This is a genomic window from Endozoicomonas sp. G2_1 (assembly GCF_017744155.1).
GTDB lineage: Bacteria > Pseudomonadota > Gammaproteobacteria > Enterobacterales > Alteromonadaceae > JAGHQT01.
In genome coordinates, this window is the sequence record NZ_JAGHQT010000013.1 from 1 (window position 1) to 101,200 (window position 101,200).

Below are 101,200 nucleotides of genomic sequence, written 5' to 3' on the forward strand. Positions count from 1 at the left end.
CAGTTTCTAATTTAAACTCAGGGGCGTAATTCGGTTTTTTCTTCTTTGCCATTTGTCTCACCTAAATAGTTCTGAGATGAATAATAACATCTCTAATTAGGTGGCCAAATTCACTATGCCACTACAGGTGCACATACAACCAAGTATTAAACATTTCAGCTTGTGTTAAATGCTTTTCTGACCTGTGAATATGAATAAAATCCCAGAAATCATAAACATCAGACAGCTTGGGATAGAGCTTGTCTAATTTTTTCAGTTCATACTTTGTTTGTTTTCTATCGATAACTTTTTCTGAGTCGTCGAACTGATGCCTAAAATATGAATACTGAGCATAAAAATTGCTCATCTGCAACGCTCTAAAACATAGGAAGGGCCAGACAAAGCCGTTGAAGTGTTTTGACCTATCTCTTTTTACCTTTATACGATCGGATTTTGTCCAGTCTAGAGCATTTTTTAATGAAATCACTACTACCTCTAAATAACCCGTTGCTTGTAGCACTCTAATGCGCAAGAATGTACAGCAATGTAAAATTTCGACATATCAATCATGACAAATGATATCTTGACAGTCAAAGAAGTCGCCGAGTATCTCAAAGTTAATGAGAGAACAATTTATCGGCTAGCATCAAGCGGTGAACTACCAGCTTTTCGTGTTGGTAGTTCATGGAGATTTAGACAGCATGAAATTGATATATGGATAGAGAAGCAATCACAAGGCAAGTCTGGCGATTAGCCAACTAGAATAACGTGCCAAAATGGAAACAATTATGACCGAAGACATCTTACAAAGAATACTAAAAGATTCAAATTACAACCTTTCATTATTTCCTGAAGAATATATTAATGAGCTTCGTGAAAATGCTTTTGAAAAAGAAGTCAGAGGCAAAAAGGCTGTTTTTATCAAATGCATTGTTAGAGATAAAGATATTCAGCTAAAGCCTGAAGAAGTTGTAAGGCAGCTTTATGCAAAACAACTCATTAAAGACTACGGGTACTCAAAGAAGAGAATTAACTTCGAATATCAGGTTAGCTTCGGTCGAGAAAAGAAAAGTGCTGATATAGTTGTTTTCGACAAAGACAGAGTAGAAGCTCCATATATTGTTGTCGAGCTTAAAAAACCCAAATTAAAAGATGGTAAGAACCAGCTTCGTTCATACTGTAACGCTACAGGTGCTCCAATAGGTGTTTGGACTAATGGTGAAAAAATATCTCAATACAATCGTAAAGATCCGAATTACTTTGAAGATATCACCCACATACCAAATGCTGATCAAACCCTAAAAGATGTACTTAGCGAACGTTTTACACTAAGAGATTTAATCGTTCGAGACAAGATTGCCAATGAACGAAAGTCACTCAAAGATATTATTCTTGAAATGGAAGACGAAGTACTAGCAAACGCAGGTGTTGATGTTTTCGAAGAAGTTTTCAAGCTAATTTTTACAAAGCTATTTGATGAGTTTGGTAGCAAAAAAGATAAAAGCATTATTGAATACCATATCGATCAAAACTTAGATGACGAAGAAAGAGCAGACTATGAAGAACTGAAAAAGTGCTTAGGTAATTTGAACGACAAAAAGTTTAGACTGATGGAGTTTAGAAATACAGGTCAAACAGAGTCTGAGCTAAAAACTAAAATTCAAAAGTTGTTCGATAAAGCAAAAGAGCAATGGACTGGTGTTTTTCCAGATGGAGCAACTTTTGAATTATCGGATAGCCACCTTTCTGTTTGCGTATCTTCATTACAAGATGTCAAATTATTTAATTCTAACTTACTAGTAGTTGATGAAGCATTTGAATACCTTGTTAACAAATCTTCTAAAGGTGAAAAAGGTCAATACTTTACTCCCCGCCACGTAATCGACATGTGTGTACAAATGCTAAACCCGAAGCGCGGTGAATATATGATTGATACTGCCTCGGGTAGCTGTGGCTTTCCAGTGCATACCATATTTAAGCTGACAGGACGTTTATTTTCCAATGTTGATATACCAGAAGAAGAAAAAGAAAACGTACTTAAAATATTTGGTATCGACTTTGACGAAAAAACAGTGCGTGTTGCTCGAACATTGAACTTAATTGCTGGCGATGGCGAAACTAATGTTCTTCATCTTAATACCTTAGATTTCGATCGTTGGTCGGATAAAACAGAGCATGACAAGAAGTGGATTCAAACATACGGCAAAGGCTATGAGAGACTTAATAAACTTGCCGTTGATGAAGAAAACAAACAATTCAACTTTGATTTATTAATGGCTAACCCTCCTTTTGCTGGCGATATTAAGGAAAGCCGAATTCTGCATCAATACGAATTAGGTTTTAAGGCTAATGGTAAAGCTCAATCTAAAGTTGGTAGGGATATTCTTTTTATTGAAAGAAACTTAGATTTTGTTAAACCTGGGGGAAGATTAGCTATTGTTTTACCTCAAGGTCGATTTAATAACCTTCAAGATAAAGCTCTAAGAGAATTTATAGCTGAACATGGAAGAATTCTTGGGGTTGTAGGTCTTCACGTAAACACATTCAAACCCCATACAGGTACCAAAACAAGCGTATTGTTTATACAAAAGTGGCATGATGAGCTTTGTCCTAAAGTCGATGATTATCCGATATTTTTTGGTGTATCAGAAAAGTCAGGTAAAGATAATTCAGGTTCGTATATTTATTCTCAAGATAGCAATGGCAAATTGAAGCTAGACAAAAATGGACACCTGATAGTTAACCATGATCTTCACAATCATGATGGTGAATTATCAGATGGTATAGCTGAAGCATTTGTTACTTGGGCGAAAGAACAAAAACTCTCTTTTTGGAGTGGAGAGTAATAATGCAAATATCTAGTATAAAATTTAGTGAACTTAACAAAGAGTTTAGAATTGATGCTGAATATTATCGAGAAGAAATTCTTAATAAGATTGAAGTATTGAATCAAAAGCCACATGACAAACTAGAAAACTTAGTAGATTTTGTAGTAGGGCCATTTGGCTCGACTGTAACTACAGATATGTATGTCGATGAATCTAACTATCGTTACATAAGAAATAAAGATATAACGCAGTTTAGAGTCAAAGATTATGAGCCAGCATTAATACCTGAAGAGCTCTATGAGTCTTTAACTACATTTCATCTCAAACCAAAGGATTTACTGCTTACTGTAGTCGGCACACTGGGAAAGGCAGCGATATTTTTGGAGGATGATACAAAGTCAATTTTTAGCTGTAAAAGTACCCTCTTAAGATGTAAAGAACTAAACCCTTTCTACCTTTTGGCCTATTTGAATAGTCCAACAGGTAAACTTTTTTCATTGAGAGGTAAAAGAGGTGCTATTCAAGAGGGCTTAAACCTATCTGACTTGAAAGATATTAAAGTATTAACCCCCTCTCGAACTTTCCAACAGAAAATACAAGATTTAATAGAGATTTCATTTGCATTAAGTAAAGATGCAAACTCTTTGTTTAACGAAGCTCAAGAAACTTTATTAAAAGAGCTTAATCTGTATTCTTATAAACCCAAACATGATTTAACGTTTATAGGCAGCTTTAATGGATTAGCTGAAAGCGGAAGAATTGATGCTGATTATTATCAACCTAAATACAAAGAGTTGATAAAAGAACTGGAAAGTTATACTAACGGCTGCAAAACAGCTAAAACAGTTATAAACATCTATGACAGCAACTATACCCCTGAAGATCAAACAAATTATAACTACATTGAGTTATCTAATATAAATGAAAGCGGACTAATTGAATCCTCAACTCAAACTATCGGGGAGAATTTACCTTCTCGTGCAAGACGGAAGATTAAAAAAGGTAATGTAATTTTATCGTCAGTAGAGGGCTCATTAGAAAGCATAGCTATTGTTGATTCTAAATACAGTAACTCTGTCTGCTCAACTGGTTTTTATGTTATTGATTCGTCGATAATTAATAGCGAAACATTACTTGTGTTTTTTAAGTCTTTACCCGGACAAATGCAATTAAAAAAAGGATGCAGTGGGACCATCCTTACAGCAATCAACAAAGATGAATTAGAAAAAATAAAAATTCCTATTATTGATAATGCAATTCAAAATAAAATTAAAAAGCTAATTCAAGACTGTATTTCTAGCAGAAATAAAGCCAAAGAACTTATTAGTTTGACACTTAAGAGTATTGAAATATTAGTAAGCGAATCGGAGTCAAACTCACTAAACTATATAGAGAATAAGCAAGGAGAGCTTAATGCCTGATTATAAGAAAGAATGGATGGAGAGATCTGCAATAGATTACTTTTCACCTTTCATATCCCTTTGGTTAGCATGCAATTCTTGGTATATGTCTCACTATTCAGATCTACATGATAATCATGCAGGAGATGCTAAAGCATCTGATCGTGACTTCATAAACAAACTAAAAGAAGATACATCAGGCCGCAACCATCTTTATGGAAAATTTATAACTTATTTAAGTAATTCAGGTAAAGATGGAATCTCGTTCAGGACAGATCTTGAACTATTACATTACGCTTTAGAACGTGCAGAGCTTAAACCTGAAAGAATAAATAAGTGCTCGATGTTAAATGCTGTTGTTAATTATTCAGATAAAGAAAATACGACAAAACTTATAGAAAACCCCCGAATCAATCAAGATGGGAGTGTGCACGCTAATGATATTGATACTGTTACAAAACTAGATCAAATATATGTCACGAGCAACCATCAAAACCTTTTTGCGGGTATTTTTGAAATAATCTATCAAGTTAGAAATATGCTCGTCCATGGAAAATTAAATCCTGATAAGGATGAACATGAAGTAGTCAAATATTGTTACCGTATTCTCTGGGCTGTGATGTCTTAGGAGTGATTAAGTTAATGACAATCCCTAAGTATGACGAAATTAGATTGCCTGCTTTGCAATACCTTGCGAAGCAGGATGTGGTTCGTTTGAAAGACTTCGAACGTCCATTAGCTAAACATTTCAGTCTATCAGAAGAAGAAATATCTCTGATGTATGAATCTGGCAATGGTTATGTTTTCTATGATCGCCTGTCGTGGGCTCTTAGTGAGGTAAACGCAGCTGGGTTAGTTGATAAACCGAAACGTGGTTATTACAAAATCAACGATGATGGACTAAAGGCTATTTCTGAGCCAGAAGCATTTGAAGAGTTTGTAAAAACGAAATTAAAAGAAGCGAGCAAGAAAAAGAACACTGCGATAAAAGGCGAACAAGTCACAGATAACGAAAATGAGTTAACTCCACAAGAGCAACTATATCAGTCTTATTCAGATATTCGCCGTAAGGTTTATGATGACATTCTCGATACCATAATTAGCAAGTCGCCTTATGAGTTTGAGCACTTAGTCGTCAAACTTTTAGAAAAAATGGGGTATGGCGGTCAAGTTAGAGATGCTGGTACTGTCACAAGTGCTTCTAATGATGGTGGTATAGATGGAATCATTAAAGAAGATGTTTTGGGCTTAGGCAGAATCCATATTCAAGCTAAACGCTATAAAAAAGACAATACTGTCGGTCGAGAAGCAATTCAAAATTTTGTCGGTGCGTTAGCTGTTGCTCAATCTAATAAAGGCATATTCATCACCACATCATCGTATACTAAAGGCGCTCATGAGTATGCAAGTAACTTAAACGGTGCTACTACACTAGTGCTCATCGATGGTTTAGAACTAGCCAAGTACATATATGATTACAATCTTGGAATGCAAGTTGAACAAGTAATTGAAATTAAAAAACTAGATAGCGATTACTGGGATAGCCTTAAAGACGATAATTAACTTACTATGGCTCGTCTAACAGCATACGCTGTCAGTCGAGTGTCTTGTAAAGACTGTAACGGCTCTCAAGCATCGCCTTACAGTCTTTGAAGACTTATTAACTTGCTTCGTTCTTATTCGATTACATATTGATTTGACTGATTAAAAGCCACGTCTCCGACAACAAGTAGTGAGATTACTACCTGTTAACTCAAATATTCAATGCCAGCGTTCGGTCTACAGTAGTGATTGAAGCTACTGCATCATTCGTCTTTGCATCGATTTACCATAGATGAGTGGAACGAAAGTCTATAGCATCACACTGCTTACTAGAGACTTCCTTCGTTATGTAATCTACCCAACCATGCAGATTATAAATAGGCTCGAAATGATTGTGTTGAATTGTTGCATTTCCTGTTTTTAACCACGCTCTTGTTACTAGCCAGAATAAATATAGAAATGGTATATCTGGTGGTAAGCAAAGCAAAAAATGACAGTGGATATGTGTATCAGTTCCATCGCCTTCTATTACAGAAATATTAGGTAACCTTGTATGTTTATGCTTTTTATAAACTCGCCTTTTTGTTTCGTAGCCGAAACATTGATTGATGTTATTAGCAAAAGTTAAGCATGGCCTTTCAGCTTTTGATTTACTGTATATCTTTCGCTTGAATGTGCCAGTAAACGCATGAGTCCAAGGGATATCATAACTCAGAAAATAACCTATTAACTTTTCTCTCAACGGATTCATACAGTATGTTTCAGTAGAAACGATTTCTAGGCGTTTAATAGCCTTTAACTCTTTAGTTATCATCTAACCTCCATTGTCCAAACAAGCGATATTTTTATTTATCAGAATTATTGAAAAAGAGCTGTCTTATAGGGTTTTATCCAGTTCCAAAAAATAACTATTTTTACTTAAGTGACAAGAGGCTATTTCTCCATATAGCTTTTTCATAAAACAAACATAAAAAGTCCGCTTATTCGATAAATAACAGTTAGTTATTAATTTGCTGGGGAGACTAACCCCAGAAGGAAAATTTACAATGGAACTGATTGATATTTATAAAAGACTCAAAACGCGAGACTTATGCCTAAATGCGTATGAATTCTCACAGCAGTACCTAGGCCGTGCACCTAATTATTTCAGCGTACTAAAAGCTAAAAAACGTCAAGCTAGTACCCAAGTATTGTTGAATCTGTACTTTGCTTTACGTGAACGTTCTGAAGCTATTAGGGATCCATCTATCCCTTGTTTAGAGTCCCGAAGTAAAGAGTTAATAACGCTATCGAACTCTGTTTTCGTAACCTTAGAAAGTAGATATAAGGTGAAAAAAGAATCAACCTAAATCGGTTGTCCTCATCGTCCAGCCGACTATAAAGTTTGCTTAAAAGTTGAACATTGGAGTAAATATATGCCATCACTTTTAAGCAAACTTAATATTACAGAACGTCCAATATTTGATCGTCACGATCCAATCCAACAAAGACAACGCAAGTTACTTGAACGCCTTGAAGAGCAAAGAGAAGTCGCTCGTTGCTATATTGAAAATGAGGTGTTTACTGCTTACCGTGAGAAATGGGTTGATGATCCTAAAACTGGAGAAAAGAAAAAAGCTCGTATTCCCCGAAAAGTTAAACCTTGGTTTAACAAAATTAAAGGGCAACTATATCTTGAAATCAGGTATGGCTCGGTACCCATAGAGCTTCAACGAAAGAAATACGCAATCGCAGTTGAGGATAAAAGCAAACTCCTAGAAGTCATCGATACTGTTATTCAGGCTGTTTCGTCTGGTGAATTAGATGAAGCTATCACAGACATAGTCAACAAACGGAAGAAGTAATCATGGCTAGGTTAGGTTCATGTCAGCTCTGTGGCCAATGGGCAACACTTCGACGTTGTGTTAGGTGTGGAGTAGTAAGCTGCGTTAGAGCTAGCTGCTTAGGGGCTCATATGTGCCCAGTATGCCGAGGTCAAAAGAAGGATCTTACATAGTGAGTATTCTTAGAGAAATCGAAATTCGATACCGATTTTCAAAAACGAATTGCACTATAACTGACAGCCTTTTAGATGCACCAGATAAGGTATATGACCTATTCAAATTTTTACAATACGAAGCAAAAGAGCAATTTATTGTAGTAAATTTTACCAACAAATATCGCGTTATGAATTATGAAATGGTTGCGAAAGGAATGGTTAATCACATAGCAATAAGACCAGCTGAAATATTACGTTCAGCAATTGCTCTTAATGCACCGGCAATAATACTCGTTCACAACCATCCATCGGGTGACCCTGAACCAAGTGATGCTGATATTAATATTACGCGAAAAGTTAAAGAAGTAGCTGAGTCACTAGCAATAGAAGTGCTAGATCACATTGTGATTGGCCTAGATAAATTTGTTAGTTTGAAGCAGATTGGAAAGGTTTAATCGAAAACGAAGTATGTGGTTGAAACATTATATTCTACGAATACGGGCAACCAAGGCTGACAAAACCAATGCGAGAATTTCCCGCTTGCTCGTCTGCGCCACTGGCTTGTTGCTCAGCCAATACCTTGCTTGGCGTATCAAGCGTCGTTGTCTGTGTTAGTGTTTGTTTAGATTGTGATTTTTTTACCTGATCATTTGGATCAAATTGTTCAACAGCCACATAGCCCCCAAGCTTCTGCTAATGAAAATTTAAAGGCGCGTATTATACTTAGTTAACGATAAATTTGATATCACCAATTACTTTTGCCTAACTAATCTCACGAAAGCGAGCTTATCACTAGAAAAAAGATCAAAACAAAACACCCACTGAACCGGCAGTACCTGCTGCGTCTTGGTTAATCGCGGCTTCTCGTTCTTGTTCATTTAAAATACCAACAAATGGTGTTTTGCGTCTAAGTCGTCTCATTTGTGGACTATCTTCAGTCATCGCATTAATAAACACCTCAGGCTGGTCAACTAACTCCAAAATGCTGTACCAATTAATAAATTGACCATAACCAATTTTTTTATCGTCTCGTTGTTGTTCTAAGCGGTTTTTTATTTGTTCAACTAGATCTGGATTGGCTAATAATTTAACGGCGATAGCGCGATGAATCGCGATAATCTGTCGGTCGATATTTTCGTCTTTAATACCTGCTTTTTTGATTGAATAAGGTTTATTGCGCCGATTAGGTCGAGTGCGATTAAACATTAGTGAAAGTCTCGTGATTTAGTTTTCAAATAGCTAAGTTCGTCTGTCAAATCAATCAGCCTACCCGCAATAACATGGGTGACTTCCTCTTCTCGCTCTAGTATGCCGATAACTTTTAGTATTTTTGCCGTCATATAAGGTTGCTTTTGTGCTCTTGATGTTGCTGCCCAGACCACGACATTAATATTGCCGCTATCATCTTCTAAGGTAATAAAAGTCACGCCACCCGCGGTACCTGGCGCTTGTTTACCCGTCACTACCCCTACCACAGTAACCAATGATTTATGCGGTTTATTCACTAGCTCTACCATGCGTGTAAACTGGCTGAGCTTGCCAGCCTCAGTGAGTAAGCGAATCGGGTGTTTACCTAAACTTAACCCCGTTGCGGCATAATCTTCAACTAAGCTCTCAAACTCGTTTGGGGCAAAGTTAAAGCTCGCTTGATCCGGTGTTGTATCATCGCTAAGCGCTTTACCTCTAAAGAGAGGAATATCATGTTCTTGATTCATCAACTGCCAACGGGTTTGATAACGATTACCGGCAATAACCTCAAAGGCGTTAGCGCTAGCGAGCTGCTCAATGGCATATCGACTCACCGGCAACTGTTTTACTTGCTCGACACTGATAAAACCACTCTTCGGTCGATGTTCAAGTAGTGTCGCTGCTGCCTGTTCAGAAACCCCTTTAACCAAACAAAAGCCCAAGCGAATTACTTTACGCCCTTGCTCATCAACAACTTGATGTAAATACGCTGAGTGATTAATGCAAACGGGTAATACGGTTATATGGTGGCGTTTAGCATCTTGGATTAATTGTGATGGCGAATAAAAGCCCATTGGTAAACTGTTGAGTAACGAGGTATAAAAAATTGCTGGATAATAATATTTTAACCATGCCGACACATACGCTAATACCGCAAACGAGGCAGAATGGCTTTCGGGAAAACCATATTCGCCAAAGCCCAAAATTTGATTAAAAATTTGCTCAGCAAATGCGACACTGTAGCCTCGCTCTTGCATACCATTAATTAATTTATTTTTAAATTGCAGTAACTTGCCGGTTTTCTTCCAACTCGCCATGGCACGGCGTAATTGGTCTGCTTCGCCACCGGTAAAACCTGCAGCCACCATAGCGAGTTTAATTACCTGCTCCTGAAAAATAGGAACACCTAAGGTACGAGACAAGACCTCTTTGACTTCGTCTGAGGGATAGTCAATGGCTTCTAATCCGTCTCGACGTTTTAAAAACGGATGAACCATATCACCTTGAATAGGCCCAGGTCGGACAATGGCAATTTGAATCACTAGATCGTAATAATTTTTGGGTTTAAGCCGAGGCAACATGCTCATTTGCGCGCGCGACTCAATTTGAAATAAGCCAACTGTATCGGCTTTTTGGATCATACCGTAAACATGCTGATCTTCCGGCAAGGCTGTAATGCCAGCAATAGTCAAAGTTTGCTGGTAGTGCTGCTCAACCAAAGTAAAACACTTGCGAATGGCACTTAACATTCCCAGAGCTAAAACATCTACTTTTAGTAAACCCAATGACTCTAAGTCGTCTTTGTCCCACTGAATGACTGTGCGCTCAGCCATACTGGCGTTCTCTACTGGCACTAGTTCATATAATGGGCCAGAAGAAATAACGAAGCCGCCAACATGTTGCGACAGATGGCGAGGAAAGCCCCTAATATCATTAACTAAGGTTATAAATTGCTGACCTTTGCTCGACTGTGGCTCTAACCCCAGCTCAACAATTTGCGTTTGCCAATCTAGGCCCTTGTCTCGGCGATTGATGTTTTTGATGAAAAACTCAAGTTGAGTTAGGTTTAACCCCAAGGCTTTGCCGACTTCGCGAATTGCACTTTTGAGTCGATAACTAATCACCGTAGCCGCTATTGCCGTGCGCTCTCGGCCATATTTTTGATAAATATATTGAATGACTTGTTCACGGCGTTCGTGCTCAAAATCAACATCGATATCGGGTGGTTCATCGCGCTCTTTACTGATAAAGCGCTCAAACAATACTTGAATCTTTCTCGGATCAACTGCGGTAATTTCAAGGCAATAACAAACAATAGAGTTGGCAGCAGAGCCTCGCCCTTGGTACAAAATCCCCTGCTCTTTGGCAAACATGACAACATCGTGAATAGTCAGGAAAAAATAGGGATAATCGAGCTCTTCAATTAAATCGAGTTCTTTGTCAATCGTGCACTGAATATCTGGCTCTACACCATCAGCAAAGCGCTGTTTAGCTCCCAGAGCCACTAGTTCTCGCAAGTAAGCAATTGCCGTTTTGCCCTTGGGCACTAACTCTGCAGGGTATTCGTATTTCAATTCATTTAAATTGAACTGGCACAGCTCAGCAATACGCAATGACTCTTTAAGCCAGCCGGGTTTAAAGAGCTTGGCTAATTTATTTAAAGGTCGTAAACAGCGCTCAGCATTAGGTAAGCGCTGTTCACCAAGCTCACTTACCGGGATACCCAGTTTAATCGCCGTTAAAGTATGCTGCAAAACTAAGCGGCTTGAGTTGTGAAGCAAAACCCCACCGCAAGCCGTCACGGGTATACGGAATTGTTTCGCCAACACTAAACAATGCTGTAAATAATCGCCATCGTTATTCAATAAACGTCTTTGGACGCCAAGCCAAAGACGAGGCTGATGATGTTTAAGTAACCAGTGCCCCCAATAACCGTCACTATCTTTACCCGTTGGCAGCCAAATAATGAAACAGTGCTTTAACGACATTAAATCCCACTCTTGCAGATCATAGTCGCCTTTTTCACTGCGCCGACGAGCATTAGTGATGACTCGACACAGCTCAGCATAGGCTTGTCGAGTAGGACATAGTAATACCAACTGAAGCTGATTATTGAGCCAGAACATACTGCCAGTAATCAGTTTAATCGATAGCTGATGCTCCTTAATTGCCGTATGCGCGCGCACCACTCCAGCCACTGAGCATTCATCGGTGATAGCTATTGCTCGATAACCCAAAAAGCTGGCTTGAATCACTAGCTCTTCTGGGTGTGATGCTCCCTGTAAAAAAGAAAAGTTACTCTGGCAAAAAAGTTCGCTATACATGAGTAATCAAGACTTAACTAAAAAGCCCATGAACAAACCACTGCTGGTTGTGATCGCGAAATAGCCACAGCCAACGACCATCGTCACTACGGGCGATAAAATAGTCGCGCACCACCTGATAATCATCCCACCAACCGGCGACAATGCGCTCTGGTGGCGACATGACTTTGACTGATTCTTGCAATGGCAAAGGCTTGGGTAACAACAACGTCGGCCTTAATTTTTTTGACGATATATCAATATGTTGAGTATTAGAGAAACTTGAAAACGGCTGACATAAAGCATTGGCAACTTCTGGCCTAGGATCTTGTTTAAGGGATAAACCTTTAACGCGATCTTGCCCTAATTTGGCGATTAACGTTGCCGTTAATTCCTGCTCTGACACTTGACCTTGAGCGCCTAAAAAAAAATCTCGGCATTGGTTGTTTTTATCAACTAAGCGCTTCGCTTTTAAGGTTAAACCAATAATTGGCGCGGCAAGTGTTTGCGATGCTAAATTAAGCTCAATTAACGCCAACCATTTATCTGCCCTGTATTCGCCTTGTAGGGCACTAATGGTTAACACTACATCATCGCAATCGCGCTGATGTAAATGTAAAACGAGCTCAGTTGCTAACTTGTCTTTTAATCGCAAGTATTTTTCTAATAGCTGTAGCTGCTTCAACAAAGGTTTAGCTAAATACTGCTGGTTGGCAATTTCAAAATAAAGTTCAAGATAGTCCTCAAAACGCTCAGGTGGGATATAAAAATTAATCGGGTGTTGAAGCTGCCCAGTTATCCGACCGATATAATTGACTACCTCAACATCAAAGCGCTTTGACAGCTCTGTTAACGGCAAGCCAAGCAAATCGGCAAAGTGAGTGACCCCCACTTTTTGTAGCCGACTAACCACCTTGGTATTTAAATCACCATGCTGTAACACTTGCTGCTTAATTTGCTCGAATAGCCAAGCTTTATCATCGCTGATTTGATTAAGTTTCTGTCTAGCCAAAAGTCTCGCGCCATAAGGAGAATAAGCGCAAGCGTAATCATAATCGACACCGAGTATATCTAAATGATGTGACAATGCTTGCCAGTATTCCGTTAAGTCTTGATACAAGGCCAGCATATTACTGATTAGAAGTAATAAACCATTGGGAGAATACAACGAGATATCGGCAGTTTTACTGTATAACCAATGAGCGATTCGCTTTAATAAGCGCGCTTCAATTTGCTCGTCGTATTCTTTAACGCTAACACTATGACAAAGAGAAGCTGCGGTGCCTAATCCCATACCATGAGTAATTCCCTGTGCTCGCGCAGCTTGATTAAGCTGAACAACTTCATTACTTTTTTTATCCAGAATAATCAATGGCTGAGCTTGGTTATCAGCTCGCTGATAGATACTGCAAAGTTGCAAGGTGGGAAAATGTAAATATAACCACAGGCTCATGGCAACTAACCCGCCTTAATCTGTGGAAATTCAATAACATTATCAGGCGCTCTAGCGATGGTTAGTGTCGGCCAATCACTTGACATATTGATGGTAAAAGATGATGACGGCCAACCGCGTTTGCGTTTATTGATACGAGCCGATAAACCTTGTTCATGGGCAGATAACGACAAACTTAAATCAAGCGGTAGCGCGATAGATTCAGCCTTACTTTCTCGTAAAATAAACAGCAAACTATTACCAGCTTCGCAGGCCAGTTGTAAGCGTTTAATTTGATGAACGGCAAGTGGTTGCTGAGACCACATAACTAAACTATAGCAAGCACCACTGCGCAAACATTGCTCTGCAGCCCATAAAGCATCTGAGTCGGTTTCAGGGCTAACCAACAAAAACTTATCAAGCTCTAAACCACTAGTAGTTAACGCTTCTGAGCAGAGCATGGCTAAAGGGTTAATCAAGACTACTAAGCGCTGTTCTGTCATCGCCTGCTGAAATACGGGTAGCAACAATCTTAGCTCACCAATACCACAAACACTCTGTATTTCGTTAACCCCTTGTGGAAAGCCACCGTCAAGGCGTTTATCCAACTCGATAAAACCACTGCTGAAAACACCTTGCGCTGGCTTACCCACAGAGGCAGTCGCATGCCAAACTAAATTTTGCTGTTGAAGCCGTTCTAATAAATCATTCATCACCAACACCTGTATATAAATACAGTATAATTTATTGATAATGATTTACTAGTAAAATTTGGGGCTATTTAAGGCTTTTTAATAAATTCAAAAACTTAGAACTGGTTAACGTTTATCGTCACAAGTTGGCAGGAAACACTATTAGTAGTTACTTGATCGATAATAAACAACAATGGAGAACGGTTGACGCTATTATCTGACTAGATAAAAATAGCAGGACTTCGATTATCAACTAAGAGCCAAAATACTTTTATACTTTGAGCAAAATTGAGCCATCGGATTGTTATGGCTCAGAAAGGAAAAAAGCCAGCTCACTGAATGAGCTGGCTTCTTGTTTATCATTAAATTTATTTGGTGCGGAAGGGGGGACTTGAACCCCCACGGCCTAAGGCCACCACCCCCTCAAGATGGCGTGTCTACCAATTCCACCACTTCCGCGTATTTGGTCAATAACTTAGTTTGGAACGTCGTTATTATCTTCTGCTTTGTCTGAAGATGCAGGTACATCTTCATTTGCTGTTCCAGGCTCTGCACTTGCAGCTGGTACTGATTCAGTTTGTGCTGCTGGCGATGATAAATCATTCCACTCGTCAGTTGCTTTCACTTTATTGGCGGTTAAGTTACCTAAAATTAAGCTGATGACGAAGAATGCAATCGCTAACATAGTAGTTACTTTGGTCATAAAATTACCAGAACCACTAGAACCGAAAATTGTTGCTGAAGAACCAGCGCCGAAAGATGCACCCATATCAGCACCTTTACCTTGCTGAATCAATACAAAGCCAATTAAGGCAATAGCAACAAGTAAATAAATTACAATTAAAACTTGATACAACATAGTGTTATATTCCTTTCGCAGTTGAACAAATCACTGGGAATTCGTCAACTTTCAAACTTGCACCGCCGATAAGACCACCGTCAATATCCGCTTGCGCTAATAAATTTTCACAATTTGCGCCATTCATGCTGCCACCGTATAAAAGCGGTAACTGCTGAGCAACTGATTCATTATGCTGAGCAAAATAATCACGAATAAACGCATGGGTTTCTTGTGCCATTTCAGGTGATGCTGTTTTACCAGTACCTATTGCCCAAACTGGCTCGTATGCGACCACAACATCTTTAAAAGCATCAATACCAATAGCATCAATAACGGGTTGTAACTGACTCACTAATACTTGTTCAGTTTGCCCAGATGTTCTTTCTTGCTCGCTCTCACCTATACACAAAATAGGCGTTAATCCCGCGCTTAAGGCAACTTTAACCTTATCAGCAACTAGGTCACTGGTTTCACCGTAATAACTGCGGCGCTCAGAGTGTCCTAAAATAACATATTGCACTGACAAATTAGTTAACATTTGACTGGCGACTTCGCCAGTGTAAGCACCTTTTTCATGCTCACTCATGTTTTGCGCACCAGTGTAAACTTGATCGTGCGCGATTTTTTCTGTCAATGCAGCTAGAAATGGAAAACTCGGGCAAACAACAACTTTAACATTTTCAGCAACTTCAATATTATTTAACGCTGTTGACATTTGGTCAACCAAAGTTAAATCACCATTCATTTTCCAGTTTGCTGCAATAATTGTTGTTCTAGTCATCAACCATTCCTATTTGAAAGCCGCGAGATATTAACTAACCTACAAACAAGTTACAAGTATTTATCAAAAAACTTGATTTGTTCGGTCAAGAAATCACCTAATTACACGCTTTTTTTACCGCATCGGCAATTTCGTTGGCATAATCTGTGACTTCAACTAGATCTGGGCCTTCTACCATCACGCGAATTAAAGGCTCTGTTCCTGATTTTCTCAGCAATACTCGACCGCGTCCCGTGAGTTTTTCATTAACTTTGTGAACGGCGCCAACTACGCTGTCATGTGTAATAGGGTCGCTATCACCAGCAAAGCGAACATTAACTAACACTTGCGGAAGTTTTTTCATGCCTTGACGTAAATCATACAAGTCGTTGCCTGAACGACAAACCGCCGTTAACACGTTTAGCGCGGCAATAATACCATCACCGGTCGAGGTGTGATTTAAGTTAATAATATGTCCTGAATTTTCAGCACCTAAATGCCAACCATTTTGGCCAAGCATTTCCATCACGTAACGGTCACCAACTTTACTGCGAGCAAATGGCACACCCATATCAGCAAGCGCAAGTTCAAGCCCCATATTACTCATTAGCGTACCAACGACACCACCACGCATAGTACCAGCACTTAGGTCGCTATTGGCGATGATAAAGACAATTTCATCACCGTCGAGCACGTAACCGGTGTGATCAACCATCATCAAACGGTCGCCATCACCGTCAAGCGCAATACCTAAATCAGCTTTGTGTTCAACAACTGCGCTGGCAATGGTATCCATCGAGGTTGCACCGCAGCCATCGTTAATGTTAGTGCCATTAGGGCTAGCTGCAATTTCAATCACTTCTGCGCCTAACTCGCGAAATACATTGGGTGCAATGTGATAAGTCGCGCCATTAGCGCAATCAACAACAATGCGCAAACCACTTAATGAATACTGGCTCGGGAAGTTACTCTTACAAAACTCGATGTAGCGTCCTGCTGCATCTTCAATGCGCGTGGCTTTACCCAAGTACTTTGACTCAACACATCCCATTGGCTTATCAAGTTCAGCTTCAATGGCGAGTTCTACCTCATCTGGCAGCTTTTCACCAGTTTGAGAAAAAAACTTAATACCATTGTCGTAGTATGGGTTATGGGAAGCACTGATGACGATGCCCGCTTCAGCGCGAAAAGTTTTGGTCAAATAAGCAATACCCGGCGTAGGCATAGGTCCAAGCAAACCGATATCGACACCTGCTGCTGAAAAGCCCGCTTCTAAGGCAGACTCAAGCATGTAACCTGAAATGCGAGTATCTTTACCAATCAGTACCTTACGGGTTCCTTGCGCGGCTAACACAGTACCAGCAGCGTAACCTAATCGCATAACAAACTCAGGACAAATTGGCGTTTTGCCAACTAAACCGCGGACACCATCAGTACCAAAATATTTTCTTGAAGACATTTCCTATCCTATCTATTTCCTAGCGCTAGATTTATCTAACACCTTAATCTTGTTTAATGTAGTCGTATATAAAACAGTCACAACATAACTATTGAGCAGCAGCTAATACCGCTAGCGCGTCAACGGTTTCTTTAACATCGTGAACGCGAATAATACTGGCACCGTTTTGTGCCGCAATAATCGCCGTCGCTAAGCTACCAGCCAATCTTTCATCAATATTGCGATTGAGCAAGTTGCCGATCATCGATTTGCGCGATGTGCCAGATAAAATCGGTAGTTCCAAATCAGCGAACTCAGTCATACGCGCTAGCATTTGATAATTTTGCTCGAGAGTTTTACCAAAACCAAAGCCAGGGTCAAGTATTATTCTGTCTCGTTCGATACCCGCACTGATGCAGGCCTCAATACGCGACTGGAAAAACGCTTTAACATCCACCACCACATCACCATATTCTGGGTTGAGTTGCATAGTGCGCGGTGAACCTTGCATATGCATTAAACAAACCGGTAAATGACTCGCTGCAACTGCTTCTAGGCATCCTTGATTTTGCAAGGCACAAACGTCATTAATCAAATCAGCACCAGCGGCTATTGCCGCGGTCATCACCGCAGCTTTTGAGGTATCAACAGATATCCAACAATCAGAATGCTGACGAATTGCTTGAATTAATGGAATAACGCGTTCGAGTTCAACTTCTTCAGATACCGCTTCAGCACCCGGCCTAGTCGACTCACCACCAATATCTAAAATAGTGGCTCCGTCAGCCAACATTTGCTGAGCTTGTGCTAAAGCCGCATCAATATGGGTATAGTGACCGCCATCAGAGAAAGAGTCTGGAGTGACATTCAAAATGCCCATCACTTGCGGCACCGATAAATCTAAGGTTTTATTATTAACTGTTATTGTTGTCATTTATTTTTTTGTCAGTGGTAATAGTTATGCGCAATGATATTACCGTTATCACAATCGCAAATTTGTTGAAATAAAAGATACCGGCACACATACAATAAAGCCCCTTACGGGGCTCTATTTTTTACTCATATGCTAGCTTATTTAGCAGGAACGTCATCTGGGCTGTTTAAGTCCGGCTCACCTGCGTCTTTTGACTCGCTCTTTTGCTCGTCTTTAGTCGCACTGCCCGACGGCGGTTGGTCATTTGAATCACCGCTGCCAAAACCACTGCCAAATTCAGCTGGTGGACGAATTTTTTCTTTGCGCTCCATCAGGTCGTCAATTTGACCAGCATCAATGGTTTCATACTCCATCAAGGCATCTTTCATCGCATGCAAGATATCCATGTTATCTTTTAGGATTTGCTCTGCGCGCTGGTAGTTGCGGTTAACAACGTCTTTGATTTCTTCGTCAATTAACTGAGCAGTTTCATCCGACATATGTAATGACTTTGAAGATGTGCGGCCTAAGAATACTTCACCTTCTTCTTCAGCGTACAACATAGGACCCATTTTTTCAGATAAGCCCCACTGCGTAACCATTTTACGAGCGATGTTAGTTGCGCGCTCGATATCATTTGACGCACCGGTTGAAACTTTGTCAGCGCCGTAGATAATTTCTTCGGCAATACGACCACCGTATAGCGATGAAATATTGCTTTCTAAATGCTGTTTGCTATGGCTGAATCTGTCTTGCTCAGGCAAGTACATAGTAACACCTAGCGCACGGCCGCGAGGAATAATACTGACCTTATAAACTGGATCGTGATCTGGTACTAAACGGCCAACAATAGCGTGACCAGCTTCGTGATAAGCGGTCATCTCTTTTTCTTCCTCGCCCATCACCATTGATTTACGCTCAGCGCCCATCAAAATTTTGTCTTTCGCTTTTTCAAATTCGGCCATCGACACCAAACGGCGGGCACCACGGGCAGCAAATAATGCTGCTTCATTAACCAAATTTGCTAAATCGGCACCAGAGAAACCTGGCGTACCGCGCGCAATTACTGAAGCCACTACATCGTCACCTAGTGGTACTTTGCGCATGTGAACTTTAAGAATTTGCTCACGGCCGCGAATATCAGGTAAACCAACGGTTACTTGACGGTCAAAACGACCAGGACGTAACAAGGCCGGATCTAACACGTCTGGGCGGTTAGTCGCCGCAATAACAATCACGCCTTCGTTGCCTTCAAAACCGTCCATTTCAACGAGCATTTGGTTCAAGGTTTGCTCGCGCTCATCGTGACCACCACCTAAACCAGCGCCACGTTGGCGACCTACGGCATCGATCTCATCGATAAAGATAATACATGGGGCAGACTTTTTCGCTTGGTCGAACATATCGCGAACACGTGACGCACCAACACCAACAAACATTTCAACAAAGTCCGAACCAGAAATACTGAAAAATGGTACTTTAGCTTCACCAGCAATCGCTTTTGCCAGTAACGTTTTACCAGTACCAGGCTGACCGACCATTAAGACACCACTTGGGATGCGGCCACCTAACTTTTGGAAGCGGCTTGGGTCGCGAAGGTAATCAACGAGTTCTGCAACTTCTTCTTTCGCTTCATCACAACCGGCAACATCGGCAAAAGTCGTTTTAATTTGATCTTCACTCAACAGGCGCGCTTTACTTTTACCAAAAGACATCGCGCCTTTGCCGCCACCGCCTTGCATTTGACGCATGAAGAAAATCCAGACGCCGATTAGCAAAATCATTGGGAACCAAGAAACGAAAACCGTGGTTAAAAAGCTCGTTTCTTCTGGTAACTCACCCGTTGCCTTTACACCATTTTTAACTAAGTCGTTGATTAAGTCGCGATCATAACCACCTGGAATAACGGTGACAAAAGATTCACCGTTGCGCTTAACACCTTTGATAACACCGTTGCGATCAACACTTGCCTCTCTAATTTGCGTTTGACGCAAATCAGTGACAAATTGGGTGTAGCTCACTTCCTGATCACTGCCGCCAGATGTATTAAAGCCCTGAAAAACAGACATTAATATCACTGCAATGACCAACCATAAAATCAGATTTTTTGCCATATCGCTCAACTTAACAACCTCTTGCCGCCGGAAAATGGCGACTTAACATAAATGGTGTATTCAAAATAAATCTATTGTCATTATAACTATTTGGCTTGCGCTTGGTAGTTATTTCACACTTAAAAGGTAACAAAGCATTAACTTTACTATCCAATAAAATTCTTGTTGTTTATTTAAAACCCGTTGCCACTAAATAAACTTCCCGTGACCTTGCTCTTGAAGAGTCGGGTTTGCGCACTTTAACCACTTTAAATGCCGCTTTAACATCGCGCATAAATTGGTCAAAACCGTCACCTTGGAAAACTTTAACGACAAAGGCGCCGTTCTTTTTCAAGACTTGATGACACATATCGAGCGCTAATTCGACTAAGTACATGCTACGGGCAGAGTCTGCAGTTTCATTACCGGTCATATTCGCCGCCATATCAGACATCACAACATCGATGTTTTGACCGTCAATTTTTTCAAGTAATGCGTCTAACACCGCTTCTTCGCGAAAATCGCCTTGCAAAAAATCAACGCCAGCCAATGGGTCCATTGGCAAAATATCACAAGCAACCACTTGGCCGCTGTCGCCAACAACTTTGGCGGCGTATTCAGACCAACCGCCTGGTGCTGCACCTAAATCTACGACTTTCATGCCGGCTTTGATCAATTTGTCTTTGTTATTGATCTCTTCAATTTTGAACACGGCTCGCGAACGCAAACCGAGCTTTTGCGCTTTTTTTACGTATTCGTCTTCAAAGTGCTCGTTTAACCAGCGCGTACTGCTGGCACTGTGTTTTTTCTTACTCAAGCGCTTAACCTTTACTTTAATGAGTAATCGATAGTACGACTATCTAATAGTATTAATTGCTAGATAAGGGTAAAATATCATTAATTCAAGTTAACAAAACACGAAATTTATTTATGAGCTTAAATAAGAAACAAATTCAGCACTTAAAAGGCTTGGCACATTCGCTAAAACCAGTCGTGCTATTGGGTAGTAACGGTTTAACTGAGGCGGTTGTCGCGGAGATTGATTACGCGCTAAACCACCACGAGTTAATTAAAGTAAAAATTCCAACGGAAGATCGCGAAGTAAAAGGCTTAATTGTCGACGCTATTTGTCGTGAAACTGGCGCAACCAAAGTACAAGTTATCGGTAAAACCTTGATTATCTACCGTCAGTCTGAAGAAAAGAAAATTCACATTCCAAAGTTATAGCGCTTGATACGGTTACAACGCCTAGCAAAGTGTTAAACAGATTAAAATGCAAAACGGCAGCTTCGACTGCCGTTTTTTTATGCGGAATATATAGTGTTTGCCACCGTCACAAATAACAAAGCGCAATATTCCCCATTGGTAAGCTCAATTAAGGTAAGCGCTGGCCCCGCGCACTAACATAAATCGCGTACCAATGTTCTCTGGTTAACTCGACTGTCGTCGCCTGACAACAAGCTGCAATACGCGTGGGATTAACCGTGCCAATTATCGGTTGGATTTTAGCTGGATGACGCATAAGCCAAGCTAATACAATCGCCTCTGGGCTGGTGCCGTATTCAGAGGCTAACTTAGCAACTAGCTCTGCGGTTTGTTTAACATGTTCTGCCTGCCCGTCAGTACTTGCACCCGTAAATATTCCTTGAGAAAGACTGCCCCATGCCTGTAACTGTACCTTGTGTAATCGACAGTACTCAACAATACCAGTACTGTAGTTATCAACTGGTAAGCCAGCACAGCCTGCGGTAATCCCTTCTTCTAGCCAAGTTAAATGACTTAAACTGAGCTCAAGCTGATTAGCGATTAACGGCGCGTCCAATTCAGCTTGCAGCAACGTCATTTGGCTCGCGGTCATGTTAGAAACACCAAAGTGTTTCACCTTGCCTCCTTGTGTTAGTTGGTTGAATACCTGCGCCACCTGTTCAGGCTCCATCAGAGGGTCTGGGCGATGCAATAAAAGCGCATCGAGCTGTTCTACTCCCAATCGCGTTAGGATATTTTCAACCGATTGCTTGATCCAAGTAGGCGAAAAATCATAGCGTTTAGGACCATGTTGGTCGTCGACGCGAATACCGCATTTCGACTGAATTGATATTTGCTCGCGCAGCTCTGGTCGCTGTTTTAAAACCTCAGCAAAAACTCGTTCAGATTTTCCCATCCGGTAAATATCGGCGTGATCAAAAATCTTAATCCCACCGTCAACAGCACTGTCGATTGCTTGATGGGCTTGTGCAATTTCAGCGGAGCCATAATCTTTGGTTTGCCAATCGCCACCAAGCCCCATGCAGCCAAAAATAAGTGGGCTAGTCTGTTCAAAATAATTTTCAATCGGATAAGTCATTGCTTGTGCTCAAATTAGTTATATCAAAAAATTATCTCGCAATTTTTTTGCAATTTTAATACAACAATAACAAAATGATTGTTCGTTATATAAAACAAACAATCATATGCTCAAACAACAAGAGCACAAAAAGCTCGAACGATTAATGCTGTTTAGTGAAGTCGCAAAACAGCTAAGCTTTACCAAAGCGGCAGATTTTCTCAATATTTCGCGCGGCCATTTGTCTCATCAAATAAAAGTGCTCGAGCAAGAACTCGGTACAGTGTTGTTAGTGCGGTCTACCAGAAGTGTCAAACTCACTCAGGCGGGACAAAATGTCTTAGCAAGTATGGCCGAAATTAAACAAGTGCTACTGACACTAAACAGAAAAACCCGCGAAGACATCACTCAAATTAGCGGCCAGATTAAAATTACTGCGCCTCAACAATTTGCCCAATGCTATTTGTTCGACATTTGTCAGCAATTTAAAAACCGTTATCCTAATATTGAATTTGCCATCGACATTAGTTACACCAACTTTGATTTGCATCGAAGTGATTTTGACCTTGCTTTTCGGGCGACAAATCAACCACCGCAGAATATGGTTGCGAAAAAACTATTTGATTATCAACATATTTGCTGCGCTGCGCCAAGTTATATCAATCAGTATGGCGCTCCAACTTCCGTTGCAGAGTTAAGTGAACATCAATGCTTGTCGTGGAACAGTCGTACCCTGTGGTGGTTAGATGATCGAGAAGTTGACGTAAACGGTTGGTTGGCAACCAACGATAATCGTCAATTGGTTGCACATGCACTTCAAGGACAAGGCATTATCAAGCAGCCAGACTACACTATTGCCAATGAGATCGACGCTGGCACATTGATCAAAGTATTACCCGAGTGTAAAACTGAGCAGCGCAGTATTTATCTACTTCACCCTCAGTTACTCAGTCAATCAAAGCGTCTACACGTATTTAGCCAATTTGTGCAGACCTATTTCGACAATTAGCGCTTTGCTTTTTTGCTTTTAGCAGGCTTACCCGAGGCTTTTTTCTTACCCTTTTTGGTCGCTGCTTGTTTTAAGCTTTGCTTTTTAGCTATCGCTCGATTCTTATCTTGGGTAGCGCGATAGCGGTTTTTACTTTGTGCTTCTTTGCTATGAGCTTTGGCTTCGTCAACTGCCTGCTCTTGGCTAAATTCATAACCCGGCATGACAATGCGCTCAAACCTGCGACCAATCAAACGTTCAATGTTACCGAGGAATTTTTCATCTTTCGGGCTTACCAGCGAAATAGCAACACCAGATTTACCAGCACGACCGGTGCGGCCTACTCGGTGGACATAATCCTCAGCTAAAAACGGCAAGTGATAATTAACTACATAAGGTAAATCGGCAATATCTAAACCACGTGCTGCAACATCCGTTGCCACCAAAACTCGAATACTGCCCTCAGCAAATTGCTGTAGTGCTTTATTGCGACCACCTTGGGAAACATCTCCGTGACAAAGCGCCGTTTTAATACCGTCGAGCTTGAGCTCTTTTGCCAGTTGATTGGCACTTTCCCGTGTTCCCGCAAACACTAACACTTGCTGCCAGTTGTTAACGCCAATAATTTCAGATAACAACTCGCGCTTGCGCGCTTCCAACACCCAATACACTTGCTGTTTAACTTTACCTGCGGTGGTGTTTTGCTTCGCCACTTCAATGGTTTTTGGCGTATTGAGCAATTGCTTAGCTAATGTTTTAACCTTGTTGGAAAAGGTCGCTGAAAACATGAGCATTTGCTTACTGTGTTTAATATGACTAGCCAAACGTTCAATATCGGTTAAAAAACCCATATCAAGCATGCGATCAGCTTCGTCCAAGACCCAATATTTTACTTGGCTGAGTTGAACATTGCGCAGCTCCAAGTGTTCGAGTAAACGGCCCGGCGTTGCTACCAAGATATCGACACCGGCTTTTAGCTGCTGGCTTTGACTTGCCATACCAACACCACCGTAAACTACGGCAACTTTTAACGATGAGAACTGGCAATATTCAACGATATTATCGGCAACTTGCTGAGCTAACTCGCGGGTTGGCGCAAGTACAAGTGCTTTCGGAGCATTAGCCGTTTGTGGCTCCTGACGGATAATTTGATCAATAATCGGCAAGGCAAAAGCAGCAGTTTTACCTGTGCCTGTTTGCGCACTTGCTAGAATATCGTGGCCTTTGCGAATAAGCGGAATCGCCTTTTGCTGAATCGGTGTTAAATTTTTATAGCCACATTGCTTAACTGCCGTCAGCAAATCCGCATGTAAACCAATCGTATCAACACTCATCTTTATTCAACCTATTTATTCGTTAAGCCAGTTATCTCACGCATCCCACCTCAAATTAACAACCATTATCGATGGGGCGCGTGATTATACGCCGATTTGCTAAAAATGCGAACAATAGATACTGCGCTTAGTTAACGCCAAATATTTTTGGTCAAGTTAAAGCTTTGCTCTTCTTGTTCGCTGGCTTGGTATTGTGGCAAGCGCCCTTGCTTTAATTGCTCGTGATAGTTTTTACTGATTGCAATAAGCACTTTAGAAAGTAAAAACAGTGCGGTGACATTGAACAAAGTCATAAGCCCGGTCGACATGTCCGCCAATGCGATAACTTGGCCTAATGACGCCTGCGAGCCAAAAATTAACATGGCCAAAAAGCCTACTTTCAACAGTAAATGGCCCCACTTGTGATCTAAGCCTAAGTATTTCAAGTTGTTATCGGCATACGCATAGTTCGCAACAATCGACGTGAAAGCAAATAACATAATGGCAAAGGTAACAAAGTCACTGCCCCACGCCCCCACTTGCTGAACTAGCGCTTGTTGGGTTAATTGAATACCCTGTGCGCTAGTATCGTCAGCCAACAAAATTAAAAACGCCGTACAAGAACAAATCACGATAGTGTCGAAAAACACGGCAAACATTTGTACATAGCCTTGAGAAGCCGGATGATTGGGAAACGGCACCGCTGCCGCCGCCGCATTAGGCGCACTGCCCATACCTGCTTCATTGGAATACAAACCGCGTTTCACACCGTGAACAATGGCGGCACCGACTAAGCCACCACCAGCTTCCTGTAAACCAATGGCAGAGCGCACTATCTGCATAAAAATATCGGGTAAGGCACTGGCATTGAGTAGCAAGACATAACTGACCACTAAAATATAGGCAACGCCCATAAACGGCACAGCTAATTCAGCAAAGCGAGCAATATTGCGCAAGCCACCAAAAATAACTAACCCCGCAAGTATGGTAATCACAATACCGGTTGTGAGCGGTTCAATGCCATATGAACCATTAAACGCGTCAGTAATTGAATTTGCTTGCACTGAACTAAACACAAAACCATAGCCAAAAAACAAACACAGCGAAAAACCAACTGCTAGAAATTTACTGTTAAGCCCTTTGCGCATGTAATAAGCAGGGCCACCGCGAAAGTTGCCAAACTCGTCTTTTTCTTTGTAGAGCTGACCGAGTGTGCTTTCGGCATAAGCGGTCGCCATTCCGAGTAAGGCAATTAACCACATCCAAAACACCGCACCTGCACCGCCAAGAGTGATCGCAACTGCAACGCCCATTAAATTACCTGTGCCCACTCGTGCCGCTACGGTTGTACACAAGGCTTGAAATGAAGAGATGCCCTCACTAGAGCTCGCTCGACTCCCCTTGAGCAGACCAAACATGTGACCAAAATGTCGAAACTGAAGTCCTTTAAGCCTCAAGGTAAACCAAATCCCGCAAGCAGACAGTAAGTAAACTAAAACACTGCCCCACAAATAACCATTGATGGTACCAACCCAAGTTTCGATTAGGGAACCCATGAAACACGCCGCCTTGAATAATCGCTAAATACAATAAAACCGCAATGCTAACAAAATTGCCGAGTAATGAATAATTTAACTCAATATATCTAATTACAAATCAGCGTTACGCCAAGAAAGTTACGCGCAAATACACACTAGTACGAGAAATTGATGACAAGTTGATAGAAATAAAAAAGCCGAGTCATAACAACTCGGCTTGGCTTTTGAGAGTTAGTTTTTTAGGCTTAAATGCCTGCTAGTGATTTAACTCAAGTGCTGACTAATTTTCTCAACACTTTCTTTAGCATCACCAAACAACATTTGGCTGTTGTCCTTAAAGAATAATGGGTTTTGGACACCCGCATAACCTGTGCTCATTGAACGTTTAAAGACAATCACGTTTTTAGCGTTCCACACTTCAAGTACTGGCATACCGGCGATTGGGCTACCTGGGTCTTCAGATGCTGCCGGGTTCACAGTATCGTTAGCACCAATGACAAGTACTACGTCAGTTTCGCCAAAGTCTTCGTTGATTTCTTCCATACCCAATACGATATCGTAAGGCACTTTCGCTTCGGCAAGTAATACGTTCATGTGACCAGGTAAGCGACCCGCTACAGGGTGAATACCAAAGCGCACTTCAACGCCCTTTGCTTTAAGCTTTTGGGTTAGCTCGTACACTGGGTACTGTGCTTGTGCCACCGCCATACCGTAACCTGGGGTGATAATCACTGACTTAGCATTGGCTAACATATCAGCAACGCCATCAGCTTGAATTTCAACGTGCTCACCGTAGTCAACATCAGTATCAACTGTTACGTCGGTACCGAAACCACCCGCGATTACACTGATAAACGAACGGTTCATCGCCTTACACATGATGTATGACAAAATAGCACCTGAAGAACCAACTAGGGCACCAGTGACAATTAACAAGTCATTGCTCAGCATAAAGCCCGCTGCTGCTGCTGCCCAACCTGAGTAAGAGTTAAGCATTGAAACCACTACGGGCATATCAGCACCACCGATTGAAGCCACTAAGTGCCAACCGAACACTAAAGCAATTGCCGTCATTAAGAACAGTTCAAAATTACCACCGCCATTGCTAACAAAGTTGATCATCAATAAGAAACTGACCACTCCCGCCGCTAAGTTCATTTTGTGGCGGTTCGGTAACATTAACGCTGCTGAGTTAATCAAACCGCGCAACTTACCAAAGGCGACAATTGAACCGGTAAACGTTACGGCGCCAATAAATACGCCTAAAAACACTTCCGTTAAATGGATGTTTTGAGCGATTCGCTGTTCATCGGTTAACACAGGTAAAACGTGAGCGTGGGCTTCAAAATAACTGTTAAAGCCAACTAACACCGCCGCTAAGCCAACAAAGCTGTGTAAAATAGCGACCAGCTCAGGCATCTCTGTCATTTCAACTTTTTTCGCTAAGCGAAAACCAATAGCGCCACCAATGGCGACAGCCACGATGATTACGCCAACATTACTCACACGCGGGTCAGCAATGGTCGCAATTAGTGCGATCGACATACCAACAATGCCATACCAGTTACCGTTTTGAGCAGACTCTTGTTTACTTAAACCACCCAAACTCATGATAAATAATAACGCCGCAATGATGTAAGCAGCACTGATTAAACCTTGAGAAAATTCCATGCTGCTCTCCTACTTCTTCTGGAACATTTTTAACATGCGATTAGTAACGGTAAAGCCACCGACAATATTAATGGTTGCGATCAAGACCGCGATACCGGCCAATACTTGAATCAACAAACTATCGTTGCCGATTTGCAATAACGCACCCACAACGATAATGCCCGAAATAGCATTGGTGACACTCATTAACGGTGTGTGCAAGGCATGAGTAACGTTCCAAACTAAGTGATAACCGGCAACACACGCCAAAACAAATACAGTGAAATGCGAGAGGAAATCTGCTGGTGCAACGTTAGCAATCCACGCAAATAAACCACCAGCAACCGCCATAGCGACGTGTTTTTTAGTGCTAGAAGCTGGCTGTTCTGGTTCAGGCTCTGCTTTAACTTCAGGTTTTGGTGCAGGTTTAGCCGGTGCTGCGCTGACTTGAATTGGTGGTGGTGGGAAAGTAATTTCGCCATCTTTAACCACTGTCATGTTGCGCAATACTTGATCGTCAAAATCGATATTGATATCGCCATCTTTGTTTGGTGATAACAATTTGGTTAAGTTGACGAGGTTGTTGGCGTAAAGCTGAGATGACTGATTTGGCAGTCTCGATACTAAGTCGGTGTAACCAATAATAGTCACGCCTTCAACTTTGCTCACTTTGCCCGGTTTAGTCAATTCACAGTTACCGCCACCAGCAGCCGCTAAATCAACGATAACACTACCCGGTTTCATTGACTTGACCATTTCTTCGGTGATCAGCTTAGGCGCCGGCTTACCCGGAATCATCGCCGTGGTGATGATAATATCAACGTCTTTAGCTTGTTCAGCAAACAAGGCCATTTCAGCATCAATAAAGGCTTGGCTCATTTCTTTGGCGTAACCATCACCTGAACCTGTATCTTCCTCTTCAAAGTCGAGTTCGAGGAATTCTGCCCCCATACTCTCGATTTGTTCTTTTACTTCTGGACGGGTGTCAAACGCGCGCACAATTGCACCCAAACTACCGGCGGTACCAATTGCAGCAAGACCTGCAACACCAGCACCAATAATCATCACTTTAGCTGGCGGTAAGTTACCCGCTGCAGTAATTTGACCTGTTAAAAAGCGGCCAAAATGGTGCGTTGCTTCTATAACCGCTCGGTAACCAGCAATATTAGCCATTGAACTGAGTGCATCTAATGACTGCGAGCGGGTCATTCTAGGCACCATTTCCATGGCTAAACTGTTTACTTGTTTAGCTTTTAATTTTTCTAACAGTTCTGGGCTTTGCGCAGGAGCGAGAAAGCTCACCAAGGTTGCGCCATCTTTAATAGCATCACACTCTTCATCAGACGGCGCATTTACTTTGTAAATAACGTCCGACTGCCAAACATCAGCCTCTTTGACAATACTAGCGCCAGCATCGAGGTAATCTTGATTAGCAAAGCTTGCCTTATTACCTGCGGCAGATTGGACTTGCACTTCAAAGCCTAATTTTATCAAGGCTTTAACGGAACTTGGCGAAGCCGCGACGCGATTCTCCCCCGCCAGCGATTCCTTTGGAATACCTATGATCATATCAACCTCATCATCACGTTTTATTATTGCTGTTATATTTTTATTGCATTGTTATTGCGTTGTTTTTCAACACTTATACTTCTATCACTAACCCCATTAATTAGAAAGAGGTATTCAGTTATGTCTAAATGCTTTATCGAATATAGAATGAAAAGTGCTTATATAACAAAGACTAAATTAACAAAAACGAGAGGATAAAGAAGATAAAATAAGCTTTTATTTACTATTCACGCTAAAAATACTGCGATATTAAACAATAAAAGCTAATGATATCATTAGCTAAGCGGCTACAACCTCGATGACTTCGAAGTTAGCGAGAGCAATTTGAGCATTGAGGTAGGAAATTAAGTGGCCTAACAGGTCAACTGATTGGCCTATTGAGTTACATAGATAAAAGACTAATCGAGGTCGTTCAGTGGCCAAGTGACAATATAGTCTTCAAAATCGTCAAGTGACACTTGATCATCCTTAACGATTTTACCACGCACTGACATTCCGGCTTTGTGCATGGCGGATTTTTTTCCTTTGTGTAATAACGGATGCCACGATGGCAAGCCACGCCCTTCTTGTATACGGCGGTAGGTGCAACTCGGTGGCATAAAAAAGACGTCGTCGAGGTTGTCTTGAGTCAAACGAACACAATCAGGTACTAAGACTGTTCGCTCTTGATACTTGCTGCAACTGCAGGTTTTATCGTTGAGCAAATAGCAAGCAATACTTGAATAGACCATGTGCTCGTTATCTTCAATGTAATCTGTCGGCGCTAAATCATTGCTTTCATCAATTGCATCATCATCAATAAACTTGTGCAAACAACACTTAGCACAGCCATCACACAATGACTCCCACTCTGTGCGAGTCATCTCAGCGAGGGTTTTACGTTGCCAAAATGGTTGGCTATTTTCAGAATTGGTCATAGCTATCAATTAGCGCACTGGCGGATACTTGATTTGATCAGACAAGTGACCAACCGAACTGACAAAATAGTACGACAAATTCCAGTGCATCAAGCTTTTGTAGTTGTCATAAGCTAAATACGCACGACCATTTGCGTCATCAGGGAAAACCAAGGCAGCTTTAATATCCACTTGCGGCAAATTGCTACCATCGGTGCGGCGAACGCCCAACGCTTGCCATTGGGCAAGGGTTTTCTCGGTATTAGCCCACGCTTTTAGCCAGTTTTTACGACTACCGGTATTTTTAGGAATCGCTAAATCAGTGTCAAAGTCAGCAGGTAATTTAACTTGTCGTCCCCACGTTAAGTCGTCGTTCCAACCTTCTGATTTTAAATAGTTAGCCATTGACGCAAAGACATCGGCTTGATTGCCCCAAATGTCTTTTTTGCCATCGCCATCACCGTCAACCGCGTAGCTTAAAAACGAGGTTGGCATAAATTGGTTTTGACCCATAGCGCCGGCCCAAGAGCCCTTCATTTGGTCAATTTGAATATGGCCTTGGTCAAGAATAGTTAACGCGGCAAAAAGTTGCTTTTTGAAAAAGGCTTCACGGCGGCCTTCATAGGCAAGTGTCGACAACGCCGAAACAACATTGTAATTGCCCATAATCTTGCCAAAGTTAGTCTCTAGTCCCCAAAGTGCGACAATAAATCTTGGTTGAACGCCATATTTTTCGCCTACTTCAGTCAATAACTGACGGTGTTGCTTGTAGAGCTTACGAGCTCGGTTAACTTTCCACTTAGGTACGCGCTTGGGTAAGTAAGTATCGAGAGTTTCAACTTTCTCTGGCTGATTGCGATCGGCAACTACCGCTCGCTTGTGGTATTTCACTTTCGCAAAACTGCTATCGAGTAACTGTTGACTAAAACCTTTGCTTAACGCTTCTTGTTTAATTTGTTCAATATATTGCTCAAAGCTCGGTTTATCAGAATTTTCCTGCGCTGCTTGTACCGAAGTCATCGAAAATACACTTAAACAAGCAACTAGGTGTAGACATGAACGAACAAATTTTTTCATTGAGAACTCTCTTCTAGTTCAGGGAAAATATCGAATAACTAACTATTTTGTATAAGTATGAGTTAAACCGAAAACACTAGTCTTGTTCAATGCCTAGCTGTTTTTTGTGATCGGCTAACAAATCTTCTTTTGGCGGTGGCAACTGCAAGTAAAAACCTTGTTCAGTAAGGTTTGTTTTCACTTTATCAATATCTGCCAGTGCTAATTTATCGCGATTGGCTAAATTGACCATAGTCACCAATTGCGGTGTGCCAAACTTCGCTAATAAGGCATCTGGAACTCGCGAAAAATCATCGCGCTTTTCGACAAATAAATAGGTTTGCTCTTTTTTAGGGCTTCGATAAACAGCAGTTAACATAAAACTCTTTAATCACTCTTTTTAATAACAGATTAAACGTCGCCACTATAACACACCATAGCGACAATTTACCCTTAGCCGATAAACTTGTTATTGGCAAAATCAGTCAGTCGCTCGGCGAGTAATTGGGCGCGCCAACCTTGAATTAAATCAACCTGCTCAGGCGCTTTATCGGCATTATTAATTTTGTAGTGCCACGATAAAAACTGATTCATTTGTTTTTTCGAGGACAAATTTTCCATCGCCAACTGGTGCTCTTGAGCAATTTGTTGCAAAAACTCTTTCAAGCGTTTGTAAGTTTGCTTATAACCCGGATATTGGTCTAAACGAACAATTCTCGGCGGATAAGTGTCAGCTGGCGCCTGATTCGCTGCTTTTAACACAGTTAACATGGCTTTGCCTTTATGGCGAATATCCTGTACTTCAGCACCTTCTAATCCCGCCATTGCACCAACACTTTTGGGATTATACTGTGCCAATGCCAACAAGGTGTGATCTTTAGCGACAAAGCCCAGCGGCAAGTCGCGTTTTTGCGCTTGTTGGTATCGCCATAATGCCAGATGTTGTAGTCGATTTAACTGCTCAGGGCGCAAACGCCACGCCATTTTCACCGTTTGATATAGCTGACTTTCATCGGTTGGCGTAAATTTGCGATTAACTAACGCCTCGCTCTCTTGTTCAGCTGCTGCTAACCAACCGGCGTCGGATAACTGAGCCAACAATTTCGGGTACAAGGTAAACAAGTGCTCAACATCGGCGGCGGCGTAGCGCAACTGTTTGTCTGACAAAGGCCTTTTGGTCCAATCGGTACGCGACTCTGATTTATCCAATTCTATCGCCAAAAAGTGCTTAACCATTGCCGCATAGCCAACTGAAATGCCATGCCCCAAAAAGGCCATCATAATTTGACTGTCAATCAGGTTGCTCGGCTTAACCTTGCCCGTATGTAAAAAAACTTCGAGATCTTCAGAGCACGCGTGTAGTACTTTGCGAACCTCACTATTTTCTAACAATTGCCAAAAAGGGATTAAGTCGTCGAGAGCAACCGGATCAATCAGTGCGAGCGTGTTGCCGTCGTATGCTTGTAACAGCCCTAATCTAGGGTACAAGGTTCGAGTTCTGACAAACTCGGTATCAATAACTAAAACCTCAGCGCGTTGATACTGTTGACACAACTCAACTAGCTGGCCTTGTTCGGTGATATAAATATGATCCATTACTACTCTGTGATCTAGTGATTGATTCGTAACTCAAGTCGGTAGCCACCTACCAACTGAATTTATCTATGGGTATAAACATCATACCCACGCTACAAACTTGTGCTCAACAATAAACAATGTCTGCTAGTTACGGCGACGACGCATAGATTGCTGATGACGCATGTGATGTTTTTTAACCGACCGACGAATTCGTCGGCTTTTGGCATTATCAATCGCTTTGTCATCAACCTTAACTTTAGACTGAGTTTCAGGAGTTAGTTCGACCAACTTGCGATAGTAATTGACATCTTTTAATCCTAGCTCAGTCCAACCACCGAGCGGCAACTGACGTTGCATATCTAAATCGCCATAACGGACACGAATAAGACGACTCACTTGCACGTCTTGGCTTTCCCACAAGCGTCGAACTTCTCGGTTGCGCCCTTCGGTTAAAACAACGTGGAACCAGTGGTTACGGCCTTCACCACCGCGATAGACAATTTTATTGAACTTGGCTGGGCCATCTTCGAGTTTGACCCCTTTGCGCAAACGTTGCAGCATGGCTTCATCAACCTCGCCAAATACCCGAACCGCGTATTCCCGTTCAACCTTGCGCGATGGATGCATTAAGCGGTTGGCCAATTCACCGTCAGTGGTGAACAATAACATGCCCTGGGTATTGATATCCAAACGGCCAACGGCAATCCAGCGGCCGCTTTCAAGTGGCGGCAAACGGTCAAATACGGTTGGTCGACCTTCTGGATCTTTTCGCGTACACATTTCACCTTCAGGCTTGTTGTACATCAACACCCGACAAACTTGCTCTTCTTCTGTTTTGAGTTTAACCAAATGACCGTCGAGGCGAATTTGCTCAGTGCCTTCAACGCGATCACCTAAATAGGCAACCTTGCCGTCAACACTGACTCGTCCGGCACTAATCACCGTTTCCATTTCTCGACGAGAACCTTTACCCGCACGGGCAAGCACTTTCTGTAATTTTTCTGACATTGGTTTGTCACTCTTTGTTCGTTTACTTGAACGCTGGTTAAGAGAGCACAATGCTCTCTGACTTCTGTTTAACTGTCTTGGGCTAATGAGTCGATATCGACTAACGATATCTCGTTTATCGGCATTAACTCAGGCAATTGAGCTAATGACTTTAAGGCAAAATAATCTAAAAATGCCTTGGTTGTGCCGTAAAGCGACGGTCGCCCCGGTACTTCTTTGTGACCAACCACTTTAATCCACTGGCGCTCTTGCAACGTCTTTATTATATAGCTACTTACGGCAACTCCGCGAATTTCTTCAATTTCACCGCGAGTAATCGGTTGCTTATAGGCAATTAATGCCAAGGTTTCGAGCAGAGCTCTTGAGTACTTAGGTGCTCGTTCTTGAAACAAATTACCAAGTTCGGCAGAGTGTTCAACAACAGCCTGAAAGCGATAACCAGAGGCGGTTTCAACCAATTCGATACCGCGATCTTGATAGTCGTCTTGCAGTGCCTTTAGCGCTTTGTTTAGCGCCTGCTGGCTGACCTGATAATCAACTAACACCGTTTGCCTAAGTTGCTGCTTAGACATCGCTTTATTCGCGACAAAAAGCGCAGCTTCTAGCAATTTTTTCAGCTTAGGCGCAGTTATTCGCTTGGCCTTGTCACTGACAGTGCCACTATTCTTAGTGCCAGTGTTTTCATTAATAGTGCTGCCAATTAAATCGCTGTCACTCAACCTGCTGCTCCCAATTCAAGTACTGATGATGCCTGTTGAATTTGTTTAAGCCTGACTTGAATAGCACCAAACGGCAACGCTTGCACACATTCAATCAAAGACTCTTTAACCAACTCTAATATGGCAAGAAAAGTCACTACCACACCTTGACGGCCTTCGGTCACGGTGAACAGCTGACTAAATTCAATAAAATTGCCCTGATTTGAAGGCGACTGATGGTCTTCTGGCCCCTGCTGCGATACCTGTGCTTGGTTGAGGCGCGCTAAAATATCACTCATTCGCGCCCGAGTCGATAAACTTTCGCGATGAATATGGTGATGTTCAAATGCTTCGCTGCGTTTTAGCACATCTTGCAGTGCTGCCACTAAGTCTTGCAATGCAACTTCAGGCTCTGGGCTATTCACGGCAAAGTTAGTCGGCAAACCAGCGTGAGCAGGAAAAAAGTCGCGCTCTGCTCTTGGCAACTGGTCTAGCTGTTCGGCGGCATCTTTAATCACTTCGTACTCTTGTAAACGCCGCACTAACTCTGCTCTCGGATCTACTTCATCGTCGTCAACGGCTTGTTTGGGCAACAGTAGTCGTGATTTTATTTCAGCTAAAATCGCCGCCATCACCAGGTATTCTGCGGCTAACTCTAGCTTTAACGACTTCATCACCTCAACATATTGCATATATTGCTCAGTAATTGGCGCGATCGGTAAATCAATAATATCGAATTTTTGCTTGCGGATAAGATATAGCAGTAAGTCGAGTGGCCCTTCAAAAGCTTCTAAAATAATCTCAAGGGCATCTGGGGGAATAAATAAGTCTTGCGGTTTTTCGATATAAGCTTCACCACGGATAAAAGCGAGCGGCAACTCTTGCTGCACCATCTCATGCTTTTTTGAATCAGCCTTATTTGACTCAGATTTGTTTGGCTCAGACTTAGTTGGAGCAGCCTTATTTGCTTTAGTGCTACTTTTTTCCGTCATGGCATTTAGCGCTTATTTCTCTTACCAACAATAAAGCGAAAGATAAAACCTCCGAGCCGCTATTCAAACGGCGCAGAGTCGCCTTCACCAACGCGAATAATGTCGACATCACCTTCGGAAAAATCAATCACAGTGGTTGGCTTTTCACCTAGGTAGCCACCGTTGAGAATTAAATCAACACGGCGCTCCAAAATATCTCGAATGTGCTCAGGATCGTATTCTGCCATATCGGCGCCCGGCATAATTAAAGTGGTTGAAATTAATGGCTCGTTTAGCTCTTCAAGCAAGGCTTGGGCGATGGCGTTGTCCGGGATGCGAATACCTATGGTCTTCTTCTTTGGATTCATTAGTCGACGCGGTACTTCCTTGGTCGCCTTAAAGATAAAAGTGTAAGCGCCCGGGGTGTTATTTTTCATCAAGCGGAAGGCGGTGTTATCTACTTTGGCATACTCTGAAAGCTCTGAAACATCGCGACAAACCAATGCAAAGTCGTGATCCATGTCGATATTGCGAATTTGGCAAATGCGTTCAAGTGCTTTTTTATCGCCCATGTGGCAACCCAGCGCATAACCCGAGTCAGTGGGATAAACGATAACAGCCCCTTGGTGAATCATATCGACCGCTTGTTTGATTAAGCGCCCCTGTGGGTTATCTGGATGAACGTAAAAGAATTGACTCATATTTATCCCAAGCAGCCATACTGACTTTGTTTTTTAATTATTGTTATTGATAATTGTATGTCAAAAGCCGGCGCTAAACCACGCTTTTAATTTTTGCGATTTTGCATTAAGGTATCTGGTATGACCACACAAGAGCAATGCAGAAACTCAAATGGATTCAAAACTCAAAACCGATATGGAGACCGACAAGGCCCCCCAAGAGAGCCAGTCAACCAACTTGCCTGCTCCGCGGGTAACCGTTGAAATTGACGAAAACCAAATTGCTCTTGTTAGTCTCAATCGCGCTGATAAATACAACGCCCTCGATATGGCAATGTTTCACGCGATTGCTAATACTGCTAAAAATTTGTCGAAAAATAAGCAAGTTAGAGTAGTAATCGTCCGTGGTCATGGCAAAAACTTTTGCACAGGTCTTGATGTTAAGTCTGTTTTTCAAGACAAAACCAACTTTTTAAAGCTCTTGTTTAAGTGGTGGCCAAGCCGCGCTAATTTGGCTCAGCGGGTATCAACCGCATGGCGTGATGTGTCGGTGCCTGTTATTTTTGCCCTGCACGGCAAATGCTGGGGTGGCGGTTTACAAATCGCGATGGGCGGCGATTTTCGCATTGCCGGACCAGATATTGATATGTCGATTTTAGAAGCTCGTTGGGGACTAATTCCCGATATGGGCGGTACATTAGCCTTCAAAGAACTACTGAGAGCGGATCAATTAAAAGAATTGGCTATGACTGGGCGCATGGTCTACGCCGATGAAGCGCTAAAACTTGGTCTAGTCACCGAAATTCACCAACAACCGCTTGAGCGCGCATACCAGCTTGCCGAGCAGCTTTTACAGTCTTCTCCAGATGCTCTCGCCGCCGCTAAAAAGCTCTATAACCAATCTTGGTGGTCAAGTGCCGGTTCGGCGTTATTTCGAGAGTTTTATTATCAAATAAAAGTCATCCTTGGTAAAAATCAATCGATCGCCATAAAACGCGCGCAAGCTAAATCACCAGAGCAAAAGCCCGATTATATTGACCGTAGTTTTGATTAACCGCTACCTCTAAAACAGGGAAGGTTAAGCTGTTAATTTTTTGAGTAACCGCGATTAATACTATTTTATTTTGGCAATTTTTTAAGCAAGCTTATTTGATCACCATCGAGTGAAAAATCTTATATATAAAGGGAGACCTTCATCATTGCTGATTTTTTGATGCAAGGATGTACAAAGTTCTTTAAGGTAGAATGAAAGAATACTCTTATCAGATAACCTATTTAAATAACGAAAAAATACTATAATCACTATACTGAGTATTTAACTCATGAAGTGACGCTACTATTGTGCAGACTCTAACTCAGCTCATTCAGTTTATTGTTACTCTTTAAGGAATTAAGATGACTAAAAAAAATATGACTATTGTGTTTGTCTCAAGCTTAGTTTTTATTACCTCAATATTTTTAGTTGTGGCACTAAATTTAATGCAACTCATTTTTATTGTTAAAGCGGAGCAAAGAGTAGGGTTTATTAAGCTGCTTAAACATGAAAATATGAGAACCGAAGTTTTGGAAGTTTTGTATTCTGGAGCATTTGCAGATCACTGTACGTTAAATCATGCTAGAGAAATGTGGGTATTTAAATATACACTAGAAACTCAGTTTAGCTATGCAATAGAAAGCATAGAGGAAACATTTAATGGCATATTACAAAAGCAGCACACCAATAAGCCGATGACTTGCCCTTACAGCTAATAATACTACAACCTTTAAAGCGATTTGTCGCACGACAAATCGCTTACTATGTCAGTACATAATTTTCTTATATTTGTCATTTAATTAGTTTAGGCTTACCAGCACAGTTTTTTCGCTAACGCGCAATATTAGATAAGTCAGATAAACACGTGACTAATACAACAACCACCATAAAAACAATATTCAAAAACATTACTCTAGCGTTAATCGCACTGATCTTGGGGTTTCTCGCTTGGGTCTACTTCTCAACCTTCCATCCGAGTGAACAGCAAGACGAAGCCGTTGTTAGCAAAGGTCATTCACAGACATCACCAGTATTAAAGCCCGGACAAAATATAAAAGTGTTAAGCTGGAATGTTCAATTTATGGCCGGCAATAGTGATAACCACTTTTTTTACGATGATGGTGATGACCAATGGCCATCTTTAACACGGGTTCAGGAAATAACATCAAAAGTAGCCAATGTCATTCTTGAGCAAAACCCCGATATTGTTTTGCTGCAAGAGATTGATGACAACGCAGCTCGCACCCACCATACCGACCAACAAGCCATGCTTAACCAATGGCTAGCAGAGCACTATCCCTATCAAACAGACAGTTTTTATTGGCGCGCGAGTTTTGTTCCACACCCAAAAGTGATGGGGCGAGCGGGCATGAAATTAGTGGCATTTTCAAAGTACCCCATTGACCGAGCAATAAGGCACAAGCTCCCTGAAATCACCAGTGATGATATTATTACTCGTCAGTTCAACCTAAAGCGTGCCGTGCAAGAGCTGATTTTACCTATTGCCAACGGCAACAACTTACACGTGCTTCACACTCACCTCAGTGCCTTTGCCCAAGGCAGTGATACCATGGTCAGGCAGGTGGCTAAACTACTCACATTAACTGAGCGGTTGGATCAGCAAAATAGCGCTTGGTTACTGGCTGGCGATTTAAACTTGTTGGCTAGTAAAAGTGCTTTTAACCACTTAGCTCCGCAACATCAAGCTTATTACAACAGCTTAGGCAGTGAACTGACGCCTATGCTAGCAAAGTATCCGTCGATTCCTTCTCGCCAGCAAATTACCGGCGCAGACCAAGCCAACTGGCGAACTTATATGCCCGCAGACGATCCTCAGCGGACGCCAGATCGCACCATCGACTACATTTTTTATTCACCGAAACTAAAGCTAGGTGAACATTTTGTTATCCACGGTAGCGCCCGTGCTATTTCTGACCACTTACCAGTAGTTGCCAACTTTACGGTGCCAAGCCAATAAAAACCGGCACCTATGCGGGTAGCAAACAAACAGTGATAGACAACAAATACAATAAAGTAAAGAATCCACCTTCTAAAGAAGGTGGCTTTGCGTAAGCCCCCTAAACAAGGGGGCTGAGTTATCCTAGTAAATGTAATTGACGTTTCTCTTCTTGTTTCTCCATCTTGTCTTGATGCCGTACATAACGCCTGATGATTTCTTCGTTAATACCTACAGAGTCAACGAAATAGCCTCGTTGCCAAAAACGACCACCCCATGCTTTATTCTTACGTAAGTGCGGATATTTATTGAATAGCTTTAAGGCTAACCTTCCCTTTAAACATCCCATCAATTGAGAAATTGATAACTTCGGTGGGACTTTAACGACTATATGTACATGGTCTATTTGTACATTTAACTCCATCACTTTTACACCAAGCTTATCGCAATAAATATGAATAAATCGGTAAACATCCTTACCAATATTATTCTTCAATATTCTAAACCGATACTTCGGTGTCCAAACTATATGATATTGACACCGCCAAAATACGTGCGATGCTTGCTCATATCTACTCATGTTAGTCTCCTATTTGACTTCGCTAAAAATCAAACGAGGATGTAACATGAGTAGATATTTCAGGCATAGCCTTTTTAACAATGACCAACTACTAAAGTAGGTGGTTTAGCTGTCAAGAAAATAAAAACGCTTAGTTAATACCGCCTTCCGTTAGTTTTGCTGGTTCGAGCAGTTCAGTTAATTGCTCTACCGATAAGTCTGTGTGCTGGGCAGCAACGTCAATAATTGCTCGACCTTCCTTGTAAGCCAGCTTAGCGATTTCTGCCGCTTTTAAGTAACCAATAATGGGGTTAAGCGCAGTGACTAAAATCGGGTTTTTCGCCAGTGCTTGTTTTATTTTATCTTCTTTAACGACAAAGGTTGCAATCGCCTTGTCTGCCAATAAGTATGAAATATTTGCCAAGCTTTCAATGCTCGCCAAGACATTGTTAGCGATCATCGGCAGCATTACATTGAGTTCAAAGTTACCCGCTTGGCCACCAACGGTAATCGCAGTATCGTTACCGATAACTTGTGCCGCCACCATGGTTGCCGCTTCAGGAATCACTGGATTCACTTTACCCGGCATAATCGATGAGCCCGGTTGCAGCGCTTCCAACTCAATTTCACCTAAGCCCGCTAACGGACCAGAGTTCATCCAACGCAAGTCATTAGCAATTTTCATGATGCTAACAGCAACGGCTTTTAACTGCCCAGATAAGCTAACAATGGTATCTTGCGAACCAATGAGCGGGAAAAAGTCATCCGCTTTTGTAAATGTTATCTGAGTCATATCACTAAGCTGATTGGCAAATTCATCAGCAAATTCAGGATGCGCGTTAATACCAGTACCAACCGCTGTGCCGCCCTGAGCCAGTGTTTGAACACTTGCTTGCATTGCTTCTAATTGCGCAATATGTGCTTTCAATTGGTTAGCCCATGCCAGTAAACTTTGGCTCATACGCACTGGCATTGCATCCATCAAGTGAGTACGACCGGTTTTGACGAAGTGGTCCACTGACTGAGCTTTTTGTTCAATCACTTCAACCAAATAACGCAGCCCCGGCAACAGTTGTTCATGCAAAGCAATAGCGCTACTAACGTGAATAGTGGTCGGAATCACATCGTTGCTGCTTTGACCGTAGTTAACGTGATCATTAGCGCCAACAGTGTCGTTGAGGTGTTTGCTAGCAAGTGTTGCAATAACCTCATTGGCATTCATATTTGAACTGGTACCAGAGCCAGTTTGATATACATCAACCGGAAAATGCTGCATTAGGTTGCTGTCAGTTAACAGCTCATCACCGGCCTTAACAATTGCCGCCGCCATATCATTAGTCAATAAGTCGAGCTTAGCGTTGGCTTTGGCCGCACTTTGCTTAACCGTAATTAAGGCGCGGATAAATGCTTCAGGCATGGTTTGTCCGCTGACCGGAAAATTGTTAATCGCTCGTTGAGTTTGGGCACCGTACAAAGCATGCTCAGGTATTTCCATTTCGCCCATACTATCGGCAACAAGTCGAGTTTTGGTCATAATATCTCCAGAATATTAACGTAAAAAAAAGTGGCTGAGCTTGTTTGCCTCAAGCTCTACAGCCTTAAAGTGTTCGGTTTGATCGATGCGCTTTGCGATGCCCCGCATTTGTGACAATGGCAAATATAGTTGATTTAAACAATGTTCGCGCCAGTGGCGAGCAATTAAGTCATCACAAATAGCGTCCATCAATACGCCATAAGCAAAATAGTAAAGTCGGTATTGCTGAATAAGGGTTAACGTCGCCGCTCGGCTCACTACTCGGCTAAGCAGCTCTCCAACCAAATGACAAGCATCGGGATATTGGCCTTGGCTGACTATTTTGGCCAACTGCTCGATGGACAAGGCTTCAGTACTTTCAATTTGCATTCATTCACCAAACACACAAATAAAAATAAAAACCATTATCATTTACACACCAAGAAAATACAACTGTTTTGCTCAAATGAACTTAACCCGAGTCAATCGGTCAATAATGAAGGCAGTAAACGCGGTGAAATAGAAGGAGTTAAATGATGCTGTTAATGCTGAGGATAATTATCGCCGTGAGTGCGCTTGCGGTTGCACTCTACCCGCTGTGGGGAATTATCTGGCCAGAAAGTTATCGCGCTGAACTATTGGAGGACTTTGCCGGCATTGAACAGGCGCCAATAAGTGCAATAAAACAGGCATCGGCTTGGCTATGGCTCGCCAATGCAGTATTTGCTGCCAGCCTCGCTTTTATACTTCGCTACGTTGCAAAGGATAACAGTGAAACAAATTTAAAGTGGGCAGCTACTTGCTTGATCAACCACCCTTTTTTGACACTGGCAAGCGATATTGGCGTACACTTTAGCTTAGCCAGGTACAGCACCAATACGAGCATGGCAATTGAGCTTTCCGGCACAACCTTAATGCCGCTGTTATTTGGCTGCTGCCTATTAGTCATCCATCAAAACATCAAGAGCCATCTACCAACCTTTGATTAAAAGCTCCGAGATTCAGTGACCTTAACAACCCAAGTGGACAGCTGTATTGACAGTCAAGTTAAAGACCAACCTCTGATTTTGACATTGCTGTGCAATTAATTTAATTGAACCATGGTCTCATCAAGCCAATTATTTACACGAGTTATTTTATGTTTAAACAAAGTGATAAACTAATCTTGCTACTTATCGTCAGTTCACTGTCGTTACTAGCAATTTCTTTTGGTCTTGGAGCAAATACCAGAGCAATTACCAATGTCACCAGTTTCTTTGCCCTTGACAGTTTAGCCGACGCTAACGTTTTTTCGCTATTAACCGCAATACTTTTCGCCATTCCAGCATTTTTTGCAGCGCTGAGTATCAAAGAGCCAAAGTATAAAACACACCTAGCCTACGCGTTGATAGCAGTGGCAACCTTGCCAATTATTTCACTGTTGTCGGACTCGCGATGGATTGCCAATTTAGGAGGCTTTCCCGCGATTGGTTCAGGACAAGGGGTTATTAAGTATTTCGCGCTATTGGCTCTTGCTTACTACTTTTTACAAGGCAAAACATCTAAATCTGTCATGTTCATTAACTATCTGCCAGTATTTCTCGTCTTGGCGTGGATTGGAGGCATGAAGTTTACCGAACTCGAAGCCAAAGGCATTGAAGGCTTGGTTGCTAACTCGCCACTGATGTCTTGGTTATATTTATTGTTCGATGTTCAAACGACCTCTAATCTCATTGGCATTTACGACATCATTGCGCTATTGCTGCTCGGTTTAGGACTGAGATACCCTACTCTGCTCATACCTGGCATGTTAATGTCTGGCGCAGTATTTGTGGTAACTCAAACCTTTTTGTTTACTACTCCAGGTGCATTTAGCGCCGAAACCGTCATTACCGGTACAGGACAGTTTTTAATTAAAGATCTTTGGTATATTGCCAACTTAGTGGTGATTTACCTTTGTCAACGCGGGCAAACTGAAGCCCATAATTAATCTAATATCCTTGGGCAAATTGCTTAAATGCAATTTGCCTTATTCTAACCGTTTAAGCCGCGACTTGACCTTGCTGCTTGCGATACTCTCCCGGGCGAATACCAAACTGTCGCTTAAACGCCAGACTGAATGCCGCTTCCGATTGATAGCCCACAGAATCAGCAATACTAAATAGCGATTGCGGTGTCGTCAGCAACAATTGACTCGCTTTTTGTAAGCGGACAAAAATCACGTATTGCAACGGCGTCATTTTCGTCAGTGACGCGAAGCGATTTGAAAATGCCGTGCGCGACATGTTCACTAACTGCCCGAGTCGTTCGACATTCCAGTCAGCGGCAGGATCTTGGTGAATATGGGATAAAACGCTATTAATTTTATCGTCGTGAAATGCCGATAAAAATGGGATTTGCTCGGTTGCTTGTGCCAGTGTTGCGCGAATCACCTGAATCAAGATGATTTCTGACAGGCGGTCAATTATCGCGTTAGCACCGGCCTTAGAACTTGCTGCTTCATGAGCAATAAAGCCAATCGCACTATCTAGCCATGTCGTATTGTAACTCTCGTCGCCTTTAACAAATAACCTTGCCGGTAAGTTATCTAACAGCGGATGACTGTTGACTTCATCAAAGGCAAACTCGCCGCAGACTAAACAACAACCAGCGCCGCCACCGCCGTAAACCAGTGGTCCCGTGCCACTGTAACTAACCTCGTTTAACACCTCTGCAAGCGGTTTCACTTCACTGCCTTCAGCGTCGGTAATGACATGACCGGCACCATGGGGAATCACCACCAGATCGCCATTTGACATCAACATCGGCTCTGCTTGTCCCTCTATGTTGAGCCAACATTGACCGCGAATAACAATGTGAAACCGGGCAACGCGGCCATGAGCGGGCACCGCAACTCCCCAAGGCGCGGTCAACTCAGTGCGAAAATACAAACTGCTTTTGAGTTTTAAAGTATTGAGAATATCAGTTAACGCATCCATCACTATCACTTAACTAAAAACCGTAACTTGATATTAGAGGCTATGATTTGCTCGGCGCAAGTACTCTGTACGATTTAGTATAATTTCGCGCTTTTTAAAGATATTAAACGCTTTTTATCCCTGTAATGATGATCTCGAAGGTTAACTTCACCCAGTATTTAGCGCTGCTTACACAGGATAAATACTGAACTTGAAACACAACGGAGAAAGCAAAATGAATATTAAAAAGATGTTTTTAAGCCTAGCTGCAATGCTAGCATTTACAGCTACGGCAAACGCCGGCGAATATCAAAACAGCACACCAGCCGTTCAAGGTTACGATGTTGTTTCTTACCATACCGGCAAGCGGCCAATTAAAGGCAATGGCAATTTTGTCGCAACACACAAAGGCGCGACATATATCTTCGCCAATAAAGCCAATCAAGAAAAGTTTTCTGCTAACCCTGAAAAATACGTGCCTGCCTATGGCGGCTACTGTGCCTTTGGCGTATCTGTCGGTAAAAAGTTTATTGGTGACCCAGAGGTATTTCGCTTAGTCGACGGTAAAGTTTACCTAAACCTAGACGCCGGCATTCAAGACATGTGGTTAAAGGATGTACCGGGTAAAATCAATCAAGCGGATAAAAACTGGAAAAAGATCAAAAACAAGTCACCCGCTTCGCTTTAATGTACGCACTTAAACAATAGCGGTTAACGATAAATTCTCTCGATGCAAGTTATTGCCTGTCACCCGTAAAATGGTTGGTGGGCAATTTTTTGCTCACGACTTCTGCCAACTTAATTATCATTTAATAAACGCATTCAAAAATCGAGCAAACCTCATCTTTTCCTCACATTTTATTGCTAAGTTACTTCGCCAAGCACATTTAGTTATCGTTAATCGTTCAGGAGGTTTGTATTGTCGGCAATAAAATATTTAATCATGGTCATGGCATTACTGTTTGTCGGCTCGGCTAAAGCTGGCTTAATGCGCCACGACAACCAAGATACCTTTACCTCTGAAGTAAATTCACCATTGGCTTTTGAAGGGTTTAACGATAATCAGCTAGATTTTGTCAGCGTAGAGTCTGGTTATATTCGTTTTCGCACCAATAGTAGCTTGGTTTCTGAAGGTGAAAAGGCACTGGTCTTGCGCGAGCGAAATTCAGTCACATTTCACTTTGACCACGATATTTTTGCCTTGAGTTTCTATCTCAACGAGCTTAACTCAACCAGCCTCAGCTATACCGATAGCGCTGGCCACGAAATACGCGACGCATTTGCCATTACCGAGGTCTGGAACGCGAGCACGTTTTTTGCCCTAACCAGTGATGTTGGCTTGCGCTCTTTTACCCTCACAGGTACGAGTACAGCGTCGAATGCAAATGCAGTATTCGGTATTGATGCCCTGCAATTTACCGCTCCTGCAACCGATGTTCCTAGCCCTGCTTCATGGTCGATATTCGCACTCGCATTAGCGATGTTAGCCATGTTCAAAAAAAGTGGGCCTAACCAAACTCGCGTGCTTTTATTACCACATCAAAGATAAAAGCACTGCGCAACACGCTAACTATTTCCCTTTATTCGCTGATGGCAACGTAGCGATAACCTACGCCATATACCGCCTGAATAAATTCGTGCTCTGGTGACAGGGTTTTAAGCTTTTTGCGAAGATTTTTGATGTGGGTATCGACCGTGCGATCACCAACAATGCGATAATCCCGATAAATACCGTCAATGATTTGCTCGCGGCTAAACGCCTGATTAGGCGATTTTTGTAACATGGTAATCAACTCAAATTCAGAGCGCGTTAGCTCAATGGTTTCGCCGTCGTAGCTCACTTTGTATTCGTTCAAATTAAGCGCCAGCTCCGGTGAGCTCTGAGATTGTCCAAAGCGGTTGAGAAAGTTTTTAATCCTCAGAACCAACTCAGGTGCACTAAAGGGTTTGCAAATATAATCATCAGCACCGAGCTCTAAACCTTGTAACCTTTGCGCGTCTTCCGTGCATGCGGTAAGCATAAAAATCGGAATATCAGAGCTTGCTCTAAGCTGCTGACAAACTTGCATGCCATCCATACCCGGCAGCATAACATCTAACAAAACCAGATCGACTGGACATTTAGCGATAAAGTCGACAACCAAATCACCGCGTTCCAAATGCGAAACACTGTAACCTGATTTATTCAAAAAGTTGGCTACGCTGTTTGCTACTTCAATTTCATCTTCAACGATTAAAATGTGCTTTTTCATTTTTTAGTTACTGATTTAAAGGAATATTAACGGACACTTTGACACCGCCCAACGAACTTGGCTCGGCGCTAATTGAACCGTGATGTGCGCAAATTAAATCGCGACAAATTGCCAAGCCCAAACCACTGCCACCGAGTTTGCGACTTCTCGATTTGTCGGCTCGATATAAGCGATTAAATATTTTTTGGTATTGCTCTGGCTCTAGAGCTGGTGAACTGTCTTCTATCGACCACAGCAATTCATCATTATTTACCTCAACGGTAAAGACAATATTTCCTGGGCTATTGGTATAGCGACAGGCATTACTAAACAAATTGGTTAATACTTGCCTAATTCTAGCGCCATCTAGGGTTGCGTTGTGCCAAGCAGACAGCCTTATATTGATTTGAACCGATAAACTATGTCGCTCGGCTAACACTTGCAGTTCTGCCGCTCTGCGCTCAAAAAAGTGTTGTAGGGCAAACGTTTCGCGATCGAGTTCGAGTTCGCCCCGGTCATTTAACGCCAATAGAGAAATATCGTTAATCAAACAATTAAAACTATCAATGCGCTCGTGCAATAACTTGTATACCGTTTTTGGATCGTCGGCGATGTCATATTCCAACTCTTCCATTTTTAGCTTGAAAACCGTTAACGGGGTTCTAAGTTCATGGGAGATATCAGCAAAGAATTGTTTTTTTTCCGACATCAGTTGATTACTCAATTGATTTTCTCGGCGTAAACTTCTGGTTTTCATCGAGAAGACCAGTACTAACATCAATAAAATCAAACTAATAAGCACAAAAACAAAGGTTTTAACCGTTGCTGTCTGTTGCGCTTTTAACCGCTCATTTTCTTGTAATGTCGCTTGCTGTTTTAGTACGGCGAGCTGGTGTTCTTTTTGGTCTGTTTTGTAAAGCTGTGCGTATTGCGAAAACTGGATATCTCGATTGTCTTCCTGATGCTGCTGATAATGGTTAAAAGATTTTAAAATCAGTTCATTAGCCTGCTCAGCCTTACCTAATCTAGCTTTTATTTTGAATGCTAATGAAAAAGCGTCCTGTAAAACAAAGTACCTTGGTTTGAATAATTTGTTGTTGAACAGCCGATCGATACTTTGCTCAGCGCGTTGCCAATCGCCATTGTAGCTTGCGACAAAAGCGCGAAAGTAGTCGATACTCGTCAACAGCTCTGACTTGGTCTGCAATGGCATTAACTGTTCCGCACTGACCAGAGATGATTGCATCAATAAAGTATCATTAGTTTCAGCGGCAAGTTTTATCAATTCAAAATACAGGGTAATTTGAGTACTCGTTAACTCATGGATTAAGGCTAACTCAAGTGCTCGCTCAAAGTGCTCCCTGGCAATTACAAAGCGTTTTTGCGCCAAATACAACATACCCAAGCGCTGTTTACCTTCTAAGTGGCTCAAAGGCGCAGATTGCGGATCAATTTGTTCAAGCCCAAGTAAGTAGTTTTGTTCGGCTTGGCGGTAGTCGTTGAGCCAATAAAAGACCTCACCAATATTCATTAAAGTATTGGCATAATGACTTGAATTTGTTTGCTCCGAGTAAAGCGGCAGTGCTTTTTGATAAGCGCGTAATGCTTGATCAAAGTTACCGAGTTTAAAATAAATAATGCCGAGATTGTTGTAAGTAGAAGCAAGTCGCGCGTTGTCAGCTAAATCTTGGTAAACCGTTTCTAGTGCTTGATAGCTGCTAATTGCGAGTATTAGTTGATTGCTAAGCTGGTAGCGCAGTGCTTGATTGAACAAATTAACGCTCAAAGCAAGCGTATCACCACTCTTATTTGCCAGTTCAAGTCCGCGCTCAATCATCTCAGCAGCAACGTCAAGCTGGCCACGTTCGAGATAAATTTTAGTTAAGTAGCCAATTAACTTTGCATGTTCACCAGCAGCATTGTGCTGAAAATGTAGCGCAACCCCCTGCTCGCCATACTTTAACGCTTGTTGTGGATCTGTCCGTCGAATTAACTTTACCAATTCGGTATAAACGGCAAGCTTGCTAACATCAGTATTGGCCAGGCGCTCTAAGTCAGCTTCGAGTGCGCTTTGCTTACTTTGACGAGACAACTGCTCGTCAGCATTAGCGACATAGCCCGATAGAACTGTCAAACAAATAAAAACAATAACAAGTCGCATAAGGTTACCAACAACATCAATTAATCAGCATTATACCCCGAGATTGTGAGGAAATAATGAGCTTACCAATCACTTATCGATATAACATACTGAGTTGTTCTAATGCTCTTTTAGCAGTTCAGCCAACTCCAATGCCGCCTGTCTAAGCTCAGGCTCAAAGGCGATTAATTCCGCTAAACTTTTGCGAATAACCGGTGCATGGGTAAACAAACAGGCAAATAACTTGCCGTCAGGATCTCTAATCGGCACTGAACAAGCCACCATACCATCGACAAATTCTTCGTTATCTGTGCCCAATTGGCTTTGCTCTACATTAGTCAGTTCTGTTTGCAATCGGTCCACTTCGGTGATGGTATTGCGCGCTAGCTTATCGAGCGGCAGTTTTTCAATAATTCGCTGACGGCGTTCAATTGGCAAAGAGCTTAAATAGAGCTTACCACTTGCTGTACACCAAACAGGCGTGCGACTGCCGACAGGTAAATGAATTCTCAACGGCCAATTAGTTTGAATGCGATCGTAGTAAATCATGTCGGTGCCATTGGGAATGGCGATACCGCACGTTTCACCGATAGTTTCCGCCAAATTTTGCAAAATAGCTTGGCGCAAAGCACTAAATCGACTGCTGTGTAATACACCAAGCGCAATACTATGCATGCGATCCCCTGGTATCAGTAAACCGCGCATATTAATTTGAATGTAGTTGTCAGCTTCCAGTTGTTGCAAAAGCCGATGAATGCTCGGCTTGGGAATATCGAGTGAATACGCTAGTTCAGCCGGTGACATTGGCCTTTCTGCTCGAGAGACAGCCTCTATAATGGCAAGCACGCGAGTAATTGATGAACCTTTTTCTCTTCGTTGAACTGTCATTTTCCGCCTTTTACTTCTCAAGCTGGTAGAGCAAACTATCTTCACTATTCGTTAGCTCTATCATACCGAAACAATATCGACCTGCGACAGCATCAGAGCTAAATTTTTCATTGTATTATCAAAAAAAAGCGGTGTTTTAACACTTAAAACACCGCAAAACGCCATCAGTAATGGGGATTACTTCATAGTTGGCATAGAGAACTGAGCACCTTCACGGATACCAGCAGACGGCCAACGTTGTGTGATGGTTTTACGCTTAGTGTAAAAACGCACTGAGTCTGGACCGTAAGCGTGTAAGTCACCAAACAATGAGCGCTTCCAACCGCCAAAGCTGTGGTAGGCAACAGGTACTGGTAACGGCACGTTAATCCCCACCATACCGACTTGAATGTGATCGGAGAAGTAACGAGCTGCTTCACCGTCACGCGTAAAGATACAGGTACCGTTGCCGTATTCATGAGCGTCAATTAAATCCATTGCTTCTTGCATGGTTTGTACGCGAACAACTTGTAACACTGGGCCAAAGATTTCTTCTTTGTAGCTGACCATGTCTGGCGTAACGTTATCAATCAGTGTGCCACCAACAAAGAAGCCGTCGCTGTAACCTTCTATTTCAGGGTTGCGACCATCAACAACAATGCTTGCGCCTTGCTCTTGAGCGTGATTGATGTAGCCAACCACTTTATCGCGGTGTTGACCGGTGATCACTGGACCAAAGTCGTTGTTGCTGTCTGTGTAAGCACCAACTTTTAAGTCTTTCATTGCTTCTTTCATTTTAACAACAAGCGCATCACCAGCGGCATCGCCAACCGCAACGGCAACAGAAAGCGCCATACAGCGCTCACCTGATGAACCAAAAGCGGCACCAAGTAACTGACTAACGGCGTTATCCATATCGGCATCAGGCATCACGATAGCGTGGTTTTTCGCACCACCTAATGCCTGACAACGCTTACCGTGAGCATTTGCGGTTTGGTAAACATATTCAGCAATTGGCGTTGAACCGACAAAACTGACTGCTTTAACGTCTTGATGAGTTAACAATACATCAACCGCACTCTTATCGCCGTTTACTACGTTTAACACGCCATCAGGCAAGCCAGCCTCTTTTAGCAATTGAGCTAAAAACAAGGTTGAACTTGGATCGCGCTCAGACGGTTTTAAAACAAAACAGTTACCACAGGCGATTGCCATTGGGAACATCCAAAGTGGTACCATCGCTGGGAAGTTAAACGGGGTAATACCGGCGACAACACCTAGTGGTTGAAACTCACTCCACGAGTCGATATTAGGACCAACATTTTTGCTGTGTTCGCCTTTTAACAGCTCAGGCACACCACAAGCGTATTCAACGTTTTCAATACCGCGTTGTAGTTCACCAGCAGCATCATGAGAAATTTTGCCGTGCTCTTCACCAATTAACTGGCAAATTTTATCGGCGTTTTGTTCCAGTAATTCTTTAAAGCGAAACATCACGCGAGCGCGCTTAATCGGTGGTGTATTACGCCACGCGGGAAATGCTGCTTGCGCACACGCAATCGCCTGTTCAACCGTTTCAACGGGTGCAATCGCTACTTGTTTTTCTGCTTGACCCGTTGCTGGGTTAAAAACATCTTGGGTGCGAGCCGCTGCGGTGCTGATCTCGCCGTTAATAAAATGTCCGATAGTGTTCATAATAAATTCCTAAATAAATTTGTTTCAGCTTATGCTGTGTTATTTGGCGAGATGATTAGTCCCATAGCCCTTGATAAATTGACACCATATCGTCAATCGACGGAACCACAGGGTTGTTACCCGGTGAGCCAGACGCCAATGCCTGCTCAGCCATGGTTTGGCAAACATCAAAAAACTGCTCGCGGTTAATACCAAATTGCTCCGGCGTTGGTACCGATAACTCTTCATTAAGCGCTTTAAGTTCAGTCAGTAGCTTTTGATTAGCAACATCATCACTATCTTGCTCGGCCGCGACACCCATTGCTCTGGCGCAATCTGCATAGCGAGCTGATGCGGCAGGTATTGAATAAGCGGTGACACTTGGTAATAGCATCGCGTTAGACAAGCCGTGCGGTACGTGGAAAAAAGCACCGATTGGTCGACTCATGCCGTGCACCAAGGCAACGGAGGCATTAGAAAAAGCGACACCTGCTAAGGTTGAGCCCAGCATCATCGCTTCGCGCGCGTCTTTGTCTTCACCATTGTGGTACGCCTTGCGCAAGTTAGGGCCAATAAGTTTGATTGCCGCTAGCGCTTGGCTGTCACTGTAGGGGCTGGCTTTTTTGCTGACGTAAGCTTCAATCGCATGAGTTAATGCATCAATACCGGTATCAGCTGTTACACGCGCCGGTAAACTGGTTGTTAGTTTGTAATCAACTAATGCCGCGACAGGCATAAAACCGATACCGACACATAGCATTTTTTCGTCGCTCGTTTCATCGGTAATAATGGTAAAACGCGTCACTTCTGAACCCGTACCGGCAGTGGTTGGAATGGCAATTAACGGCAAGCCTTGCTCGGTAACCATACGCGGAAAACGGTAATCTTTCATTTCACCGCCAAACTTGGCCAAAATCGCAATCGCTTTCGCGCTGTCAATTGGGCTACCGCCACCTAGGGCAATAATACAGTCGTAGTCGCCAGTACGTGCTTTTTCGACACCCGCTTGAATTGAGGCAACCGTTGGTTCTGGCACGGTATCGTCAAAAACATCGGCGCTAATTTGCTCAGCGCTTAAGGTTTCTTGAATACGGCTGGCGTAACCGAGTTGCACCATCATTTTGTCGGTAATAATCAGTGGTTTTTGGCAACCTAAGCTCGCTAAGATATTTGGGATTTCTAAGCTAGCGTTTTCTCCTACCTGCATAATGCGCGGTAAAATAACTTGAGTAGACATGTTAATTCCTCTCTTACTAGCGCAATTTAGCGATGGCGAAAAACTGGCGCGCGTTTGGCAATAAAGGCGTGCATGCCCTCTTTTTGCCCTTCTGTCGCGAAAGCAGCTTGGAATAAGCGACGCTCATGGCGAATACCTTCGGTAAGGCTGGTTTCAAAGGCTACATTAACCGCTTCTTTCGCCATTCTTACCGCTGGATCGTTGTAGCCGGCAATGGTGTGAGCTGCTTCTAACGCTGTTTGTAGTAATTCGTTACCCGGAACAACGCGGGCAACTAGGCCAGCGGCTTTAGCTTCGTGAACATCAATAGTGCGACCAGTGAGTACTAAATCCATCGCTAATGACTTGCCAATAGCATTTGCTAAGCGTTGTGAACCGCCAATGCCCGGTAAAATACCTAACTTAATTTCCGGTTGACCAAATTGCGCGTCCTCAGAAGCGATAATAAAGTCACACATCAATGCCAGTTCACAACCGCCGCCTAGGGCATATCCACTTACTGCAGCAATAATGGGTTTATTGATGGTGCGCAATTCATCCCACGGTTTGAAAATGTCATCACAGTAAAACTCAGCGTAATTTAAGTTCGCCATTTCTTCAATATCAGCACCGGCGGCAAACGCTCGGGCGCTACCGGTGATAACAATAGCGCCGATATTATCGTCGGCATCAAACGCCTTTAACGTATCAACCACTTCTTTGGCCAGCTGACGACTCAAGGCATTTAAGCTCTTGGGGCGATGCAAGGTGATCATACCTACGCGCTCGCGGCGCTCGACTAAAATGGTTTCTAGCGCCTGCGTTGGTTGGCTGGTTTCAGTGTTGGCATCAGTTGTTACTTCTGATGTCGGTTCAGCATTGACTTGTTCTTTTTTTACACTTGCTTTACTTTTCATCATTCGACTCTCTGTTGTATCAATTAGTTATTTAGGTTGTTATTACTTACACGGCAGTTAAACCCAATTGTTGGACTCGCCATCGTCATCAAGCTGTTCTGGTGGTGTCACTGTTGGCGCATAAGCCCCTTTGTCAGACATCAACTCTTCTAAAATCGCCTCGCGATGCTGATTTAACCCAGGTGCTTGAATCGGCTCTTCGGGATCGACTTCGGTTAGAGAACTCATTTTGATGGGGTTACCGGCAGTGCGCACAGGGCGTTCGTTTTCCCCTTTAACCTTGACGATCATATTGCGAGCGAGTAATTGAGGGTGATCAAATAGCTTGTCGATGGTATTAATTGGCGAACATGGCACCCCGGCTTCATTGAGGGCATCAATCCAATGTTGCATCGGCTGGGTCTTAGTGACTTTCTCAATATCTTCAACCATTTTCTTGCGGTTTTGCACTCGCAAATCATTGGTTAAAAATAGCGGTTCTAACGCTAGTTCTGGCGCACCAAGCGCGTCAGCCATTAGCAAGAACAAGGTGTCGTTACCCGCACACATGACAAACTTGCCATCTTTTGCGGCAAAAGTTTCAAACGGCGCTAACGAGGGGTGGCAATCACCAGTACGATTAGGCACTACGTCTTCAACATCGTACCGAGCCAGTGCCGTTTCCATTAGCGCCGCTTGGCAATCGAGCATGCCAATATCAATGCGAGAACCCTGGGCATCACGGCTGCGACTATAAAGCGCCGATAAAATTCCGATGGCACCGAATAGCGCTGCCCCTAAATCGCCAAAGCTAGTGCCAACACGTGCTGGCTCTCCGCCCGGCCAGCCGGTTAAACTCATGACACCGCCCATTGCTTGCACGACCATGTCGTAGCCCGGCAAATCGCTAAATGGACCACTGTGACCAAAGCCAGATATTGACGAGTAAACAATGTGTGGGTGGGTTTTAGCTAAACGCTCAGGACCATAGCCAAGGCGCTCCATCACGCCAGGTCTAAAGTTTTCTACCACGACATCACAACTGTCGAGCAAGCGTTCTAACAATTCGCGATCACGCGGCGACTTAATATCAAGAGAAATACTCTCTTTACCGCGATTAAAGCACATAAAATAGGCCGAATCGTCGCCGACAAACGGGCCAAAAGCACGGGTGTCGTCACCAGTGCCAAACCGTTCAATTTTAATCACCCTCGCACCTAAGTCCGCCAAGATCATCGTGCAGTATGGTCCTGCCAATACTCTAGAAAAATCTAATACAGTAATTCCGTCGAGTGGACCCGGTTTTACTTCTTCTTCGTTTGCTTGATTCATAGTCATTAGTCCGATAGTTAACCAAACCTTACGCAAGTCAATAATGAGACAAAACGTATCAATATAAAAACAAGTGGAATACTATATCGATTCATTTCGTATCGATATTAGACCAAGGTATAAGATGATATTTTCTTGTTGCAGTTGCTTGCAGCCTAACTAGCACAGTAAAAGACAGGTAATTAAATTTAGAAACAAAGACTTAGATACAGCGAAATAAAGATAATCAATTTAGCGCAGCGAGATAGTGAAATTTTCTTGGCACTGGCTATTTCTTGTATAACATCCACGATGTAATAAGTAGTCGCGCCATCATGAAGATTTTTGCCACCCTGCTCGCCAGCAGTTTATTGTTAATGACCAGCCAAATTCAGGCTAAAACCATTACCAGTCCAGCACAGCAAGTCAATTTAGTTGAAGTGTACAGCTCTCAAGGCTGTAGTAGTTGTCCTCCTGCCGAGCGCTGGTTAAGCCAATTTAAAACCGATGAACGTTTGTTTAGTCAATTTATCCCAATCAATTTACACGTTGATTACTGGGATTATATTGGTTGGAAAGACCCATATGCTTTGCGCGAATTTACCAAGCGTCAACAAAATTACAAACGCTTGGGTCATACCCGTAACATCGCAACGCCCGGTTTTGTTGTCAACGGCAAAGGTTGGAATGGCTGGTTTTACAAACGCCCTATTCCAATTGATAGCAGTAATGTTGTTGGCGAGCTTAGCGCAAAGATAAACGATGGCAACATTGAGGTTAGTTTTGACGCAGAACAAAAACTGCCACCATTGGTACAAGCCCATGTTGCTATTTTGGGGTTTGACCAAGTGACTAAGGTCACCAGAGGAGAAAACCGCGGCCGCCATCTGCCCCACGATTTTGTTGTGATCGGTTACGATCAAGTCAGCACCCAGGTAAATGGCAAACAAGTGACAGCAAAGCTAGCACTGCCTAGCAGTGACAAGTTTAACTCTGACCAAAAAGCAGTTGTGGTCTGGCTTTCTGACCGTTTTGATCCCAAACCAATTCAAGTAGTAGGTGACTGGTTGTAAATTAATGTGCTATAAAAACCGTTGTTAACATAAGTACCGACATAAACACCACGAGCTTTACTAAAGCCAAATCTGGTAATTTGGGAGATAAACGTTAAATGAATAGCATCCGGTTAGCGCTAATCAGTTTACTGTTCTTCCTAAGTGCTTGCGGTGGTGGCGGCAATAGCAATTCAACACCGCCAGCCAATACGCCAGCGGTAAACGCAGCGCCAATTGCCAATGCGGGTGCCGATCAAACAGCGCCAACAGCAACAACCATATCCTTAGACGCCGGCGCTAGTTCGGATCCCGACAATGACAGACTAAGTTACCAATGGCGTATCATAAGTGCACCGAGCCAAAGTGAGGCAATCGTAGATAACGCCAACAGCATTACAGCGAGCTTTACTGGCGATTTTCGCGGTCAGTATCAACTTTCAGTAACCGTTTCTGATGGTCAAAGCAGCGCAACTGATACGGTTACTCTGACATTTATCAGCGAGCTTGAACAACAAAGTGGCAGTTTAAGCCAAGTACTAAAAGCCATCGATTATGGCAGCAATCAAGATCAACGCTGGCGTCAGCCTAGCTCGCAACAGCAATTAAATTTTAGCCGAGCCATTCAGGCAGTCATTAACCAAAACTATCTTGATGCCAGTGATTACGCCGCTAGGCTGGGTTATCAACTCATTGAATTTACTGACACCGACAACCTAGCTAACAACGTACATTTCCTATTACAAGAAAACCCTAGCTTAAACAGCCAACAATTGCTCGCCGGCGGTACTTATGTATTTCGACACGATGGCATCAACGCCGTGTTACAAGCGCCGCACCCAAGATCAGACGTCAACACCGAATTACAAGCGATTGAAAACTATTTCATTACTAACAGTAACGTGCTGATGTTAGCCGGAACTCGACGCGATAGCAGTTTGCAGGCGACTCGGTGCTCGGGAGACTTTTTCGCGAGTGATACTGCCCACAATACTGACACCCTGTTTTTTGTCGCACACAAGGTGTTATCTGAAACTGACCTCGACAAGGTTTTTGTTGAATTTCACGGTTTTGGTACCAGCTCCTTGAGCAATTTACAAACCCAATGTAATACCAGCAGCCCGCTTTTAGTGAATTTGAGTGAAGGAATCGACTATCAGAGTGACCTCAACGAGGCTAATTTAAGGCAATTATTTCGCCAAGAAATTAACCGCGCTGGTAACATAAATGCGTGTTTATTTGGCAATCAAGCCATGAGCTTGGGAGGAACAACTAACGTTGCTGGCAGATTTACCAATAACTCCCCTGATGCTTGCACAGTGGCGGCAACAGCATCAAGTCGTCGGTTTTTGCATGTTGAACAAAGTTTTGAAGTAAGAGCGAATCACAGAGCTGAAATGGCTGAACACTTAAAGCAGGCCTTAAACAAGTTATTTCAATAGTCCAACTGATTAAAAGTGATTAAGCGCCTACACTTTTTAAACATCTTATTTTCGAGTATTTGATACCATCCTTTTGTTTTTATTCAATACCAACTGGACGGTAGTATGCATTTCTATATTCCGAAATTTAAAACGCTAGCGATTGCTATCGCTTATTTAAGCATTCAGGGCTGCACTGCAGTCGGAATGGTTTTAGATGCAAAACTCGATGATCACGCAAACAAGCATTCTCAAAAACAAAACGGTGAAATCAACAATATTGATGACGATGTCGCGCCATTTACCTCTTTGGGGCTAAAAGCCGATGCTCACATTATTAATCAGTTGATAAAAAAAACCAAAAGCGCTATCAAAAAGCCTCAAACGCCAGAACAATTATGTCGCAAATTTGAAGGCAAAAAACGAGAGCGCTGTTTAAACGAAATCTTGATGCACTCGGATTCAAATCAGGTGCTCAAAGTAGAAATTATCGATAACCAATAACTGTTCCCGTTGGCAACAGCTAAGGTTTTCTTGTTACTAGTACAGAGAGCATAAACAATGCACCAGGCAGTGAGTCAACTAAATAACCATTGCCCGAGGAAAAATCACCGATAGCAAAAGCTAATGATATTGGTGGGTTAAAAGCGAAACTACTCAAGGTATTAAACCAAGTATCCAGCTGAATCGCCCTTATCGACTGCGTCAGCGCAAGTATCAAAACCAAGCCAATTGACCAAACTTTGCGGTGCCAACAACCATAAGCAACACCAACCGGTAAGGCAAAGAACACAGTTAAATACGCCACAACCGACAGCACAGTTATCGAACTGTGATATTGAGCGACAACAATCACTATGGCAATAACCGCATATAGCAGCCAAAAACTGGCTAAAATCTTTGTTGTCAGATTGAATTGGCTGATAGAGTTCTGGTTTGCCAAGTCGTCCCCTCTATGACGGTGTTTACGACCAAAAATACAAAAACAGCATAAAAAAGCTGATAAAAAAACAATGACGTTACCACAATTGCCAAATTGGTCGACAGTCCTCAGGCAAGTATAAGTTTCGCCCTAAATCGCTCCACTTACTCGGATAATGGAAATCGGAACCAAGTGACGCACAAAGGTCATATTCATGACAGTAACTGAGCATTAATCGCCGTTGTTCTGGGTTCATTTGCGGTAAGACAATTTCTAAGCCATCGCCACCTGCGGCTTTAAATTCAACAATCAGTTTTCTACGCCATTTACCCGACAAGTCGTAGCGAATAGGGTGTGCTAATACCGCGCTCCCGCCAGCACAGTGAATAACGTCAACCGCTTCGGCAATATCGCACCACAACGGTTTAACGTAAGCGCGCTTGCCTTTGCCAATATATTTGTCAAAGGCCGCTTGCAAGTGGTTAACTTTGCCTTGTTGCAGCAGTATTTGAGCAAAATGGCTGCGGGTAATCGAACCATCACCGGCGAGTTTTTTGGCCTGCTCATAAACCCCGATAAAGCCACACTTTTCAAGTTTTTCCCCCATTTTTTGCGCACGTAGCTCTCGAGCCGCTTGTTGCTGTTCAATCAGCTCATTTAGTACTGGGTTGGTTTCATCAATATTTAAGCCGACAACATGAATATCGAAGCCGTGCCAGTAAGTTGATATTTCAATTCCCGAGACCAGTTTCAGTGGAAGTTTTTTATCTAAAATATAACGCTTAGCACTATCAAGCCCTGCGACTGAGTCGTGATCAGTTATCGCTAACACGTCAAGCTGAAAATTGACCGCCCTGTCTACCAAGGTTTGTGGCGTTAATTGACCATCAGAACAGGTGGTGTGACTGTGTAAGTCTATACGTGGTATCGCATTTTTTTCGGCTTTAGCGGCAAAGAGTTGACTGTAAAAATTGTCAGGGCTAAGTGTTGACATATGTCTCGATTTAATGTCTTCTATACAGGATTATTTTTTCATTAATTTTAACACGTTTACGAAAGAATTAATGGCTAATATTTTTGGGATGCAATAGTAGAGTACTAAATCCACCACAGCCCCCAAAAAGTAACATGAGGTAAAGCCAGTAAAGCTGGTCAAAACAAAAGTGATGTTAAAACTAGCACAGCAAACAATTTCATTAATTTGGTGGTGGCACGACTCTCAATAGTGGGTTGTGATATTTGCTGCTAGGCAAAAAATTCTTAAAACCCGCTATTAAGCGGGTTTTTTTATGTTCAGGAGGAACGGTATGGCGCAATGCCATGGATGGCAAAGAGCGCGCGTTTAAATGCTTTTGTTTTGTATGGTTATTACCAGTAAAATTAGTTCAATGATACCCAAGCTGCCTCAAGATACGTGATTCAGCGCTATCACAGGAGCTTAATATCAAGGCGCAGCTAGCAGGAATGGTCACTCCCTTTCAATTAGCTGCAACGATGAGAGTAAGTTCCTGTGAAGCGCCCGAAGGGTTGGTTTAAAAGACAATTTATACTGCGTTGTTGATTTTAATAAGGGAACGACCATTATTTGCAATCAATGCCTTGCCTAAATTACTTTTAATTCCAACTGAACAAGCATCTTGAGGTAGCTTGGGTATAAATTAGGTTTCAATATGTTAATCACTAAAGTTAAAAGTTGGTTTATTTGGTGGCTTCAGCCACTTTACGCAGGATAAAGCCCTTTTTACGAAATAAATCAACTAGGTATAAAAAACATGACAGTTACACCCCCCGCAAATGCTGCGGTTAGTACCTTCGCCTTACAAGGTCGCTACCAAATAGATCCGCTAGCGGTTTACCAAAAGCTCTGTAGCAATAAAACCAACACAGTGCTATTAGAGTCGGCGGAAATCGACCAAAAGCATCAATTAAAAAGTCTCTTGTTAGTCGATGCCGCCCTAAAGATTGTTTGTCACGGGCAAAGCGTTACTTTTACCCCGCTCTCTGACAACGGCCAATCAGCATTAGCATTTGCTAAACACTCGCTCGAACAAACTGACGGTGTTGCTGAGCTCACGACCACAAATAATCAGCTCATTGTTCACTTTGCGCAGCCACTTGCTGAGCTCGACGAAAAATCTCGACTGCTCGCTACTAACCCTTTTCAAGCCCTGCGCTTGTTTACTGAGCTTGACGGTGCTAAACAACATCCCTTTTCCGTGTTTCTCGGTGGCGCACTAGCGTTTGATATGATCGCCACTAGCGAACCTTTACCAAGCGTGAATGAAAGTGATAACACTTGCCCTGACTATGTTTTTTACCTTGCTGAAACCTTAATTGCGATAGATCACGAAAGCCAAACCACAGAACTCATCGGTAACGCATTTAGCCGCTGTGAGCAAATCAAAAACGATGTTCAACAGCAGCTAACACAGTTGCAAAAAGCGCTCGATCAAAACTTTAGTGCTACGCAGCAAGTTGTCGACAAAAATGCACAGCCCGTTGAGGTCACATGTGATTTTACTGACCAAGAGTTCTGTACTATGGTCGAACAACTTAAAGAACACGTATGTGCTGGTGATATTTTCCAAGTGGTTCCTTCGCGTACATTTAGCCTAGCGTGTGATAATCCACTCACTGCTTACCAAGTGTTGAAGGCGCGTAACCCAAGCCCTTATATGTTCTTTTTGCAAGACGATGACTTTTGCATGTTCGGCGCATCACCTGAGTCATCACTTAAATATCAAGTGAGCAATCGCCAAGTTGAGCTTTACCCGATCGCAGGCACTCGCCCACGTGGCTTTGACGCCAACGGCAGACTCTCGCCGGACTTAGACAGCCGTATTGAGCTCGACTTGCGCCTAGATAAAAAAGAGCTTTCAGAGCACATTATGTTGGTTGATTTAGCCCGTAACGATATTGCCCGCGTCAGTCAGCCCGGTACTCGTCACGTCGCTGACTTATTAAAGGTTGATCGCTACTCTCATGTGATGCACTTAGTATCGCGGGTTTGCGGTACCTTATCGGAAGATCTCGACGCCCTGCATGCCTATCAAGCTTGTATGAATATGGGGACGCTCTCAGGCGCGCCAAAGGTTAGAGCCACTGAGCTTATTCGCCAATTTGAAGGTAAACGCCGTGGCAGTTACGGCGGCGCTGTTGGTTACTTTACCGGCACAGGTGAAATGGACACCTGTATTGTAATTCGCTCTGCCTTTGTTAACAATGGCATTGCTCAAGTACAAGCAGGTGCAGGTGTGGTTTACGATTCTAATCCACAAGCTGAAGCTGACGAAACTAGACAAAAAGCGCAAGCGGTGATTAGCGCGATTCAGCAAGCTGCCTCCTTTATCGATAACCCAGCTAGTGAGGAGGTTTAACAATGTCGACTTCAACTAACTGCTCAAGCAACAATACGGCAAACCACAAAGACACCCGCATAAAAACGAAAATTTTTATGCTCGACAACCTTGATTCATTCACCTACAACTTGGTCGACGAGTTTTATCAATTGGGTTTTGAGCTGGTTATTTATCGCAACACGGTGTCAGCAGACTTTATTGTTGAACAAATTGAACAACACTGCCAACAAGAAGAAAACGCAGCACTAGTCGTTTTATCACCTGGCCCAGGCACACCGACAGATGCCGGTTGCTTAATGGACTTGATTGCCAAAACAGCGGGTAAATACCCCATTTTAGGTATTTGCCTTGGCCATCAAGCATTGGTGCAACACTACGGCGGCATTGTTGGCCGTGCGCCTGAAATTATGCACGGTAAATCATCATTGGTTAGCCACACAGGAACGGGAGCGTTTGCCAACATTAGCCAACCATTACCTGTTGCTCGTTATCATTCGCTGGCCGCAACAACTATGCCCGAAAGCCTATCGATGATCGCCGATTATCAGGGCTTACCAATGGCTGTTGAACACAGCCAAGATGCCGCACTGGGTTTTCAGTTTCATCCTGAATCGGTACTTACTACTTATGGTAGCAACTTGCTGGCACAAAGTATCGATTATTTACTGGCGCTTCAATCAAATAAATGTCACCGAGCACAGGAGGATGCATAATGTCTAAGCAAACCAATCAAGCCAAGCAATTTAATCCATTATCTCTGCTGGTTGACGGTGAACACCTAAGCCAAGCGCAAAGCCAGAGTTTTTTTAGCGACGTTATCGCAGGTAATGTCGAGCCTGCCTTGCTTGGCTCTGCGTTAACCGCGTTAAAAGTAAAGGGTGAAACCGCCGATGAAATCTCTGGTGCCGCCCTTGCCGCTCGTCAGTCAGCCACGCCATTTCCGGTACAAGCAACGCCAGTAAGTGATTGTGTTGGAACTGGTGGCGATGGTGCTAATACCATCAATATCTCAACCACCGCCGCCATTTTAGCCGCTAGTTGCGGGTTAAAAATGGCAAAACACGGCAACCGAAGTGTCTCGTCAATGTCGGGCTCCGCTGATTTACTTGAATCTTTCGGTGTCAACTTAACAATGTCACCTGAGGTTGCCAGTGAGTGTTTAGCGCAAACTAACTTGTGTTTTTTGTTTGCACCAGCCTATCACGCAGGATTTAGACACGCAGCGCCCGTGCGCAAAGCCATGGGCATTCGCACCTTGTTTAATATTCTCGGTCCATTGGTCAACCCGGCAAAACCTGAAACTATGTTGCTTGGCGTTTATAGCCCAGAGCTGTTAATGACAATGGCAAAAAGTTTACAACTTACCGGCGTAAAACGCGCTTGGGTAGTTCACGGCAGTGGTTTAGATGAAATTGCCCTGCACGGCCAAACCCAAGTGGTTGAAGTAAATAATGACGAGCTTATCGAAAAAACCATTAGCCCAGCTGATTTTGGTTTAGCCAGTTATAGTCTTGAAGATATTAAAGGCGGTACACCAGCAGAAAACGCGGCCGTTATTAAGCAAATTCTAGCGGGTCAAGGTCAACCAGCCCACAACGCAGCGGTCGCCATTAATTGCGCAGCACTACTTTATTTACATGACAAAGCAGAGAGCTTGCAAGCAGCCGCAGATATCGCAATGCAAGCGCTGGCATCCGGTCAGGGCTTAGCAACACTAGAAGCTATGGTTAAGGTATCGAATCAAGTATCGAATAGCGAGACACAGGAGAAACGCCACTCATGATGTCGCCAGAAATTGCTGCACTACCCAACGTACTGCAAAAAATTGTCGAAGATAAGTTTGTCACGGTAGAACAGCTCAAACGCGAACTGCCACTAGAGAGCTTTATTGAGCAACTAGTGCCAACTCAAAAAGATATGTACGCAGCGTTAGCTGCGCCAAATGCTGGCTTTATTTTAGAGTGTAAAAAAGCATCGCCATCTAAAGGGCTTATTCGCTCTGATTTTGATGTCAAAGCGATTGCAACAACCTATGAAAAGTATGCCGCTGCTATTTCAGTATTAACCGATGAAAAATATTTCCAAGGGACATTTGACTACTTACAAACCGTGACTAAAACGGTAAGTTGTCCGGTATTAAACAAAGACTTTTTTGTTGACCCATACCAAGTGTATCTCGCCCGATACTATGGCGCTGATGCAATATTGTTAATGCTCAGTGTACTTAACGACGAGCAATATCGCACACTTGCTGAGGTTGCCGAAAAATACAACTTAGCCATTTTAACGGAAATTTCAACGCCAGAAGAAATGGAGCGTGCCATTGCCTTAAATGCCAAATTAGTTGGTATTAACAACCGCAACTTGCGCGATCTATCAACCGACATCAACCGTACCTTTGATTACACACCACATATTCCAGACGACAGGTTAGTGATTTCAGAGTCAGGTATTTACACCCACCAACAAGTGCGAAAACTAGCGCCAGCGGTCGATGGCTTTTTGGTTGGCAGTTCGATAATGGCAGAAAATGACATCGACTTGGCCTGTCGCCGTTTGATTTTTGGCAACAACAAAATTTGTGGCCTTACCGACGCCAGCCAAGCAGATGCTGCTTACAAAGCCGGTGCGGTATACGGCGGTTTAATCTTTGCTGAAAAATCGCCACGTCTGGTCAGTATTGAGCAAGCACAAACCATAGTAAACGAGCAGCCTGCACTCGATTATGTCGGTGTTTTTGTCAATCATAGCCCAGCTGATATAGCCGCCATTGCAAAGCAGTTAAATTTAGCAGCCGTGCAGCTTCATGGCGAGCAAGACAATGCTTACATCGACACCCTCAAACCTATGCTGCCGGAATCTTGCCAAATTTGGCGCGCCTATAAAGTTGAACAAGACGTTCCCGAACTAACCGCAGGCAGCGATTTGTATTTGCTCGATGGCAAATCACCCGGTAGTGGACGTGCGTTTCGTTGGCAAGCGTTAGCCGACACCAAACAAGATTTATCTTCTTGTTTCTTGGCCGGTGGTTTGAGTCCAGCCAATATTACTGAGGCGCTCGAACAACGAGATAGTGAAAAGTTATTCGGCTTAGATATCAACTCAGGTGTTGAATCTAGCCCAGGTCAAAAGTGTCAAAGCAAAATCAACCAAGTCTTTGACCAGATACGGAATTACTAAAATGAATTCAACAGAAAATCAAAAGCAAACATTAAGTCCATATTTTGGCGAGTTTGGCGGCATGTTCGTCAGCGAATTGCTTGTGCCTGCCCTTGAGCAGCTTGAGCAAGCCTTTATTGAGTCGCAAACCGATCAAGCCTTTTTAGACGAGTTTAACAACTTACTGACCAGCTATGCTGGCCGCCCAACGCCACTCACATTGTGTCGTAACTTGGTCAAAAACCCACTGGCAAAAATCTATTTAAAACGCGAAGACTTGCTACACGGCGGCGCCCATAAAACCAACCAAGTATTGGGACAAGCCCTACTTGCTAAACGCATGGGCAAAACTGAAATTATCGCCGAAACCGGTGCTGGCCAGCACGGTGTTGCTACTGCAATTGCCTGTTCACTACTGGGCTTAAAAGCCCGTGTTTACATGGGCGCTAAAGACTGCGAACGCCAGCAGCCAAATGTATTTAGAATGCGTTTAATGGGCGCTGAAGTGATTCCAGTTACCGCTGGTAGCGGCACCTTAAAGGATGCCGTTAACGAAGCCCTGCGCGACTGGTCAGCCAACTATGACGATGCCCACTACTTACTAGGTACTGCCGCTGGTCCTCACCCATTCCCGACCATTGTTCGCGAATTCCAAAAGATGATCGGTGAAGAAGCAAAACAACAGCTACTCGCCGAAGAAGGCCGTTTACCCGATTACGTTGTCGCCTGTGTTGGTGGTGGTTCAAATGCTATTGGTATGTTTAGCGACTTTATTAAAGAAACCGAAGTTAAGCTGGTCGGCGTAGAGCCTGGCGGTAAAGGGGTTAATACCCATCACCACGGCGCGACCTTAACGGCTGGTAGTAAAGGTATGCTACACGGTAACTACACCTACATTATGCAAGATCCTGCTGGCCAAATTGAAGAGTCTTACTCGATTTCTGCAGGTCTTGACTACCCAGGTGTCGGTCCTCAGCACGCATTTTTAAAAGAAACAGGCCGCGCCGAATACGTAGCCATTAACGATGACGAAGCGCTCGCAGCTTTCCAAACGCTGGCGAAAAACGAGGGTATTATCCCTGCACTAGAATCGTCACACGCTTTGGCACAAGCGTTGAAAATGGCAGACGCTGCCACCGAAGAAACCGTTATTTTGGTGAACTTATCAGGTCGTGGTGACAAAGATCTCGCCCACGTTCACACCGTATTAGCCGAACAACAAGCCAGTCAAAGCCAGAAAAGCCGGTAATAGAATAAGGAAACAACCATGACAGATAACAACCAAACTTGTCGCTATCAATCGACTTTTACTGAGCTTGCACAAAAAAATGCAGGGGCATTTGTTCCTTTTGTCACTATCGGTGACCCGGGACCTGAACAATCGCTGGCAATTATTAAAACTTTGATTGATGCCGGTGCCGATGCTCTTGAGCTTGGTATCCCGTTTTCAGACCCAAGTGCTGACGGTGTTACCATTCAACAAGCGGGTCTGCGAGCGCTGAACGCGGGTGTGACCACAGATACTTGTATCGAGATTCTAACCAAAGTGAGAGAATACGCTCCACAGGTACCCATTGGTTTATTGCTATACGGTAACCTAGTTTTTGCTCGCGGTTTAGATAACTTTTATCGCGATATGAAAGCAGCTGGCGTTGATTCTATTCTCATTGCCGACTTGCCAATTCGCGAGAGTCGACCATTCCGCGATATTGCTCAAAAGCACGGTATTAGTCAGATCTTTATCGCGCCGCCAAACGCAAACGATGATACTTTACGTGAAGTTGCGTCATTTGGTCGTGGCTATACCTACGTATTAAGCCGAGCGGGTGTTACCGGCACTGAAACTAAAGCTAATATGCCAGCTAATCATTTAATTGATACGTTAAGAGAATACAACGCCGCGCCACCGGTACTCGGTTTTGGTATTTCAGAGCCAAGCCAAGTCAAAGAAGCGATTAGTGCAGGTGCTGCTGGCGCAATTAGTGGCTCAGCGACAGTGAAAATCATCGAGAACAATCTCGATAACCATGAAAAAATGCTCACTGAGTTAAGTGCTTTTGTCAGCGAGATGAAAGCTGCTACGTTAAGAGCGTAATAAACTCTATCGACGAAAAAGCCGCGATAAACGCGGCTTTTTTTATACGTTACAAATCCTGTGAAAAAGAAAATGCTGCATATAGAACTTAACAGCCCGTAGTAACGGTTAAAATTTCTGGACGTTGAGCAACAGTAACTAAGCTTTTAAACGACACATAGCAGTTTGTCGCTGTGATATTTGCTACATTTACTGTATTGGTACCTATTTGATTGGTATTGGTAATATACAAACCACGCGCAGTCTGACCGTTAACATTGTCGTTAAACTGAGTAGCAAAAACGAAATCATCACTGATATCGGCAGCTTCAAGAATTTCAGGAATATTGTCGCTATCGCCAAATGACACACCGATAGGGTAACCTTGATCAAACAAAACGCCATTAAAAGTAAAGCCGTTAGTCAAACCAGCATCACCTTCTAGAATAGCTTTTGCGTTATAAATATTCAGTGTTGACTCTAAGTTACCTGCTAACCCTTCCATGACTGCTTCGCTGGCATCTCCAGATAAATTAATAAATCTCGGGGCAGCTACTGCTGCTAAAATACCAAGAATAACAATTACAACAACCAATTCAATAAGTGTAAAACCCTTTACAGTATTCAGCTTTTTACTAGACATAAGCGTATGTTAACTCCATTACATAAAAACTGTTCCCAAGACTACTATGTAGCATAGTTCAAAGCAATATTAATATTTTTAAAATATCATAGACTTACTTAATTGTTAGCAATAAAAAAGCGAGCTATTTAGCTCGCTATTTGTGGTTAGATTATAGTGAAAGTTACTCGCCGCACTTACCTTCGCCACATTTACCTTTACCTTTGGCTTTGCCTTCGCCGCATTTGCCTTCGCCACACTTACCTTTGGCTTTACCTTCGCCGCATTTGCCTTCGCCACACTTACCTTTGGCTTTGCCTTCACCGCATTTGCCTTCGCCACACTTACCTTTGGCTTTGCCTTCGCCGCATTTGCCTTCGCCACACTTACCTTTGGCTTTGCCTTCGCCGCATTTGCCTTCACCACATTTGCCTTCGCCACACTTACCTTTTTTGTGACCATCAGGAGTATCAACTTGCATAAAAGTTTGATCGGCAAATGGATTTGACTCTGCTTTAGCTGGTACACTAACCATTAGTGTCATCGCCAATGCTGACATGATTAACGTAAATAAAGATTTTTTGAAAATACTCATTATGTTTTCCTTTTGTTTATCTAAATATATAGACTCTATAATTATATAGCTTTAATTAAGACCATCATCTAGTCAATTTAATTTCAAACAATCCCTAGCGATAATCTGTAATTGAACGCGAAGATAAATGATACAAATCAGCTATCTACAAGGTTAGCCACATCCCAATGAATACACAAGTAAAAAAAATCGTATTAGCGCCCATGGAAGGTGTTGTTGATAGACTAATGCGCGAACTTTTGACTTCGATCAATGACTACGATTTATGTGTCACTGAGTTTGTTCGCGTTGTAAACAAGAAAATGCCAAAGCATGTCTTTTATCGCATCTGCCCAGAGCTCCACAACAAAGGTTACACAACATCTGGCACGCCAGTTAGGGTCCAGCTGCTAGGCCAAATGCCTGAAATAATGGCGGCAAACGCTGAAAGAGCTTTAGAGCTGGGATCTCATGGCGTCGACGTAAACTTTGGTTGTCCAGCTAAAACAGTTAATAAAAGTAAAGGTGGTGCGGTACTTTTGAAAGAGCCGGAGAAGATCTACCAAATACTGTCGACAATAAAGAAGTCTATAGGTACCGATAACACACTATCTGCGAAAATTAGACTAGGCTTTGATGAAGACTCACTATTCGAGGAAATCGTGAGTGCGGTCGAATCTAGTGGCGTTAAGGAAATTGCCATTCATGCTAGAACCAAGAGACACGGATATAAACCACCGGCTTACTGGCATAAAATAGGTGAGATAGCAGATAAACATCAATTGAGCGTCACTGCAAATGGTGAAATTTGGCATCGTCAACACATGTTTAATTGTATTGAACAAAGTAAAACCAACAGCATTATGTTAGGTCGAGGAGCATTGGCAATGCCAAACCTAGCAAATGTACTCAGATACAATGAGGCGCCAATGTCAAAAGCGTCCCTCAAGGATCTATTAATAACTTATAGTGAGCGAGAGCTAGAAGGTGATAAAAGCTACTACTTTTCTAGTCGCCTAAAGCAATGGCTAAGATATTTGAAGCTGCAATTTAACGAAGCGGAGTTACTTTTTCAGCGAATCAAAACCTTAACTAGAAAACAAGAAATCATCGAGCAGATAGACAAGCTATAAATGCTTGCCAAGATTTAGGTATAAAAAAACCAGCCGTTTGGCTGGTTTTTTTTAAAGACAATATATAGCTATATTGCAACGCCTTTGCGTTTAGCTGTGTCTTTGATGAAGCCTTCCCAACCTCGCGCAAACTTACGAGATTTAGGGTCTGCCATTGCTTTCTTAATAGCAGCATAAGCCTGCTTATACTGCTCAAGATAGAAATGCGACTCAGCAATACTCATATAGACTCGACCTTTGTTTTTCGCGCCTAACTCAAGAGCTTTATTCAAAGCAACGATAGCCTTCTTATACTGTTCATCTTGTTTAAGTAAGTTACCTTGCTTGCGGTAATGCTTCTCTTCGTTAGTCATCTTAGCCAACTCACCGAACACTTTAGCAGCCTTACCAATGTGCTGAGCTGCATGCCAAGAGTTTGCTAGCGAAAACAAGTTTTTGTCATCGCGTTTTACATCACCAGACGCTATATGCTTCTCCCAAATTTTAGCCGCTTTAAACGGCATATCGTTTGACGCATACAAGTTAGCTAGAATTTTAATCTCGGATTCTTTAGCTAGAAAACCTTGTTTATAAGCTAAATCAAGAGTTTGTAAACCTCTATCATAATCTTCAACTAATACATAAAACTGACCTAACTGAGTCCACCACTGCTTATTGTCTGGGAAAAGCTGTAAAACCGTTTCCAATACCTCAATTGCTTCTTTATACATTTTTCGTTCGTAATAAGAAGTAATCTTAAGGATATACGGGTTTTGATTCTGCTTATCTCCAAATGCTGCAATGGCTTTGTCTGCAGGAGCGATAATCTTGTCGAGCTTCTTAAGTTCATAATTAGCTTGAGCAATCTTCACCCAAGTTGGGCCATCTTCACTACCAGTAAAAGCCATCCAAGCATTGTAGTTTTTTATGGCACTAGCATAGTCTTTAGTTTGCATTTGCAAGTCTGCTAGCAACTTAATTGAATCACCGTGATCTTTAAAGTTTAAGATGTCTGGCGCAATAGCAGCTTTCAACTTAGCAATAGCTTTCTGCTCGTTGTTACCTTTGGTCGCGTACATAATCGCAATAAAGCGATCGACATAAGCTTTGTCGTACTCTTTTTTCGCATTGATATCTTCAAGAACCACTAGAGCTCCATCAATATCATCAGCAGAATATGCCTCAAAAGCTTTCTGTACTTTTTTACCAACAGCTGGCCCAACTAATTGAGTAGGACGCTCTTTCTTTTCTTGCTGTGCATCAGCGGCAACAGCAGATGTTGCCAGCGGAATTTGCATTGCAATGACAGAAGTAGCTAGTAGTAACGATGTAGATAATTTACGCATCATTATTAGCTCCCATCCATTTTAAAGTCTAGTTGAACTGTTAGACCAGGCTGTTTAACAGCTTTACCGTCAACAACTTTTGGTTTGTATTTCCATTTGCGAAGTGCTCTACGCGCTTCCTTATCGAAAATACGCTTGGGTTGTGCTTCAACAACTTTAACGTCTTCGACACCACCAATTTCATTGATTGTAAATGAAAGTCTAACCCAACCTTCTTTACCATCTCGAGCTGCTTGTATTGGATACTTAGGTTCAATACGAACAATAGGTGTTGCTTCACCATCGCGTCCAAAACCCGCGCCTGGTGCTGAAATACCTGTATTAGCGCCAGCTAGCTGAACACCAGGCATGTTGAAGTTTAAACCTCCAGTGTCGTTGCTAGCTTCTGGCTCTGGAGCCTGAGGTTTAGGTGGCGACTTGGGCGGCGGAGGCGGCGGCGGCGGTACACGGCGACGCGTCTCTGCTGCTGATTTAGGCGGCGTAGTATTTACTTCGACAACAATATTTTCTTGTTTTTCTTCATCGTTTCTATCACCGCTAGAAACTAGGAATGCCATAAAAGAAAATAGTCCAAAAGTTACTGCCGCCCCTAGTAATATTGATACTAAAAAGCGAACCATAAATTAACCCTTAGCTGCTGCGATTGAAATACGTTCGATACCTGCTTCTTTGATTGCATCCATCACTTTAACAACGACACCGTGTTTAGCGTCTTTGTCTGCTTGGATAATAACCACGTCAGTAGGTTGTTCTGCAAGTAACTTTTCAATGTTAGCTGCAACGCGTTCTACATCAACTCTACGCTTATCTAACCAAATCTCACCAGTGTCTTTTACCGCAACAAAAATGTTAGCTGACTTTTGCTTAGTTTGGTTAGCCGCGTTTGGTTTATTTACTTCAATACCTGCTTCTTTAACAAAAGAAGTGGTTACAATAAAGAAGATCAACATGATGAATACAATGTCAAGCATTGGCGTCATATCAACTGCTGCTTCTTCTTCTTCACGAATACGTTTACGTGCCATTACAATATCTCTCTAGTGATGAGGTAAACTGTCAACCAGTTTAGCCTTTGCTAGTTTAACTTTCGCATCTAATCTTGAGCTAAAAAATACACCTGATAATGCCGCTACCATGCCCGCCATTGTCGGAATAGTTGCCATAGAAATACCAGCTGCCATCAAACGAGGGTTACCCGTACCTTGCTGTGCCATGGTTTCAAATACTGAAATCATACCGGTTACTGTTCCCAATAAGCCGATTAATGGACACATAGCTACTAAGGTTTTGATGGTAATCATATTTTTCTCAAGTAGTTCTGTCGCTTCGGAGATCCATGTATCTCTAATTCGATGTGCATACCAAGAGGTGGTATCTGCTCTAGCATCCCAATTCGCGATGATACTATCACGAAGTTTAGGGTAGCTAGCTGACAAAAACCAGAATCTCTCGATCATCAAGATCCACATCAATAAGAGAGCAACGGCGACGAAGTAAAGTACATCCCCGCCAGTCGCAATAAAACTCCTGACAGAATCAATAAGCTCTATCAGGAATAACATTATTTAGACTCCTTCTCTGCAATCGCAGCAATCAAACCAGCACTTTGCTCGTCTAATTTGTGAAGAACAGCTTTACTCTTACCAGCAACAATACTGTGAACTAGGATTAACGGAAGTGCCGCGATTAGACCTAGAGCAGTAGTAACAAGTGCTAACGAAATGTTACCTGCCATTAGTTTAGGGTCACCAGTACCGAATAATGTAATTGTTTGGAAAGTCATGATCATACCGATAACGGTACCTAATAGACCCATTAACGGAGCGATTGCTGCAAACATCTTGATTAAGTTAACACCACGGTCAATTGTTGGTGTTTCGCGAAGGATAGCTTCGTCTAGTTTAAGTTCAAGTGTTTCAACGTCTGAGTCTTTGTTTTCTTGGTAAACTTTCAATAAGCGACCAAGCGGGTTGTTTTCGTTAGGTTGAGATAGATTTTTCTCTTGAGCTTTGATCTTGGCACCAGTAGCACCTAGAACGATCATACGCTCGATAGCGATCAATAAACCAACAATCAATAATACAGTGATTGCATAACCAACTTGTTCACCTTGATGGTAGAATTCCATCAAAGTACGCTTACGCGTTTCTAACGCTAGAATCGCACCACGAGATGGATCTAGATATAAAGGCGCGTAACCAGAAGTGGTGTTAAAGAAGCTTGACGCTGTACCAGAAATGTAACCAGCTGGTTGCTTAGGAAGCGGTTGAACTTGACCTAAACCGTCGTTATAAGTTAAGAAACCATTGTCAGAAACAAGGTTAAAGGTACCTACACGAGTCACAGTTTCAGTAGAACGAGTACCATCTAAGTTAGTTACTTCAACGTCGAATTTAGCAACTTTACCAGATTCAGTCATTTCAGTTTGTAATGCAAACCACAATTCTTCTAAATCAGGTAAAGAAGGGATTTCTTTAGAGTTAGCAATACGGTCTAAAACTTCACCACGACCTGGGTACTGAGCACTAACAATTGAAGTAGAAATTTGACCGTAAGCATCAGCAGCTGCTGCACGACTTACACCGAACATTTCACCTAACGTACCTTTGGCGTTGTCTAGCTCAACTTCTTTTTGCGCTAATGTAATTTCGTTAGCCGCGTATTCCTTTGTTAGACGCGTGTTTCGGTTTTGCTCTGATTTAAGCATAGCTTTCGCTTTGTTCAATAGAGCTTGCTTGTCAGCGCGAGCTGATAAAAATTCTGCTTCGCGTTGTTTGTCTAATTTAGCTTCTGAAATACGGTCAGCTTTAACTTGCTTCAACAAGTCATCTAACTGGTTTGCTTGTGCAGTAACTGCCACACCTGCTGTCATAGAAGCAGCAAGTAAAACAAAATTAAATACTTTCTTCATTATTTTGCTCCCGCTGCGAATACTGGTAACTTAGTTAAATCCATTGGCAACTGTTTACGCGCCATACGGATGGTATCAGTAATAGTCTTTTGGTACTCTTCGCCTAACTCATCCCAAGAACGAGTTTGGTTGTTCCATACCCAAGCGTTTTTGTAGTCTAAAGACTGAGCAACAAGCGCTACACGGCCCATGTGAACAAAATCAACAGTGATCTTGTTGCCGTTTAGGTCTAACTCACCTTGATACGCATCAAAGATAGTACCGTAGTTTGCTTCAATTTCGTAAGCTTCTAAGACCAAACGGAACTGCTCAGACGTAGTAACGTTAGAGTCATCCATAATGTTACGTAAACCAGCAATACGCTCTTTACGAGATTCTAGGTTAACCGGAACATCAAGATCGATGAACGTTTCTAACGTGTCGATCATTTTGTACATTAATGGAACAACGCCCTGCTTGATTTTATCAATGCCAGCGATTTGTCTTTCCAATGAAGCAATATTTGCTTTTTGATCGTCAACCATACGTTGAACGTGATCGTTGTAGCCGCGTAATACTTCAGCTTCGTCAACAACATTGCGGTACTCAGCAAGAAGCTCTTGCGTTTGCTCGTAAATATTGTTGATTTTGTTTTGAGACTTAACTGAAGCCTTAAAGATTTGTGCTTCAGCTTTCTGAAGATCTGTTAGTGCATCAGCAGTAGCAAAATTGCTAGCTGATAATGCCATTGCACCCATAATCGTCGAAGCGATTAGGCTTTTTTTGCTTAATTTGGACATAGTTCCCAACCAATTGTTATTGAAATTTTGATAACAAAAAATTTGTTAACGCAAATTTAATAATCTGCCATTTTAAGTTTTAGTGTATCTAGAATAAGACTAGACAATAGTCCCAGACGACACGCACGGTGTCAACTAGAACGATGAAATGACAACTTTTTCGTTATTTTTTGAAGAAAAAACAAACAAAACGCTTTATTACTATACTGCGAAGCGTACGTCCTTTATGAGATATATTTATCTAACTCCGTGAATATTGCTCAAAAAGTAATAAAACCACCTCTCCTTTTATATAAAAAGAATTGATAATGACTTTTTACTAATTCATTCGTACTAAGTCAAATTTAATCGATAAAAATTTGTAGTTTTATTAGAGCAATCAACCTAAAACAACTACTAAGAAACAAAGTCAGCAGCTATCGTTATCCTCTCATCATTACCAGTAAATGGAACAGTACCATGCCACATATAAGAAGGAAAAATAACTATATGCCCTCTCTTTGGCTCGACAAAATACTCGGGCTCTAAACTAGGCTTACAAACTGGGCCAGGCTGTCCCAACTGCAGCCATCCGCCGTGATTTTTGTTTTTAATACTAGACGGCAGTTTTATGTGGCATGCAGAAGACAACCAGCCTTCTTGATGAACATGGTTTACGTGAAAACCTGAGTTATACAACTTTACAGACCACGCCGAATGGAGCTTAGCAGTACCTGTGCTTTTTGATTTTAAGTAGCCATCTGTTAATTTTAACTTTGAAATGAACTGATTCATGGGCTCAGTTACTGCTTCTTTATACGCTTTAAGTATCTGAGAACTAGATAGATGAATGGAAGGTACTTGGCTGCCATGTCTAACAGATAAATGAAAAGGGTGAGTCTTGTAATTATGTTTTTTAACAAGCTCGCATTCGAGATCATCGATGTAGTTTTCCAGCGAACTCCAGCCTTTTGGAACCCCCAAAGGAAATTGATGGACCAAATTCTTATAGTCGTAGTACTTTTGATAATTTGAATTGCCCGTTATTCGCCAACACGTTGCCCTTAGAGCAATTAAATGCTGGTTATCTGGATAACGATGAGCTGCGTGGTCGGCCACCTGCATGGCAACCTCAACGTGGCCTAGCGCCAATAAACAATTGATGTAGTGTATTAAGCACTGTAAATCATTTGAAACTTTTTTAATGCAGTCATTTGAATGCAACAAGGCCTCTTCAAAACGGCCAGTCAACAGTGCCGCCTTGCTCAAATAAAACTTAACTAATATTTCACTACTAATGAAATCATAACAATGCTTAATTCTTTGATACTGTTCTTCTAAGCGCCCCATTTGCCCACAGATATCTGCGAGCAATAAAACTAATGAGACTTCTTTAGGATATTGTTTTATCGAATGCTCAAGTTTAGCAACCGATTGACTAAAATCTTTAGATAACATCCAGATCTGTTGAGCAAGTTCTTTATGTGCATCCGTGTTAAGTGGGTCCAATGATAGAACTTTTAAATATGCCTTTTCAGCTCGCTCGAAAAAAGCTAGTTGACTCGCAGCTCTAGCCAAAACCAGCCAAGGCTCAGGCTTTGAATCTAACCCGATATCAATTGCTTTAGAAGCGAACTCTAATGACGCTTCAAAGTCACCTTCATCTCCTAAAGCTGCGGCTAAGTTGTGCATTGCAAAAACGTGCTGAGGTTGTTCCATCAACAATTCTTGCAATAAAATTATCGCTCTAGTGTTATCACCAACCTTCCTATGACTAAGCGCCTGCTCAAATAAACGGTTCTTTACCATTGCCACTAAACTCAATTATTTAATTTTTTATAAATAAAAAAGCCACCGTAAAGGTGGCTTCTAAAACAGTCAACTAAGACAATTAAAAGTTTACAGTTGCACCAACGAAGATAAATCTACCTGCTGCGTCGTAAACACCTGCTACAGTGTTAGCTTCAACGTTAACACCTGATGCTGGACCAAAAGTAGTAACTACCGGTGGATCATTGTCAAGAACGTTGTTAACACCTGCACGTAACTGAACAGACTCTGTCAGTTGATAGAATACTGTCAAATCTAAGTAGTTTTCAGATTCTACACTTTCATCAATTGAACGGTCACCGTCTTGAACAGCTGTAGTAATGCTACCATCTTGACCAAAACCACTGTTTACAGTACCTGCAAGGTTAGTAGAACCAACGTGACGCCATACTAATGAAGCACTTAAGTCTTCAATTGGAGTATTCCAAGTAGTCACGAAGTTATGACGGTACTCTGGGTTAACGTCACCACAACCGTTACCGTAGAAACCAGCACAATCAAATGATGGAGTACCTGGTAAAGAAGTCTCTTCAATAGACGTCAAGTATGTTGAGTTGTAGTTAAATGTAAACTCACCAAATTCACCTTCTAATGAGTAGATGATTTGGAAATCGATACCTGTTGTAGCAAATTCAGCAATATTCTGGTTACTTGCTTCAATAAACGCTTGCTCACGAGGGAAGAACGTTAAAGAACCATCAGGACCACGAGTAATTAAAGAACAGAACTCTGGGCTGCCATTTGTAATACACTGGTTTAGAGTTACAGCCGCAGGAACAGTATCGATAGCGTTTTCTAATGTGATATCGAAGTAGTCAACTGAAACTGATAAGTTATCAACAAAGCTAGGCTGATAAACAACACCTAAAGTGTAAGTATCTGATTCTTCAGGCTCAAGATTTGGGTTACCACCAGTTAGTAAGTTCAACTGACCTGAATCTGGCGGAACATTACCGAATAAAGCTGCCGATAGACCAGTATTAGCACACTGAGCTTGAGTTGCACTTGGTGTACTACCAGCACAAGGATCGCTTAAGCTAGATAAGTTAGTGTTTTGAGGTGCAAATAACTCGTTGATGTTAGGTGCACGAACAGCTCTTTGGAACTGAGCACGAACACGTACATCTTCATAAGGTACCCAAGCTAAACCAAAGGCCCAAGTATCCGTATCGAATTCACCACCAACAGTTCTGTTAAGGTTGTTTGTAGACTCGTAATCAGAGTAACGGTATGCAGTTGTCAAGTTCAACTGTTCTACGCCTGTAACACCTGAAACTAAAGGAACTTGAGCTTCAAAGAAGAATTCTGTTACGCGTGTTTCTGCATTTACAGGAGTAGTAGCACCACCGGCACCTACTAAGTTACCTGCAGCGGCAATACCATCAGCTTGTTGGAACAACTCATCACGGCGCCATTCAAAACCAGCGATAACGCTAATGCCTTCGTCAGCTAGAGGGCTTTTCACGTTAAACTCTGTTAAATCACCACCGATGGTACCGCCAACGATAGTCTGCTTACCTGTACCTGATGTTAATGTAGGAGTATCGACATAAGCTGCTAAGCCCGGATCAGACGTAAGACCATTTTGATAAGCTGATACAAATGGGATACAGTTTGGATCTGTACCGTCAACAACTGAGCGACAAACAGGGTTACCAGTAGTTGGATCAGCTACGATATCAAGTGCACGTGTCAAGTTATCTAAAGTTACTTGGTTAAATTGAACACGTTGTAAACGAGTTTCAGAATACTGAGCGAAAACGTCCCAATCAAATGTATCGTCAATTACACCACGAACACCCATTACTGAACGGAAGTTAGTACGAGTTCTATCATCCGTACGAGGACCACCTTCAACGAAACGACGACGAATTTGCGCTTGAGCAAAGCCATTTTCGTCTACACGATCAGAGAATTGACCATTGATATCTGGAGTACCACAAATAACATTACGAGTCTCTGGAGTTAACACTGGGTTGTTACAGTTAACGCGGTTAATAGTAGAACCAAATGCTGCAGATGGTGCAATTACTTGAGGAGATTGTGATGTTGTAAAACCAAAATCCATATAACTAGTTACTTCGTCAGCTAAATCATAGTAGCCTGAGAAACCAATATTGAAACGCTCAACAGCACGTCTAATTGGGTTAAATGGGTTAAAGTTGAACGGATTATTAAAGCCTTCAGTTAAAGTGTCATCTTGGCCAAGAGAATAACCTGTTCCGTCAACTACGAATGTAGTAGGGAATGGACCTTGGTTTGAACCTAAACATACTAGTTGATCATCACCAGTTGGGAAGGTCGCACATTGAGAGAAGTCACGATCACCTTGTTGAACACCGTTACTCTTTGAGTAGTTCAAATAAGCAGTTACGTTACCACGACCATCAGCAGTCGATGAACCCATTAATAAGTTCAACTGGAATGTATCATTGTCAGTAACACTACCACGTTGTGGTGTTTGGTTTACTGCTTCTAATGCGTCACGGAATAATGCTGAGTTATTATCAGACTGGTTAAAGCCGTATTGAAAGTCAACTTCAACACCTTCAAAGTCTTTACGAGTAATAAAGTTAACAACACCAGAAATAGCATCAGAACCATATACGGCTGAAGCACCACCAGTTACAACGTCAACACGTTCAACCATTTGAGGTGCAACCAAGTTCAAATCTTGAGCAAAAGTTGCTAAAGGACCACCTGGCGGTAGACGCTTACCGTCAACTAGAACTAAAGTACGAGTACTACCTAAGCCACGCAAGTTAGCTGTTGATGTACCTGTAGCACCGTTAGCAAAAGCTGTTGTTTGATCAGCAAAAAACGATGGTAAAGTGTTAAGTAAGTCAACTGCGTCAGTTGTACCGCGAATGTCGAACAATTCCGCTTCAACAGTAACTACTGGACTTGATGACTCAACATTAGGGTTCAAGATACGAGAACCTGTGACCGCAATGCGTTCTACTGATTCTTCTGACTCAGCTTCCTGAGCTAGTGCTGCAGTGCTCGGTAAAGCAAAAGCTGTAGCAGTTACACCAGCAGCAACTGCTAAGCGTATAGCTCTTGTAAGCTTATTATTTTGATACATATATACTCCCTGGATCACTTTCGTGAATCTAGTTTTAAAATTCGAAGCTATATTGCCTCGTTGTTTTAATACAATTTGGTCTGAGACCTAATCTGTCGACATTGATATTAAACGCTTTGGCGCACAAGGGTCAATAGCATTTATGACAAAACTGAAACACCCGTTACATTTTGAAATACTCAGCCAATAGTAAACATCCCTTCCCCAAATCAAAATAAAACGATAAAAAACAGAAACTTAAGACATACCACAACAACAATGCTGAAGTTATCATTCACCAAGCGCAAAACAGGAAAGCACAATAAAAACCTTTTATAACAAGTACATAAACAACAAGAACACAAATATTTAACATTTTTAACGTTTTGCAATTTTGTAAACAATAAGTGACGAAAAATCAGACACTAGGATAACATTTGGAATATTCTATAAATAATTCGCATGCTCATGTGAGAGCTATACGTGATAGAATATTGTTTTTGATTAAGAGATAACCGAGTTTGGAGCCATTGTTGTTAGACCCCTCAGTTTGGGTGTTGCTTTGTACAATAGGCTTTGTTGCCGGATTTATCGATGCTATTGCCGGTGGTGGAGGTATGTTAACTGTACCAGCTCTGCTGGCCGCAGGACTCCCTCCCCATATTGCACTCGGTACTAACAAACTCGCAGCATCTTTTGGTTCCTTTACTGCGTCAGTTACTTTTTATCGGAAACGACTCTTTAATCCCAGGTTTTGGTATCTTTCACTGATCGCCACCGCAATAGGTGCGGTATCTGGGACATTGCTTGTTAGTTATATATCAACAGACTTCCTAGAGAAAATCTTACCCATATTAATCTTGGTTACTGCAGTATATACGTTGCTGTCGAAAACAGTAGTGAGTATATGTAACAAGTTACCACCTAACACTGTTTCTCTAAAGGCTAAACAGGTGAGCCAAGGTATCATACTTGGCTTTTACGATGGCGTCGCCGGACCAGGAACCGGAGCGTTTTGGTTAGCGAGTTCAAATTTTTTATACAAAATTAACATTTTATTAAGTAGCGGCTTAGCTAAGTCCAATAACTTCATTAGTAATCTATGTTCGCTAGTGACTTTTGCTTACTTAGGCTATGTCAACCCGTTGATCGGTGTCTCGATGGGGCTTTGCATTATGTTAGGCGCCTGGTTTGGTGCGCACTCAGCAATTAAATATGGTAACCAGTTTATAAAACCAATATTTATTAGTGTTGTCATCGCTTTATCCTGCTATCTTGGCTATCAATCTTGGTTTTAATGTCATCCCCCTATATTGCTAATGCTCGCCAATTCTCTAGAACGACTAACATCGATAATCCACGAACTTGATCAACAAGCAAAACAACTGGATAAGCAAAACAGTCAGCAAAAAGTCCTTAAGCAGCTCAGTGACAATGCTCTGTTCTCAAGTAATTTGTTTTATTTTCAAGGTGATCGTCTGTCGGGCTACACACAAGAGCTACTGAAACGCGTTAAAGAAATCCAAAAGCATTTAGCATATAACAACAACCTTGTTGCACACCAACTTATCACTAACATAGAGCAGCAAATTAGCGCGCTCCTCAACGCCTTTGGTGCGAATAATATCCGGGTAAAGTCTGCAACATTTGAGCAAAAACAGCGGCAACATCGCTACAACAAAAATAGCAAACAAGCTAACAAACATCAGCAAGCAGTGTCAGCAGTTTTAGAACCAATTCAGTCACTTTATCAAAAGCTTTCTGAGTACCACGGCTTCGAGCAAAGACTCGCCGTTATGATCGCAGAACGTGAACAAGCAAGAGCACAACAAGGCATCAGTAGTGAGCAGTTATCACAAGAAATACTCGCCCTACATCAAAGACTGGGCCGCTGTCGAAAAGCAATTACTCAAGTAGAACAACAAATAGCGTTAGCGGAAAAACAAAGATAGCGCTATTATTGAAAACTCTATTAGATAACTTGTCATTTCATTACCAATAAACAAGGAATCCTGATGAAAATATCTGATGATATTCATAACTACTATGAAAAATTAGTGATGCAGCATTTTATCAAGCTCAAACTCGACAGCCGTTATGACAACGATTTTATTGCTGATTTGACTTGTGTAGTGTTAAATCAATTACCAGCCCGTTACATTCGTCACGAAGTAGACATGGCATTTTACTTACCCGCTTCAGAACGTTTTGAAATGGAAACCAAGGTACAAGAAGCCGTTGCAAAAGCGCTAGAGTTTATGACGAGTAAAGCAGAATAAGAAAAAAATATGAAGAACTGATTGGGTGGCAACCCAATCAGCCACACCCCGGCACATGAGTCGTCTGCTACAGTTGCTTCCTTCCGGACCTGGCTGGGTTTACAGAGTATCATTGCGAGGGGACCAAAAGGGTCACCATAATAAAACTGCTAATCAATTTGGCGTAAAGCCTCCTCATTTAGCGAGCAGGATTATCACTAAAACGAGAAGACGTTGCAAGTAATAGTTTTACTTGCTAGTTTAACTGCCGTTTTTTTATTCGCTTAGCAAGAATAAATTAATTTAACTCGCTGTTTCTGCGTGCTAACTTGTCATTAATTTCTAACAATACCGATTTAATCACGAGCAGGTTATCTTTACCTATCCGAAGCAATAATTTGTCGGCATCCGTCAAAGCTTCAAGAGCAGGGTCTTGATACTGATACATAACGCTTGGCCGGGTCAGTTTAGGTGGCGCTTTGGGTATTTCCATGTCCAATACTCGGGTAATCGCCAATTGTAGAACCTCAGTAAAGTCTTCGTCGGGGTAGCCCAACTCGCCATATGCTTGATCAATTAATGGTTTAGCTTCTACATACCATTGCACTAGTGCTTCGCTATCAATCGAACGCAATAAGTCAACATATAAGCTGAACCGACGAGCGACACCTTCGTCCCACTGCCATGTTGGCTTTACTTGCCCTTGTTCTGGTGGCAATTCAGTCGCGCTGAAACGAGTATTAGGTTGTACAAATGGGCTGTGCTGATAGGCCAAATTACCTTGAGCAAAGTTGTCGGTAAACACAACAAAGCGGCGAATAATATCGTCTGTAATGACTAATTTTAAGAGTTCTTTACGCCAAGTCATCTCTGGTAAGCGAAGTTCAAACCAACCATCACTTTCGTCAAGGGTTGGTAAACTTGGTTGCTCCGGTTCAACTTCTTCAACAGCCTCGGTTTCAATCTCTTCAACTGGCTCAACAACCTCTTCTATAGGCTCAATAATCTCTGGCTCGGGTGGCAAAACCTCGGGTTCTTCAACGTTTACTATTGGTGCTGGCTCAGGGGCAACATCAGACTCTTGCTCCAAACTCAAATAAGCCAGCCCTAGCGAAAATAACGTGACAGCAATAACAATAATTACGATCCAAGGAGTTGCTTTACCTTCAGCCTTCATAATGCTCCAAAAATAATTTGAAAAAATAACGTTGAATTACAGAGTATATTTAACTGCATCAGACCGTCAAAGGAAAGAAAAGTTTCTAAATATTACGCTTTGATACAAGACTTTAGCGAGGAAGCAAACAGCGATGACAAATACCAATGGAAAATCGACCGTCAACGCCAACGGTTCGCTACAGGGACGTTTTAAATTAACTATTAACGTGAGCAACTAGGCAACCAATTCAAGATTCATTGCCGAACAATAGCAATATCCTTGGCGATACTAAACAGCGTCAGGCTGCTGCTCAGGCTGCGCCTGAATGAATGCAGGTAAGCTATTACAACGTTCAACAATATCAGTAATTAATGGAAAATCAACAAGTTCAACGCCAAAACGATTGGCGTTGTATATTTGCGGCACTAAACACAAATCAACCAGCGTAATATCATCACCAAAGCAGTATTGGCCAGAATACTTTTCAAGTTGACGCTCCAATGCTTCAAAGCCATTGGACATCCAGTGTTTAAACCAAGCTTGCTTCGCCTCTTGGCCAGCGCCGAGTTCTCGAGCTAAGTATTGCTGCACCCTAAGGTTATTAATCGGATGAACCTCACATGCAATATCCATCGCCATAGCCTTAACTAACATTTTATCTTGCAAGTTTTTAGGATACAGCGATGGTGTTGGTGCTAGTGCCTCTAGGTAGTCAATAATGGCAAGCGATTGGTTAAGCGCAAAATCACCATCGAGTAAAGTAGGTACGAGCGCTGCCGGATTCATTTGTCGATATTGGTCTGAGCGTTGCTGACCGCCATCTTTGATCAAGTTTACCGGCACTGATTCAAACTCAAGGCCCTTGTGATGGAGCGCAATGCGCACGCGGTAAGCCGCTGATGAGCGCCAATAAGTGTATAGCTTGAGCATAGAATCTCCCCTGCTTTGTCACCCAAAGTTATTTTTTGTATTCAACAACGGTTTGATCGATTCGGCCAAAAATACTGCTGCCTTGTTGGTCGAACATTTCGATCGTTACCTTGTCACCAAAACGCATAAATGGCGTACTAGGTTTGCCGTCAGCGATAATTTCTAACATCCGCTTTTCCGCTAAGCAGCTTGAGCCCGCGCTGCGGTCATAGTTAGAAATTGTCCCTGAACCGACAATACATCCTGCACTCAATGGTCGGGTTTTGGCGGCATGAGCAACAATGGTTGGAAAATCAAAGGTCATGTCGACACCACAGTTGGGTTGGCCAAATAATTCGTCGTTTAAGTGGGTCGTTAATGGTAGATGAAGCTTACTGCCATCCCAAGCTTCGCCAAGCTCGTCAGGAGTCACTGCAACTGGAGAAAATGCACTCGATGGCTTACTTGAGAAAAAGCCAAAGCCTTTTGCTAGCTCGCCCGGTATCAAATTGCGCAGGGAGACATCATTAACCAGCATCAACAGTTTAATATGCTGACCTGCTTGTTCGGGATCAGTACCCATAGGCACATCATCAGTGATAACCGCGACTTCTGACTCAAAATCAATGCCGAAGTCTTCACTTGCAACAGGAATGTCGTCACGAGGGCCAATAAAAGCGTCTGAGCCGCCTTGATACATCAAAGGATCAGTCCAAAAGCTTTCGGGCATTTCGGCATTGCGAGCTTTGCGCACAAGTTCAACATGGTTAACATAGGCACTACCATCTGCCCACTGATATGCACGAGGCAATGGTGATTCACATTGAGTTTGCGAAAACGCAATGGCGGCTGGCACATCGCCTTTATTCAAAGCATCATAAACTTCTGTTAGCGCTGGTAAAACTGCTGTCCAATTATCTAGTGCACTTTGCAAAGTTGTTGCAATGTCTTCAACGGTAACCGCTGTTTTTAGGTCTCTGCTGACGACAACTAACTGACCATCTCGAGTATTGTTTTTTAGCGTAGCTAACTTCATGACTTCCCCTTGTGCTCTTTCATTGTCGACGCTAAAAAGTCGTCCAGATTATGGACGCTAAGCTTAGCGCGGTTACTAAGAGCTAGAAATTTGATGTATTAATCTCGCAACATTAACAAATTTACTCGACAAAAATAAAAAATCGCTTGTCAGCTAATCATTTATAAACCACAAAAATGTTTATTCTTGTTTACATTATTGGCCTTGATTATTTGACTAATAAATCATCACACAGGCTACCGGCTTTGATAACCTGTGGCATTGAGACAAATACGGATGTAATTATATTTTTACAGTCTTTTTATTAATGTTGTATTCCCGAAGTTTGTTGGCTATTGCGGTATGACTCAGACCGAGCTTTTTTGCCAACTGGCGTGTGCTTGGATAAGCAGGATAAAGTTTGCGCAACAGGTCGGCTTCAAAACCTTTTACCGCCGACTCCAACGTCCCTTCAAATTCTTGCTCGAGGTAACCGTATTCTCTTGTATAAGCTGGTAATTGTAAATTCTCAACTTCAACAGAATCACCTTCCATTAACGACACCGCGCGAATCAAAACATTTTCAAGCTGACGGACATTTCCCGGCCAAGGATAATGCTCAATAAAATCGCGACAATCATCAGACAGATTGACATGGTGTTTACCAATTTTTTGCGCTGCTTTGACGATAAAATACTCAGCAAGAGGAATAATATCTGAACGACGTTCTCGCAATGACGGTACATTTAGGCCTAAAACATTGAGACGGTAATACAAGTCTTCGCGAAACTCACCCTGCGAAACCATATTGAGTAAGTCTTTATTAGTTGAGCACATAATGCGAACATTGACTTTAACTTCTTGTTCGCTGTCAACTCGTCTAAAACTACCGTCTTGAATAACGCGCAACAATTTAGTTTGCAGTTTCGCCGACATTTCACCCACTTCATCGAGAAATAAGGTGCCGCCGTCGGCTTGCTCAAAAAGTCCTCGTTTAGCTGACTCATCATTCTGACCACCTAAACCAAACAATTCAGTCTCTGCCGCGTCGTCCGGTAAAGAAGCACAATTAAGTGTTAAAAACGGCTTTTCTGAACGCTCACTGGCATCATGACAAGAGCGCGCGAGCAGCTCTTTACCTGTGCCAGTTTCACCAACAATCAAAATTGCCGAGTCGATAATCGCCATGCGCTTGGCTTCACGTACCACTTTACGCATTGTACCGCTGGTTGCTTGAATACCTGCGAAGCTATTATTAGCAGAACGCTTAAAAGCATTGACTTGCTGGCCTAGTCGCGCTTCTGATTTTAAGATCAAGACCGCGCCAGCTAGCAGTTTTTCACCACTTTCGTCGGGGACGTGAATTGGAATAATATCGGCAAGGAAGTCTTCGTCGTGAAATTTAAGACGCCTGGTTTGTGCCAGTACTTCTTTGCTGTCTAACCAGCGATTAAAGTTAAACCCTTTGAGCCAGTTACTGACACTTTCACCAACAATATTGGCCTCTTGTCCGCCCATTAGCGAGACGGCAATATCATTAACAATCCGGATATTGCCCTTTAGGTCAATTGATAAAAACGGATCTGGAAAGGTTTTGATCAAAGTCGACAGTTCGTTGCGCTCGCGCTCCGATGGCATAAAAGGCGTTGTTTTTACATCAATAACCCCTTCTATTAATCGCAACTGTGGCATAAAACTCTGTAATTCAGAAAACTCCATATCCGGAATATGGACAAAAATTTGCCCCTTTTCGATAACAGTATCGATACCCTTTAAGTTAATCTGGTGTGCTACAAATACACCAAGTACCGCTTCAGCAACCCCCACACGGTCTTCACAACCAATTTCTAAACGCATATTCATTATTCTTGTTATTGGACTAATGGTGCTATTGTAAAATAATTTTTACAATAAAAAAGCCCCCTTAAGTAGGAGGCTTGTTAACAGTTGTAACAAACAGTTTCAAACAGTCAGGGTAAGTTCATTAGTCGTCGAGCTGTTGGTCGGTTTTAGCAGCGCAAATAAAATCGTTGCGGTGTAAACCTCTAATAGCATGTGTCCACCAGGTAACGGTCACTTTGCCCCACTCAAGTAAAATCGCTGGATGGTGAAATTCTTGTTCCGCCAATTCAGATACCTTGTTAGCAAATGCCCAAGCAAGCTTATAGTTTTTAAAGGTATAGACTCGCTCTAGCATCATAACGCCATCGCGAACTTCTGGCACCCAATCGGGGATTTGAGCTAATAACTCAGGTAATTCCTGCTCACTCACTTGAGGAGCCCCCACTTGGCAAGCTTCGCAGGCTTGTTGTGCTAACGCTGTTTCATTTGTCATTGTCGTTATTCCTCTAATTTTTGTTATTAACTTGCTAATTTGGCAGTTTTGGCCGGAAACTTTGCTTCAAAAAGGCCAAGCGATTTTGCTTGGTCAACAAACGCCATGATTTCTTCTACTTCAAATTCACGAATTTTGTCTAAATCACTGACCTTTTCCAGCATGTAGTAAACCGGCTGCATAATATCAATGCGATAAGGTGTTCTCAGCACATCTAAAATATTAGTGGGTTGTAACGTTTTACGTTCAACACCTTGGTCATTGAGAGCGTATTCTGTCTCTTTCGGTGACGATAAAATGCCGCCGCCGTATATACGCAAACCATCAGCAGTATTAAGTAAGCCAAATTCAACGGTAAACCAATACAAACGCGCGAGAAACACCCGTTGTTCTTTACTCGCGTTTAGCCCCATCTTACCGTAAGCCTCAGTGTAATTGGCAAATGATGTATTAGTTAACAACGGGCAATGACCAAAAATTTCGTGAAAAATATCAGGCTCTTGTAAATAATCAAACTCTTCTCTAGTTCTGATAAAAGTTGCCACTGGAAACTTCTTTTCAGACAACAAACGGAAAAACTCACCAAAACCAATTAACGCCGGCACTGGATGACACTGCCAACCGGTTTCTCGTTTTAGCACTGCACTCACTTCTGGTAGTTGCGGCACTCGATCGGTTGGTAAGTTTAATTTTTCTAGGCCTTCAAAATACTCATCACACGCTTTACCTTCGATACACTTTAATTGTCTCGTAATCAGCTCATGCCAAATTTGGTTTTCTTCATCACTCCAAGCAATGACACCATTTTGATCTGGTTGCTTAGAAACGTACTGACTTGATTTAGCCATATTCAATTCTCTTCTCGCTAACGCGTCACCACTATTTTAATTTTTATTGTACTAGTGACGCTAATGACCCCTTTGGATTTCATATTAAGTGAAGCGCGAAAAAAAAAGCAGCCTCAACAGGCTGCTTAAAAAGCAAACAACAACCATAACTGTAAAATTAAAATTACAGCTAGTTGTAAACTGTCGCTTTTCATGGATGGTCATTAAGCAATCAAATGTATCAAACTGATATTGATTAAACTTCGCGTACATATTGAGCGATAGTCTTTACCATGCACTAAGATTATTTATCTATTTACTGCTAATAAGTTGCTTTGCTTGGCTGATAATCGAGCGACGAATGTCTTTTAACTTCGGGGCTTGATCGTTAAATGGCATCGGTCGACATAGCGCAATGGTTTTTAAGCCCAACCGCGCGGTCAACAAGCCCGCTCCCATCCCTTGAGCCAGTCGGCCAGATAATTTACCGAGTAAATCTGCACCCAGTATATCGGCACCAAAGTCGGTGACCAGCTCACTGGCACCGGCATACACAATATTGGTTATCACTTGTTTCAACAATTTGATTCGACTCCAATAACCAAGCTTAAGGCCGTATAGTCCCGCAATTTTGTCGATTAACTTGAGGTTACGCCAACAAATTAACGCCATATCCAACAATGCTAGCGGACTCAAGGTGATTAACACCACCGACTCACTGGCTGACTTGGCAATTTCATCGAGCGCTTTTTGGTCAACTTGACTCAAGACCTGACTAGAATACAAGGTGAGTAACTCTTGATTGTTGTAGTTTTGTTCAGTAACTCCTTGCCAATGCGCGAGTGTTGACTCCGATAAATCACACGCTAGCTGCTCATTAATCGTTTGACAAAAATCAATCGCACTTTGGCGATCATCACTGTTTGTTAGCACTTGAATGTTGATGTGTTTTTCGTGCTGCTTACGCAATTGTTTGAGACCGAGATACTCTCTCAACAGACTAGCACCAGTCAGACTTAACACGACAATTAATAAAAGTGCATACAAGCTTGCAATAATCGGCGATTCACTGAAACCGGCAATAAAAAACTGGCCGATTTCTATCGCCAATATCACAACAACTAAGCTAGAGCACAAACGCCACAACCAAGACTTAGGACGACCTTTATTTAATTCACTAAAATCAACAGACGGGTTACTATCGCTTAGTTCAATCGCTTGATAGTCTTGGTTGCTAAAAAACACCTGCCCGTTATCTTGATTGTCTTGCTCAGGTATTTCTGTGGTTAACTCATCAAACAAAATTTGTTGTTGAAAGCCATCGTCAATCAACTCAGGTTCGGCAATAACCGCTTGCTGCTCGCTAGGCTTTAGCTCTGCTTGTTCAATTGATTGTTGAAGCTGTTGATTATCCGGGTCTAGCTGCTTTTTTTTATTTTTAGTCATGCCATCTTATCTCCAATCAAAAACTGCAGTGCTTGGTCGACCCTGATATGGGGTAATGTCTGTTGCGGTGAAATTGAGGTTTGTGGTGCAAAGCTAACATAGTTAAAACTATTATCTTGCCACTGCTCAGCACTTGGCAACTGTCCTGGTACTGTGCCTGGAAATAAGGTAATTAACTTGTCATCGGTTATTCTTCGTCCTTGTAATACCGGGACTTGCTTGCCCTGATACTGACTTTTACCCGCCTTAGTGGTGTTCACCGAAGCGAGCGCGATGGTCTCTGTCTCAATACCTTGGTATTGCAACTCTTGCTTAGTGCTATGAACTAATTGCCCTAATAACTGAGTTAACGGTTGGTGCTGCTCCGGGGTAATGTGATCAGCCTTGGTTGCGGCAAACAACAGCTTATCGATTTTAGGCGCAAACAAACGAGACAGAATATTCGACTTGCCGTAGCGAAAGCTTGTCAGAACCAAATTAGTCGCATCTTGCAAATCAGCAAAACTGTGCTGACCTTGGTTTAGTGGCGTGAGACAATCGGCAAGCACTATTTGTCGGTCAAAATGTTTAAAGTAATCTTGATAGAAACGTTTGACGACGCGCTCTTTATATTCGATAAACCTCGCCCTAAGCATGCCAATATTAGTGGTCGAGGCGGCATTTTGATATTCATTACCATCTATACGCTCAAAACTAGGGTAAGGAAAAAACTGAAGTAACGGCGCACCACTGAGTTCTCCCGGTAAAATAAAGCGCCCCGGCTGAATAACCGATAAGCCAAGCTGTTCTCGATAATAGTGCAGCAATTCAGTGTATTCGCCAGCTAGCTCAGCTAATAGGCTGTCATCTGCTTCAGCAAATGGCTCAATGGATTTAACTTTATCTAAAAACGGCTTGGCTCGCTCCGCTCTTGGTTCCTTTTCCAGCAGTGTCAGCATGTGACCTGACCACTCCTCATAGGTTTGCTCAAGCATAGGTAAATCCAATAACCATTCCCCCGGATAATCGGTAATGTTGAGGTACAAGGTCGTCATATCCGCTGCATACTTAAGCAGTGACTGCTGAGGCTGATAACGAATAGCTAACTTTATCTGACTTATCCCCTTGGTTGGTGTTGGCCACTGAGGTGGGTGCTCGGTAAATGATGATAACGCCCCTTGATAGTCAAACCTTGGAATGTGAAGCTCGTGCTGTGCCACTCGCTTAGCGGCAATAAATCGTTGCTGATATACCGGTTCAAAAAAAGCTAATTGCGACTGTTTGTTGTGATTGACCAATTGATTGACCAAGGAGGTAATAAAAGCGGTTTTGCCGCTGCGACTCAACCCCGTAACGGCCAACGTGACGTGTTGATCGAGTGCTTTGGTCAGTAGGCCGTTAGCCTGTTGCTTGAGGCTCGACAACGACTCAGTTAAGACATTCGAACGGCTGCTTTTTTTTGAGAACTTCATAATATCCAAAAGGTTAGTCAATTCCTGTGTTAATAAAACCATCTTATACCGTAGTGTTCAGCATCGGCAAATAATAAAACCAATCCCAGCGAAATAATGCATTGATAAGAGTTAAGACAAAATAAAAGCGGCTAAGCCGCTTTTATATCATTGCCCATCACTGGCAAAACTGAGTCCATTAAAAATAATGACTTTTGTTAGCTACAGTCGGTTAATTTCCCTTGAAACGGTAAACTCAGGCGATGTCACATAGCGCTCCATACTTTGCAGTTGACTCTCCAACGACTGAAACTTACGGCGAATATCGTGAAAAGCTTGTCTAGGTGGCTCACCTGCTTGCCAAATGCGCGCTTTTACTTTAATCGGCTCGTCTGCCGCGGTATTAACCGCTTGCGCAGAAGTTTCATTTGCTTGTCCGTGAACTGCATTGTGAGCCGCGTTAACTGGCTGCTTATCCAAAATAAACCAACCGGCAATATAAATCACGATAAACCAAGCCATCCCTAGCAATACGCCCGAAACAACTAAAATGCGGACTAACCATGCTTCCCAGCCGAAATACTCCGCGACGCCGGCACAAACACCGGCTACCTTGCCCTTGTTGGGGATGCGATATAATTCTCGATTGCGACGACTTTTCATGCCTGATTTCTCCACTCTGGTGCTTCGGCATCTAAAATTGCTTCCAAGGTTTTAATGCGCTCAGACATTTTATCTGCCAATTCCGATAATTCAGATAACTGAATGTACTCTTCTTCGGTTAAGCCCTGACTCACTTGGCGTTTACTGCGATAGTGTAAAATCAACCAGATGGGGGCAACTAGTACCATAAAGATGATTACTGGTGCGACGATAATTTCTTCCACAATATGACTCCTTCGGTGCAACTGGTCAGCAATTGCAAACTCACTCGTTTAAATTTTATAGTTATTGAACTCAGCGGTGTTTAAACACAAATTGCTATTTTGCGTCTGAGCCTTTTTTATCTAGTTTAGCCTTTAATTGTGCCAATTCATCATCGATTTGCTCATCGGCTTCTAAATCGGCAATTTCATCGGCGAGCGATTTGCTGCCCAAATCATAAGACTCAACTTGCGCTTCAATGTCGTCAATTTTGCGCTCATAGCGATCAAATTTGCTCATTGCATCGTTAATTTTCTCGCTGTGAATATTGTGCTTAACCTTTAAGCGAGAGCTCGCCGTGTTTTCACGCATCAAAATCGCTTTTTGGCGCGCTTTAGCATCGGCTAGCTTTTCTTGTAATTGCGCAATTTCGTCTTGCAACTTGCTAATGTGCTCTTCAACGTTATCTAACTCTTGCTGCAAAGACTCAGCGTTTTCAGCACACTTTTTCTTTTCAAGTAATGCTGCTCTAGCTAAATCTTCGCGTCCTTTGCTCAACGCAAGTTCTGCTTTTTCCTGCCATTGGTTAGCATCCTGCTCTAGTCGGCGTACTTGACGCTCCAAATCCTTTTTATCTGCCAAGGTTTTAGCTGATGAAGAACGCACTTCAACTAAGGTGTCTTCCATTTCCTGAATGATCAAACGCACCATTTTTGCTGGATCTTCAGCCTTATCAAGTAAGCTGTTAATATTCGAATTGATAATATCGGTAAACCTAGAAAAAACGCCCATAATAGTTACCTCTTGTGATAAATGAACTTTTGCTGACAATCACTATTCACAATTTGCGCCAACTTACAAAAAACACTTAACCTGTTGTATTTTAATAAAATAATTATTTTTATAAAAAACCTTCTTTCTTGACGAATAATAAAATAGACTAGTTATTAGTGAAATAAACCACTTATTAGGTTAACCATGGCGAGATTTAACCAGCAAGATAATTTAATTGGACAATCAAATAGTTTTTTAGAAGTACTTGAGCAAATATCTCAAATCGCTCCACTGTCAAAGCCAGTATTAATTATTGGCGAACGCGGAACGGGTAAAGAATTGGTTGCTGCTCGACTGCACTATCTGTCAAAGCGTTGGGATCAAAACTACCTTAAATTAAACTGCGCTGCGCTAAATGAAAACTTACTGGAAAGTGAATTATTCGGCTACGAGAGCGGTGCTTTTACCGGCGCCAACAAACGCCATGAGGGCCGTTTTGAACGGGCAAGCCAAGGGACATTATTCCTCGATGAAATTGCTAACACTTCGGGATTAATTCAAGAAAAGTTACTGCGAGTGGTCGAATACGGCGAATTCGAGCGCGTTGGTGGTTCTCGCACCATCAAAACCGATGCTAGGTTGATTGCCGCAACCAATGAAGACTTACCGAGCATGGCTGAAAACGGCGAGTTTAGAGCAGATTTACTCGACCGACTCGCCTTTGATGTTATCACCTTGCCGCCACTTAGAGAACGACTTGAAGACATTGTTATGTTGGCGGAACACTTCGCCATTAATATGGCGCGAGAGCTTGAGTTTGAACTGTTTAGTGGCTTCACTGAAAAAGCCAAACGCACGTTAATGGAATACCACTGGCCCGGTAATATTCGCGAACTAAAAAACGTCGTAGAGCGCAGTGTCTATCGCTGTAATAACCCACATTTACCGGTTCATGAACTCGTGCTGGACCCGTTTGAGTCACCTTATCGGCCAAGCGCTCGCGTCAAAACACAAGATAGAATTATCGAACCTGTACAGCAGTCAAAATCGGCCAGTAGTCAGCAAACTGACAGCAGCCTACAAGGTGCTGATATAGTTGAGCAAACTCAACAAAATATTGTCCAAAGTAATATTCAATCTCAACAATTTCCAGTATCATTAAAAGGCTTGTCACAGCAGTATGAAATTGACTTGTTAAAGTCTGCTCTGGCTGCTTGTCAGTACAACCAAAAGAAAACAGCAGATGCGCTAGAGCTCACTTACCATCAGCTCAGAGGCTACTTAAAGAAGTATAACTTACTCGACTCAAGTAGCGATGAGGTATAATTGAACTAGCACGTCATCGCTCAGCAAATAAAATTGAGTAAACAAAAACAGAGATAGCGCAGTGAAATTTAGTTTTTCATCACGACATATCATCAATTACAGCTTGCTCGCGGTAATTTTTCTCTCTGGCTGTGACACCAGTGAAACTGCGCTATTAACCGAAAAAAGTATTATCTATTGCTCGGAAGGCTCGCCTGAGAGTTTTAACCCTCAAACGGTGACGTCCGGTACAACCATCGATGCGACAGCATACCAACTTTACAATCGCCTGCTCAGTTTTGACAGCCAAGATAACTCTCTGATTCCAGAATTAGCCAAATCCTGGCATATCACCAGAGATGGCACGAAAGTTACCTTTTATTTGCGCAAAGACGTTCAATTTCACGACACAGATTACTTTACGCCAACCCGGGTACTCAATGCCGATGACGTTATCTTTAGTTTTGAACGAATTTTAGAACAAGACCACCCTTACCACGAAGTTTCAGGTGGTCGATATCCGTTTTTTAATAACAACAACTTTGCGTCAATCGTTGAGCGTATCGAAAAAATTAACGACTTCACGATTCGCTTTCACCTGACAGGCCCTAACAAAGGCTTTTTGTCGAGTTTGGCGACAGATTACGCCGTGATACTCTCGGCTGAGTACGCCGACCAACTAGCACTGCAATCAAGTGAACAAAATATCGATATTTATCCAATAGGTACCGGGCCATTCAAATTTCAAGAGTATCGAGCTGGCTCCTTTATTCGTTATTATCGTCATCAAGATTACTGGCAATCGCCAGCCCTCATTCAACAGCTATTATTTGATATTACGCCCAATAACACCGGTCGTTTAACAAAGCTGCTGGCTAGCGAATGTGACATTGTCGCCTACCCAATAGCCCATCAAACAATTGATCAGCACCCTGCTTTAAGTCTCGACCAAGTCACTGCCTACAACGTTGCCTATTTTGGTTTTAACACCCAGAAGCCGCCATTTGATAATAAATTAGTGCGCCAAGCAGTTGCCTATGCTATCAACAAAGACGCGATTATGGATGCCGTGTACTACGGTCAGGCGGAACGCGCCAAGTCACTATTGCCACCATCGGCATGGGATTACGAACAAAGCGTTAATCAAATTGATTATTCAATTGCCAAAGCACAAGAATTATTAGCTGAAGCTGGCATTGAGCCGGGTTCGCTTACAATTGATATTTGGGCAATGCCCGTGCAACGAGCCTACAACCCAGACGCGGTTACCATGGCAAAATTGATTCAAGCGGACTTACAAAATATTGGCATTAATTCCAATATTGTTAGTTACGAATGGGCAACTTTTTTAAAACGGCTATCCAACGGCGAACACCAATCAGTACTTATTGGTTGGACTGCCGATTACGCTGACCCAGATAACTTTTTTACCCCATTACTAAGCTGCTCATCGGCGCGCACTGGTACCAACCGCGCCTTGTGGTGCAATGATGAATTTGATCAATTACTCGCCGATGCTCTGGCAACATCGAGCAGCGAGCAGCGTCGTGCTTACTATCAGCAAGCGATTGAATTAATTGCCCAAGAAGTGCCGCTTGTTCCTATCGCTCACTCTAAGCGCTTTCAAGCACGTTCGAGTAGCGTGCAAGGTTTAGTGCTAGATCCATTTGGTGGTATTGATTTTACCAAGGTAACGAAAAACTAATGCTGTTATTTTTTGTTCGTCGTCTTAGCCTGTTTTTGTTTACCATGTTGTTATTAACATGGTTTGCTTTTAGCCTTGCTCACTTATTTCCTGGTGATCCACTGATTAACTTGACCGGACAAGTCAATGCCAACCCGGAGCAATTAATTGCCTTAGGTCAGCAGTATCACACCGAAGATCACATGATTTTCCAATATTTTTCTTACCTTGAGCACATTATCAGTGGTGACTTAGGGCTCTCAATGGCAAGCCAATTACCTATTGCTAGTGAATTAGCCAACCTGTTACCAGCAACCATTGAGCTCAGTATTGTCGCTTTAGCCATTGCCATGATAACCGGTGTCCCGATAGGCTTTGTTGCCGCAATCTATCACAAGCGAAAAGTTGACGACGTGATTCTCACGTTTTCGATGATAGGTTATTCTATCCCTATTTTTTGGCTCGGTTTACTAGCTGTATTGATCTTTTCAATAGAACTGGGATGGTTGCCATCAGCTGGTCAACTCAGCTTAATTTACGAGATTGACCACGTCACAGGCTTTTTGATTATTGATATTTTACTCAGTGACAACACCTATAAATGGCAAGCATTTGCCGACGCTACTGCCCATATTATTTTACCCGCTTGTGTAGTCGCACTGGCACCGGCGACCATTTTTATTCGCTTAGCGCGTACGACTATGCTGGAGATATTAGAGACTAGCTATATCAAAGCAGCCAAGGCTAAAGGCCTGAGCTTTAGGCAAATTATCTATCGTCACGCGGTTCGCAACGCCATGATACAAGTCGTCAGGCATGTTGGATTGCAGTTTGCGAGCTTAATGACCTTAGCCATGGTTACCGAGGTTATTTTTAGCTGGCCAGGCATTGGCCGCTGGCTTATCGACAGCATTTATCAACGCGACTACACCGCCATTCAAAACGGCTTACTGGTATTGTCAATTTTCATCTTTATCGTCCACATTATTACCGATTTGACTTACGCGGGACTGAACCCTTTGGCTAGGGAGCGCTCTTATGGCTCGTGATAAAATTTATCAGGAAGAAGAATTCCCATCGCCGATTCAGCAACTATGGCAAAGCTTTAGAGAAACCCCCGTTGTTATGGTTGGGTTTTGTTGTTTTGTGTTTCTGGTTGCACTGGCGTTGTTTTCGCCAATTATTACACCCTACTCCTCAATTGAGAATCACCTTGATAGCTTGTTAGTGCCTCCAGCCTGGGACGACAAGGGCAATGTCAGCTTTTTACTCGGTACCGACAACTTGGGACGAGACATGCTGTCACGTCTTATTCACGGTGCTTCACTGACCTTTGGCAGCAGCTTTATCGTGGTTATTATTTCACTGTTTTTAGGCGTCATTATCGGTTCACTGGCAGCACTAACCAAAGGCTTGAAATCGAGCTTTCTAAATCATTTTCTCGATGTCGTTTTATCGATTCCATCACTGCTCTTTGCCATCGTTATCGTCGCGATTCTCGGCCCGGGTCTTGAAAATACCCTATTTGCCATTACCGTGGTATTAATTCCGCAATTTGTTCACGTTACTCGCAACGCCATTAGTGAAGAATTTGATAAAGACTATGTACTGGCATCGCGTTTAGACGGCGCCAGTAAATACCGCATTTTGATTTACTCTATCTTTCCCAATATTATCGACAAGATTATTCGTCAAGCGACATTAGCACAATCGGCCGCCATTTTAGATATTGCCGCTTTGGGCTTTCTTGGCTTAGGAGCGCCTATTCCGCTACCTGAGTGGGGTGCGATGCTCGCCAATGGTATCGACTTGTTTTACATTGCCCCTTGGACAGTTTATTTGCCGGGGCTGGCGATATTGTTTTCTGTCATCGCTACTAATCTAGTCGGTGAAGGTATGCGTCACGCTGTTAGAGCCCGTAAGGAGTATCAATGAACCTACTTGATATTCGCAACTTATCAATAGAGTTAATTGGCCAAAAACACGATATTCTCGCTGTTGACCGGGTTAGCTTGACCATGAAAGAAGGTGAAGTGCGCGGCTTAGTCGGCGAGTCGGGTTCGGGTAAGTCACTGCTCGCTCAAGCCATTATCGGTGTACTTGACGAAAGCCGGTGGCGCGTCCACGCCGATCGGTTTCATTGGCGTGGTCAAGACTTATTGCGCCTGCCAATTGAAGAGCGCAAGGCGATTATTTCAAAAGATGTCGCCATGATTTTTCAAGAGCCTATTGCTTGTCTTGATCCAACAACGACAATTGGCGAGCAACTAGAAGAAGCGGTGCCAGAGTCTATGCTTTATGGCTTTTTCTGGCAAAAGCGACAGCAGCGCAAAAAAGCCGTGATTAAGTTGCTACACCGCGTTGGTATTAAACAGCACACCATGTGTATTAACAGCTATCCTCATCAGCTTACCGAAGCTTTGTGTCAACGGGTGATGATCGCGATTGCACTAGCACGCAGACCAATATTACTGATTGCAGATGAGCCAACTGCGGCCATGGAAAGTACTAACCAAGGACAAATATTTCGGTTGTTAGCCAGCTTAAATCAGCTGAAAAACATGTCGATACTATTGATTAGTCATGACCTAGAAAATGTCACCCACTGGACGCACACAATTACCGTAATGTACAGCGGTCAATTCGTCGAAGCAGGCACCACCAAGCAGATTTTTACTAAGCCGTATCACCCGTATACGCAAGCACTGCTCGACAGCAGTCCGAAAGCTAATATGCACTTGCCGGCAAAGGCGCGCTTGATGACATTACCCGGTAGTATTCCTATCTTGCAACACTTACCAATTGGTTGTCGCTTAGGCCCACGCTGCCCAAGAGCGCAAAAACAATGCGTTAACGCGCCTAAGGTTAAAAACTATCACGGCCACCAAGTTAGCTGTCACTTCTCGCTCAAGGATCTTTACTAAATGGCAAAGTTATTAGAAGTTAGTAATTTGAGTAAAGCCTACAAGTTGCCAGGTTACTTTTTTAATCGCAAAATTTGCAACGCCCTTGAGCCTTTGTCATTCAATTTACAAGCCTATAAGACACTAGCAGTTGTTGGCGAAATGGGCTCGGGCAAGTCAACGCTTGCGAAACTGTTAGTCGGTGCTGAAAAACCGACAACAGGGAAAATCAAGCTAAATGGTCAAACCCTTGAAGCGGGTAACTTTGGCCAACGCTGTCAGCATATTAGAATGATATTTCAAGACTCTGGCACGACACTAAACCCGAGCTTAACCATCAAACAAATTCTCGATGAAACGGTAAAACTCAATACCGACTTAGATACTATGGAGCGTATCCAGTTAATTAGAGCGACATTACAAAAAGTCGGACTATTGCCAGATCATATGAATTTTTACCCCCACATGCTTTCAGGGGGGCAAAAACAAAGGGTTTCATTAGCACGTGCTATAATTCTCGAACCTCAGGTGGTGATTCTAGATGAAGCACTTGCCGCCTTAGATCCATCACTGCGCTCGCAAATGATTAACCTATTACTCGATTTACAAGAGCAAATGGGGTTGGCTTTTGTCTTAATCTCCCATAATTTGGGCATCGTACGCCATTTCAGCGACGAAATGATGGTGCTTTACCACGGGCAAGTCATTGAATACGGTGACACCCAAACCATCTTAAAAGCACCTAAACACAAGTACACACAAAAGCTGATTTTGAGTCAAAGCTTCCAAGATAAAGCGCTGAGCAACTAATCATTTAAAGTAAGTAAAGAAAAACACTTGAATAGCTAGCAGCAAAACTAATTCAATAAAACTGATTCCGCAAAACTAGGAATTAAAAAAGCCCGCTTATTGCGAGCTTTTTTATTCGAACTAACTTGGGTTTAACATTAACAGTTACCGAACCTTAAAACGGCGTGTTAGTGCTCTGTTCAATTAAACTCTTACGCGTTATTTTGGCATCGGCTTTTAGTGACTCAATGTAAGCGCCATAGCTCGCTTGTGCCAACTGAGAGGCTTGTTGCTGACTCAAATTAGGATCGGCTAGGTCACTGCCCTGAGTTACTGCGGTAACTTCAACTAAAGCAATATCACCATTGGTTAGCGCCACCGTCGCGACCGAGACAGCGCCATCTACCGGATGCGGCAAGACGAAGGCTTCTTGACTGATATTGCGGTCTACGTCACCACCAAAGCGCGTTAAACCAGTCTTTTCAACAAAGCTAGCGTTATTTGCTGCCAATTCACTCGTAATATCGCCACCTGATTTGCGCGTTGCCAGTAGCTTGTCTGCAAGTGCTTGTGCTTGCGCTGAAGCTTTGTCAGCGGTCAACGCTTGTTTAATACCCGCTTCCACTTCTGCTAATGGCTTAGTGTTTGCTGCTTTGTATTCATTTAAGCGAACAACCATAACAAGGTCGTCGTTCACTTCAATAATATCTGAATTAACGTTGTCGTTAAGGACTAAATCTGAGAATGCTGCGTCAACTAAACTATTGTTATCAAACGGGGCAAGATTACCACCACGAGTTAACCATGCAGATGTTTGTACTTGACCATTAACAACACCAGCAGCATCTTCAAGGCTATCAGGAAACTCGAAGCTTACGCGAGCAAGTTCTTGCTGTAATTCAAAGAATTTGTCGCGGGCTTGGTCTTGGCTTAATTGAACCATTAACTCAGCTTTAGCGTCTTCAAATGATTGCACTTGCTCTGCTTTAAAGTCGGTTAACTTAATAATATGGAAGCCAAAGTCAGAACGAACGACGTCACTAAGTTGTCCTGCTTGATTCAATGCTAAAGCTGCTTGCTCAAAACTTGGATCCATAACACCAAGTTCCAACCAATCTAAATCGCCACCGTTTTCGGCACTGACCACATCAGCTGAAAACTCAGCCGCTAACTCAGCGAAGTCTTCACCTTGATTAAGGCGGTTCAATAAATCTTGAGCTTGTTGTTCAGCTGCAGCTTCGTCGTCGTTAAATTCAAGTAAAATGTGAGCTACACGACGCTGAGCATCGGTGCGAAAGCTCGCTTCGTTTTGCTCATAAAAAGCTTGCGCGTCTGCTTCAGTAATATCAATTGTTTTGGCAATATCAGCAACGTCTAGCGCTACGTAATCAACCTTAACACGCTCAGGGTTCTGGTAACGAGCTTCGTTGTCTTGGTAGTACTGATTAACTTCTTCATCGGTTAGTTCAACACCGGCTTTAAACTGCTCAGCTGAAATCGTGGCAAAGCGAATATCGCGGGTTTGATTGCGCAAAGCCGCTAATTGACTCGCTTGATAAGGTAGGCTAAATTCACTACCGACAATCGCTTGAGTCAGTAAACGGCGAGCCATTTCAACGCGCATGTAGTCGCGGAAACTCGACGATTGATAAAAACCAGCTTGATTGATTAAAGCGATATAGCGATTGTTGTCGAAAACACCATCCACTTGGAATTCTGGCATTTCGCGAATAGTTTTCTTAATGCGCTCATCTGAAATGCGAATCGCCAAGGCATCAGCATTTTGATCTAGTAACTTTTCATTGATCAAGTTATCTAACACGTTTTGACGTAAGCTTGCTAAGTAAGTGCCGTCTGACGCTAACGTTTCAAACATTTCGCCAAACTGTTGCGCCAATCGATTGCGCTGCGCTTGATACGCTTGCTCAAATGCCTGTTGAGAGATTTTGTCGCCATTAACTTCTGCTACAGAGGTATCTACCGTACTGGTATAACTACCAACACCAGCAACAGCAAAGGTTAAGATTATCAAGCCGAGAATAATCTTGGCCGTTACCCCCTGTGAATTTTCACGAATATTTTCTAACATCTTTTTCTCTTTATCGACTGCTTCTCAATATGTACAGTGATGTACTTTCCATCTGTTACCTCATTTTGGCAGTGCAAAGTCTATTTGCTCGTTTGCCACAATAGGTAAAACCTTGATATTTGACCGGCTATACTAGCCGAAGGCATAGCAAAAAGAAACAGTTTGAGGCCAAATTACGCGCTATTTTGCCAACCATTTCGACCTTGCTAAACAATTGTCTCAGCCGCAAGTTTAAACGCTTAAAAATCATACTAACAAGAACAACTCATTCTGGTTTTACGCTGTAAATATTACAAAACTCAAACGTTATTGAGGTGTGTTGTCCTAGTATAGGTTGACACTATTTACGCTAAAACGCTCGATGTACTTCATCGGGCGTTTTGTATTTTAAGGCCATGTGTGGCCTTCGTTGATTATAGATAACAACTGATTCCTCGACCA

General features: G+C 42.6%; 97 protein-coding genes, 1 tRNA gene and 1 other RNA gene. 35 read left to right on the forward strand and 64 right to left on the reverse strand.

The annotated features are described in order from the left end of the window. Positions 1-121: 121 nt before the first annotated feature. Positions 122-346 (reverse strand): hypothetical protein, encoded by a 225-nt coding sequence (locus J7384_RS13730; protein ID WP_209114980.1) that lies wholly within the window; start codon positions 344-346, stop codon positions 122-124. Positions 347-547: 201 nt separating this feature from the next. Between J7384_RS13730 and J7384_RS13735 the strand changes: the two genes are divergently transcribed. The 5 genes from J7384_RS13735 to J7384_RS13755 are packed head-to-tail and all read left to right on the forward strand — an operon-like array spanning position 548 to position 5,770. Beyond that, entirely contained in the window at positions 548-733 is a 186-nt protein-coding gene (locus J7384_RS13735; RefSeq protein WP_209114981.1) for a helix-turn-helix domain-containing protein, read from the forward strand. A 34-nt stretch (positions 734-767) separates the two neighbouring features. Next, the gene (locus J7384_RS13740; RefSeq protein ID WP_209114982.1) at positions 768-2,825 is read left to right on the forward strand and encodes an N-6 DNA methylase; all 2,058 of its coding nucleotides are present in this window, start codon (positions 768-770) and stop codon (positions 2,823-2,825) included. Between the two features lie 2 nt (positions 2,826-2,827). Next, positions 2,828-4,228, forward strand: a complete 1,401-nt coding sequence (locus J7384_RS13745; RefSeq protein WP_209114983.1) for a restriction endonuclease subunit S — start codon at positions 2,828-2,830, stop codon at positions 4,226-4,228. Continuing rightward, the gene (locus tag J7384_RS13750; protein WP_209114984.1) at positions 4,221-4,835 is read left to right on the forward strand and encodes a hypothetical protein; all 615 of its coding nucleotides are present in this window, start codon (positions 4,221-4,223) and stop codon (positions 4,833-4,835) included. The genes J7384_RS13745 and J7384_RS13750 overlap by 8 nt, the downstream gene beginning before the upstream one ends. A gap of 14 nt (positions 4,836-4,849) precedes the next feature. After that, on the forward strand, positions 4,850-5,770 hold the full coding sequence (locus J7384_RS13755; RefSeq protein WP_209114985.1) for a restriction endonuclease: 921 nt from the start codon (positions 4,850-4,852) through the stop codon (positions 5,768-5,770). A 262-nt stretch (positions 5,771-6,032) separates the two neighbouring features. Here J7384_RS13755 and J7384_RS13760 read toward each other — a convergent pair whose 3' ends face one another. Beyond that, the gene (locus J7384_RS13760) at positions 6,033-6,563 is read right to left on the reverse strand and encodes a hypothetical protein (RefSeq protein ID WP_209114986.1); all 531 of its coding nucleotides are present in this window, start codon (positions 6,561-6,563) and stop codon (positions 6,033-6,035) included. Between the two features lie 601 nt (positions 6,564-7,164). Between J7384_RS13760 and J7384_RS13765 the strand changes: the two genes are divergently transcribed. After that, positions 7,165-7,593 (forward strand): DUF6641 family protein, encoded by a 429-nt coding sequence (locus tag J7384_RS13765; RefSeq protein WP_209114987.1) that lies wholly within the window; start codon positions 7,165-7,167, stop codon positions 7,591-7,593. A gap of 151 nt (positions 7,594-7,744) precedes the next feature. Then, entirely contained in the window at positions 7,745-8,182 is a 438-nt protein-coding gene (locus J7384_RS13770) for a JAB domain-containing protein (RefSeq protein WP_209114988.1), read from the forward strand. Positions 8,183-8,216: 34 nt separating this feature from the next. On the opposite strand, the gene J7384_RS13775 is transcribed toward J7384_RS13770, so the two are convergent. The 12 genes from J7384_RS13775 to rlmE all read right to left on the reverse strand — a co-directional run bounded on the left by J7384_RS13775 (position 8,217) and on the right by rlmE (position 20,984). Then, complete coding sequence (locus tag J7384_RS13775) at positions 8,217-8,402, reverse strand: hypothetical protein (protein ID WP_209114989.1); 186 nt, start codon at positions 8,400-8,402, stop codon at positions 8,217-8,219. A gap of 129 nt (positions 8,403-8,531) precedes the next feature. Beyond that, positions 8,532-8,933, reverse strand: coding sequence for a hypothetical protein (locus tag J7384_RS13780; protein WP_209114990.1), 402 nt, complete (start codon positions 8,931-8,933; stop codon positions 8,532-8,534). Then, entirely contained in the window at positions 8,933-12,019 is a 3,087-nt protein-coding gene (locus J7384_RS13785; RefSeq protein WP_209114992.1) for an error-prone DNA polymerase, read from the reverse strand. The genes J7384_RS13780 and J7384_RS13785 overlap by 1 nt, the downstream gene beginning before the upstream one ends. A 13-nt stretch (positions 12,020-12,032) precedes the next feature. Beyond that, a complete protein-coding gene (locus tag J7384_RS13790) occupies positions 12,033-13,451 on the reverse strand; it encodes a DNA polymerase Y family protein (protein WP_209114994.1) in 1,419 nt (472 codons plus the stop codon). A 5-nt stretch (positions 13,452-13,456) separates the two neighbouring features. Continuing rightward, positions 13,457-14,143, reverse strand: coding sequence for a translesion DNA synthesis-associated protein ImuA (gene imuA, locus J7384_RS13795; RefSeq protein WP_209114996.1), 687 nt, complete (start codon positions 14,141-14,143; stop codon positions 13,457-13,459). A gap of 352 nt (positions 14,144-14,495) precedes the next feature. Continuing rightward, a tRNA-Leu gene (locus tag J7384_RS13800) sits at positions 14,496-14,581 on the reverse strand. A 16-nt stretch (positions 14,582-14,597) separates the two neighbouring features. Continuing rightward, complete coding sequence (gene secG / locus J7384_RS13805) at positions 14,598-14,981, reverse strand: preprotein translocase subunit SecG (protein WP_348523875.1); 384 nt, start codon at positions 14,979-14,981, stop codon at positions 14,598-14,600. 4 nt (positions 14,982-14,985) lie between these two features. Continuing rightward, positions 14,986-15,744: a triose-phosphate isomerase gene (gene tpiA / locus J7384_RS13810; RefSeq protein WP_209114997.1), complete on the reverse strand. Its 759-nt coding sequence runs from the start codon at positions 15,742-15,744 to the stop codon at positions 14,986-14,988. A 97-nt stretch (positions 15,745-15,841) separates the two neighbouring features. Beyond that, on the reverse strand, positions 15,842-17,182 hold the full coding sequence (gene glmM / locus J7384_RS13815; RefSeq protein ID WP_209114999.1) for a phosphoglucosamine mutase: 1,341 nt from the start codon (positions 17,180-17,182) through the stop codon (positions 15,842-15,844). An 88-nt stretch (positions 17,183-17,270) separates the two neighbouring features. Next, on the reverse strand, positions 17,271-18,095 hold the full coding sequence (gene folP / locus J7384_RS13820; RefSeq protein WP_247741799.1) for a dihydropteroate synthase: 825 nt from the start codon (positions 18,093-18,095) through the stop codon (positions 17,271-17,273). Between the two features lie 137 nt (positions 18,096-18,232). After that, positions 18,233-20,188 carry an ATP-dependent zinc metalloprotease FtsH gene (gene ftsH / locus J7384_RS13825; RefSeq protein ID WP_209115000.1) on the reverse strand — a complete coding sequence of 652 codons (1,956 nt, stop codon included), beginning with the start codon at positions 20,186-20,188 and terminating at the stop codon, positions 18,233-18,235. 169 nt (positions 20,189-20,357) lie between these two features. Continuing rightward, complete coding sequence (rlmE, locus tag J7384_RS13830; RefSeq protein WP_209115002.1) at positions 20,358-20,984, reverse strand: 23S rRNA (uridine(2552)-2'-O)-methyltransferase RlmE; 627 nt, start codon at positions 20,982-20,984, stop codon at positions 20,358-20,360. Positions 20,985-21,097: 113 nt separating this feature from the next. On the opposite strand from rlmE, the gene yhbY reads away from it, so the two are divergent. Beyond that, entirely contained in the window at positions 21,098-21,394 is a 297-nt protein-coding gene (gene yhbY, locus J7384_RS13835) for a ribosome assembly RNA-binding protein YhbY (RefSeq protein ID WP_209115003.1), read from the forward strand. A 148-nt stretch (positions 21,395-21,542) separates the two neighbouring features. Here the strand turns inward: yhbY and J7384_RS13840 are convergent, their stop codons facing one another. Continuing rightward, on the reverse strand, positions 21,543-22,511 hold the full coding sequence (locus J7384_RS13840; protein ID WP_209115005.1) for an aldo/keto reductase: 969 nt from the start codon (positions 22,509-22,511) through the stop codon (positions 21,543-21,545). A 106-nt stretch (positions 22,512-22,617) separates the two neighbouring features. Between J7384_RS13840 and J7384_RS13845 the strand changes: the two genes are divergently transcribed. Then, complete coding sequence (locus J7384_RS13845; protein WP_209115006.1) at positions 22,618-23,499, forward strand: LysR family transcriptional regulator; 882 nt, start codon at positions 22,618-22,620, stop codon at positions 23,497-23,499. Here J7384_RS13845 and J7384_RS13850 read toward each other — a convergent pair. From J7384_RS13850 to J7384_RS13905, 12 genes are all read right to left on the reverse strand, one after another. Then, entirely contained in the window at positions 23,496-24,812 is a 1,317-nt protein-coding gene (locus J7384_RS13850) for a DEAD/DEAH box helicase (RefSeq protein ID WP_209115007.1), read from the reverse strand. The two genes, J7384_RS13845 and J7384_RS13850, sit on opposite strands and share 4 nt — an antisense overlap. Positions 24,813-24,943: 131 nt before the next feature. After that, positions 24,944-26,347 (reverse strand): alanine/glycine:cation symporter family protein, encoded by a 1,404-nt coding sequence (locus tag J7384_RS13855; RefSeq protein ID WP_209115008.1) that lies wholly within the window; start codon positions 26,345-26,347, stop codon positions 24,944-24,946. 246 nt (positions 26,348-26,593) lie between these two features. Continuing rightward, the gene (gene pntB / locus J7384_RS13860; protein ID WP_209115009.1) at positions 26,594-28,000 is read right to left on the reverse strand and encodes a Re/Si-specific NAD(P)(+) transhydrogenase subunit beta; all 1,407 of its coding nucleotides are present in this window, start codon (positions 27,998-28,000) and stop codon (positions 26,594-26,596) included. Between the two features lie 9 nt (positions 28,001-28,009). Next, positions 28,010-29,548 (reverse strand): Re/Si-specific NAD(P)(+) transhydrogenase subunit alpha, encoded by a 1,539-nt coding sequence (locus J7384_RS13865; protein ID WP_209115010.1) that lies wholly within the window; start codon positions 29,546-29,548, stop codon positions 28,010-28,012. A 398-nt stretch (positions 29,549-29,946) separates the two neighbouring features. Further along, positions 29,947-30,465 carry a YcgN family cysteine cluster protein gene (locus tag J7384_RS13870; protein WP_209115011.1) on the reverse strand — a complete coding sequence of 173 codons (519 nt, stop codon included), beginning with the start codon at positions 30,463-30,465 and terminating at the stop codon, positions 29,947-29,949. A gap of 9 nt (positions 30,466-30,474) precedes the next feature. Further along, the gene (locus tag J7384_RS13875; protein ID WP_209115012.1) at positions 30,475-31,521 is read right to left on the reverse strand and encodes a lytic murein transglycosylase; all 1,047 of its coding nucleotides are present in this window, start codon (positions 31,519-31,521) and stop codon (positions 30,475-30,477) included. Positions 31,522-31,597: 76 nt separating this feature from the next. Next, positions 31,598-31,879, reverse strand: a complete 282-nt coding sequence (locus J7384_RS13880; RefSeq protein ID WP_209115014.1) for a YcgL domain-containing protein — start codon at positions 31,877-31,879, stop codon at positions 31,598-31,600. A gap of 74 nt (positions 31,880-31,953) precedes the next feature. Beyond that, the gene (rnd, locus tag J7384_RS13885; protein WP_209115015.1) at positions 31,954-33,096 is read right to left on the reverse strand and encodes a ribonuclease D; all 1,143 of its coding nucleotides are present in this window, start codon (positions 33,094-33,096) and stop codon (positions 31,954-31,956) included. Positions 33,097-33,222: 126 nt separating this feature from the next. After that, positions 33,223-34,086 carry a 23S rRNA pseudouridine(2605) synthase RluB gene (gene rluB, locus J7384_RS13890; protein ID WP_209115016.1) on the reverse strand — a complete coding sequence of 288 codons (864 nt, stop codon included), beginning with the start codon at positions 34,084-34,086 and terminating at the stop codon, positions 33,223-33,225. A 68-nt stretch (positions 34,087-34,154) separates the two neighbouring features. After that, positions 34,155-34,805, reverse strand: coding sequence for an SMC-Scp complex subunit ScpB (scpB, locus tag J7384_RS13895; protein WP_209115017.1), 651 nt, complete (start codon positions 34,803-34,805; stop codon positions 34,155-34,157). Next, positions 34,802-35,776 carry a ScpA family protein gene (locus tag J7384_RS13900; RefSeq protein WP_247741800.1) on the reverse strand — a complete coding sequence of 325 codons (975 nt, stop codon included), beginning with the start codon at positions 35,774-35,776 and terminating at the stop codon, positions 34,802-34,804. Before J7384_RS13900 ends, scpB begins: the two co-directional genes overlap by 4 nt. A gap of 59 nt (positions 35,777-35,835) precedes the next feature. Next, on the reverse strand, positions 35,836-36,456 hold the full coding sequence (locus tag J7384_RS13905; RefSeq protein ID WP_209115018.1) for an L-threonylcarbamoyladenylate synthase: 621 nt from the start codon (positions 36,454-36,456) through the stop codon (positions 35,836-35,838). A gap of 151 nt (positions 36,457-36,607) precedes the next feature. On the opposite strand from J7384_RS13905, the gene J7384_RS13910 reads away from it, so the two are divergent. From J7384_RS13910 to J7384_RS13920, 3 genes are all read left to right on the forward strand, one after another. Next, positions 36,608-37,489, forward strand: coding sequence for a crotonase/enoyl-CoA hydratase family protein (locus J7384_RS13910; protein ID WP_209115019.1), 882 nt, complete (start codon positions 36,608-36,610; stop codon positions 37,487-37,489). 341 nt (positions 37,490-37,830) lie between these two features. Then, positions 37,831-38,184 carry a hypothetical protein gene (locus J7384_RS13915; protein ID WP_209115020.1) on the forward strand — a complete coding sequence of 118 codons (354 nt, stop codon included), beginning with the start codon at positions 37,831-37,833 and terminating at the stop codon, positions 38,182-38,184. A gap of 149 nt (positions 38,185-38,333) precedes the next feature. After that, positions 38,334-39,446, forward strand: coding sequence for an endonuclease/exonuclease/phosphatase family protein (locus tag J7384_RS13920; RefSeq protein WP_209115021.1), 1,113 nt, complete (start codon positions 38,334-38,336; stop codon positions 39,444-39,446). 118 nt (positions 39,447-39,564) lie between these two features. Here the strand turns inward: J7384_RS13920 and tnpA are convergent, their stop codons facing one another. From tnpA to J7384_RS13935, 3 genes are all read right to left on the reverse strand, one after another. Next, the gene (gene tnpA / locus J7384_RS13925; RefSeq protein WP_209113617.1) at positions 39,565-40,005 is read right to left on the reverse strand and encodes an IS200/IS605 family transposase; all 441 of its coding nucleotides are present in this window, start codon (positions 40,003-40,005) and stop codon (positions 39,565-39,567) included. Positions 40,006-40,135: 130 nt separating this feature from the next. Beyond that, positions 40,136-41,518, reverse strand: a complete 1,383-nt coding sequence (locus tag J7384_RS13930) for a class II fumarate hydratase (protein WP_209115022.1) — start codon at positions 41,516-41,518, stop codon at positions 40,136-40,138. A 15-nt stretch (positions 41,519-41,533) separates the two neighbouring features. Next, entirely contained in the window at positions 41,534-41,887 is a 354-nt protein-coding gene (locus tag J7384_RS13935; RefSeq protein WP_209115023.1) for a hypothetical protein, read from the reverse strand. A 143-nt stretch (positions 41,888-42,030) separates the two neighbouring features. On the opposite strand from J7384_RS13935, the gene J7384_RS13940 reads away from it, so the two are divergent. Together J7384_RS13940 and J7384_RS13945 are read left to right on the forward strand one after the other, a co-directional pair. Beyond that, positions 42,031-42,486: a hypothetical protein gene (locus J7384_RS13940; RefSeq protein WP_209115024.1), complete on the forward strand. Its 456-nt coding sequence runs from the start codon at positions 42,031-42,033 to the stop codon at positions 42,484-42,486. A 149-nt stretch (positions 42,487-42,635) separates the two neighbouring features. Further along, on the forward strand, positions 42,636-43,466 hold the full coding sequence (locus J7384_RS13945; RefSeq protein WP_209115025.1) for a DUF417 family protein: 831 nt from the start codon (positions 42,636-42,638) through the stop codon (positions 43,464-43,466). A gap of 52 nt (positions 43,467-43,518) precedes the next feature. Here J7384_RS13945 and J7384_RS13950 read toward each other — a convergent pair whose 3' ends face one another. Beyond that, entirely contained in the window at positions 43,519-44,454 is a 936-nt protein-coding gene (locus J7384_RS13950) for an AraC family transcriptional regulator (RefSeq protein ID WP_209115026.1), read from the reverse strand. A 214-nt stretch (positions 44,455-44,668) separates the two neighbouring features. Between J7384_RS13950 and J7384_RS13955 the strand changes: the two genes are divergently transcribed. Next, on the forward strand, positions 44,669-45,121 hold the full coding sequence (locus tag J7384_RS13955; RefSeq protein WP_209115027.1) for a YHS domain-containing (seleno)protein: 453 nt from the start codon (positions 44,669-44,671) through the stop codon (positions 45,119-45,121). A gap of 231 nt (positions 45,122-45,352) precedes the next feature. Next, positions 45,353-45,982, forward strand: coding sequence for a hypothetical protein (locus J7384_RS13960; RefSeq protein ID WP_209115028.1), 630 nt, complete (start codon positions 45,353-45,355; stop codon positions 45,980-45,982). A 31-nt stretch (positions 45,983-46,013) separates the two neighbouring features. On the opposite strand, the gene J7384_RS13965 is transcribed toward J7384_RS13960, so the two are convergent. From J7384_RS13965 to J7384_RS13995, 7 genes are all read right to left on the reverse strand, one after another. Continuing rightward, entirely contained in the window at positions 46,014-46,685 is a 672-nt protein-coding gene (locus J7384_RS13965; RefSeq protein WP_209115029.1) for a response regulator, read from the reverse strand. Positions 46,686-46,692: 7 nt separating this feature from the next. After that, positions 46,693-48,825, reverse strand: a complete 2,133-nt coding sequence (locus tag J7384_RS13970) for an ATP-binding protein (RefSeq protein ID WP_209115031.1) — start codon at positions 48,823-48,825, stop codon at positions 46,693-46,695. 99 nt (positions 48,826-48,924) lie between these two features. Continuing rightward, a complete protein-coding gene (locus J7384_RS13975; RefSeq protein ID WP_209115033.1) occupies positions 48,925-49,692 on the reverse strand; it encodes an IclR family transcriptional regulator in 768 nt (255 codons plus the stop codon). Positions 49,693-49,869: 177 nt separating this feature from the next. Further along, on the reverse strand, positions 49,870-51,366 hold the full coding sequence (locus J7384_RS13980) for a CoA-acylating methylmalonate-semialdehyde dehydrogenase (protein WP_209115034.1): 1,497 nt from the start codon (positions 51,364-51,366) through the stop codon (positions 49,870-49,872). A gap of 55 nt (positions 51,367-51,421) precedes the next feature. Then, positions 51,422-52,582 carry an iron-containing alcohol dehydrogenase gene (locus J7384_RS13985; RefSeq protein ID WP_209115035.1) on the reverse strand — a complete coding sequence of 387 codons (1,161 nt, stop codon included), beginning with the start codon at positions 52,580-52,582 and terminating at the stop codon, positions 51,422-51,424. Positions 52,583-52,608: 26 nt separating this feature from the next. After that, a complete protein-coding gene (locus J7384_RS13990; RefSeq protein ID WP_209115102.1) occupies positions 52,609-53,478 on the reverse strand; it encodes an enoyl-CoA hydratase in 870 nt (289 codons plus the stop codon). Between the two features lie 57 nt (positions 53,479-53,535). Next, the gene (locus J7384_RS13995; protein ID WP_209115036.1) at positions 53,536-54,789 is read right to left on the reverse strand and encodes a CoA transferase; all 1,254 of its coding nucleotides are present in this window, start codon (positions 54,787-54,789) and stop codon (positions 53,536-53,538) included. A 314-nt stretch (positions 54,790-55,103) separates the two neighbouring features. On the opposite strand from J7384_RS13995, the gene J7384_RS14000 reads away from it, so the two are divergent. The 3 genes from J7384_RS14000 to J7384_RS14010 all read left to right on the forward strand — a co-directional run bounded on the left by J7384_RS14000 (position 55,104) and on the right by J7384_RS14010 (position 57,745). Then, the gene (locus J7384_RS14000) at positions 55,104-55,841 is read left to right on the forward strand and encodes a DUF1223 domain-containing protein (RefSeq protein ID WP_209115037.1); all 738 of its coding nucleotides are present in this window, start codon (positions 55,104-55,106) and stop codon (positions 55,839-55,841) included. 98 nt (positions 55,842-55,939) lie between these two features. Next, complete coding sequence (locus J7384_RS14005) at positions 55,940-57,262, forward strand: Ig-like domain-containing protein (protein ID WP_209115038.1); 1,323 nt, start codon at positions 55,940-55,942, stop codon at positions 57,260-57,262. A gap of 105 nt (positions 57,263-57,367) precedes the next feature. After that, a complete protein-coding gene (locus tag J7384_RS14010; RefSeq protein ID WP_209115039.1) occupies positions 57,368-57,745 on the forward strand; it encodes a hypothetical protein in 378 nt (125 codons plus the stop codon). Between the two features lie 19 nt (positions 57,746-57,764). On the opposite strand, the gene J7384_RS14015 is transcribed toward J7384_RS14010, so the two are convergent. Both J7384_RS14015 and J7384_RS14020 read right to left on the reverse strand, forming a co-directional pair. Then, positions 57,765-58,184 (reverse strand): hypothetical protein, encoded by a 420-nt coding sequence (locus J7384_RS14015; RefSeq protein ID WP_209115041.1) that lies wholly within the window; start codon positions 58,182-58,184, stop codon positions 57,765-57,767. Positions 58,185-58,260: 76 nt separating this feature from the next. After that, complete coding sequence (locus J7384_RS14020; protein ID WP_209115042.1) at positions 58,261-59,157, reverse strand: PHP domain-containing protein; 897 nt, start codon at positions 59,155-59,157, stop codon at positions 58,261-58,263. Positions 59,158-59,935: 778 nt separating this feature from the next. Between J7384_RS14020 and J7384_RS14025 the strand changes: the two genes are divergently transcribed. Genes J7384_RS14025 through trpA form a run of 6 tightly spaced genes read left to right on the forward strand, consistent with a single transcriptional unit; the run spans position 59,936 to position 66,776 of the window. Next, complete coding sequence (locus tag J7384_RS14025; RefSeq protein ID WP_209115043.1) at positions 59,936-61,540, forward strand: anthranilate synthase component 1; 1,605 nt, start codon at positions 59,936-59,938, stop codon at positions 61,538-61,540. A gap of 2 nt (positions 61,541-61,542) precedes the next feature. Further along, positions 61,543-62,235, forward strand: a complete 693-nt coding sequence (locus J7384_RS14030; protein ID WP_209115044.1) for an aminodeoxychorismate/anthranilate synthase component II — start codon at positions 61,543-61,545, stop codon at positions 62,233-62,235. After that, the gene (trpD, locus tag J7384_RS14035) at positions 62,235-63,305 is read left to right on the forward strand and encodes an anthranilate phosphoribosyltransferase (RefSeq protein ID WP_209115045.1); all 1,071 of its coding nucleotides are present in this window, start codon (positions 62,235-62,237) and stop codon (positions 63,303-63,305) included. The genes J7384_RS14030 and trpD overlap by 1 nt, the downstream gene beginning before the upstream one ends. Beyond that, positions 63,302-64,702 carry a bifunctional indole-3-glycerol-phosphate synthase TrpC/phosphoribosylanthranilate isomerase TrpF gene (trpCF, locus tag J7384_RS14040; RefSeq protein WP_209115047.1) on the forward strand — a complete coding sequence of 467 codons (1,401 nt, stop codon included), beginning with the start codon at positions 63,302-63,304 and terminating at the stop codon, positions 64,700-64,702. The genes trpD and trpCF overlap by 4 nt, the downstream gene beginning before the upstream one ends. Before the next feature lies 1 nt (position 64,703). Next, positions 64,704-65,930 carry a tryptophan synthase subunit beta gene (trpB, locus tag J7384_RS14045; RefSeq protein WP_209115049.1) on the forward strand — a complete coding sequence of 409 codons (1,227 nt, stop codon included), beginning with the start codon at positions 64,704-64,706 and terminating at the stop codon, positions 65,928-65,930. Positions 65,931-65,948: 18 nt separating this feature from the next. Then, on the forward strand, positions 65,949-66,776 hold the full coding sequence (gene trpA, locus J7384_RS14050) for a tryptophan synthase subunit alpha (RefSeq protein WP_209115050.1): 828 nt from the start codon (positions 65,949-65,951) through the stop codon (positions 66,774-66,776). Between the two features lie 88 nt (positions 66,777-66,864). Here trpA and J7384_RS19615 read toward each other — a convergent pair whose 3' ends face one another. Then, positions 66,865-67,398 (reverse strand): prepilin-type N-terminal cleavage/methylation domain-containing protein, encoded by a 534-nt coding sequence (locus tag J7384_RS19615; protein ID WP_209115051.1) that lies wholly within the window; start codon positions 67,396-67,398, stop codon positions 66,865-66,867. A 163-nt stretch (positions 67,399-67,561) separates the two neighbouring features. Next, positions 67,562-67,972, reverse strand: coding sequence for a hypothetical protein (locus tag J7384_RS14060; RefSeq protein ID WP_209115052.1), 411 nt, complete (start codon positions 67,970-67,972; stop codon positions 67,562-67,564). Positions 67,973-68,139: 167 nt separating this feature from the next. Here J7384_RS14060 and J7384_RS14065 point away from each other — a divergent pair, with 167 nt between their 5' ends. Beyond that, positions 68,140-69,084, forward strand: coding sequence for a tRNA-dihydrouridine synthase (locus J7384_RS14065; protein WP_209115053.1), 945 nt, complete (start codon positions 68,140-68,142; stop codon positions 69,082-69,084). Between the two features lie 68 nt (positions 69,085-69,152). Here the strand turns inward: J7384_RS14065 and J7384_RS14070 are convergent, their stop codons facing one another. The 8 genes from J7384_RS14070 to J7384_RS14105 form a co-directional block, all read right to left on the reverse strand. After that, complete coding sequence (locus J7384_RS14070) at positions 69,153-70,412, reverse strand: tetratricopeptide repeat protein (protein ID WP_209115054.1); 1,260 nt, start codon at positions 70,410-70,412, stop codon at positions 69,153-69,155. 2 nt (positions 70,413-70,414) lie between these two features. Next, a complete protein-coding gene (locus tag J7384_RS14075) occupies positions 70,415-70,966 on the reverse strand; it encodes an energy transducer TonB (protein WP_209115056.1) in 552 nt (183 codons plus the stop codon). Between the two features lie 66 nt (positions 70,967-71,032). Beyond that, positions 71,033-71,434, reverse strand: a complete 402-nt coding sequence (locus J7384_RS14080; protein WP_209115057.1) for a biopolymer transporter ExbD — start codon at positions 71,432-71,434, stop codon at positions 71,033-71,035. Positions 71,435-71,446: 12 nt separating this feature from the next. Then, entirely contained in the window at positions 71,447-71,971 is a 525-nt protein-coding gene (locus J7384_RS14085; RefSeq protein WP_209115058.1) for a MotA/TolQ/ExbB proton channel family protein, read from the reverse strand. Continuing rightward, on the reverse strand, positions 71,971-73,320 hold the full coding sequence (locus J7384_RS14090) for a MotA/TolQ/ExbB proton channel family protein (RefSeq protein ID WP_209115059.1): 1,350 nt from the start codon (positions 73,318-73,320) through the stop codon (positions 71,971-71,973). The genes J7384_RS14085 and J7384_RS14090 overlap by 1 nt, the downstream gene beginning before the upstream one ends. Then, positions 73,320-74,099, reverse strand: a complete 780-nt coding sequence (locus tag J7384_RS14095; protein WP_209115060.1) for a DUF3450 domain-containing protein — start codon at positions 74,097-74,099, stop codon at positions 73,320-73,322. Before J7384_RS14095 ends, J7384_RS14090 begins: the two co-directional genes overlap by 1 nt. A 396-nt stretch (positions 74,100-74,495) precedes the next feature. Continuing rightward, positions 74,496-75,797 carry a putative 2OG-Fe(II) oxygenase gene (locus J7384_RS14100; RefSeq protein WP_209115061.1) on the reverse strand — a complete coding sequence of 434 codons (1,302 nt, stop codon included), beginning with the start codon at positions 75,795-75,797 and terminating at the stop codon, positions 74,496-74,498. A 172-nt stretch (positions 75,798-75,969) separates the two neighbouring features. Further along, entirely contained in the window at positions 75,970-78,993 is a 3,024-nt protein-coding gene (locus J7384_RS14105) for a TonB-dependent receptor (protein WP_209115063.1), read from the reverse strand. A gap of 512 nt (positions 78,994-79,505) precedes the next feature. On the opposite strand from J7384_RS14105, the gene J7384_RS14110 reads away from it, so the two are divergent. The 3 genes from J7384_RS14110 to J7384_RS14120 all read left to right on the forward strand — a co-directional run bounded on the left by J7384_RS14110 (position 79,506) and on the right by J7384_RS14120 (position 81,251). Next, positions 79,506-80,270: a TSUP family transporter gene (locus tag J7384_RS14110; protein WP_209115065.1), complete on the forward strand. Its 765-nt coding sequence runs from the start codon at positions 79,506-79,508 to the stop codon at positions 80,268-80,270. Between the two features lie 21 nt (positions 80,271-80,291). Beyond that, complete coding sequence (priC, locus tag J7384_RS14115; RefSeq protein ID WP_209115067.1) at positions 80,292-80,924, forward strand: primosomal replication protein PriC; 633 nt, start codon at positions 80,292-80,294, stop codon at positions 80,922-80,924. Between the two features lie 63 nt (positions 80,925-80,987). After that, positions 80,988-81,251, forward strand: a complete 264-nt coding sequence (locus J7384_RS14120; RefSeq protein ID WP_209115069.1) for a late competence development ComFB family protein — start codon at positions 80,988-80,990, stop codon at positions 81,249-81,251. A 32-nt stretch (positions 81,252-81,283) separates the two neighbouring features. Here J7384_RS14120 and ffs read toward each other — a convergent pair. The 12 genes from ffs to pspA form a co-directional block, all read right to left on the reverse strand. Further along, positions 81,284-81,380: signal recognition particle sRNA small type (gene ffs, locus J7384_RS14125), an RNA gene on the reverse strand. 148 nt (positions 81,381-81,528) lie between these two features. Continuing rightward, entirely contained in the window at positions 81,529-82,407 is an 879-nt protein-coding gene (locus J7384_RS14130; RefSeq protein WP_209115071.1) for a DUF3014 domain-containing protein, read from the reverse strand. Between the two features lie 270 nt (positions 82,408-82,677). After that, positions 82,678-83,319 carry a maleylacetoacetate isomerase gene (gene maiA, locus J7384_RS14135; RefSeq protein ID WP_209115073.1) on the reverse strand — a complete coding sequence of 214 codons (642 nt, stop codon included), beginning with the start codon at positions 83,317-83,319 and terminating at the stop codon, positions 82,678-82,680. Between the two features lie 28 nt (positions 83,320-83,347). Then, complete coding sequence (locus tag J7384_RS14140; protein ID WP_209115074.1) at positions 83,348-84,334, reverse strand: fumarylacetoacetate hydrolase family protein; 987 nt, start codon at positions 84,332-84,334, stop codon at positions 83,348-83,350. A 282-nt stretch (positions 84,335-84,616) separates the two neighbouring features. Continuing rightward, positions 84,617-86,170, reverse strand: coding sequence for a transcriptional regulator TyrR (gene tyrR / locus J7384_RS14145; protein WP_209115075.1), 1,554 nt, complete (start codon positions 86,168-86,170; stop codon positions 84,617-84,619). A gap of 127 nt (positions 86,171-86,297) precedes the next feature. Continuing rightward, the gene (locus J7384_RS14150) at positions 86,298-86,648 is read right to left on the reverse strand and encodes a 4a-hydroxytetrahydrobiopterin dehydratase (protein WP_209115076.1); all 351 of its coding nucleotides are present in this window, start codon (positions 86,646-86,648) and stop codon (positions 86,298-86,300) included. Between the two features lie 26 nt (positions 86,649-86,674). Continuing rightward, positions 86,675-87,496, reverse strand: coding sequence for a phenylalanine 4-monooxygenase (phhA, locus tag J7384_RS14155; RefSeq protein WP_209115077.1), 822 nt, complete (start codon positions 87,494-87,496; stop codon positions 86,675-86,677). Positions 87,497-87,787: 291 nt separating this feature from the next. Continuing rightward, a complete protein-coding gene (locus J7384_RS14160; RefSeq protein WP_209115078.1) occupies positions 87,788-88,921 on the reverse strand; it encodes a TIGR01620 family protein in 1,134 nt (377 codons plus the stop codon). Next, the gene (locus J7384_RS14165; protein ID WP_209115080.1) at positions 88,918-90,372 is read right to left on the reverse strand and encodes a YcjX family protein; all 1,455 of its coding nucleotides are present in this window, start codon (positions 90,370-90,372) and stop codon (positions 88,918-88,920) included. The genes J7384_RS14160 and J7384_RS14165 overlap by 4 nt, the downstream gene beginning before the upstream one ends. Positions 90,373-90,573: 201 nt before the next feature. Then, on the reverse strand, positions 90,574-91,014 hold the full coding sequence (gene pspC / locus J7384_RS14170; protein WP_209115082.1) for an envelope stress response membrane protein PspC: 441 nt from the start codon (positions 91,012-91,014) through the stop codon (positions 90,574-90,576). Continuing rightward, the gene (gene pspB, locus J7384_RS14175) at positions 91,011-91,238 is read right to left on the reverse strand and encodes an envelope stress response membrane protein PspB (protein WP_348523876.1); all 228 of its coding nucleotides are present in this window, start codon (positions 91,236-91,238) and stop codon (positions 91,011-91,013) included. The genes pspC and pspB overlap by 4 nt, the downstream gene beginning before the upstream one ends. A 94-nt stretch (positions 91,239-91,332) precedes the next feature. Further along, complete coding sequence (pspA, locus tag J7384_RS14180) at positions 91,333-92,007, reverse strand: phage shock protein PspA (RefSeq protein ID WP_209115084.1); 675 nt, start codon at positions 92,005-92,007, stop codon at positions 91,333-91,335. Between the two features lie 186 nt (positions 92,008-92,193). On the opposite strand from pspA, the gene pspF reads away from it, so the two are divergent. The 6 genes from pspF to J7384_RS14210 all read left to right on the forward strand — a co-directional run bounded on the left by pspF (position 92,194) and on the right by J7384_RS14210 (position 98,691). Beyond that, positions 92,194-93,315 (forward strand): phage shock protein operon transcriptional activator, encoded by a 1,122-nt coding sequence (pspF, locus tag J7384_RS14185; protein ID WP_209115085.1) that lies wholly within the window; start codon positions 92,194-92,196, stop codon positions 93,313-93,315. A gap of 61 nt (positions 93,316-93,376) precedes the next feature. Beyond that, complete coding sequence (locus J7384_RS14190) at positions 93,377-94,999, forward strand: ABC transporter substrate-binding protein (RefSeq protein WP_209115087.1); 1,623 nt, start codon at positions 93,377-93,379, stop codon at positions 94,997-94,999. Further along, on the forward strand, positions 94,999-96,027 hold the full coding sequence (locus J7384_RS14195; RefSeq protein ID WP_209115089.1) for an ABC transporter permease: 1,029 nt from the start codon (positions 94,999-95,001) through the stop codon (positions 96,025-96,027). Before J7384_RS14190 ends, J7384_RS14195 begins: the two co-directional genes overlap by 1 nt. After that, positions 96,017-96,913 carry an ABC transporter permease subunit gene (locus J7384_RS14200; protein ID WP_209115091.1) on the forward strand — a complete coding sequence of 299 codons (897 nt, stop codon included), beginning with the start codon at positions 96,017-96,019 and terminating at the stop codon, positions 96,911-96,913. The genes J7384_RS14195 and J7384_RS14200 overlap by 11 nt, the downstream gene beginning before the upstream one ends. Then, a complete protein-coding gene (locus J7384_RS14205) occupies positions 96,910-97,902 on the forward strand; it encodes an oligopeptide/dipeptide ABC transporter ATP-binding protein (RefSeq protein WP_209115093.1) in 993 nt (330 codons plus the stop codon). Before J7384_RS14200 ends, J7384_RS14205 begins: the two co-directional genes overlap by 4 nt. Continuing rightward, on the forward strand, positions 97,903-98,691 hold the full coding sequence (locus J7384_RS14210; protein WP_209115095.1) for an ATP-binding cassette domain-containing protein: 789 nt from the start codon (positions 97,903-97,905) through the stop codon (positions 98,689-98,691). 154 nt (positions 98,692-98,845) lie between these two features. On the opposite strand, the gene J7384_RS14215 is transcribed toward J7384_RS14210, so the two are convergent. Both J7384_RS14215 and J7384_RS14220 read right to left on the reverse strand, forming a co-directional pair. Next, the gene (locus J7384_RS14215; protein WP_209115097.1) at positions 98,846-100,759 is read right to left on the reverse strand and encodes a SurA N-terminal domain-containing protein; all 1,914 of its coding nucleotides are present in this window, start codon (positions 100,757-100,759) and stop codon (positions 98,846-98,848) included. Positions 100,760-101,108: 349 nt separating this feature from the next. Then, positions 101,109-101,200: integrase core domain-containing protein (locus tag J7384_RS14220; protein WP_209114217.1), on the reverse strand; the 92-nt coding region annotated here is incomplete at its 5' end.

Coding starts and splice junctions, on each gene's coding strand:
- J7384_RS14150 (WP_209115076.1), bottom strand. CDS start 86,648: ATGACAAATGAAACAGCGTTAGCACAACAAGCCTGCGAAGCTTGCCAA.
- phhA (WP_209115077.1), bottom strand. CDS start 87,496: ATGGCTAAATCAAGTCAGTACGTTTCTAAGCAACCAGATCAAAATGGT.
- J7384_RS14205 (WP_209115093.1), top strand. CDS start 96,910: ATGAACCTACTTGATATTCGCAACTTATCAATAGAGTTAATTGGCCAA.
- yhbY (WP_209115003.1), top strand. CDS start 21,098: ATGAGCTTAAATAAGAAACAAATTCAGCACTTAAAAGGCTTGGCACAT.
- pspC (WP_209115082.1), bottom strand. CDS start 91,014: ATGAAAAGTCGTCGCAATCGAGAATTATATCGCATCCCCAACAAGGGC.
- J7384_RS13755 (WP_209114985.1), top strand. CDS start 4,850: ATGACAATCCCTAAGTATGACGAAATTAGATTGCCTGCTTTGCAATAC.
- J7384_RS13875 (WP_209115012.1), bottom strand. CDS start 31,521: ATGAAAAAATTTGTTCGTTCATGTCTACACCTAGTTGCTTGTTTAAGT.
- secG (WP_348523875.1), bottom strand. CDS start 14,981: ATGTTGTATCAAGTTTTAATTGTAATTTATTTACTTGTTGCTATTGCC.
- J7384_RS14195 (WP_209115089.1), top strand. CDS start 94,999: ATGCTGTTATTTTTTGTTCGTCGTCTTAGCCTGTTTTTGTTTACCATG.
- J7384_RS13785 (WP_209114992.1), bottom strand. CDS start 12,019: ATGTATAGCGAACTTTTTTGCCAGAGTAACTTTTCTTTTTTACAGGGA.
- ftsH (WP_209115000.1), bottom strand. CDS start 20,188: ATGGCAAAAAATCTGATTTTATGGTTGGTCATTGCAGTGATATTAATG.
- J7384_RS14065 (WP_209115053.1), top strand. CDS start 68,140: ATGAATACACAAGTAAAAAAAATCGTATTAGCGCCCATGGAAGGTGTT.
- glmM (WP_209114999.1), bottom strand. CDS start 17,182: ATGTCTTCAAGAAAATATTTTGGTACTGATGGTGTCCGCGGTTTAGTT.
- J7384_RS14090 (WP_209115059.1), bottom strand. CDS start 73,320: ATGAAGAAAGTATTTAATTTTGTTTTACTTGCTGCTTCTATGACAGCA.
- J7384_RS13980 (WP_209115034.1), bottom strand. CDS start 51,366: ATGAACACTATCGGACATTTTATTAACGGCGAGATCAGCACCGCAGCG.
- J7384_RS14010 (WP_209115039.1), top strand. CDS start 57,368: ATGCATTTCTATATTCCGAAATTTAAAACGCTAGCGATTGCTATCGCT.
- rluB (WP_209115016.1), bottom strand. CDS start 34,086: ATGTCAGAAAAATTACAGAAAGTGCTTGCCCGTGCGGGTAAAGGTTCT.
- J7384_RS14025 (WP_209115043.1), top strand. CDS start 59,936: ATGACAGTTACACCCCCCGCAAATGCTGCGGTTAGTACCTTCGCCTTA.
- J7384_RS13990 (WP_209115102.1), bottom strand. CDS start 53,478: ATGAAAAGTAAAGCAAGTGTAAAAAAAGAACAAGTCAATGCTGAACCG.
- tpiA (WP_209114997.1), bottom strand. CDS start 15,744: ATGACTAGAACAACAATTATTGCAGCAAACTGGAAAATGAATGGTGAT.
- J7384_RS13955 (WP_209115027.1), top strand. CDS start 44,669: ATGAATATTAAAAAGATGTTTTTAAGCCTAGCTGCAATGCTAGCATTT.
- imuA (WP_209114996.1), bottom strand. CDS start 14,143: ATGAATGATTTATTAGAACGGCTTCAACAGCAAAATTTAGTTTGGCAT.
- J7384_RS14080 (WP_209115057.1), bottom strand. CDS start 71,434: ATGGCACGTAAACGTATTCGTGAAGAAGAAGAAGCAGCAGTTGATATG.
- J7384_RS13935 (WP_209115023.1), bottom strand. CDS start 41,887: ATGCAAATTGAAAGTACTGAAGCCTTGTCCATCGAGCAGTTGGCCAAA.
- J7384_RS14020 (WP_209115042.1), bottom strand. CDS start 59,157: ATGTCAACACTTAGCCCTGACAATTTTTACAGTCAACTCTTTGCCGCT.
- tnpA (WP_209113617.1), bottom strand. CDS start 40,005: ATGAGTAGATATGAGCAAGCATCGCACGTATTTTGGCGGTGTCAATAT.
- J7384_RS13880 (WP_209115014.1), bottom strand. CDS start 31,879: ATGTTAACTGCTGTTTATCGAAGCCCTAAAAAAGAGCAAACCTATTTA.
- trpB (WP_209115049.1), top strand. CDS start 64,704: ATGAATTCAACAGAAAATCAAAAGCAAACATTAAGTCCATATTTTGGC.
- J7384_RS14210 (WP_209115095.1), top strand. CDS start 97,903: ATGGCAAAGTTATTAGAAGTTAGTAATTTGAGTAAAGCCTACAAGTTG.
- J7384_RS14100 (WP_209115061.1), bottom strand. CDS start 75,797: ATGGAACAACCTCAGCACGTTTTTGCAATGCACAACTTAGCCGCAGCT.
- J7384_RS14085 (WP_209115058.1), bottom strand. CDS start 71,971: ATGTTATTCCTGATAGAGCTTATTGATTCTGTCAGGAGTTTTATTGCG.
- J7384_RS13915 (WP_209115020.1), top strand. CDS start 37,831: ATGACTAAAAAAAATATGACTATTGTGTTTGTCTCAAGCTTAGTTTTT.
- J7384_RS13845 (WP_209115006.1), top strand. CDS start 22,618: ATGCTCAAACAACAAGAGCACAAAAAGCTCGAACGATTAATGCTGTTT.
- J7384_RS13865 (WP_209115010.1), bottom strand. CDS start 29,548: ATGATCATAGGTATTCCAAAGGAATCGCTGGCGGGGGAGAATCGCGTC.
- J7384_RS13840 (WP_209115005.1), bottom strand. CDS start 22,511: ATGACTTATCCGATTGAAAATTATTTTGAACAGACTAGCCCACTTATT.
- J7384_RS13900 (WP_247741800.1), bottom strand. CDS start 35,776: ATGACGGAAAAAAGTAGCACTAAAGCAAATAAGGCTGCTCCAACTAAG.
- J7384_RS14130 (WP_209115071.1), bottom strand. CDS start 82,407: ATGAAGGCTGAAGGTAAAGCAACTCCTTGGATCGTAATTATTGTTATT.
- J7384_RS14075 (WP_209115056.1), bottom strand. CDS start 70,966: ATGGCATTCCTAGTTTCTAGCGGTGATAGAAACGATGAAGAAAAACAA.
- J7384_RS14060 (WP_209115052.1), bottom strand. CDS start 67,972: ATGAGTATTTTCAAAAAATCTTTATTTACGTTAATCATGTCAGCATTG.
- J7384_RS13950 (WP_209115026.1), bottom strand. CDS start 44,454: ATGGATGCGTTAACTGATATTCTCAATACTTTAAAACTCAAAAGCAGT.
- J7384_RS13855 (WP_209115008.1), bottom strand. CDS start 26,347: ATGGGTTCCCTAATCGAAACTTGGGTTGGTACCATCAATGGTTATTTG.
- J7384_RS13985 (WP_209115035.1), bottom strand. CDS start 52,582: ATGTCTACTCAAGTTATTTTACCGCGCATTATGCAGGTAGGAGAAAAC.
- folP (WP_247741799.1), bottom strand. CDS start 18,095: ATGACAACAATAACAGTTAATAATAAAACCTTAGATTTATCGGTGCCG.
- J7384_RS14200 (WP_209115091.1), top strand. CDS start 96,017: ATGGCTCGTGATAAAATTTATCAGGAAGAAGAATTCCCATCGCCGATT.
- priC (WP_209115067.1), top strand. CDS start 80,292: ATGCTCGCCAATTCTCTAGAACGACTAACATCGATAATCCACGAACTT.
- J7384_RS13940 (WP_209115024.1), top strand. CDS start 42,031: ATGATGCTGTTAATGCTGAGGATAATTATCGCCGTGAGTGCGCTTGCG.
- J7384_RS14165 (WP_209115080.1), bottom strand. CDS start 90,372: ATGAAGTTCTCAAAAAAAAGCAGCCGTTCGAATGTCTTAACTGAGTCG.
- trpD (WP_209115045.1), top strand. CDS start 62,235: ATGTCTAAGCAAACCAATCAAGCCAAGCAATTTAATCCATTATCTCTG.
- J7384_RS13930 (WP_209115022.1), bottom strand. CDS start 41,518: ATGACCAAAACTCGACTTGTTGCCGATAGTATGGGCGAAATGGAAATA.
- J7384_RS19615 (WP_209115051.1), bottom strand. CDS start 67,398: ATGTCTAGTAAAAAGCTGAATACTGTAAAGGGTTTTACACTTATTGAA.
- J7384_RS13910 (WP_209115019.1), top strand. CDS start 36,608: ATGGATTCAAAACTCAAAACCGATATGGAGACCGACAAGGCCCCCCAA.
- J7384_RS14160 (WP_209115078.1), bottom strand. CDS start 88,921: ATGACTAAAAATAAAAAAAAGCAGCTAGACCCGGATAATCAACAGCTT.
- tyrR (WP_209115075.1), bottom strand. CDS start 86,170: ATGCGTTTAGAAATTGGTTGTGAAGACCGTGTGGGGGTTGCTGAAGCG.
- J7384_RS14105 (WP_209115063.1), bottom strand. CDS start 78,993: ATGTATCAAAATAATAAGCTTACAAGAGCTATACGCTTAGCAGTTGCT.
- pspA (WP_209115084.1), bottom strand. CDS start 92,007: ATGGGCGTTTTTTCTAGGTTTACCGATATTATCAATTCGAATATTAAC.
- J7384_RS13975 (WP_209115033.1), bottom strand. CDS start 49,692: ATGACAGTTCAACGAAGAGAAAAAGGTTCATCAATTACTCGCGTGCTT.
- trpCF (WP_209115047.1), top strand. CDS start 63,302: ATGATGTCGCCAGAAATTGCTGCACTACCCAACGTACTGCAAAAAATT.
- J7384_RS13765 (WP_209114987.1), top strand. CDS start 7,165: ATGCCATCACTTTTAAGCAAACTTAATATTACAGAACGTCCAATATTT.
- J7384_RS14030 (WP_209115044.1), top strand. CDS start 61,543: ATGTCGACTTCAACTAACTGCTCAAGCAACAATACGGCAAACCACAAA.
- J7384_RS13745 (WP_209114983.1), top strand. CDS start 2,828: ATGCAAATATCTAGTATAAAATTTAGTGAACTTAACAAAGAGTTTAGA.
- J7384_RS13740 (WP_209114982.1), top strand. CDS start 768: ATGACCGAAGACATCTTACAAAGAATACTAAAAGATTCAAATTACAAC.
- J7384_RS13905 (WP_209115018.1), bottom strand. CDS start 36,456: ATGAGTCAATTCTTTTACGTTCATCCAGATAACCCACAGGGGCGCTTA.
- J7384_RS13760 (WP_209114986.1), bottom strand. CDS start 6,563: ATGATAACTAAAGAGTTAAAGGCTATTAAACGCCTAGAAATCGTTTCT.
- J7384_RS14000 (WP_209115037.1), top strand. CDS start 55,104: ATGAAGATTTTTGCCACCCTGCTCGCCAGCAGTTTATTGTTAATGACC.
- J7384_RS13945 (WP_209115025.1), top strand. CDS start 42,636: ATGTTTAAACAAAGTGATAAACTAATCTTGCTACTTATCGTCAGTTCA.
- pspF (WP_209115085.1), top strand. CDS start 92,194: ATGGCGAGATTTAACCAGCAAGATAATTTAATTGGACAATCAAATAGT.
- J7384_RS14095 (WP_209115060.1), bottom strand. CDS start 74,099: ATGTCCAAATTAAGCAAAAAAAGCCTAATCGCTTCGACGATTATGGGT.
- J7384_RS14070 (WP_209115054.1), bottom strand. CDS start 70,412: ATGATGCGTAAATTATCTACATCGTTACTACTAGCTACTTCTGTCATT.
- J7384_RS14120 (WP_209115069.1), top strand. CDS start 80,988: ATGAAAATATCTGATGATATTCATAACTACTATGAAAAATTAGTGATG.
- J7384_RS13790 (WP_209114994.1), bottom strand. CDS start 13,451: ATGAGCCTGTGGTTATATTTACATTTTCCCACCTTGCAACTTTGCAGT.
- J7384_RS14005 (WP_209115038.1), top strand. CDS start 55,940: ATGAATAGCATCCGGTTAGCGCTAATCAGTTTACTGTTCTTCCTAAGT.
- J7384_RS13730 (WP_209114980.1), bottom strand. CDS start 346: ATGAGCAATTTTTATGCTCAGTATTCATATTTTAGGCATCAGTTCGAC.
- J7384_RS13780 (WP_209114990.1), bottom strand. CDS start 8,933: ATGTTTAATCGCACTCGACCTAATCGGCGCAATAAACCTTATTCAATC.
- J7384_RS14140 (WP_209115074.1), bottom strand. CDS start 84,334: ATGAAGTTAGCTACGCTAAAAAACAATACTCGAGATGGTCAGTTAGTT.
- J7384_RS13870 (WP_209115011.1), bottom strand. CDS start 30,465: ATGACCAATTCTGAAAATAGCCAACCATTTTGGCAACGTAAAACCCTC.
- J7384_RS14215 (WP_209115097.1), bottom strand. CDS start 100,759: ATGTTAGAAAATATTCGTGAAAATTCACAGGGGGTAACGGCCAAGATT.
- J7384_RS13850 (WP_209115007.1), bottom strand. CDS start 24,812: ATGAGTGTTGATACGATTGGTTTACATGCGGATTTGCTGACGGCAGTT.
- rnd (WP_209115015.1), bottom strand. CDS start 33,096: ATGGATCATATTTATATCACCGAACAAGGCCAGCTAGTTGAGTTGTGT.
- J7384_RS13995 (WP_209115036.1), bottom strand. CDS start 54,789: ATGAATCAAGCAAACGAAGAAGAAGTAAAACCGGGTCCACTCGACGGA.
- trpA (WP_209115050.1), top strand. CDS start 65,949: ATGACAGATAACAACCAAACTTGTCGCTATCAATCGACTTTTACTGAG.
- maiA (WP_209115073.1), bottom strand. CDS start 83,319: ATGCTCAAGCTATACACTTATTGGCGCTCATCAGCGGCTTACCGCGTG.
- J7384_RS13735 (WP_209114981.1), top strand. CDS start 548: ATGACAAATGATATCTTGACAGTCAAAGAAGTCGCCGAGTATCTCAAA.
- pntB (WP_209115009.1), bottom strand. CDS start 28,000: ATGGAATTTTCTCAAGGTTTAATCAGTGCTGCTTACATCATTGCGGCG.
- J7384_RS13965 (WP_209115029.1), bottom strand. CDS start 46,685: ATGAAAAAGCACATTTTAATCGTTGAAGATGAAATTGAAGTAGCAAAC.
- J7384_RS13970 (WP_209115031.1), bottom strand. CDS start 48,825: ATGCGACTTGTTATTGTTTTTATTTGTTTGACAGTTCTATCGGGCTAT.
- J7384_RS13750 (WP_209114984.1), top strand. CDS start 4,221: ATGCCTGATTATAAGAAAGAATGGATGGAGAGATCTGCAATAGATTAC.